Below are 114,223 nucleotides of genomic sequence, written 5' to 3'. Positions count from 1 at the left end.
CAGTTCACCGGGCACTTTGTCGACGGCCAGCTGGAAGGCAATGGCACGTTCAACAGCGCCGATGGCGACATCTATGTCGGCAGCTTCAAGAACAATCAACTGCACGGCAAAGGCCGCTACGAAAACGCCGACGGCGATGTGTGGCTGGGCCAGTTCAAGGAAGGTTCGCTGAACGGCAAGGGCGAGTTGATCGGTACTGACGGCAGCCACTACATCGGCCACTTCAACGACTGGCGCTTTTCCGGCCAGGGCCGCCTGAACCTCGCCGACGGTAGCTTTTACACCGGCCAGTTCGACAACGACAGTTACCAGGGGCGTGGCACCTTGGTGCTGACCGATGGCACCGTGCTCAGCGGCACCTGGATCAATGGCCAGCGCGTGCGCGACGCCGAGGGCAAACTGCTGCCTGACACACTCGAACTCGGTCTGCTGGCACAGGGGCGCTTGCTCGACGCTGCGCTGGCCAACATTCCGCCCTCCACCCCGGCCGTGGAGCTGTATTCGTTGACCCTGGGCGGTGATGGCAAGCAAAGCGTGTTTCTGCGCGAGTCCGACTACGTCGCCAATATGCTCTCCACCCGTTTCGGCGCCTTCGGCCAGATCCGCCTGGTGAACCATCGTGACCACCTCGCCGACCGCCCGATGGCTACCCGGGAGAACCTGCGTCGCGCGGCCCTGGCGCTGGCCGAACGCAGCGGTCCGGAAGACCTGATTTTCATCTACCTGACCAGCCATGGCACCAGCGAACACGAGCTGGTACTGGACCAGCCGCGCATGGAGCTGGCCGATCTGCCAGCCGACGAATTGGCCGCTGTTCTCGCCCCGCTGAAAAACCGCGACAAGGTCATCGTGATTTCGTCCTGCTACTCCGGCGGTTTCATCCCCGCTCTCAAGGATGAACGGACCCTGATCATGACGGCCTCGCGGGCCGACCGAGTCTCCTTCGGCTGCTCGGAGGAAGCCAACTTCACCTACTTCGGCGATGCCCTGTTCGTCCAGGCCCTGAACCAGACCGATGATCTGGAACAAGCCTTCAAACGGGCCAAGGCCACCGTCGCCGAGCGTGAGCTGGCGGACGGCTTCGAAGCATCCGAACCACAGATCTGGGCACCGAAAACCGTCCTCTCGCATTGGCAACTATTGCGCAAACAACAGGCACGAAAAGCGTTGCAAAGTGCATCCATGCAAAGCAAGGATGCAAACAGCAACTAAGCTGAACAGTATCAAGGGAGAAACACTATGTACTTGACGCCTCAGCATGTGCTGCTCGCCGGAGCCACCGGTTTGACGGGTGAACACCTGCTCGATCGCTTGCTCAGCGAGCCAACGATCACCCGGGTATTGGCCCCCTCGCGCCGGCCACTGGCCAAACACCCGCACCTGGAAAACCCGGTCGGCGACCCGACGGCGTTCTTGCCACAACTGAACGGGCGGGTCGATATCGCCTATTGCTGCCTGGGCACCACGATCAAGCAGGCAGGCTCGGAGCAGGCGTTTCGCGCAGTGGACCTGGACATGGTGGTGGCATTCGCCAAACGTGCACGGGAGATGGGCGCACGGCACCTGATCGTGATCAGTGCCCTGGGAGCCGATCGCCGATCCTCGATCTTCTACAACCGGGTCAAAGGCGAAATGGAGTACGCATTGCGCGCGCAGGACTGGCCGCAGCTGACTATTTGCCGTCCTTCGCTGTTACTGGGTGATCGCGTTGAGCCGCGCCTGGCCGAGAAAGTCGCCGGCCCCTTTTCACGCCTGATCCCCGGTAAATACCACGGCATCGAAGCCTGCCAACTGGCCCGCGCCATGTGGCGTCTTGCGCTCGAAGAACAGGATGGCGTGCGGATTGTCGAGTCGGATGAGTTGCGCAAACTCGGAAAATAATCCGCGGACGTGTGGCGAGGGGGCTTGCCCCCGTTCGACTGCGTAGCAGTCGTAAATATGGAACTCGCGGTGTATCAGAAAAATGGAGATGGCCGGTTTTGGGGCTGCTCCGCAGCCCAACGAGGGCAAGCTCCCTCGCCACAAAAGCGCGCTACACCTACAACCCACCCGTTGCCTGAAAACTCACCCCGATCACCGTCAACACCGACAACGGCAACAGCAGTGTGTCGAGCAACGCACTGGCCGGCAGATCAACGCCCGGATAGCTCGGCGCTTGCGCGCCGAAACGGTCCATCGCGCAACAACCGCCATTCATCGCATACAAATCCAGCCGCGTCCCGGCGTACACCACCGGCGCCCCCGGCTTGGCCGCATCGAGGGTGCGCACCGTGGCGCACCCAGCCAATTGCAGCGCCAGCACCATCACCAGCAGCTTATTCATCGCTGGTCAGATGATGCTCGCCCCAACGCGGCAGCATGTCCTGAGGAATATTCAGCAGGTTAAGGATCCGTGCCACGACGAAATCGATCAGGTCGTCGATGGTTTGTGGCTGATGATAAAAGCCCGGTGATGCCGGCAGGATTGTCACGCCCATGTTCGACAACTTGAGCATGTGCTCCAGGTGAATGCTCGAATACGGCGCCTCGCGAGGCACAAGAATCAGTTGGCGACGCTCTTTGAGCGTCACATCGGCGGCACGCTCGATCAGGTTGTTGCAAGCACCGCTAGCGATCGCCGACAACGTGCCAGTGGAGCACGGCACCACCACCATCGCCGCTGGCGCGCCGGAACCCGAGGCCACCGGCGACATCCAGTCCTCCCTGCCGTACACCCGAATCTGCCCGGCGGCGGCCCCCGTGTATTCGGTGAGAAACGCCTGCATCATCTGCGGTTTGGACGGCAGCGTGACGTCAGTTTCGGTCGCCATCACCAACTGCGCGGCCCTGGAAATCAGGAAGTGCACTTCACGATCTTCCCGCACCAGGCAGTCGAGCAGACGTAAACCGTACTGAGCGCCTGAAGCGCCGGTCATCGCCAGGGTGATGCGCTCCGGGCCGTTGTTCATTTGAGTGCCTCAGCCAACTTGCCGTGAAGGCCGCCAAAGCCGCCGTTGCTCATGATGACCACGTGGGTGCCGGGTTGGGCCTGGCTCTTCACACGATCGATGATGCCCTCAAGGGAATCGCTGACAATCGACGGCACCGTGCACAGTGCCGCGGTGCCCGCCAGGTCCCAGCCGAGGTTGGCGGGTGCGTACCAGATCACCTGATCGGCATCGACCACGCTTTCCGGCAATCCGTCACGGTGCGCGCCAAGTTTCATGGAGTTGGAACGTGGCTCGATGATCGCGATCAACGGTGCATCACCTATGCGTTTGCGCAGGCCATCCAGCGTAGTGGCGATGGCGGTCGGGTGGTGAGCGAAGTCGTCATAAATGGTGATGCCACGGACTTCCGCGACTTTCTCCATCCGGCGTTTCACACTCTTGAATGCGCTCAATGCGGCAATGCCCATGGACGGCACCACGCCGACGTGGCGTGCAGCGGCCAAGGTGGCCAATGCATTGGCGACGTTGTGCTGGCCGGTCATGTCCCATTCGACCACACCCTGGGCGATGCCTTCGAACATCACTTCGAACTTCGAACCATCTTCACTGAGCAGTTTGACCTGCCACTGACCACCGGCACCGGTAGTTTGCACCGGGGTCCAGCAACCCATTTCAATGACTCGCTGCAAGGCTGGCTCAGTGGTCGGATGAATCACAAGACCTTCGCTGGGGATGGTCCGCACCAGGTGATGGAACTGCCGCTCGATGGCCGGCAGATCCGGGAAGATGTCCGCGTGATCGAACTCAAGGTTGTTCAGGATTGCCGTGCGCGGGCGGTAATGTACGAACTTGGAGCGCTTGTCGAAGAACGCACTGTCGTACTCGTCGGCTTCGATGACGAAGAAGGGTGTATCACCCAGGCGCGCCGACACCGAGAAGTTTTGCGGTACGCCGCCGATCAGGAAGCCCGGGGCCATGCCTGCATGCTCCAGCACCCAGGCCAGCATGCTGCTGGTGGTGGTCTTGCCGTGCGTACCGGCAACGGCCAGCACCCAACGACCCTGCAGCACGTGATCCGCCAGCCATTGCGGGCCGGACACGTACGGCAGGCCTTTGTTCAGCACGTACTCCACCGCCGGGTTGCCCCGGGACATGGCGTTGCCGATCACCACCAGATCAGGGGCCGGATCGAGTTGCGCCGGGTCATAGCCTTGTGTCAGCTCGATGCCCTGGGCTTGCAGCTGAGTGCTCATCGGCGGATAGACGTTGGCATCGGAGCCCGTCACGTGATGGCCCAGTTCTTTGGCCAGAACCGCCATTGACCCCATGAAAGTGCCGCAGATACCAAGAATATGAATGTGCATAGTCGACCTCGTAAAACTTGGTCGCAGGTTAGCTTAGGGAGGGGAAAATCGCACCTGATGTTTCAGAGTTGAGGACGCCGCCCGGAGCAAGCCCGCTCCCACATTGGTTTTATAGTGAACACAAATTTGTGAACACCTCCGGGCAAATGTGGGAGCGGGCTTGCTCGCGAATGGCCGCGACACGGCTTACCGGGCGATACCGTGTTTACGCAGCTTCCGGTAGAGGGTATTTCGACTGACCCCCAACTGCTCCGCCGTATGCGTCATATGCCAGCGCGTCTGCTCCAGCGCACTGAGTAACGCCAGCCGCTCGGCATCCTCCAGCGGATGCTCCGATGGTACCTCGACAGCCTGCGCCATCGCCGGCCTGGCCGAACGAATCATGGCCGGCAAATCTTCCAGACCGATCCGTCCGTCCTCACACAGGGCTGCCAGCGTACGCAGCACATTTCGCAGCTGGCGTACGTTGCCTGGCCAGGCAAATCCCAACAAAGCCTCGCGTGCAGCCCCGTCAATCAACACCGCTTCTCCGTGCGCCTCTTCGGCCAGTAAAAAGTCGAGCAACTGCGATTTATCACTGCGATCGCGCAAAGCCGGCAGCGCGACTTCCAGCCCGTTGAGGCGGTAATACAAATCCTCGCGGAAGCTGCCGTCCTGCACGCGATCCAGCAAATTACGGTGGGTGGCGCTGATGATCCGCACGTTTACCGCTTCCGGCTCGCCACCGATCGGCACCACCTGCCGGTCCTCCAGCACCCTCAGCAATCGCGTCTGCAGGGCCAGTGGCATGTCACCGATTTCATCGAGGAACAAGGTCCCACCGTCGGCCTGTTGCAACTTGCCACGCATGCCTTCCTTGCGTGCGCCGGTGAAGCTGCCGCCACGGTAACCGAACAGCTCGCTTTCGATCAGGCTCTCGGGAATGGCCGCACAATTGAGGGCGACGAAGGCTTTTTCCGCCCGCTGGCTGGCGTGGTGCACCGCTTTGGCGAAGGCCTCCTTGCCGGACCCGGTTTCGCCGTTGATCAGCAGCGGCACGTCGCGCTCGTACACGCGCAAGGCCTTGCGAAAGTCCGCCTGCAAGGTCACATCATCCAGGCAAATTCCCGACAGGCGCGGTGCCGGTACAGCCTTGGGAGCAGGCTCCATCGGAGTCGGCAGCGACCGCCGCGCCTCGCCGCGCAATACCGCGAACAACCTGCGACCATCACGGGTACGCAATGGCCAACTGGCTGCGGCATTGATACTCGCCCGCCCCAGCAACTCATCGAGCGAGCAATCGAAAAACGCTTCCACCGGTTTACCCAGCAATCCGCCGCGAATGTGTCCCAGCAGGTTCAGCGCACTCTGATTGACCGCGCAGATGCGCCCTTCTCCGTCGAACGCCAGCAACCCTTCACTGAACAAACCGACGGACTCGGCCTGCAAGTGAAAACGCAGCAGCCATTGGTTGTCGAAGCAGCGCAGGAAGTAGCAGCTCTCGATCATCTTCGCCGACAGATTGACCAGCGCCATGGTATGGAACTGACTTTGCCGCGACACGTCGCGCCGCGCCGACGACACGTCGAGCACCGCCAGCAATTCGCCATGGGGATCGAAGACCGGGCTCGCCGAGCAGGTCAGGCCGGTGTGGCGGCCACGAAAGTGTTCGTCCTGATGGATGGTCAGCGACTGACGCTCCACCAGGCAGGTGCCGATGCCGTTTGTGCCTTCGCAGGCCTCGCTCCAGTCGGCACCGAGCCAGAGCCCGGCACGCTCGAAAATCTGTCGTTCGGCAGGCGCGGTGACGCAATTGAGGATCACGCCGCGAGCGTCGGTCAGCAGCACTGCATGGCCGGCACCGGAGAGTTGCTGGTGCAGGCTGGTCATTTCATTGCCAGCGATGTGCAGCACTTGCTGCAAGCGTTCGCGGCTTTCGAGGACACGACCGTGTTCCAGCACCGTCGGTGCGATGCTCAGGGCCGGGTCGAGGTGATAGTCCTCAAGGCAGCGCAGCCAGGAGCGGGCAATGGACGGATCGCTGCCAGGGCCATGCAGGTGGGCCTTGCCCTGAGTGACGGTCAGAACCTGCTGGGCATGGCGACTCAAATGGTTGTCGTGCATTTCTTATTATTCTCCCCCCGAAAGGTTTACACGCTCCCTGTAGGAGCTGCCGCAGCGTCAGTCCTTATGATTGCCCGAGCATCCTCCAGCCGGGCCTGCATTGCAATGCCTGCAAGACTACCCGGTCACAGGCTGTGCCAGAAGCGATACAAAGTGTCACGCCAGCTGTACCGAAAGCGTCACAGGCGCACTCCATCCGTCCGACAAAAAATGCGCAAGGCCTTGATTTGCCTGAGCTGCAACGCACTGGCCCGCCCCTTGCTCTACGCTTATAGCAAGCGCACATGCGCGACTCCCTATAAGCACAAAAGCAAGGAGAGACCACCATGCGTTACGCTCACCCCGGTACTGAAGGCGCTATCGTTTCGTTCAAAGCCAAATACGGTAACTACATCGGCGGCGAGTTCGTCGCGCCTGTCAAAGGTCAGTACTTCACCAATACCTCGCCAGTGAATGGCCAACCGATTGCCGAATTCCCCCGCTCCACGGCCGAAGACATCGACAAGGCCCTGGACGCTGCCCACGCCGCTGCCGATGCCTGGGGCGCCACGTCCGCCCAGGCGCGCTCGCTGGTGCTGCTGAAAATCGCCGACCGCATCGAACAAAACCTGGAACTGCTGGCAATCACCGAATCCTGGGACAACGGCAAGGCCGTGCGCGAAACCCTCAACGCCGACATCCCGCTGGCCGCCGACCATTTCCGCTACTTCGCCGGCTGCATCCGCGCCCAGGAAGGCAGCGCTGCCGAAATCGACGGCAACACCGTGGCCTATCACATCCATGAACCCCTCGGCGTGGTCGGCCAGATCATTCCGTGGAACTTCCCGATCCTGATGGCCGCCTGGAAACTCGCCCCGGCCCTGGCTGCCGGTAACTGCGTGGTGCTCAAGCCTGCCGAACAAACCCCGCTGGGCATCACCGTGCTGGCCGAACTGATCGGCGACCTGCTGCCACCGGGCGTGCTGAACATCGTGCAAGGCTTCGGTAAAGAAGCCGGCGAAGCCCTGGCCACTAGCAAACGCATCGCCAAGATCGCCTTCACCGGCTCGACCCCGGTCGGCTCGCACATCATGAAATGCGCGGCGGAAAACATCATTCCGTCCACCGTGGAGCTGGGCGGCAAGTCGCCGAACATCTTCTTCGAAGACATCATGAAGGCCGAACCGTCCTTCATCGAGAAAGCCGCCGAAGGCCTGGTGCTGGCGTTCTTCAACCAGGGCGAAGTCTGCACCTGCCCGTCCCGTGCGCTGGTGCAAGAGTCGATCTACGACGAGTTCATGGCCGTCGTGATGAAGAAAGTCCTGCAAATCAAACGCGGCGACCCGCTGGACACCGACACCATGGTCGGCGCCCAGGCGTCCGAGCAGCAATTCGACAAGATCCTGTCGTACCTGGAAATCGCCAAGGGCGAAGGGGCCGAACTGTTGACCGGCGGCAAGGTGGAAAAACTCGAGGGCAACCTGGCGAGCGGCTATTACATCCAGCCGACGCTGCTCAAGGGCACCAACAAGATGCGCGTGTTCCAGGAAGAAATCTTTGGCCCGGTGGTGAGCATCACCACCTTCAAGGACGAAGCCGAAGCCCTGGCGATTGCCAACGACACCGAGTTCGGCCTCGGTGCCGGCCTCTGGACCCGCGACATCAACCGCGCCTACCGCATGGGCCGGGCGATCAAGGCCGGTCGGGTGTGGACCAATTGCTACCACCTGTACCCGGCGCACGCCGCGTTCGGTGGGTACAAGAAGTCCGGCGTCGGCCGTGAAACCCACAAGATGATGCTCGATCACTATCAGCAGACCAAAAACCTGCTGGTGAGCTACGACATCAATCCGTTGGGCTTCTTCTAACCCCTCTTGAAATGAGGTGAATCCATCGCTGGCAAGCCAGCTCCTACAGACCGCGTAAATCTGTAGGAGCCGGCTTGCCGGCGATGGCATCCGAAACAACACAACACCCAAGGCCTGGCCGCTCTGGCACGGGCTTTGCGTACCCGTCATTCAGCGTTTCACCCAACCCGTCACACCCGAAAGTCCAAAAGATCGAACAATAAAAAATAGAGAGGACTTATGACTACTTCTTCCACACAGCTCAAACCCACACTCGGCACCCTGCATCTATGGGGTATTGCCGTCGGCCTGGTGATCTCCGGCGAGTACTTCGGCTGGAGTTACGGCTGGGGCACCGCAGGCACCTTGGGTTTTCTCGTCACCGCCTTGATGGTGGCGACGATGTACACCTGCTTCATTTTCAGCTTCACCGAACTGACGACAGCGATTCCCCACGCTGGCGGGCCATTTGCCTATAGTCGCCGGGCCTTTGGTGAGAAAGGCGGGTTGATCGCCGGCATCGCCACCCTGATCGAATTCGTCTTTGCCCCACCGGCCATCGCCATGGCCATCGGCGCCTACCTCAACGTGCAATACCCGGAACTGGACCCGAAGATCGCCGCCGTTGGCGCCTATTTCGTGTTCATGGGCCTCAATATCCTCGGCGTCAGCATCGCGGCCACCTTTGAACTCGTGGTCACCGTGCTGGCTGTCGCTGAACTGCTGGTGTTCATGGGCGTGGTCGCCCCGGGATTCAGTTTCAGCAACTTCGTACTTAACGGCTGGTCGGGTGCCAATGAGTTCACGATGGGCTCGATTCCTGGCATTTTCGCCGCCATTCCCTTCGCGATCTGGTTCTTTCTTGCTATCGAAGGCGCAGCCATGGCCGCGGAGGAAGCCAAGGATCCGAAACGCACCATCCCCAAGGCCTACGTCAGCGGCATTCTGACCCTGGTGTTCCTGGCCATCGGCGTGATGGTGATGGCGGGCGGTGTCGGCGACTGGCGCCAACTGTCGAACATCAACGATCCGCTGCCCCAGGCGATGAAGGCCGTGGTCGGCAATAATTCGACCTGGATGCACATGCTGGTGTGGATCGGCCTGTTCGGCCTGGTGGCGAGTTTCCACGGGATCATTCTTGGCTATTCACGCCAGTTCTTCGCCTTGGCTCGCGCTGGCTACTTACCCAAAGGCCTGGCCAAACTCTCGCGCTTCCAGACGCCGCACCGGGCCATTCTGGCCGGTGGCGTGATCGGCATTGCGGCCATCTACAGCGATGGCCTGGTCAACCTGCAAGGCATGAGCCTGACGGCAGCGATGATCACCATGTCGGTATTCGGCGCCATCGTGATGTACATCATCAGTATGCTGAGCCTGTTCAGACTGCGTAAAACCGAGCCGAACCTGGAACGCACCTTCCGTGCACCCGGCTATCCAATCGTACCGGGGATCGCCCTGTTCCTGGCAGTGGTGTGCCTGGTGGCGATGGCGTGGTTCAACACCTTGATCGGCCTGATCTTCCTCGGGTTCATGATCGCCGGTTACCTGTACTTCCAGTTGACCGCCCGGCAGCGCTCCGAAGCACCAGCGGACGCTATGCTCGAAGGTATATGACATGCACCGGTGCCGGGCCCGCTGCCCGGCGCCTGCATTATTGAAGTGCACGCAGTTCCCCTGTGGGAGCGGTCTTGCTCGCGAAGGCGTCGTGTCAGTCGGCGTCTACTTTAAATGACACACCACATTCGCGAGCAAGCCCGCTCCCACAGGAAGAGCAGATTGCAGCAATTATTGGAGGACACCGCCCCATGGCCACATTCGCCCATACCGTCGGCGCCCAGACTTACCGCTTCGACAGCCTCAAGGAAGTGATGGCCAAGGCCAGCCCGGCCCGCTCCGGAGATTTTCTGGCCGGCGTCGCCGCGCTCAACGATGGCGAGCGGGTGGCCGCACAGATGGCTTTGGCCGACACTCCGCTAAGCCACTTTCTGCAGGAAGCACTGATCCCCTACGAATCCGATGAAGTGACGCGCCTGATCATCGACACCCACGACAAACAAGCCTTCGCGATCGTCAGCCACCTCACCGTCGGCGGTTTTCGCGACTGGCTGCTCAGTGATGCCGCCGATGAACAGGTCCTGCGCGCCCTGGCACCCGGCCTGACACCGGAAATGGCCGCCGCCGTATCAAAGATCATGCGTGTGCAGGATCTGGTGCTGGTGGCGCAAAAAATCCGCGTGGTCACCCAGTTTCGCGGCACCCTGGGCCTGCGCGGGCGCCTGTCCACGCGCCTGCAACCCAACCACCCCACCGACGAACCGGCCGGCATCGCCGCGAGCATTCTCGACGGCCTGCTGCACGGCAATGGCGACGCGATGATCGGCATCAACCCGGCCACCGACAGCATCGCCTCGATTTGCGCGATGCTGGAGATGCTCGACGCAATCATCCAGCGCTACGAAATCCCGACCCAGGCTTGTGTGCTGACCCATGTCACCACGTCGATCGAAGCGGTCAATCGCGGCGTCCCATTGGATCTGGTATTCCAGTCGATCGCCGGCACCGAAGCGGCCAATGCCAGTTTCGGCATCAACCTGAGTGTGTTGAAGGAAGGCCATGACGCCGGATTGAGTCTGAATCGCGGCACCCTGGGCCAGAACCTGATGTACTTCGAAACCGGTCAGGGCAGCGCTCTGTCGGCCAACGCTCACCATGGCGTCGATCAACAAACCTGCGAAACCCGCGCCTATGCCGTCGCCCGTCACTTCAACCCGTTTCTGGTCAACACCGTTGTCGGCTTTATCGGCCCGGAATACCTGTACAACGGCAAACAGATCATCCGCGCCGGCCTGGAGGACCACTTCTGCGGCAAATTGCTCGGTGTGCCCATGGGTTGCGACATCTGCTACACCAACCATGCCGAAGCTGACCAGGACGATATGGACACCCTGCTGACCCTGCTGGGTGTCGCCGGGATCAACTTCATCATGGGTATCCCGGGTTCCGACGACATCATGCTCAACTACCAGACCACCTCGTTCCACGATGCGCTCTACGCCAGGCAGACCCTGGGATTGAAGCCCGCGCCGGAGTTCGAGCAATGGCTGGCGAAAATGGGCATCTTCACTCAATCGGACGGCAGGATTCTCTTCGGTGACAGCCTGCCGCCGGCCTTTCGGCAGGCCTTGGCGCAATTGGGATGAGCAATGACATGGATAAACTACCCTTCGATCCCCACAACCCATGGCTGGAACTGCGACGCCTGACACCGGCGCGAATTGCCCTGGGCCGGACCGGCACCAGCATTCCCACCCGCGCGCAACTGGACTTCCAGTACGCCCACGCCCAGGCACGGGATGCGGTGCACTTGCCGTTCGATCACGCGGCACTCAACTCACAACTGGCCGAACGCGGACACCAAAGCCTTTTGCTGCACAGTGCAGCGATCGACCGCAACAGTTACCTGCAACGCCCGGATCTGGGCCGAAAGCTGAGTGACGCGTCGGCAAAGACCCTGCGTGACTACGCTGCTGCGCATCCTGGTGGGGTCGATCTGGTGATTGTGATCGCCGACGGCCTGTCGGCACTGGCCGTTCATCGCCATAGCCTGCCCTTTCTGGCACGCCTCGAAGAACAGATTGCAGCTGAAGCCTGGACTGTTGCGCCGGTGATATTGGTGGAACAGGGGCGTGTGGCGGTCGCTGACGAAATCGGTGAGCTGCTGGGTGCGAAAATGACCGTCATCCTCATCGGCGAACGCCCTGGCCTCAGTTCCCCGGACAGCCTGGGTTTATATTTCACCTACAATCCCAAGGTCGGCCTTACCGATGCCTACCGCAATTGCATCTCCAACGTGCGGCTCGAGGGCCTGAGTTACGGCATGGCGGCACACCGTTTGCTGTACTTGATGCGCGAAGCCTGCCGGCGGCAGTTGTCAGGGGTCAATCTGAAGGATGAAGCCCAGGTCCAGACACTGGAATCGGACGCGGGAGCCGACATGAAAGATAATTTCCTGCTTGGGCCGCCGAATGCCTGAACCGCTTCCACATTGCACATTCGTACCCGTTTCAGGCAGGATCGTTGCGCGGCCGCCAAGGGTTTCCCATCGCCGTCAGAGACGTAAGACAGCCACTTGAAGACGAGACCTACCATGCGGATTATTCAAGCGACCCTCGAACACCTGGACATGTTGACCCCGTTGTTCGTCAGATATCGCGAGTTTTATGGCTCCCTGCCGTATCCGGACTCGTCCCGGGCGTTCCTCGAAAAACGCCTGCGTCGCAAGGAGTCGGTGATCTACCTCGCGCTGTCCGATGACGACAGCCACAAGCTGATGGGCTTCTGTCAGCTGTACCCGAGCTTCTCCTCGCTGTCACTCAAGCGTGTGTGGATCCTCAACGACATCTATGTCGCCGAGGACGCCCGCCGCCAGCTGGTGGCCGACAACCTGATCCGTACCGCGAAAAAAATGGCCAAGGAAACCAATGCCGTACGCATGCGCGTTTCCACCAGCAGCAACAACGAAATCGCGCAGAAAACCTACGAGTCCATCGGATTCAAGGTAGACACCGAATTCAAGAACTATGTGCTGCCGATCAGCGACGAACTCTGAATCACCTGCACCCTGCTTGCGATGGCATCGCGAGCAGGCTCGCTCCGACGTGTTCGTTATCAAACATCAGCCCTGTCATGACATTCCCCGCTACAATCTCGACGCGATTTTCACCACTCGCCTCGTATAATCCCGATATTCCCGGCTTGTAAGAAAAACTACCCCTATCCGTAGTCTTACGCGAAGTCATCCGCACAGGCCTGCAGAGTCGGGCCAATACCACAGGTGCTATCCATGGATTTCAACCCGATCGACATTGTCCTGCATCTCGACGTCTACCTCGACATGCTTGTAGCCAACTACGGGGCATGGATCTACGCCATTCTATTCATGGTTATCTTTTGTGAAACCGGCCTGGTGGTCATGCCCTTCCTGCCGGGCGATTCCCTGCTGTTCATCGCCGGCGCCGTGGCGGCCGGTGGCGGCATGGACCCGGTATTGCTCGGCGGCCTGCTGATGCTGGCGGCGATTCTGGGCGACAGCACCAACTACATCATCGGACGAACGGCGGGTGAAAAACTGTTCAGCAATCCGAACTCGAAGATCTTCCGACGCGACTACCTGCAACAAACCCACGATTTCTACGACAAGCATGGCGGGAAAACCGTGACCCTGGCGCGCTTCCTGCCCATCATCCGGACCTTTGCACCGTTCGTCGCCGGTGTGGGGAAAATGCCCTATCCGCGCTTCTTTGCCTTCAGTGTGCTGGGCACCATCCTGTGGGTCGGTGGCCTGGTGACGCTCGGTTATTTCTTCGGCAACGTACCGTTCATCAAGAAGAACCTGTCGCTGCTGATTGTGGGCATCATCCTGCTGTCGCTGGTGCCGATGATCATCGGCATGGTGCGTAGCCGCCTTGCCGGTTCGAGCTCCAAAGCCGAATCGCGCTGACACGATGTGGTCCCTGAGCGCCTGGCGTCGCCGACGCACTCTGGCCAGGCACCCGATTGCCGATGACATGTGGCAACGGGTGCGCCATCACCTGAGCTTTCTCGATGGCATCAGTGCCGCCGAAGACCAATGGCTGCGCGAAGCCTGCGTGCTGTTCCTCGAAGACAAGCACCTGAGTGCCCTGCCCGGCGTCGAACTGCATCAGGAGCAACGCTTGCTGCTCGCTGCCCAGGCGCAACTGCCGCTGCTTCACCTCGGCGACCTGAACTGGTATCAGGGCTTCCACGAAATCATTCTCTACCCCGATGACTTCCTCAGCCCCCAGCGCCATCGCGACGCCAGCGGCGTCGAGCATGAATGGGACGGTGAGCACAGCGGTGAAGCCTGGCAGCAAGGCCCGATCATCCTCGCCTGGCCCGGCGTCATGGCCAGCGGAGGCTGGGAAGGCTACAACCTGGTGATCCACGAACTGGCGCACAAACTCGACATGCTCAACGGTGACGCCAACGGCCTGCCGCCACTGCATCCCGACATGCGGGTCAGCGACTGGGCCAAGGTCATGCAAGAGGCCTACGACGACCTCGACCGGCAACTGGAACGCAATCCCGACGCTGAAACCGCCATCGACCCGTACGCCGCCGAAAACCCTGCCGAGTTCTTCGCCGTCACCAGCGAATACTTCTTCAGCGCCCCGGATTTGCTGCACGAGGCTTATCCACAGGTGTACCAGCAGCTGAAGCTGTTCTATCGCCAGGACCCGCTGGCAAGGTTGAAGCAACTTCAGGCGCATGACCCTGTCTATCAGGCACACCAGTGAGCGCCATACGACTTCTGGTACATGGCGTCGACACAGGAATATGCCTATAATCGCCGCCACTTTTTGGTCAATCCGGCCAAGTGTTTCTGGTCAACTAACGGGGGCAACGCCCAATGAGCTACAGCAAGATTCCGGCTGGCAAAGACCTGCCGAACGACATCTACGTCGCGATCGAGATTCCGGCCAACCACGCGCCGATCAAATACGAAATCGACAAAGACAGCGATTGCCTGTTCGTTGACCGTTTCATGGCCACCCCAATGTTCTACCCGGCCAACTACGGTTACATCCCGAACACCCTGGCTGACGATGGTGATCCCCTCGACGTGCTGGTCGTGACCCCTTACCCGGTTGCTCCTGGTTCGGTGATCCGCGCTCGCCCGGTCGGCATCCTGAACATGACCGACGACGGCGGCGGCGATGCCAAAGTCATCGCAGTTCCGCACGACAAGCTGTCCCAGTTGTACGTCGACGTCAAGGAATACACCGACCTGCCAGCACTGCTGATCCAGCAGATCGAGCACTTCTTCGCGAACTACAAAGATCTCGAAAAAGGCAAATGGGTGAAGATCGAAGGCTGGGCCGGTGCAGACGCCGCCCGCGACGCGATCACCAAGTCGGTTGCAGCCTATAAAGGCTAAGAGCAGTCGCGAGCTTCCAGCGACAGGCTGCAAGAAAAACCCCGGTTTATCCGGGGTTTTTTGTGGGCGCTTGATAAGCGCGTTAAACATGACGTTTAACTTTGTTTGACCTTGGTTTTGTCTGTTTAAAATTCCCCAAGAGCGTCTTACATCCGGTCGTAAATTTCCCGCAAAATTTGAACGAGGCGTTTATTCAAACCCTTACCAGCCGCCAGTAGACTCGCGTTCATGAAAAAGAACACTAGCGGCCCACGCTTTAAAGCGCTCCTCGAAGCAGCGAACATCACGACCACCGGATTTGCCGATTTTCTGGATACGGCTCCGCAAAATGTACATAACTGGTACACCCGCGGCGTGCCTGCCCATTGCATGGAAGAAGTCGCCAGAAAACTCTCCGTCAGCAGCGACTGGCTGAAAACCGGCGAAGGCTCGAAAGACGCCCGGCACCTGCGCCTGATCGAGGAGCCCGGCAACACCTTCGACGCCCAGACCATCCGCGGTATCTATACGGTCATCGAGCCTGTCGACGTCGAACTGCCTTTCTACAAAGAAGCCGTCACCGCCCCGGGCTCCAACAAAACCCACGTCATAGAAGATCCCGAGCAATCCATCCGCTTGCCCCGCAGCCACCTCGACTCCCTCGAAATCAACCACGCCGATGCCATCTGCGCCCTCATGAGCGGCAACAGCATGGGTGAGAAAATTGAAGACGGTTCGACCCTGGCGATTGACCGTGGCCTGACCCAGATTATCGATGGCGAGATCTACGCCATCGAACATGATGGCATGCTGCGCATCAAGTACCTGCACCGACTGCCGGGCAACTCCCTGCGATTGCGCAGCCACAACCGCGCCGAGTACCCGGATGAAATCTTCCGGGCGGCACAAATCGAGGAACAGAACATCCGGGTACTGGGTTGGGTGTTCTGGTGGTCGACCCTGAACAAACGGCGGCCGGTGGTGCCGTTTCTCTAAACGCTCCACATCACCCATCGGCCACCCACCCAAATGGCCGAACGGCTCTGCACGGCACTTCCCGCTGGGAATTTCCGCCAAACCTGCGTATGCTGCGCCCCACATTTACGCATCGACCCGCCCTGCGGCTCAGATGCGCTGACCTGACAGATGACTTTCTCAGCAGGTCCCACAGCCGGACGCAAGATCCGGGTGTACGTTTTGAAGGCTGGCGCGGTTTACCAAAAATGATCCAAGCCAGTCCCCGAGAAGCCGGCCACAAGCCGGCTTTTTAATGCCTGAAAGAAAGTGACTCACAAAAAAAATCACTCAGCCCCTTCAGTATTCTGCGCATAAAACTCCTGCAGCTTGGCTTGCAACAGTTTCTTGTCTGGCAATTGAGTGCGGTACTCCGCAATCAAGGCTGGCGACAGTGAGCGGTTCAAGGCGTACTCGACGATTTCGTCCTCTTTGCTCGCGCACAGCAATACGCCGAGCGCCGGGTTTTCGTGTGGTTTGCGGACATTGCGGTCCAACGCTTCAAGATAAAAATCCATTTTCCCCAAGTATTCCGGCTCAAAGCGCCCGACCTTGAGTTCGATCGCCACCAGGCAGTTCAGCCCACGGTGGAAGAACAACAGATCCAGCGCAAAGTCCCGCCCGCCTACCTGCAACGGATATTGCGAACCCACAAAGCAGAAGTCCCTGCCCAGTTCGATCAGAAAATCCCTGAGCTTGTGCAGCAGGCCTCCATGCAAGTCCGTCTCTGCATGACCACGCTCCAGAGCCAGAAACTCGACCACGTAGGCGTCCTTGAACACGTCCAGGGCCTGGGGATGAATTTGTCGCAGCGGTGCTGAGACTTTTGCCGGGCTGACCACTGAACGTTCAAACAAAGCTGCCTTGAACTGCCGCTCCAGTTCGCGGCTCGACCACTTTTCCTGGATTGCCATGCGCAGGTAAAACTCGCGCTCCTCCGGGTGTTTGCTCTGGTTGAGGATGATCAGATTTTGAGTCCATGGTAATTGTCTCAGCAGTGCTGAGACTTTTACGTCATGCCTGTACGCCTCGAAAAATTGACGCATACGAAACAAGTTAGACCGGGTAAAGCCTCGCAATCCCGGCTGGGTGCGAGCGAGATGAGCGGCCAGTTGAGCCACCACCCCATCACCCCACTCCGCCGCTTCAATCTTGCGGCTGATGTAGGCCCCAACCTGCCAGTGCAGCTCTATCAGCTCGGTGTTGACAGCCTGCATGGCGCGTTGTCGAGCAGTCACAATCAGTTGGGTAATTTCACTGAAAACAGAATCGAGAGAGGTATTGCCAGGAAGATCATTCACGTCAGGGCATTTCCATGTCAGCGGGAGGGCCCTCTCAATTACTCCTGATACCGACGCAAGAACATTCACAGTATATTTCTGCATGAAACAACGCTAACAAGCATCCATCCCGCCCAGAGAACACTTGCCAAGCCAAAATGGCCGATGCTAAATCCACCCGATCCATAGACCGCTACCCTTAACCCGGAAGAGGCTCTGCCGGTCGGACTTCGCTTTCAAGCTCAACGATGAGGCTCTGTATGGCGCCAAGGATCACGGGCGCAATCGTGTGCAAACCCTGCGCAAGCTGCACCTCAACCTCACGGATAGCTGAACGACTTCACCAACGTCAACTCCCCCACCGCCCGCATCGGCACCAGGAAAGTCTCCATCTTCTCGCTCGGTGTGCCCTCCTCCGTAATCACCGTCACCTGCGCCGTGGTCAGCGCTTGTACCGCATCTTCCTGCCCCTCCTCATCACTGCTGTAGCCGCCACCGAAGTAGTTCACATACACCAGATACTGGCCCTTGATCGGTGCAGGCATGGCGAAGATTTCCGGACCGTAGCCGGTAGTGACGTCGACGTCGAGCGCTGCGCCGTTGGGGGCGATGCGGTCGCCGTACCAGATGTGCGCGCCGTCGGGAGTGATGAGGTGCAGGTCGAGGTCGGTGTTGTCACTGTCCCATGCCAGCAATACACGTAACTTGGCCGGGGTCGCACCGCCGCTGCTGTTGAGGAATTGCGTGCGGTGGCGTTGCTGGCCATCGGGGTTGCGAACTTCGACGCTGTTGCTGCCGTTGGGGAATGAGAACGGGCGATCGAAGCGGCCGGCCGGGTCGATTTTCAGCGGCATGCTCACCCCGTTGACGATCAGCCGGCCGGGCTCTGTGGATTTCGCTGTGGCTTTGATCTGGCCGCTGATGCGTGCGGTGTTGGCCTGCCCTGCCGGGGTGTTGACCGACGAGGCCGGGTAGTTGACGACCTGCCGGAAGCTTTCCCCCTCGCCCTCGGGCGCGCCGGTGCGCCAGCCGCCTGCGGGGGTGTCGAGTTTGACGCTGTCCGCCGCCATCACTGATGGCAACGCCAACAGCGAGCAGAGACACAGCAAGACCTGTGGATAACGGAGCTTCATGGTCTATTCCAGCAAGAGGTGACGGGCGAGCCCTTCGATGTAGGTTTCATCCTGGCCGTTGGGGTGTGCTTCGAAGGCCAGGTGCAGGTATTCGTGGGTCAGGTCGAGGCGGTCTTGCAGCGTCAGCACGCCACGCACGTAGATTCGCTGGCGTTCGCGGTCGACATAGGGGCGTCCGAAGGCCAGGCGGCATACGGCGAAAGTGCTGACTTCGTTGTAGCCGACCTCGCCTTCCAACCGCGCACGCCAGCCGCGCCGCTGTTTCTGCAGCCAGTCTTGCGCGGCAGGCAATGCTTCGCAGGACGCGACCGGGTTGTCCCAGCGACTGAGACTGGCGCGTGAGTAGGCGTGCAGCAGGATGGCGTCGTAGCGCTGGCCGGCACGGGCCTGTTCGACGGCTTGCTGCCAGGACAGCTTGTCCGGGCCGGGTTGATCGGAATGATAGGTGACGGTACTGCCGGCCAGGACCAGGTCGCTGGTCCACGCAGCGATGTCGCGGGACTCGGACGATGCCGGACGCGGCGCGACCCGCTGACGGCTGCTGCTGTCGTCGATGCTCAGGCAATCGCCGCTGCGTGTGGCGTTTTGCAGCAGGTACGTGCGGATGGCCACCGCGAGGGCTTTGGCGGCCTCGACCGGCTCGGCAGTGGCTTCGCGTTGGAGCACACGGGCGACGTACTCTTCGCGATCCAGCCGGGCGACGAGCTTGTCGTTCAGCAGAAAGAGTTCACCGTCACTGTGGACATCCAGCGCATTGCCGTTGGCGAACTCGATGCGGTAGTCCCCCTGTAACGCCCCTGAGGACACCACACTGCCCCCTGACAGCACGCGCCGAAGTGGATAGCGGGAGAACAGATCAACTTCTACACACTTCCCTGCATCCGCTGGCCAGGAAGCAGGTATCACCGTAGACAACGCCTGGGCGTAATCGCGCAGTACCCGCTGACTGGTGCCCCGCCCCCCGGCCCAGACCGGTGTGCCGTCCGCCGTCCAGCCGGCAAATCCGCCCTGGCGTGACGTGGCATCCTGATCCGCCAACCAGCTCCAGGTCTTCACGCGCAGGCGACTTCCAAGTTCGCCGACGACATGGCCATCGGCGGCATTGAGCACCACATCGAGCAACACACGTCGGGCTTGATCCTGCGCCGGCAGCACGGCCAACACCTTCAACAGTTCCGCCACCGAAACCCGGGTAGCCGGTTGCAACGAAGGCAAATCCAGCAGCCATTGCGGCGCCTGCCGTGCCTGCCAATAGGCTCGCCAGTCGGCCTCGCGGATGCCCAGTCGCGCGGGTTCGAAATACAGACCGCATGACTTCACCAACGCCTGATCGCGCTCGATCCTGCCACCCGCCGTGCAGCAATAGACTTCTTCCTTCGACTGGCCGCGACATTCATAAGCCGGCTCACGCGCACCGCTGTCCACCAGCCAAGCGTAGACGAACAACTTCCACACACTGCCCAACGGCGTCTGCAAGGTCTGCGGCAGTGGCTCGCGGGCGATCACCTGAGTTCGGCTCAACGACAATAAATCGCCCTTGAAGGCCAGGCGCAGCGGTTCGTCCTGTGCTGTCGCCAGCATAGGGATCAAACACAGCAGCCACCCCAGCAGCAACCTGTGCACGTCAGTGAACCGTAACCTGGCCAAGGGCTGCCTTTTGTTCCATCGCCTGATGCTGCGGCACATACACCTGAGTGAATCGCACCGGCGGCAAGTTGAACTGCCCCTTCTGCGAGAAACGCACCAGATGCCGCAGGCGCAATTCGCCACTCAAGGCATCGACCGGAACGGCATAAGCCATTTGCCCCGGCTCGAAACGCGCCTTCTCCAGCGATGTCGGTTCGGTGCCAGCCTTGCCCATGAGCTTGATGCCCCAGGTCGTGCGCTCGACATCGGCGCCCGGTGGCAGCGGCACTTCCAGCAGGCCGTAGCGCAGCGGTTTGGCGGCTTTGCTGGTGATGATCACTTCGTCGAGATAAAGATTGTCGCTGGACAGCGGCGCGTTGCCGACCGCTTCAAGTTTGAAAGTGAAAGCCTCATCCCCCGGCACCAGCCGCGACAGGCGACGGGTGATGGTCACGGCCATCGGATCCACCGCCGGCTGCTGGCTGCGATAGCTCAATGCAGCGCGCAGCGGACGCTCCTGCACCCCGGTCAGCGTCAACACCGCCGGCACTGGCGCAGACCCCTGCCAAGTCCAAAACATCTCACCAGAAACCCCGTACTGTTTCTTCCAGCCTTCACCCGGGGCCAATGCAATGGTGGGCGATGCCTGCTCGATGCTGCGTTGCAGCCAGGTGAGCGCCAATGCCCGTTCCAGGGTCGATTGCTGCGGCAACAGGCGTTGCAGTAATGCCTGGGCGCGAACCTGATCGAAAGGTTGCAGCGACAGGTTCAGCGCTTCGGCAAACGGCTGGGAACTGACCGCCAGACGTTGCTGCGCGTCGGCCAGTTGCCGGTTGAACGCACTCGGCAGAACAACCTTCGCCTGCCTGGCCAGCGCGGCCGTCAGCACTCGCGCGGCAGCCAGCCCCAGGGCTGAGTCAGGATCGCTCATGACGAGGCTGTCTTCGCCACCCTCCATCAGGTTGGCGGCCGTGCCCTCGCCCGCTTTCGCCAGATCATCCATCAGGCCACTGAGCAAGGTGTTGACCGGCAACTGCATCTGTTTGGCGAACGACAGGATCAGCGCCCGCTGCAGCAACGGCGTGTTGTTCGCCTGTTTGGCGTAGACCTCCAGCACCCGCTGCCAATGCTCCGGTGGCAGGCTCAGGTCCAGCACCCGGCTGGCGTGCCAGTCGGCGTAATAGGCGTAGGCGGTGAGGAACGCGTCCGGCTCGCCGTCCATGCCCCACCAGGTGAAGCTCGCCGAAGGACCGGCCATTTGTACCAGGCGCAGGCGACTGTTTTGCATGATCAGGCGCAAGCGATCGCGGATCTGCGGATTCACCGCCAGCGTCGGGTAGGCGATGCTCAACGGCAGCAGGCGACTGGCGGTCTGCTCGACGCCACCGTAGGGGTAGCTCAACAGGTCGTCGAGGGCAGAACGGAACAACGCTTGCGGACTGTCATCCAGGCGCAGGCGAATATCGGTCGCGTCTGCCGGCAGAGTCAGCGGTGTATCGCCGCTGCTCACATCGAGACTCTGCGATTGCGTCACCCGCCAGCCTTCACCGGTCGCGCTCAGGTGAACCGTCAACGCGTCAGCGGTTTTGCCGTCCTGCACCAGCTCGGCGCTCCACTCGCCATTGGCCAGTTCAAACGCCGGCAACGGGACGTAGTTGATGCCGCTGTTCAGGGTCACAGGTACGCGCTGTTCGTTGCCGGCGTAACGGGTCACCAGTTCGGCCTTGACCGGTTTCTCGGCCTGACTGAAGGCGAACACACCGAGGTCCGGTTTGTCGCCGGTTCGGAATCGGCTCGGCCCGCTCCACTTCAGGTACAGCGGTTTTTCCGAGCGTACGAATTGCTTCTTCTGTCCGACCTGACCGTCATCGGCGATGGCCTTGGCGGTGATGCGCCAGCGGGTCAGTGAGTCGGGCATCTTGAAGGTGAAACGGGTTTTGCCGTTGGCATCGGTGAGCAATTCTGGTTGCCACGCCGCCGTGTCGACGTCCTCGCGACGCGGCCGTTCCAGCACCTTCACGCCGCGCTCACTGCGATTGGCTTTGCCCGGTGCACCGGGGCTGCCCGGCAAGGCGACGTCATAACTGATGAACGACAAACTGGCGCTGGTGCGCACGTTGTTGCGCCGCGGGTGATAGAAGAACTGGTCGATGCTCGGCGCGACTTCCGGTTGCAGCGCGTAGACCATTTCATCGACCACGCTGACCGTCAGGTGCGCCGGGATCGGCATACCGGCAAATTGAGTCGTCAGGTCCACCGAGACGGTTGCGCCCGGCCGGTAGGTGTCTTTATCGGTGGCGATGACCACGTCGATTTGTGGCGTTACCACCTTGATGCCGGCGTTCTGGAAACTGTACTGGCCGCCCTTGGTGTACAGCACCGAGAAGGTCAGGTTCGGCGCGAAACCGTCCTTCACCGGGATGCGCGCGCGGTATTGGGTATCGCTGAGCTTTTCCGTCTTCAGCCAGTCACCGCCTCTGGACAGCAGCGCGGTCGCCTCGACCTTGTCCCGCTCCAGCGACAGCAAGGCATCGTTGACCGGTTCCGGGAAAGTGATCAACGCCAGCGCTTCATCGCCGGTGATGTACTCGGGCTTGTCGAGGACGATCTCCACGGTACCGGGTACGGCTTTGACACCTTCGCCGGTGACCGAATGCCCGGTGGCGCCGACCACGCGACCGTGGTCATCCTTGAGCGTCAGGTTGTAGGTGCCAGGCCGGTCAAAGGCCAGGGTGAAACCTTTGTCGGTGGCCGCGAGTTTACCTTCGCCGATGCTCTGGTCTTCCAGACGTACCCAGCCGTAGCTGCCCGGTGTAACGGCCTGCGCCTGCTCGCCTTCGCGGGTGTAGCTGAACGCAACCTTGTCGCCCACTGCGCTGAAGCGTCGGGGCGCGCTCAAGCGAAAGTTTGCCGCGCCACGGTCGATGAGGATTTCCTTGGTGGTCTTGACCCGATACGCCGCGCCGTCGCTGGCGAACACGGTCAGCATGTAGCGACTCGGCTTGTCGGCGGCGGGCAGGTCGAGCGTTGCGTTGCCCTTGGCGTCGGTGGTCAGTTCGGTGCTGGTCAGCTCCACTGGAAATTGCCCCAGGTATTGCAGTTCGTTGTCGACCATTGACAGCTGTTGGGCGCGCAGGCTCAGGCTCAATTTCGCATTGGCCACCGGTTTGCCGTCCGGGTACAGCAGCACCAGGCTGCCCTTGACCGGCTCGCCGGTGCGGTAATCCTGCCTGGCCAGATTGAGCGAAATCTCGAAGTGCGGCTTGATGTATTCAGCGACGCGGAAGGCGCTGCTGTAGGTCTGGTCCTTGTAGCTGAAACGCAGTTCATAACCACCGGCCACGGCATTGTCCGGCAACTGGAAGCGGCCCTGGGTGCCGGCCCTGGAGTCGAGCTTCAGATCGAGGGATTGCAGCGCCGTGCCGGTGGCATCGAGCACGCTCACATTGACGTCGGCAGCGTTTGGCTGCACCGAGTCCCGCGCGTTCTTGAACTCACGTCCGACGATTTTCAGCGACACCCAATCCCCCGGCCGATACAGCGGCCGATCGGTGAAGGCATAGAGCTTGGTGTCGTAGATTTCGCTGTCGTAGTAGAAGTTCTCGGAGACGAACACTCCTCCCTCTTCATCTTCGCCGATCACGAAGGAACGCTCGGGGCTGACGTGTTTCAGGCGCAGCAAGCCGTCGCTACCGGTGGCGCCGCTGCTCATCACACCCAGGCCGTCGGTCCACAGCACATTGACCTTCGGCACCGAACTGCCTTCGTGTTTGCGCGCAGCCCACACCAGCAATTCGTCGCCGGCAATTTTGCTCACCGCCACGGTGTTGGAGACGAACACCATGGTGGTTGCGCGGTACTTGCCGATCAGCGCCTCCACCAGATAAAGACCCGGTTTGAGATTGCCCAGCGGGATGTACACATTGCCCGGCGCGACGCTGACAAACTCGCTGGAAGACCCGGCCAGGTTCACCCCCGCCGGTGGCTGGATCGGCTTGGCCTGCCACAACGGGTAACGGAACTGGCTGACCACCGGCAAACCCGGTATCAACGCGAATTGCGGCTGTGCATCGTAGGGCGTTGGCGCGGCCATCGCATTGCCCATCTTCAGTTCCGGCACTTCCTCGGTGACTTGTTTACGCGACTCGTAGGAAAACGCCCGCTGCATCACCCGGCGGGATTTGCGATACCAGTTGTCCCACAGGTACGCGAGGGTGTTGGACAAGCCTTCACCCTTGAATTGGCCATCGCTGACCACCCGATGCAGGTTCTTCTGGCGCTTGAGGAAGTCCAGCGGCTTGTCGATGCGATACACCCGAATGTCCGCGCCGCCATAAGGCTCCATGCGAAACCGGCGATAGTCGCGACCCGGCGCTTCGAGGCGCACCATCGCCGGTTCATCGCTGGCGAAACTGCTGTCGGCCAGCAGGAAAAAGCTCTCGCCGGCTACCGGCGCATAGCCGCTGGCCGGGACCGAGTCATCGGCGTTAACCACCGAGAGTGGCAGCATCCACACCAACATCAGAGACAGAAAACGCAGCATGCGGGCACCGGTCATTGGGAGAGAAAATTCAGTCGATAGACGCCGATGAAGTTGGGGTTGGCTGCGTCGGGTATCCATCGGGTGTCCTTCCATGTCATGAGTTGCTGCAGGCTTGCCGAACGCATGCCGTTGTCGGTGGGTGTGGTGGTGCCGGTGTGATAGGCGATGTAGCGGCCCATCCAGATCATCAGGTGCTGGTCGTCGCCCTGATCGAAAAACATCAGGTCGCCCGGTCGCGCCTGGGACACATCGCGACTGACCAGACGGCTGTTGAACTGGATCAACTTGATCGCGTTGACGTACGGCCCAACCTTGCCGCCGCCCTGCTGCCACTGCTGGGCGAGACCGCGCTGGGCATCGCTCAATGGCAGCTCCGGCGGCAGGTAACGATTGGACAGGCCATTGCTGCGCAGCCATTTGTCGTCATGGACTTTCAGCGCTTCATTGGCGGCAAAGCGCACCAGCCCGGCGCAATCCTGCTGATACCAGCGCGGGCTCGGGCCCTGGCTCAGCTGCTCCTGGGCGATGCGCACGAACCAGGCGCGGAACACCTGGGATTGCTGCGGGTCGAGCGATGGCGTCTCGACAGCGCGGGCACCTGCGCTCAGCAACAATGCCATCAGGCCGAGACTGCGGATCAATGCCGTCACAGCGCATTCCACTCCAGCGGCAGCCACTGCCAATGGCCGTCTGGCTCGCTGCCTTCGGGCAAGGTCAGGGCGTATTTGCCGTAGCCACCGAGCGTGCGCAGTTTCGGAATCAGGAAGGTTTGTGCGGCGTTGTAGAACACCGGCTCCATGTCCTGGGGCAGACTGTCGAGGGTTTCCTGCTGCATCAGTTGCGCCATGGAATCGGGGCCGAAATAGACTGGCATCAGCAAGTCCTTGGGCACCACGTCGGCCATCGGCGGGAAGCGTTTGTCGAGGGTGCCGAGGGCCTTGTCCACCAGCTTGTCGTCGAGGGAAAACAGCAACGTCGAGCCATGGCGCGCGAGGCTGACTTTCATGAACGCCTTGCCGGTGATGGCATCGGGATCTTGAGCTTCCTTGGCCGCATAAGGTCCGAAACTGGAGCTGACCTGACGTTGCCACTGATGGCTCTGGCCTTCCTGTTTTTCCACCACCGGGAAGGCACCGTCCTCGACATTGCTCTCGTGCGCACCGACCATCGAGCCGAACAGGCTGCCCAGATCCCCATCGAGTTTGCCGCCGTCGTCATCGTTGAGGCTGGCCACCAGCAAGGGCGTGTACAACCGCGAATCGGCATACCAGCACAGGCCCGCCGCACCGGCCATGTGTTCGGTCAATGCTTGGGCCACCGTCTCCTCGGCACCGAGTTTCACCAGCAGCGGTTTCTGTTGTTCGGCAGCCAGCGGCAACGCCACGCAAGCGCTGGCCCCCATGGGCATGGCTTGCCAGATCGGTTTGAAATCGAAGTCCGGCTGATTTTCCAGTTCATCCATGGCCAGGAAGCTGTGCCAGCCCTTGTCGTCCATGTCAAAGCGCAGGCCGGCGAAGTTCGGAATGAAACGCTGGTAACCCATGGCCAGCACGCTGGCATTCACCGACAGGCGTTGTTTCACCTGCGGCGTACGAGGCGGCAGGCCGAAGGCTTCGGGAAACAGCTTTTCGCCATTGAGCAGCGCGGCAACGGCCGTGGTCGATACGCTGCCCGGCTCCTCCGTTGCACCGCTTTGCGGATCGTAGAGTTTCGCCGGATTGGACAGCACCACCAGTTTGTCGCCATGGGACGCGAACAACAGCGCCTTGCTGGCGTTGTAATTGAGTTGATAGAGCGGCACGTTTTCGCTGCCGACCTTCACCTCAGCGACCTTGCTCAGCTGCGAGTCGTCCAGCGCGACTTTGGCCAGCGGTTCCAGCACCTTGGCCAGGCCGCCCCGATCCATCACCAGCAGGAAATCCTTGAGCCGCCCGTCCGCCCCGCGCCACAACGCCACGTCGGCAGGCTGATCGAACAGTTGCTCGATCAGGGTGTCCTGCAGCTTCAGGTCATGTTCGTAGATGATACGCCGCAGACTGCCGATCAAGCCGAGGCGATCGGCGTGGGTTTCGTAGTAGAAGACGAAATCTTCGGTCAGGGTTTCCTTGAGGAAGGGCACCGCGAGCAGGTCTTTGGGCAATTGGCTCAAGGAATGGGTTTCCAGCAAACCATCCGGCCGGCCCATACCCAGTTTGTCACTGGCCAACGCAGGCGCCGGCGCCTTGGGCTTGTGCATGAGCCACCCCAACCCACCGGCTACGCCAGCGACCAGGCATATTCCGATCAGCAGCGTCGGCCAATGCAGGGAAGGTTTGGCCGCGGGTGCGCCAGCGGCCGGAGTAACAGTGCTATCACTCATGTTCACAAAACCCGATGTTCATCCGTGGAACGGGATGCTTAATAGTTGAAAGTCTTGACCAGCAGCAGGTCGCCGATTGCGCGCAGGGGCACGATAAAGGTCTCGCGTTTTTCATCGACGGTGTTTTCGTTGAGCACCAGGTTGATCTGCGAGGTAATCACCTCGTTCTGGTTGCCGGTCTCATCGAAGTTATAGCCGCCGCTGCCGAAGTTGCCCCAATAGTTCACGTAAACCAGATAGGTGCCGTGCAGCGGCGCGGTCATGGTGAACATCTCCGGGCCGGGGCCATCGACGCCGTCCGGGTCGAGGCCGCCGCCATTGGTCAGCGCCGAGTGCGCCCAAAAAGCGTGCTGGCCGTCGGGGGTAATGATGTGCAAGTCGAGCTCGGCCTTCGGGTCGTCCCAGCCCAGCACCACACGAATCCGCGCCGGGGTGCGCAGGTTGTTGGCTTCATAGAATTGAACGCGCTTGAGCGACTGGCCTTCAACGCTACGCACTTCGACGCTGTTGGAACCGGCGCCGAACGCATAGGGCCGGGCGAAACGGCCCTGGTCGTCGGTGTACAGATTCAAGGGATTGCCGTTGACCGCCAGCGTGTGCGGCCCACGCTGAGTGCCGAGGGCCTTGAGTTGGCCTTCGATCATCGTGCGATTGCGCTGCACGCCCCGGTCGATGGGCGGCGTGGGATAGGCGACTTGCGGGTTTTCCGTGCGATCCAGCAAACCGTTGTAGCGCCAGCCGCCCACCGGCTCCGACAACTCGGCATTCGGCGCAGCCAGAATCGGGGGCGCGATAGCCAACCCGATCAGCAGCAAAAGAAATGAGCGCATGCGACGCCTCCTGCCATGCATGACGAAACCTTGCGCCTGATCCTGGGCGCGTTACAGATGGGAATACTGCGCTTCGTCTGAAAGACCCGTGACTGCCAGGTCGTATAGGGCTCGAAGGTTAGCCATTCGGGTGTTTTTTAACAATCGGACGGCTGCGAAATTGCGGTGGGAATCACGATAACGGGTGGACGGTGAGCCGAATACGCGCCATATTCGGCTCATTATATGAGCCGAATAGCCCATCTAATCAGCTCAACCCTACATAGAGCATCAAGTTCATGACACCTCAATGGATATGGCAGCAGCCTGATTGGCCGGGGTTCACCTGGAATGCCGAACGACTGGCGCCCTTGTTACGCGAGTGCGTTCAAGCACAAGGTCGGCTAATGGGCATGGCCAGTTCCGTGGGCAGTTCGCTGAGCGCGCAAAGTGAGCTGGATGCGTTGTTGCAAAACATCGTCACCTCATCGGCCATTGAAGGTGAACAGCTGAATGTCGGTTCAGTTCGTTCTTCATTGGCGCGGCGATTGGGGTTGGAGCTCAATGATGGCGACAACATCAGCAAGCGCAGTGAAGGGCTCGCGCAATTAATACTCGATGCTACCCGGCATTTCGCCGAGCCGCTGACACTTGAACGATTGCTGGATTGGCATGAGTGGCTGCTTCCAGAACAGGAAATCGGCTTGGCCGCGCAAAGCATTCGTGTAGGTGCTTTGCGCGGCGATGATCCAATGCAAGTGGTTTCCGGTCGTCTCGACAGACCGACCGTGCACTTCGAAGCACCGCCTCGCCTGGGCCTTGAGCGCCAACTCGATGCCTTCCTCGAATGGTTTGAAACCAGCCGAAATCAGTCCGGGCCCGACCCTTTGCTTCGAGCTGGCATCGCACACTTCTGGTTTGTCACACTCCACCCGTTTGACGACGGCAACGGTCGCCTGACCAGGACGATCACCGACCTTGCATTGGCTCAAGGCGAAGCTCAGGCGATCCGTTTTTATGCCATGTCGGCGAGTATTCTCGAGGATCGATCCGGCTATTATCGGGTGCTGGAAACCTGCCAGAAATCCAACACGGACATTACGGTTTGGCTCGAATGGTTCCTGCAAACTCTATTGCGCAGCCTGCAACAGGCCATGGCACGGATCGAATCCGTGCTGGGCAAAGCGCGCTTCTGGCAGGCGCACCGGGAGTCCGAGCTGTCGACCGAGCAGACCAAAGTACTGAATCGTTTGCTGGACGGTGGGGAGCGCGGATTCGAAGGCGGGATCAGTGCGGCGCAGTATCAAGCCGTTGCGAAAGTCTCCAAAGCGACCGCGACCCGGCATCTGGCCGAACTGCTGGATAAGGATTGCCTACAACGCCTGCCGGGTGGCGGGCGCAGTACTCGCTATCAGATCAAATATCCCGACCAAGCGCATCCTGAGCGCTGAAACCCTTGCACCAAACACCCCGCTCATTTGCCCCTGAACCCCCTATCTGCTAGTGTCGCGCCGGTTTAACGTCAACCGGAAATCGCCGCCATGGCCCGCAAAAAAGCTGCACTGGATTTCGAACAGTCCCTCGCCGACCTGCAAACGCTGGTGGAGCGTCTGGAGAATGGCGAATTGTCGCTGGAGGACTCGCTGGCCGCTTTCGAGCAAGGCATCGGTCTGACCCGCGATTGCCAGGCGGCGCTGGCCCAGGCCGAGCAAAAGGTTCAGGTACTGCTCGAGCGTGATGGCGAGTTGGCCGAGGAACCCTTCGACGCGGATCAGCCAGAATGATTGCAGCGTACTCGGCCACCAGCCAGGCCCGCGTCAATGCGGCCCTGGAAACCCTGTTCACGGCACCAGGCCCCGAGCTGGCGCGGCTGTATGAAGCCATGCGCTACAGCGTGATGAATGGCGGCAAACGGGTGCGTCCACTGCTGGCCTACGCCGCGTGCGAAGCGTTGGGCGGCAAGCCTGAGCAAGCCAACGGCGCGGCCTGTGCCGTGGAGCTGATCCACGCCTATTCACTGGTGCATGACGATTTGCCGGCGATGGACGATGACGATCTGCGTCGCGGCCAGCCCACCACTCACAAGAAATTCGATGAAGCCTGCGCGATCCTCGCCGGCGACGGCTTGCAGAGCCTGGCCTTCAGCGCCCTGCTAGACCCGCGCCTGAGCACGTCGGATGCCGAAATCCGCCTGCAAATGGTCAGCGCCCTGGCACTGGCGGCAGGCCCGGCGGGCATGGTCGGCGGTCAGGCCATCGACCTCGGTTCGGTCGGCCTGAAGCTCGACCAGAAAGCCCTGGAATACATGCACCGGCACAAGACCGGTGCGCTGATCGAAGTCAGCGTCAAACTCGGTGCCCTGGCCAGCGGCCGTGCCGAGAAAGACGAACTCAAGTCCCTGCAGACTTATGCACAGGCCATCGGCCTGGCATTCCAGGTCCAGGACGACATTCTCGACGTCGAAAGCGATACCGCCACCCTCGGCAAACGCCAGGGCGCCGACATTGCCCGGGACAAGCCGACCTACCCGGCCCTGCTCGGCCTCGACGCCGCCAAGGCCTATGCCCTGGAGCTGCGCGACCAGGCCCTGCACGCCCTGCGACCGTTTGACGCGGCGGCCGAGCCGTTGCGGGATCTGGCCCGGTATATCGTCGATCGCCGCAGTTGACGGCGAATCCGCCAAAAAAGACCAACGCGTGGGCAGGGGACGATGCATCAGGTAAACTGCCGCATCTTTTATACCTATAACGATTCGCCTGATGCCCACGACGTTTCATGAGATTCCCCGCAAGCGCCCGACCACGCCCCTGCTCGACCGCGCGAAAACGCCGGACGGCCTGCGCCGGTTAGGCGAAGCCGAGCTGGAAACCCTGGCCGATGAGTTGCGCCTGGAATTGCTCTACACGGTCGGCCAGACCGGTGGGCATTTCGGTGCCGGCCTGGGCGTGATCGAGCTGACCATCGCGCTGCATTACGTCTTCGACACCCCGGACGACCGGCTGGTGTGGGACGTGGGTCATCAGGCTTATCCGCACAAGATCCTCACCGGTCGTCGCGAGCGCATGGGCACCCTGCGCCAGAAGGACGGCGTCGCTGCCTTCCCGCGTCGCTCCGAGAGCGAGTACGACACTTTTGGCGTCGGCCACTCCAGCACCTCGATCAGTGCCGCGCTGGGCATGGCGATTGCCGCCCGCCTGCAAAACAGCGAGCGCAAGGCGATCGCGGTGATCGGCGACGGCGCGTTGACCGCGGGCATGGCGTTCGAGGCGCTGAACCACGCGCCGGAAGTGGACGCCAACATGCTGGTGATCCTCAACGACAACGACATGTCGATCTCGCGCAACGTCGGCGGTTTGTCGAACTATCTGGCGAAGATCCTTTCCAGCCGCACCTACGCAAGCATGCGCGAAGGCAGCAAGAAAGTGCTGTCGCGCCTGCCCGGTGCCTGGGAAATCGCTCGCCGCACCGAAGAATATGCCAAGGGCATGCTGGTTCCCGGCACGCTGTTCGAAGAGCTGGGCTGGAACTACATCGGCCCGATCGATGGCCACGACCTGCCGACCCTGATCGCCACCCTGCGCAACATGCGCGACCTGAAAGGTCCGCAGTTCCTGCACGTCGTCACCAAGAAGGGTAAAGGTTTCGCCCCGGCGGAAGTCGACCCGATCGGTTACCACGCCATCACCAAACTCGAACCGCTGGACGCCCCGGCCGCTGCACCGAAGAAGGCCAGCGGGCCGAAATATTCCGGTGTGTTCGGTGAATGGTTGTGCGACATGGCGGCTGCCGATCCGCGCCTGGTCGGGATTACCCCGGCGATGAAGGAAGGCTCGGACCTGGTCGCGTTCAGCGAACGTTTCCCGCTGCGCTACTTCGACGTGGCCATTGCCGAGCAGCACGCCGTCACCCTCGCGGCCGGCATGGCCTGCGAAGGCGCCAAGCCCGTGGTCGCCATCTATTCGACTTTCCTGCAACGCGGTTACGACCAACTGGTGCATGACGTCGCCGTGCAGAACCTCGACGTGCTGTTCGCCATCGACCGCGCGGGTCTGGTGGGCGAAGACGGTCCAACCCACGCCGGTAGCTTCGATTTGTCGTTCCTGCGCTGCATTCCCGGCATGCTGGTGATGACCCCGAGCGATGAGAACGAGCTGCGCAAGATGCTCACCACCGGTCACCTGTACGAAGGCCCGGCGGCTGTGCGTTATCCTCGCGGTAATGGCCCGAACGCGACCATCGAGAAAGACCTCGAGCCGATCGAGATCGGCAAGGGCGTCGTCCGCCGCCAGGGCAGCAAAGTCGCCCTGCTGGTGTTCGGCGTGCAACTGACCGAAGCCCTGAAGGTCGCCGAGACGCTGGATGCGACCGTGGTCGACATGCGTTTCGTCAAGCCGCTGGATGAAGCGCTGGTGCGCGAAATCGCCGGCAGTCACGAGCTGCTGGTTACTGTCGAAGAAAACGCGATCATGGGCGGCGCCGGTGGCGCGGTCAGCGAATTCCTCGCCCGGGAAAACATCCTCAAGTCGATGCTGCACCTGGGCTTGCCGGACATCTACGTCGAACACGCCAAGCCTGCGCAAATGCTTGCCGAGTGTGGGCTGGATGAAGCCGGGATCGAGGCTTCGATCCGCGAGCGCCTGCAACTGCTGAACCTTTAAACCTGATCTCCCCCTGTAGGAGCCGGCTTGCTGGCGATGGCGTCCTGAAGGACGCCAAAAGCATCGCTGGCAAGCCAGCTCCTACAAGGTCCGTGTGCGCCTCAATTTCTACGATAAGACCATGAAACTCTCCCCCCTCGCCCTGACGCTGACCCTGCTGCCGGCTGGTCAACTGCTGGCCGACTCCTTCGAACGCGATCAAGCGCTGAAGCTGCCCGACGTGCTGATCAGCGCCAACCGCCAGGTCGAAGCGCGCAACGACAGCAGCGCCGCCAACACCGTGTTCACCCGCGACGACATTGATCGCCTGCAACCCGATAGCGTCACCGACCTGCTGCGCCGTGTACCGGGCGTGCAAGTCTCGCAGGCCGGCGGGCGCGGGAGTGTGCCGGGGGTTTACATTCGCGGCACGCAATCAGCCCAGAGCCTGGTACTGGTGGACGGTCAGCGCATCGGCAGCTCGACCTCCGGCGACAGCAACCTGCAACACATCAACATCGAACAGGTCGAGCGCGTGGAAGTGCTGCGCGGCTCTCGTTCGGTGATTTATGGCAGCGATGCGATTGGCGGAGTGATCCAGATCTTCACCCGACGTGGCGGCGAACAGGGCCTGCAACCGCGCCTGCACACGGCGTTTGGCAGCAACCAGACCTGGGAACACAGCCTTGGCCTGTCCGGTGGCGATGAGCGAACCCGTTTCAATCTCGGCGCCAGCCTCGACGAAAGCGCCGGGATCAATCGCACCCACGAGTCATACCCTAGCGATGGCGACCATGACGAGTATCGCAACCAGTCGTTCAGCCTGAGCTTGAGCCATGCCCTCGGCGATGACATCGAGATCGGCGCCAACATGCTGGATAACCGTGGCAAGAGCGAGTTCGACAGCCCGTTCGGGACAGTCCAACAGCAGCCATACAACGAATTCGATGTGAGCAGTGTCAGCAGTTACATCGACGCGCGCATCAATGATCTGTGGAAAACCCGCATCGAGTTCGGCCACAGCGAAAACCGCGAGAAGACCATCGACAAACTCAGTGACGAACGCAGCGTGTTCAACACCTACCGGGATTCGGTGAACTGGCAGAACGACCTGGCGCTCGACGAGCGCAACAGTCTGCTGCTCGGAGGTGACTGGTATGAAGACCGGATCAACAGCAGCACCGCGTTCGATGAAGACAGTCGCTGGAACCGGGCGGCGTACATCCAGCACCGCTATCGGGCCGACAGTTTCTCCACGGAGCTGGGTTTGCGTCACGACGACAACCAGCAATTTGGCAGCCAGAACACCTGGAGCGGCACCTTCACCCTGCCGCTGAACCCGGACAACGAAGTGCTTTTCACCTACAGCGAAGGCTTCCGCGCACCGACGTTCAACGATCTGTACTACCCCGACTTCAGCAACCCGGACCTCAAGCCTGAAACCTCGAAAAGCTATGAGCTGCAATGGCGCAGCCAATTGACCGAGAGCAGTCGACTGGAAACGTCGCTGTATCGCACCGACCTTGAAGACGCGATCATCTTCGGCAGCAACTCGCGCCCCGAGAACGTTGCCTCGGCGCGGATCAACGGTTTTGAAGCGGCATTGAAGCAGGAGTTGTTCGGCTGGCAGAGCAACCTTGGCGTGGCGATCATCGACCCGCGGGATCGCGACACTGGCCATACCCTGGCCCGTCGTGCGCGGCGTACCTTGAGCCTGGACCTGGATCGGCAATTCGATCGCATGGGCCTCGGCGTCAGTTGGCAAGCGGTCAGCAGCAGCTATGACGACCTGAACAATCAACAGCCCCTCGGCGGCTATGCCTTGCTGGGGCTGCGCAGCAGTTGGGAGCTCAATCGTGAAATCAGGCTGGAGATGAAGGTCGACAACCTGCTGGACAAGGGTTACAGCCGGGCGTTGTACAGCTACCAAGGCAGCCAGTACGGGTATCGCGAGGAAGGTCGGGCGTGGATGTTCGGGGTGACATGGACGCCTGGAATCTGATCCGGAATCTGTACTGTCTGGACCGGCCTCTTCGCGGGCAAGCCCGCTCCCACAGGTTTTCAGGTTGGATTACAGATTTGTGATTAAAGCAGAACCCTGTGGGAGCGGGCTTGCTCGCGAAGCAGACACCTCGCTGTCAGCGGTCGGATGCGATCAGCTGGCACAGCTTTGCAGTCGCCTCAACCATCTGCCCACTCGGCCGCTCCAGCCCCTTGTCCGTGACCAATCGCAATTGTCCTTGCGCCACGGCCGCCACCTGCGGCCAGGCTTTCCACGCATCGAGCTGCGCCTGATCACTGGCCAGAATCACCTCGGGATTACGCTGCAACACGGCTTCCACGCTGACTTGCGGTGCCGGCAGTTTCAGGTCGGCAAACACGTTTTGGGCTCCGCAGACCTCCAGCGCATCGCTGATGATCTGCTCGCCGCCGACGGTGTACAACGGCCGATCCCATATCTGATAGAACACCCGCAACGGCTGATCCCGTCGATAGCGTTGACGCAGTGCATCCAACCGCTGGCGCAAGTCGCCGGCCAATGAAACGCCGCGGTCAGGCCGACCGATCTGAGCGGCAATGGCCTCGATCTGCGCGGCAAGCTGCTCCAGGCTGTGGGGTTCGGCGACGTAGGTGGGAATGCTCAGGCGTTTGAGCTGGTCCCGCTGGGCCGGGCCGACGCTACCGGGCCATAGCAGCAACAGATCGGGCTGCAGACTGAGCAGCCGCTCCATGTCCAACTGGCCATAGCGGCCAACGGAGGGCAGGTTCTTGAGTTCAGCCGGTCGCTCACCGGCGTCCAGCACACCGACCAGGAGGTCGGCAGAACCCAGTTCCACGACGATTTCAGAGAGTGACGGTGCAAGGCTGACGACCCGCTCGACCGCGATGGCCGAGCGGCTGGCGGCCAGCAGCAAAACCGCCAGCCAGAGCGCGCGCATCAACCGAGCTGACGCGGAATACGGTAGAGGTAGAACAGCACGGCGGTCGACAGCGCCAGCAGCATCAGCGGCACCGCTTCGAGCCCGACGAACACCGCCAGGGCACCGATCCACGCCGGCAGGCCGGCGGCAAGGAACGCCGTACGGCGCTTCGTCGCCAGGTTGATCCACGCGCCAGGTTCTTCAGGGGTATCGAGGGCTTTCTGGGTGGCGATCAGCGCGTGTTTGTAGGCGCCGAAAAACTTCAGGCTGACAAACATCGAAGCGACACCGGCGATGAACAACGGCATCGCCAGCACCGGCAGGATGGCTTCGCTCTGGCCAAACACCGCGTTGATCACGAATAGCGGTAACAGGGCCAGGGCCAGGTATTGCCACCAGTTGACGGACAATCGCCGCCGAACCTGACCGCGGGTCACGCCCGGTCTACCTCGCCCTGATGTTCATTGCCCATCATGTGGTCGAGCTTGCTGGCCTTGGTCGCCAGGTAGAGTCGGTTATGCGGGTTGTGGCCAGTGTGCAACGGCACGCGCTCGGCGACCGCGATCCCCATGTCGGTCAAGGCTTTGACCTTGCGCGGGTTGTTGGTCATCAGGCGCAATGACTTCACGCCCAGGTGCTCTAGCATCGGCAGGCACATGGCGTAGTCACGCTGGTCGGCGGCAAAGCCCAGACGCTCGTTGGCTTCGACGGTATCGGCGCCACCGTCCTGCAGCTCATAGGCGCGGATCTTGTTCAGCAGGCCAATGCCACGACCCTCCTGGCGCAAGTACAGCAACACGCCACGACCTTCACGGGCGATGGCCTGCAAAGCGGCCTCCAGTTGCGAGCCGCAGTCGCAACGCTGGCTGAACAGGGCATCGCCAGTCAGGCATTCGGAGTGCAACCGGCCGAGTACCGGGGCACCGTCGTCGAACTCACCCAGGCTCAGCACAACGTGCTCGCGGCCAGTGCCTTCATCGAGAAAGCCATGCATAGTGAATTGCGCAAAAGGCGTTGGCAGCTTGGAAGCGGCGACAAAAACGACAGGCACCGGTGTGCTCCTGATCTAAAAGTTCTGAAGATTCGCAGAGCCGGCATTGTAACAGCAGGTTCCGAGCGACGCTTAGGCTGAATTATCGGCGATAACTATCAAAAAGTTTGATAACAGCCGCACCAATCCCACAGGGGACACTGCCAGCCGCAAATCGGTGTCAGTTCGAATCAAACGGATACGGCTGTTTCCAGCGCTCGAAGATCGGTTTCAGCTCACCGCTTTTGACCAATTGCTCCATGCGCTGATCGAACAGCGCCATCAGGCTACGCGCCTTTGCGGTCTTGGCAAAGCACAGGTACAGCGGCAACTCGGCGATATGGGTACTGCGCAACTGGGAGGGGTCTTTGGCACGATTGCGCACGTAATCGACTTCGGTCTGCGCGTCGATGTAATAGTCGGCACGGTTGTGGGTCAGCATCGACACGATGCCGTCGCGCCGCTGCACTTCAGCAAAGTGCTGCACGTTGGGCAAATAATCCTGGTAATCGTAGCCACGGATCCAGGCCAGCCGATAATTGCCCAGGGTTTCCGGGGTTGGCACCGGACTGCTCGCCAGGCCCAGGGCATAGATGTGATCGGTGTCGAAGCTCCAGTGAGGATAGAGCACAGCCTCGGATTCGTCGCGATAGGAGCCGACGCAGGCATCGACTTCACCCCGTTCGGCCAGGCCCAGCGAACGCACGTAGGGCTCGGTGCGAATGTCCACTTTGACACCTGCCGGCTCGAACACTTGTCGCAGTACGTCCCAGCCCAGGCCGTGACCGTCAGCGGCGGTGTAGTCTTCCCAGTCCTCACTGGCCAGATGAATCACCGACGGCGGCGTAGCACCCCCTCCTCCCGCTTGGGCGAAAGAGCAAACTATCGCGAATACCACCACTATCAATCCACGTAGAACCATCCCTGCTCCCCGATTAACGCCTGGTAACCCTTGATCAGGCGAAAAACCACACCAATCCCTGCATCGCCAACCAGGCGAACACCCCGGCCAGGACATCATCGAGCATGATGCCAACGCCGCCATGCACGTGCCGGTCGATCCAGCGAATCGGCCACGGCTTGAGGATATCGAAGAAGCGGAACATCAAGAAACCCGCGAGCAACCACTGCCAACCTTCCGGCACCAGCCACAGGGTGATCCACATCCCGACCATTTCGTCCCAGACAATGCCTTCATGGTCGTGTACCCGCAAATCATCGGCCACTTTGCCGCACAGCCAGAAGCCGAACAGCATGGTGATGCCAAGCATCAGCCAGTAACCCCAGTCGGGCAGCATCTGCCACAACGGAATAAAGGGTAGCGCAACCAACGATCCCCAAGTGCCGGGCGCCTTTGGCAAGGTGCCCGAGCCGAAGCCGAACGCCAGGAAATGCCATGGATTACGCCAGACCGACGGCGGTACGAATTCCGCCGGGACCTGTTTGGGATGATCTGTCACGGTGACTCCCGAAAATGTTGATAACCCCGGGTTTGCGGGGTGATGTCTTGGCCATCGGCATCCAGCAGCGTCACGCCCTGCCCCGTCACCACCCGTCCAATCACATGGATCGGCCATCCGTCGGCCAGCAATAGCGGCAACTCGACGGACGGTAGGGTGAACGCCAGCACGTAATCGTCGCCGCCGCTCAGGGCCGCCACCTGAGCGTCCGATCGGCCGAGAAAGTCGACCAGGCTCTGCGACAGCGGTAAACGCTCCTGCTCGACTTCGATACCGACCTTCGAGGCCAGCGCGATATGCCCGCAATCTGCGAGCAGGCCGTCGGAGATGTCCATCGCCGAAGTGGCCTTGCCACGCAGTGCCTGCCCCAGGCCAAGCTGCGGTTGCGGCGACCAGTAGTGGGCCAGCAACGGCTCGGCAATACTCGCGTCGGCCGTGCGCTGGCCCAGCACCAATGGCAAGGCACCGGCGGCATTGCCCAGGTCGCCACCGACACACAGCAGGTCGCCCGGTTGCGCACCGCTGCGGGTCAGCGCCTGGCCACTCGGCACGCGCCCGAACACGGTCATGGTCAGGCTCAACGGCCCACGGGTGGTATCGCCGCCGACCAGTGCCACGCCGCAGCTTTGCGCCATCTGGTTCAAACCACGGGCATAGGCTTGCAACCAATCGGCGGTCACCGTCGGCAAGGTCAGGGCAAGGGTAAAGGCGATTGGAGTGGCGCCCATGGCGGCCAGGTCGCTGACGGCCACGGCCAGCGAGCGCTGACCGAGCAGAAAGGGATCGCAGGGATCGGCGAAATGCACACCGGCCACCAGCGTATCGGTAGAAATCGCCAACTGCTCCCCGGGAGGAACAGCCAGCAAGGCGCAGTCATCGCCGATCCCGAGGGCAACGCCTTCGCCGCCCTGCGCACAAGGCGCGGCGGCGAAGAAATTGCGGATCAGCTCAAACTCGCCCATGGCTTCGTGTCGACATTCCAAGCGCCGATCAGCGCTTGAACGCCTTCACTTCAGCTTCACGCAGACGCGGGGCCAGCTTGTCGAGCACACCGTTGACGAACTTGTGGCCGTCGGTGGAACCGAAGACCTTGGCCAGTTCGATACCCTCGTTGATCACAACGCGGTACGGCACGTCGACGCGCTTGAGCAGTTCCCAGGTGGACAGGCGCAGAACCGCCAGTTCAACCGGGTCCAGCTCTTCGATGGTCAGATCGAGGCAAGGCTTGAGTGCGGTGTCGATTTCGGTCTTGAACTGCGGAACCCCGTGCAGGATTTCGCGGAAGTACGCGCCGTCGACATCGCTGAAATCGTTATCGACCCGGAACTGCGCTTCGATCTCGTTCAGCGACTGCTTGGCCATGTGCCATTGGTACAGCGCCTGAGTCGCGAGCTGACGGGCTTCGCGGCGCTTGGCGCTTTTCGATGGCTTGCCGGCATCCGCAGGCTTTGGATCGCGCGGGTTGAAACGATCGCTATCGTCGCTAATCACTTGGCCTCCAACTGCGCCAGCAGGCTGACCATTTCCAGAGCGGACAGGGCAGCTTCAGCACCTTTGTTGCCGGCCTTGGTGCCGGAACGCTCGATGGCTTGCTCGATGGAGTCAACGGTCAGCACGCCGAATGCAACCGGTACGCCGAACTCCATGGACACCTGGGCCAGGCCCTTGGTGCATTCGCCAGCCACGTATTCGAAATGCGGAGTGCCGCCACGAATGACTGCGCCCAGGGCGATGATTGCCGCGAATTCGCCCTTTTGAGCGACTTTCTGTGCAACCAGCGGAATTTCGAAGGCGCCAGGTGCGCGGATGATGGTGATGTCGCTTTCGCTTACGCCGTGGCGAACCAGGGCATCAACGGCACCGCTGACCAGGCTTTCAACGACGAAGCTGTTGAAACGGCCCACTACCAGAGCGTAGCGGCCTTTAGGGGCGATGAAGGTACCTTCGATGGTCTTCAGGGTCATTCGTTAGATCTCTTAAAGAGCCGGGACGCGTCTCGTACGCGTCCCTCGGTGATTTATTTGCCGCGAATTCAAGGCCGGGAACAACCGGTCATTATTCGGAGGGCACGTATTCTACAACTTCCAGATCGAAACCGGATATCGCATTAAATTTCATGGGTGCCGACATCAGGCGCATTTTGCGTACGCCCAAGTCGCGCAGGATCTGCGAACCGGCACCGACAGTGCTGTAGGTGGTCGGTTTTTTCACCGCGGCGTGATCGGCGGTTTCGCGGATATGCGCCAGCAACACGTCGCCATCGAGCGGGTGACCAAGCAACAGCACCACGCCGCTGCCAGCCTCGGCAACCGCTGACATGGCGGCGCGCAGGCTCCAGCGGCCCGGCTGCTTGACCATCAGCAGGTCGCGCAGCGGGTCCATGTTGTGCACGCGAACCAGGGTCGGTTCTTCGGCACACACGTTGCCCAGGGTCAGTGCCATGTGCACGTCGCCTTCCACCGAATCACGATAGGTCACCAGGTTGAATTGGCCCAGTTCGCTGTCCAGTGGCTGCTCGGCAATCCGCTGAACGGTACGTTCGTGGATCATCCGGTAGTGAATCAGGTCGGCGATGGTGCCGATCTTGATGTCGTGTTCGGCAGCAAAAGCTTCCAGCTCGGCGCGACGGGACATGGTGCCGTCGTCGTTCATCACTTCGCAGATCACGCCGCTCGGCTCGAAACCGGCCATGCGCGCCAGGTCGCAGGCCGCTTCGGTGTGGCCGGCACGGGCCAGGGTGCCGCCGGCCTGGGCCATCAGCGGGAAGATGTGGCCCGGGCTGACGATGTCTTCAGCCTTGGCATCACGGGCGGCAGCCGCTTGCACTGTACGCGCGCGGTCGGCGGCGGAGATGCCGGTGGTCACGCCAGTGGCCGCTTCGATGGAGACGGTGAACTTGGTGCCGAAACCGGAACCGTTGCGCGGCGCCATCAACGGCAGCTTGAGCAGTTCACAGCGCTCGCGGCTCATCGGCATGCAGATCAGGCCACGGGCGTGCTTGGCCATGAAGTTGATGTGCTCGGGCTTGCAGCACTCGGCGGCCATGATCAGGTCGCCTTCGTTCTCGCGGTCTTCGTCATCCATGAGAATGACCATCTTGCCTTGGCGGATGTCTTCAACCAGTTCTTCGATGCTATTGAGCGCCACAAGGCACCCCCTTGAGTCAGGATTTGAGGTAGCCGTTGGCGGCCAGAAAACTTTCAGTGATGTTTCCGGATTTTGTAGGCTCTGCGGCCTTGTCGCCCAGCAACAGACGCTCGAGGTAACGGGCCAGCAAGTCCACTTCCAGGTTCACCCGGCGCCCTGGCTGGTACGACGCCATGATGGTTTCGCTCAGGGTGTGCGGAATGATGGTCAGCAGGAACTCGGCGCCATCGACCGCGTTCACGGTGAGGCTGGTGCCGTCGACGGTGATCGAACCTTTATGGGCGATGTACTTGGCCAGGTCCTTGGGCGCGCGAATGCGGAATTCCACGGCGCGCGCGTTTTCGGTACGGGCAACCACTTCACCCACGCCATCGACGTGACCGCTGACCAGATGCCCACCAAGGCGAGTGGTCGGGGTCAGGGCTTTTTCCAGATTGACCGGGCTGCCGCTTTTCAGGTCGTTCATGGCGGTGCAGTCGAGGGTTTCGCGACTGACGTCCGCCGCAAAACCATTGCCCGGTAATTCAACGGCGGTCAGGCACACGCCGTTGACCGCGATGCTGTCGCCCAGTTTGACGTCGCTCAGGTCGAGCTTGCCGGTTTCGACGTGTACCCGCACATCACCGCCCTTTGGGGTCAATGCACGAATACTGCCGATGGATTCGATGATGCCGGTAAACATGAGGTTCTCCTCGAGAACAAAGCCAGCGCTATAGCGATGGCCGGAAATTATACGCTCGCTGCTGGCACTGGGATGGCGATGACTCGCCAGTCATCGCCAACTGCACGAATTTCGGTGATTTTGAGTGCCGGCGCATCCTTCATTTGCGCGAGTGGCCAGTCCAGCAGCGGCCGCGCCGAAGAACCCATGAACTTGCCGGCGATAAATATCTGGAATTCGTCCACCAGCCCTAGCTGCGCGAAAGCACCCGCCAGCCGTGGACCGGCCTCGACCAACACCTCGTTGACGCCACGATTGGCGAGTTCGACCAGCAGCTGACGCAGGTCGACCTGGCCATCGTAGCCGGGCACGATCAGGCATTCCGGGCCGTTGGCGTACTGCTCTTCCACCGCCACACAGGTGGCGACCAGCGCCGGGCCGGCCTTGAAGAACGGCGCATCCAGTGGTACGCGCAGGCGGCCATCGACCAGCACACGCAACGGCGGCCGGCTCATGGCCAGTGCTGTTTGTTCGGCGTCCAGTGCGAGCTCATCGGCACGCACGGTCAAGCGGGCGTTGTCCGCCAGCACCGTGTCGGCGCCGGTCAGCACCACGCTGGCCTGGGCGCGCAGGCGTTGCACCGCCGAGCGTGCTGCCGGACCGGTAATCCACTGGCTTTCGCCGCTTTCCATCGCCGTGCGACCGTCGAGGCTCATGGCCAGTTTGACCCGCACGAATGGCAAGCCGTGCTCCATGCGCTTGAGGAAGCCTTGGTTGAGCTTTCGCGCTTCGCCCTCCAGCACACCACTTTCGGTGGCGATACCGGCCTGAGCCAGGCGTTGCAAACCGCGACCGGCGACTTCCGGGTTCGGGTCCTGCATCGCCGCGACCACGCGGGCCACACCGGCATTCACCAGCGCATCGGCACAGGGCGGCGTGCGGCCGTGGTGGCTGCAAGGTTCAAGCGTCACATAAGCGGTAGCGCCACGCGCCTGCTCACCGGCCGCGCGCAAGGCGTGGACCTCGGCGTGAGGCTCGCCGGCGCGCTCGTGCCAGCCTTCACCGACAATCTGCCCACCCTGCACGATCACGCAACCTACACGTGGGTTGGGGTGCGTTGTGTAATGCCCCTTGCGCGCCAGTTCCAGGGCACGGGCCATGAAATGGGCGTCGAGGATGGCTTGTTCGGCAGGCGTGGTCATTCTTTCACCGGTTCACGGGCCAGGCGATCGATCTCTTCGCGGAACTCGTTGAGGTCCTGGAAGCGGCGATACACCGAGGCAAAGCGGATGTAGGCGACTTCGTCGAGCTTCTGCAGCTCGGCCATCACCAGTTCGCCGACCACGAGGGATTTGACCTCGCGCTCGCCGGTGGCACGCAGTTTGTGTTTGATGTGCACCAGCGACGATTCGAGGCGTTCGACGCTCACCGGGCGCTTCTCCAGCGCACGCTGCATGCCGGCGCGGAGTTTTTCTTCGTCGAACGGCTGGCGGCTGCCGTCGGTTTTGATCAGGCGCGGCAACACCAGTTCAGCCGTCTCGAACGTCGTGAAACGCTCGCCGCAGGCCAGGCATTCACGCCGGCGGCGCACCTGTTCGCCCTCGGCGACCAGACGCGAGTCGATGACCTTGGTGTCGTTGGCACCGCAGAAGGGACAGTGCATGGTGGCAGGCAACAAAAAAAGGGAGGGCCATGGTAGCGCATCCCGGTGGCAAGACAAGCCATAGGGTTTGCGGTATACAGACGGGATGATCACTTGATCCATGGAATTCAGGTTTATGGAGCCACCAATGTCGTTACGTCCGCTCATTTTGCTCAGTGTTTTCAGCCTGCTGGTGGCTTGCGGCAGCGATGCACCCAAGCCCCAGCCGCCAACACCTGGCCCGGCGCCGCAGCAAGCGCAGAAGAAAGCCCGGGAGGCCGCCGACCTCGGCCCCCTGCCTGCCTATCAGCGTGAGCTGAGCGGCACCCTGCAAGGCGTGCCGGCAGGCGCCGAAGTCGAACTGGCATTGCTGGTGATCGACGAAAAAGACCGCCCGCAACAATTGATCGCCAGCTCCAGCCTGATCGGCAATAACCAGGTGCTGCCGTTTCACTTGCGTTTCAATCCGGAGTCCTTCCCGACCGGCGCCCGCGTGGAACTGCGAGGCCGCGCCAGCCAGTCCGGCCAGTTGATCCTGCACTTGCCGTCGCAACTGATTACCCAGCCGACCACCCAGGCCCTGGGCCAATTGCAATTCGTCAAAGCCCCATGAGTGCACCGCTCGAACTGCAACGGGCCTTGGTTGAACTGCTGGGTGATGCACAACTGGTGGCCTGCCCGTTGCCGGAAACCGATTTGAAGCTGTGGCTGATCGACGGCGACAACATGGACCGCGCCTTCAGCCCCGAAGAAACCCGGCGCATCCTGCATGAGCCACCGTACTGGAGTTTCTGCTGGGCCAGCGGCCTGGCCGTGGCCCGCTATCTGGCGGAAAACCCGCACTGGGTCGAAGGCAAGCGGGTCCTGGATTTCGGCGCGGGCTCCGGGGTGGCGGGGATCGCCGCCGCCAGGGCCGGCGCACTGGAAGTGCTGGCCTGCGACCTCGATCCACTGGCGATTGCCGCGTGTCGGGCGAATGCCGAGCTCAATGACGTGCAGCTCAACTACTCGACGGATTTTTTCGCCGAGGCTGATCGCTTTGATCTGATTCTGGTGGCGGATGTGCTGTATGACCGGGCGAACCTGCCGCTGCTCGACCAGTTCCTCAGTCGCGGCCGAGAGGCGCTGGTGGCGGATTCCCGGGTGCGGGACTTTCGCCATCCGTTGTACCGGCGCATCGAAATGCTCGAAGCCATGACCCTGCCGGATCTGGCCGAGCCCCACGAGTTTCGGCATGTGAGCCTGTACCACGCGCGGCGCTAGTTAAAAGCTTCGCGGGCAAGCCCGCTCCCACAATGGTTGGTGTGAACCACACATCTTGTGGCGACTTCAATCCCTGTGGGAGCGGGCTTGCCCGCGAAGGCGCCCTGTCAGGCAACACACCTCTCACGGCCAACCGCTTCCGGCCGCCCCCCACCAAGCCGTATAGTTGCCCCATTCACGCTTCTACGAGATTGCCCATGAGCCAGGAAACGCCGTACATCTTCGACGCCACGACTGCCGATTTCGACCAGTCGGTGATCGAGAACTCTTTCCACAAGCCGGTGCTGGTGGATTTCTGGGCCGAATGGTGCGCGCCCTGCAAAGTGCTGATGCCGATGTTGCAGAGCATTGCCGAGAGCTATCAGGGTGAATTGCTGCTGGCCAAGGTCAACTGCGACATCGAGCAAGACATCGTCGCCCGCTTCGGCATTCGCAGCCTGCCGACCGTGGTGCTGTTCAAGGACGGCCAGCCTGTCGACGGTTTTGCCGGTGCCCAGCCCGAATCCGCCGTGCGCGCCCTGCTCGAACCCCATGTGCAGATGCCGCCGCCGGCCGCCGCCGATCCGTTCGAACAGGCCCAGGCGCTGTTCGACGACAGCCGTTTTGCCGATGCCGAAGCGCTGCTCAAAGTGATCCTGGGTGAAGACAATACCAACGCCAAGGCGCTGATCCTGTACGCCCGCTGCCTGACCGAGCGCGGTGAACTTGGCGAGGCGCAAACCGTGCTGGATGCGGTCAAGAGCGACGAGCACAAGGCCGCGCTGGCCGGCGCCAAGGCGCAGATCAAGTTTCTCGGTTTGGCCAAGGACTTGCCGGACGCCGCCGACCTGAAGGCACGGCTGGCGAAAGACCCGCTGGACGATGAAGCGGTTTATCAATTGGCGATCCAGCAACTGGCCCGTCAGCAGTACGACGCTGCGCTGGATGCTTTGCTGAAGTTGTTCATCCGCAACCGCAGCTACAGCGAAGGCTTGCCGCACAAGACCTTGCTGCAGGTGTTCGAGTTGCTGGGCAACGATCACCCGCTGGTGAGCACGTACCGTCGTAAATTGTTTGCCGCGCTGTACTAATCGTTACCTGTAGGAGCTGGCTTGCCAGCGATAGCCTCACCACCGCGTCATCGTTCATCGCCGGCAAGCCGGCTCCTACAGTTATCCGATCCAGCGGTAGAGCGGCGTATCGCCGCCGCTTTCCACTTTCACATCCGCACAATGGCGCAAACGCACCAGCAGGCGCTTGCCCGCCGCCGCACTGCCGGTCAGGCCTTCCAATTGATCGAGCAAATCCGGTCCACTCAACTGTCCGGCCTGACGCAGCAAATCCCGGGCGATCTGCCACAGCGCATCATCCTGATTCAGCGGCTTCGCCACCGGGGCGCTGACCGGGGATTTTTCTACCTGCAACTGCGCCCCTAGTCGTGCCCAGTCCGCATCGTCCATCTCCAGGGTCAAATCCACCGGCCAGTCGCCGATGCTTCCGCGAATTCGCAACATAAGTCTGCTCCCGCACTTTTCTTCCCTGCATGCTCCCATGGGACTTGTGCAACGCCAAGCAGGCAGTCAAACTCTCCGTACTTACGTTATAAGATTACATAACATTTTCTTCATTTTACTTTTCGGAGACTCGCCATGCGTCGTCTGCTTCTCGTTCTGCCGTTTGCCATGCTGCCGCTGGCTGTCGTCCATGCCGCCGACGAACACGATCATGAGCATGGCAGCCTGGGTGCCCACGAACATGGCGTTGGACGCCTGAACGCGGCGCTGGACGGCAAGACCCTGGCGCTGGAGCTGCAAAGCCCGGCCATGAACCTGGTGGGTTTCGAACACGTCGCCACCAGCGATGCCGACAAAGCCAAAGTCGCCGCGGCCCGCGCTCTGCTAGAGCAACCGCTGGCCCTGTTCAACCTGCCGAAAGCCGCCGGTTGCGTGGTGGAAAACCAGGAACTGGAAAGCCCGTTGTTCGGTGACACGCCCGATGCCGACGATGACCATGATGAAGACGCCAAGGACGAGCCTCATCACGACCATAGCGAAATCCACGCTCATTATCAGTTCACCTGCGCCACACCGGACGCATTGAAGACCCTGGACCTGGCGAACATGTTCAACGCGTTCCCGGCCACTCAGAAGATTCAGGTACAACTGATCGGCCCGAGCGGGCAGCAAGGCGTTGATGTGACGGCCAAGGCTGCCGCCCTGAAATTCTGAATTCACCTCGCTCCCCCTTGTAGGAGCGAGCTCGCTCGCGATGGACGTCAACGATAACGCTGGAAACCTGACTCACCTCGGTGCTCTCAGGTTTTTCGCGAGCAAGCTCGCTCCTACAGGGTTCACCATCAACCTGACCGGTTTCACATGACCCAAGCACTCATCGAACTGTCCGACCTGAGCTTCAGCTGGCCCGGTCACCCGCCACTGCTGGACATCCCGGCGTTTCGCCTGGAGCGCGGTGAAACCCTGTTCCTCAAAGGCCCCAGCGGCAGTGGCAAGACCACCCTGCTCGGCCTGCTCGGCGGCGTGCAAAAGCCCGATCGCGGCAGCATCCGCCTGCTCGGCCAGGAGCTGACGCAACTGTCGGCCGGCGCCCGTGACCACTTCCGCGTCGATCACACCGGTTACATCTTCCAGCAGTTCAACCTGCTGCCGTTTCTATCGGTGCGTGAAAACGTCGAACTGCCTTGCCACTTCTCGAAGCTGCGTGCCGAACGGGCGAAACAGCGTCACGGCAGCGTCGACAAAGCGGCCGCGACGCTGCTCGCCCACCTGGGTCTGAAGGATGCAAACATCCTCGGTCGCCGCGCCGATTCGTTGTCCATCGGCCAGCAGCAACGGGTCGCCGCCGCCCGTGCACTGATCGGTCAACCGGAACTGGTGATCGCCGACGAGCCGACCTCGGCCCTCGATTACGACGCCCGTGAGAACTTCATTCGCCTGCTGTTCGCCGAGTGCCGCGAAGCCGGCTCGAGCCTGTTGTTCGTCAGCCACGACCAGAGCCTGGCACCGCTGTTCGACCACAACCTGTCGCTGGCCGAACTCAATCGCGCCGCCACCCCGTCCGAGGTCTGAGATGTATCTGTTTCGTCTAGCGATGGCCAGCCTGGCTAACCGCCGCTTCACCGCGATCCTCACCGCGTTCGCCATCGCCTTGTCGGTGTGCCTGCTGCTGGCGGTGGAGCGCGTGCGCACCGAAGCCAAGGCCAGTTTCGCCAGCACCATCAGCGGCACCGACCTGATCATCGGCGCCCGCTCCGGCTCAGTGAACCTGCTGCTGTACTCGGTGTTCCGTATCGGCAACGCCACCAACAACATCCGCTGGGACAGCTTCGAGCACTTCGCCAACAACCCGAAAGTGAAATGGGCGATCCCGATGTCCCTCGGCGATTCCCATCGCGGCTACCGGGTAATGGGCACCACCGAAGCCTACTTCGAGCATTACCAGTACGGCCGCCAGCAACACCTGGAGCTGGCCGATGGCCGGGCGTTTGCGACCGACCCGTTCGAAGTGGTGCTCGGTGCCGAAGTGGCCGAGGCACTGCACTACAAACTCGGTGACAAACTGGTGCTGGCCCACGGCGTGGCGGCAATCAGCCTGGTCAAGCACGACGACAAGCCGTTCACCGTGGTCGGCATTCTCAAACGCACCGGCACGCCGGTGGACCGCACGCTGCACATCAGCCTTGGCGGCATGGAAGCGATCCACATCGACTGGCATAACGGTGTGCCGGCCCGGGGCGAGGGCCGAATCACCGCCGATCAGGCGCGTAACATGGACCTCACGCCGCAAGCGATCACCGCGTTCATGCTCGGTCTCAACAACAAGATTTCGACCTTTGCCCTGCAACGGGAAATCAATGAATTCCGTGGTGAGCCGATGCTGGCGATCCTGCCGGGCGTCGCGCTGCAGGAGCTGTGGAGCCTGATGGGCACCGCGGAAAAAGCCTTGTTCGTGGTCTCGCTGTTTGTGGTGCTGACCGGGTTGATCGGCATGCTCACGGCCATTCTCACCAGCCTCAACGAACGTCGTCGGGAAATGGCGATCCTGCGTTCGGTGGGTGCGCGACCCTGGCACATCGCGACGCTGCTGGTGCTCGAAGCTTTCGCCCTGGCGCTGTCGGGCGTGATCGCCGGCGTGGCGTTGCTGTATGTGTGCATCGCGGCGGCCCAGGGATATGTGCAGGCCAACTATGGTCTGTATCTGCCGCTGTCCTGGCCGAGCGAGTATGAATGGACGCTGCTCGGTGGCATCCTGATCGCCGCGCTGCTGATGGGCAGCGTGCCGGCCTGGCGCGCCTATCGCCAATCCCTGGCCGATGGCCTGTCGATCCGTTTATGAGGACGTTGAAAATGCCCCGCGCTGTACTTGCGCTGTTGATGCTGGTCGCCCTGCCCCTGTGGGCAGCCCAGCCGCGCGATTTGACCTGGTCGGAGATGATTCCGCCGGACGCGCCGAAAGAAGTGCCGAACATGACGCCGCTGCATGACCTGTCGCAGATGAGCAATGCGCTGACGGCCGAGTCGGCGCCCGCCGCCAAACAAGACTTGCCCAACGCACCGGTGGTCAACACCCTCGATGGCCAGAGCATTCGCCTGCCGGGTTACATCGTGCCGCTGGAAGTGAGCGAGGAAGGACGCACCACGGAGTTTCTGCTGGTGCCCTATTTCGGCGCCTGCATCCACGTACCGCCACCGCCGTCGAACCAGATCGTGCACGTCAAAAGCGAAGTCGGCGTGAAGCTCGACGAGTTGTATCAGCCGTACTGGATCGAGGGCGCATTGCAGGTCAAGGCGTCCACCAGCGAACTGGCGGATGCCGGGTATCAGATGGAGGCGGACAAGATTTACCTGTATGAATTGCCGGAGTGAATCCGGTTGTTTTGTGTGATTAGAAATGCCGCTTTCGCGAGCAAGCCCGCTCCCACACTGGAATGCGTTCCCCCTGTGGGAGCGGGCTTGCTCGCGAAGGCGGCATCAAAAACACCACAAAAGCCACCCCCTTCCCACTTTCATTGAGCTGCATCAAAAGACCGAATCGTTAGGCGCCTTACCATTGGACATCGAACATTTTTAACGTCCTCTGGAGCCCCCATGAACAAGTCCTTGCTCAGCGCTTCGCTGGTTGCCCTCGCGCTCGCAGCCCCGCTCGCCAATGCTTTCGAAGCCGGTGACATCATCCTTCGTGCCGGCGCCATCACCGTCAACCCAGAGGCTGACAGCTCCAGCGTCAAGGTTGATCAAGGCCCGCTCGCAGGTGCCGACCTGGGTGGCAAGGCGACCATGAGCAGCGACACGCAACTGGGCTTGAACTTCGCTTACATGCTGACCAATCACCTGGGTATCGAGCTGCTGGCAGCCACACCGTTCGAGCATGACGTGAAACTCAAGGGCACGGCCCTGAGCGCGGCCAACGGCAAACTCGGCACCCTCAAGCACCTGCCGCCGACCTTGAGCCTGGTGTACTACCCGCTGGATCCGAAGTCGGCCTTCCAGCCGTATGTCGGCGGCGGCATCAACTACACCTATATCTACGACGAACACGTTGGCAGCCAGGCGCAGTCCGCCGGTTTCAGCAACTTCAAGGCGGAAAACTCCTGGGGCATGGCCTGGCAGGTCGGTGCGGACTACATGCTGACCGACAACATCATGATCAACGCCCAGGTTCGCTACATCGACATCGATACCCGCGCCACTGTCGAGAACAACTCGATTGCCCCAGGTACCCGGGCACGGGTGGACGTCGATGTAGACCCGTTCATCTACATGGTGGGTCTGGGTTACAAGTTCTAAGCGACATCGCTGGAAGAATGTTCACGTGGTGGTGAACCTGGCCACTGGAATTACATAAGCTGTCAAAGCGAATTCCGGCCACAAAAAAGGCGTCCTTGATGGACGCCTTTTTTGTGGCCGCTGTCCCGTCCTGAATAAGGTTTACACCTTCTGACTTCTTTTCAGGAAGGTGCAATGGATACGGGTACGAAACGCAGTCAGCGTGATTACACGCTGGCTTTTAAATTATCGGTCGTCGACCAGGTCGAAAAAGGCGAGTTGAGTTATAAAGAGGCTCAGCGGCGCTATGGGATTCAGGGTCGGTCGACGGTGTTGGTTTGGTTACGCAAGCATGGTCGCCAGGACTGGAGCCAAGGCGCCTCCATTCGCTCCCAGAGGATCAGACCTATGGACGAGCCAACCTTGCCATTGACTCCCGAGCAAAGAATCAAAGAACTTGAGGAGCAGTTGGCGCTGGCGAATCAGAAAGCCCAATTTTTTGAAGCCGTGGTTGATGTTCTGAAGAACGACTACGGCGTATCTGTCGTAAAAAAGCGACCCGGCAAGTCGTTGCGCAAACCCAAACCCTGAGTGTCAGCAGGGCTTGCCAATTTATGGGAATAAGCCGTCAGGCCTATTACAAACGTAACCGGGTCTACAGGGCTCGGGCCGACCAGGATCGGCAGCTCATAGCGTTTGTACAGAAAATCCGTGTCCGCCAACCTTGCATCGGTACCCGGAAGCTGCACTCGATGATGCATGAGCAGCGCGAGCAACGGGAGCTTCATGTTGGCCGGGATCGTTTATTCGCGGTTTTGCGTGAAAGCCGCCAGTTGGTCCACAGAAAGCGAGCGTATCACAAGACGACCGACAGTCATCATCGCTTCCGCCGGCACCCCAATTTGCTGAAACCAAGCCCGGAACAAATAATCGCTAACGGCCCGGAACAGGTCTGGGTGGCCGATATTACGTACCTGCCTACCCGTGATGGCGTGGCCTATTTGAGTTTGGTGACGGATGCCTTTTCGAGAAAAATAGTCGGCTATCACGTGCATGAGAATCTGCACACCAACTCCGTGGTGCAAGCCTTTCGAATGGCTTTGAAGCGGCGTCGAAGCGGTCAGAAACTAGTCCATCACTCGGATCGAGGCGCCCAGTACTGCTCGGCCCTTTACCAAGAAGTGCACGCAAAACATGGCATTACTTGCTCGATGACTGATGGCTACGACTGCTACCAGAACGCCTTGGCAGAGCGGGTCAACGGCATCTTGAAAACAGAGTTCTTGATCCATCGACCAGCGGATTTGGCGCAGGCCACACAGATGGTGCAAGAGGCGGTCACGATCTACAACCAGGAGCGGCCGCACCTGTCTTTAAAATACAAAACGCCCGATGCGGTGCATCGGGCGTTAGGGTGAAACAGGTGTAAACCTATTTCAGGACTAGACACGCAAGAATCTCAGCGCCCCAGCAACCGCGCCAACCCCACACGCATCGGTGTCTGCTCCGTGGTAGTGAAGCGCTCCAGCAGACGCCGGTTGTTCGCCCGGGAATGACGGATGTCACCGGAGCGCGCCGGGCCGTAGCTTACCGGTGGCAGCTGGCCGACCACGGCTTCAAGCGCTTCGAGCATTTGCTTGAGGGTCGTCGCCTGGTTCCAGCCAACGTTGACCGCACCGACTTCGGCCCGGGGCTTCTCGATGGCCTGCACCAGCACGTCGACCAGGTCTTCGACGTAGACAAAATCCCGGGTCTGCTCACCATCGCCGAACACGGTGATCGGCAAGCCCTTCAGTGCGCGCTCGCTGAAAATGCTGATCACCCCGGAGTACGGCGAGGACGGATCCTGGCGCGGGCCGAAGATGTTGAAGAAGCGGAAAATCACCGGCTCCAGCCCATGCTGGCGACGGTAGAAATCGAAGTACTGCTCGCTGGCCAGTTTGTCCACCGCATACGGCGTCAGCGGCGCCTTTGGGGTGTCTTCGTCGATCGACTCACCCTCGCCATTGTTGCCATACACCGCCGCGCTGGAGGCGAACAGCACGCGCTTGACCCCGGCCTGGCGCATGGCTTCGCAGACGTTCAGCGTGCCGATGAAGTTGCTCTGGTGCGTGCGCACCGGATCGTCCACCGAGGCCTGCACCGACGCCACGGCGGCCAGGTGCGCCACGGCGCTGCAACCGGCCATTGCCTGGGCGACCAAAGCCGCATCGGCCACGTCGCCGACGATCAGTTCGACCTTGGGATTATCCAGCGGCAGATTGCTGCGCTTGCCGGTGGACAGGTCATCGAGAATCCGCACCGCATGGCCCTTGGCGAGCAGGGCGTCAGTCAGGTGCGAACCAATGAAACCGGCACCACCGGTGATCAAAACGGGACCGTCAGCCATGGCGATAGAACCTGTCCAGTAGACCGGGAAGCGCTGCACGCCAGGCGCGTGGCTTGATCCCGAAGGTGTGCAGGATTTTTTTGCAGGCCAATACCGCGTGTTGCGGCTCTTCCGCAGCATCCGGACGTGCGGCGTGGGCCTGGGCGGTCGGGGCTTCGATGGCCAGCGGATGCAGGCTGCGGGCCTCGGTCAGAATCGCCTGCCCCAGCGCCAGCGGTGTGGTCGCCTCATGCCCGGCATAGTGGTAGGTGCCCCACAACGGCGCTGCGCAATCGAGTTGCTTGAGCACTGAAATGATCACGCGGGCGGCATCGTCGACCGGCGTCGGATTGCCGCGCCGGTCATCGGCCATCAGCAGCTCTTCGGGTTGTTCGGCACGGGCGAGGAAGCGGCCAAGGGCGCCATCCGGGCTGTCGTCCAGCACCCAGCCGAAACGCAGCAGCACGTGTTGCGGGCAGGTGGCGCGAACGCTTTGCTCGATCCGCCACAGCGCCTGCCCCCGCAAGCCCAAGGGCACCGGTTCGTCTTTTTCGCTGTAGGCCGTGGCGCGGGAACCGTCGAACACGCGATAGCTCGAAGGTTGCAGCAGGACGATGTTGTGGTGCTGGCACAGTTCCGCCAGACGCTCGATCGCGCGCTCCTGGCCGGCCAGACGCTGTTCGCTGACCGCTTCGGCCTGAAACCAGTCGAAGTAGTAGGCAAGGTTGATCAATGCATCGGGACGGGTGTCGTCGAGCAGTTGTGTCAGGCTCGCGGCATCCCAGCCGTCTTGCGGCGGGCGGGGGGCGAGGAAACCGATGTCTTCCTCCGCACCGAGGCGAATCAGCGCCTGCCCAAGGGCATTTCCGCCGCCCAGTAACATAAGGCGCATTCGCATAGAGTCAGCAGGCCCAGTCTGATTGGAACGATGGCTATATCGACATCGCCCCAGGCGATGTCGTTGGTAATTGCCGGAATCGTTGCATTTTGCGGGTTTAGTGCGCAACCGTCATCCGTAAAGTGTAGATGTCCGGGATTTGTGGTGCTGCCACTGGCCTCATCGCGAGCAAGCTCGCTCCCACAGGGGGGCGGTGTTCACAAAACCATTGTGGGAGCGAGCTTGCTCGCGATGGGGCCCTGTCAGTCAACAGAGATCCCCGAGCGGTACTTGCATCTTGCGCCCCCCGCCCGCATAACTTGCTGCATGAACCTGCCTATCCCCGCAGACAGTGCCCTGAGCGGCTTCCACCCCGCCGTCAGCGCCTGGTTCAGCCACACGTTCGCAGCGGTCACCGCCGCCCAGGCCCGGGCGTGGCCGTTGATCCGCCAGCGGCGCTCGACCCTGGTCGCCGCGCCCACCGGCTCCGGCAAGACCCTCACCGCGTTTCTCGCGGTCATCGACGACCTGGTGCACCGCGGCCTGGAAAGCCCCGAAGGCTTGCCCGATGCAACCCTGGTGGTCTACGTCTCGCCGCTCAAGGCGCTGTCCAACGACATCCGGATCAACCTGCAAAACCCGTTGGCCGGCATTACCGAGCAATTGCGTGTGATGGGGCTGCCCGAACTGCAGATCAGCACCGCCGTGCGCACTGGCGATACACCGCAAAAAGACCGCTCGGCGATGCGCAAGACGGCGCCGCACATTCTGGTGACCACACCGGAATCCCTGTACGTGCTGCTCGGTTCCGACTCCGGTCGGCAGATGCTCGGCACCACTCAAACGGTGATCATCGACGAAATCCATGCCATGGCCGCCAGCAAACGTGGCAGTCATCTGGCCCTGAGCCTTGAACGCCTGCAGGCACTCTGCCCCGAGCCGCTGCTGCGCATCGGTCTGTCGGCCACGCAAAAACCCATCGAAGCCGTGTCGCGTTTCCTGGTCGGTCGCGACCGCCCGTGCGAGATCGTCGACATCGGCCACGCCCGCCCCCGCGACCTGGACATCGAAGTGCCGCCCGTGCCGCTGTCGGCCGTGATGGCCAATGATGTCTGGGAGCTGGTCTACGACCGCCTCGCCGCCCTTGCCCGAGAACACCGGACCACGCTGATTTTCGTCAACACCCGGCGTTTGGCCGAACGCCTGAGCCGTCACCTGAGCGAACGCCTGGGCAAGGACGCCGTAGCGGCCCACCACGGCAGCCTGGCCAAGGAGTTTCGCCTGGACGCCGAGCAGCGGCTCAAGCGCGGCGACCTGCAAGTGCTGATCGCCACGGCATCGCTGGAACTGGGGATCGACATCGGCGACGTCGACCTGGTGTGCCAGATCGCCTCGCCGCGTTCGATTGCCGGGTTTCTGCAACGGGTCGGCCGTTCCGGGCACCAGGTCGGCGGCACGCCCAAGGGTCGCTTGTTCGCCACCACCCGCGACGACCTGATCGAATGCGCCGCGCTGCTCGACTGCGTGCGCCGGGGCGAACTCGATACCTTGTTGATCCCGCAGGCGCCGCTGGATGTGCTGGCGCAGCAGATCATCGCCGAAGTCAGTTGCCAGGAGTGGCCTGAGCAAGCGCTGCTGGAGATGCTGCGCCGCGCCTCGCCCTACGCCGGACTCGACGACAAACACTATCAGGCGCTGCTGCACATGCTCGCCGAGGGCTACAACGGGCGTCAGGGCCTGCGCAGCGCCTACCTGCACCGCGACGCCGTGAGCCGCACCCTGCGCGGTCGCCGTGGCGCAAAACTGACCGCAGTGACCAGTGGCGGGACCATTCCGGACAACGCCGACTACGCCGTGCTGCTGGAGCCTCAAGGGCTGAACATCGGCACCATCAACGAAGACTTCGCGGTGGAAAGCATCGCCGGGGATATCTTCCAGCTGGGCAATACGTCCTATCGAATCCTGCGGGTGGAAACCGGCAAGGTGCGGGTCGAGGATGCCCAGGGTCAGCCGCCGACCATTCCGTTCTGGCTCGGTGAAGCGCCGGGGCGCAGCGCCGAATTGTCCTCGGCAGTGGCGCGCCTGCAGGCAAAACTCGACGACCTGTTGGGTGCCGCGCCAGGCAACTTGCAGCCAGCGCTTGACTGGCTGACCGAGACCCTGGGCCTGAACCTCGCCAGCGCCGAACAACTGGTGGACTACCTGGCCCGCGCACGACAGACGCTCGGTGCCCTGCCCTCGCAAGACACGCTGCTGTTGGAGCGTTTTTTCGATGAGTCCGGCGGCACCCAACTGGTCATTCATACGCCGTTCGGCAGCCGCATCAACCGCGCCTGGGGCCTGGCCCTGCGCAAGCGCTTCTGTCGCACCTTCAACTTCGAACTGCAAGCCGCCGCCAGCGAAGACGCCATCGTGTTGTCGCTGTCCACCAGCCACAGTTTTGAACTGGACGATGTCTGGCGCTACCTGCACAGCAACAGCGCCGAGCACATCCTGATCCAGGCCGTGCTCGACGCGCCGTTGTTTGGCGTGCGCTGGCGCTGGAATGCCGGCGTGGCCCTGGCGCTACCGCGCTACAGCGGCGGGCGCAAAGTCCCGCCGCAGATCCAGCGGATGAAAAGCGAAGACCTGATCGCCAGCGTGTTTCCCGATCAGATTGCCTGCGTGGAAAACCTCGCCGGCGAACGGGAGATTCCCGACCATCCGCTGGTGGAACAGACCCTCGACGATTGCCTGCACGAAGCCATGGACACTGAAGGCTGGCTGGCCTTGTTGCGGCGCATGGAACGCGGTGACATTCGCCTGATCAGCCGCGACTTGCCGGCGCCCTCGCCGCTGGCGGCGGAGATTCTCAGCGCCCGCCCCTACACCTTTCTCGACGATGCACCGCTTGAAGAGCGCCGCACCCAAGCGGTACTCAATCGGCGCTGGAGCGATCCGCAATCCACCGACGACCTCGGTGCACTGGACGCCGAGGCGATTGCCGCCGTGCGCGACGAAGCCTGGCCGGTGCCTTGCAGTGTCGATGAAATGCACGAGGCCTTGATGAGCCTGGCGTGCATCACCGATGCCGAGGCCGGCGCCAATCCGCAATGGCTCGATTGGCTCAAGACCCTGGCCGACAGCGGACGCGCGAGCCGTTTACAGATCAACGCCGGGCAATCGCTGTGGCTGGCGCTGGAGCGCCTGACCTGCCTGCGGGCCATTTATCCACAGGCCGAATTGACGCCACCGCTGCAAGCGCTGCCGGACTTCGATGAAACCTGGGCACCCGACGAAGCCGTCCTCGAACTGATCCGCGCACGGCTCAGCGCCTTCGGCCCGCTTACCCTCGAGCGCATTGCCGAACCACTCGGCTTGCCCGCAGCACAAGTGACCCAGTCCCTGGCGCAACTGGAACGCGATGGCTACGTACTGCGCGGTCGCTTCACCCCGGGCATCGCTGAAGAGCAATGGTGCGAGCGGCATTTGCTGGCGCGGATTCACCGCTATACGGTCAAGCGCCTGCGCCGGGAAATCGAACCGGTGGCGTTGCAGGATTTCATGCGATTCCTGTTCGATTGGCAGCATGTATCGAGCGCAAGCCAGGGCCAGGGCGCGGCGGTGTTGCCCGCCATCGTCGGGCAATTCGAAGGCTACCCCGCCGCCGCTTCCGCCTGGGACAGCGACATCCTGCCCACACGGATCAAGGACTACTCGGCGACCTGGCTGGATGAGTTGTGCCGCAGCGGCAGACTGGTGTGGACGCGCCTGACTGCGCACAACAAAAGCGCCGGCACCGCGCTGCGCAGCACACCGATTGTGTTGCTGCCGCGCAATCGGGTCGGCCTCTGGAGCGGCTTGACCGAACAGACACCAGTGAGCGAACTGTCGCCGAAAACGCAAAAGGTCCACGCCGCCCTCAGCCAGCACGGCGCACTGTTTTTCGATGAACTGATCCATGAGGCGCACTTGTTGCGTTCGGAACTGGAAATCGCCCTGCAGGAACTGGTGGGCGCGGGGCTGGTGAACGCCGACAGCTTTGCCGGTTTGCGCGCACTGATCACCCCGGCCAGCAAGCGCCAGCCGCGCAACAGTCGGCGTGGACGCGGCGCATTCATCGGCGGCATGGATGACGCCGGGCGCTGGGCCTTGTTACGACGTGCGCCAACGGCACCTGTGGTGGAAAACCAGCGTCCAACGCCGACGCCCGTCGATACCCTGGAACACATCGCCATGACCTTGCTGCGTCGTTACGGCGTGGTGTTCTGGCGCTTGCTGGAACGTGAGGCGGACTGGCTGCCGAGCTGGCGCGAACTGCTGCGCACCTTCCATCGCCTGGAGGCACGCGGCGAGATTCGTGGGGGACGGTTTGTCAGTGGATTGGCCGGCGAGCAGTTCGCCCTGCCCGAGGCGATTCCATTGTTGCGCGAAGTGCGACGTCGGCCCCATGACGGGAGTTTGGTCGCGGTGTGTGGGGTCGATCCGCTGAACCTCGCCGGCACGCTATTACCGGGTGCGAAAGTCCCGGCGCTGGCGAGCAATCGGCTGGTGTATCGCGATGGTGTGCCGGTTGCTGCCGAGATTGCCGGCAAGCAGCAAATCTGGATGGAACTGGATCAACAGTCGGGGGCTGAAATACATAAAAAACTGATTCAACACATTCATCTGTAGGAGCTGGCTTGCCAGCGATGAGGCCATCAGGTTCAACATCAATGTAGCCTGACCATCCGCCTTCGCTGGCAAGCCAGCTCCTACAGGGGTGTTGTCATTGAGACCGCGGCCGATCCGGCATCAACACCGCCGCATGCTCCGGCTCAGCCTCCGGTGGCGCTTCGACCGGATGCCGCGGCACCAGCGCCTGCTGTGGATAAGTTTGCGCGAAGTTCACCCACGGGCAGTTATCCACAAGCTTTTTCAATCGCTGGTTAAAGGCCCGGCTCACCGCATATTGGCCACCGGACACCGTGCGGAATTGCGCCGTCAGCACCACACCGTTGAGGTCCATCCTGTCGACGCCAAACACATCCAGCGGCCCTTGCAGGTTGTAGCGCAGGAACGGGTCGTTGCTGATGGAATGCCCGGCCTCGCGGATCAGTTCGATGGCCTTGTCGACGTCGGTGTCGTAGGTGAACTGCACCGAGAAAAACGCATAGGCGAATTGGCGCGACTGGTTGGTTACGGCCTTGATCTGCCCGAACGGTACCGAGTGCACGAAGCCCTTGCCGTCGCGCAGGCGCAAGGTGCGGATGGTCAGGCCTTCGACCGTGCCGGCATGCCCGGAATCAAGCACCACCCAATCACCGATGGACAGGGTGTCCTCGATGATGATGAACAGCCCGGTGATCACATCCTGCACCAATTGCTGGGAACCGAAACCGATTGCCAGGCCGATGACCCCGGCACCGGCCAGGAATGGTGCGACGTTGATCCCCAGGTTGGCCATGGTGGTGATCGCGCAGATCACCACCAGGATGATTTTGATCGCGTTGCGCAGCAGCGGCAGGATGGTTTTCACCCGCGTACTCGGCTGGCGCGCCGAGCGCTTGTTGGTCGGCGGTTTCAGGGCTTCCTGAATCGCCGTGTCGAGCACCACCCAGACCATCCAGGTCACCAGCAGGATCAAACCGATGTGGCTCAGGGAATCACTGATCGCCCGGCCCACGGCATTGCTCACCGCGAATTCGAACAGCGACACGCCCCAGATCCGTCCAAGGATATCGATGAACACGATGGCCATGCCGATGCGCAGCAAGGCGTGGGACAAGTTGAGAAAACGCTCCTTGTAGGCGCTGCTGCGGCGCAGGTCCGCTTCGCTGCGCGCCTTGAACAGATGGTGCAGCGTGGTGCTGAGAAACACCGTGGCAATCAGCAATACCGTGGTGAACAAGGCGCTGCGCAATACCCTCTGGTTGTCCGCGCCAACGCCGATCAGGTTGATGATCGAGACCAGCACCATCAACAGGATCGGCCAATACCAGAGCCCGGAAAATATCCGCAGGGTTTCACGCAATGCCGGCTGACTTTGGCGCTGGGCCAGCGGCAGGATGCGGATCACGTGAGCGACCGGGCGGCGCATGCGGATCACCAGCAAGCCGAAGGAAATCGATGCCGCCAAGCCAGTGAACACGGCAATGCTGCTGGTGAGATTGCTGCCCAGTTGATGGGCGATTTGCGGACTGGTCAGGGCATCGCTCAAGGCCACCAGAAAACCGATGCCGAACAACGGCCGGGCACTTTTCTCGCGGAGAATCTGCACCGCCCGGCGCTTGTGGCCGGCATTGAACACCACCACCAGCGACAGCACCAATGACGCGGAAAATATCCCCGCGCTGGTGGCATAAGCCAGGCACAACGCAAGCGCCCGACCAGGGGATATCGGCAAAAACTGGCTGGCATAAATCGTCAGGGGCAGGCTGGCCACCGCCGGAAGGGTATAGGGCAATACATAACCGAGCAGGGCCTGGCCGCGTTCGCGGCTGAGCAGCAGGCGATGCTCGCACAGGCGTTTGGCCAACAATCGCCCAAGCAGCCAAAGACAGGCAAACACGGCGGCCCACACGCAGGTCAGTATCAGGAAATCGCCGGCGACGCTCCAGGGCGAGCGGGCCGAAGGCTGATTGACCAGTTGATCCACTTCATCGACCGCGCGGTCGGCACGCAGGCGCCAGGCGTCGAGCAGGTTTTCGTTGAGGTCAAGCTTGGTCTGGACCTCGTCGATGCTTGAACTGATGGCTCCCAGTAATCCGCCTTGCACCAGCGGTTCGGGGTGCGCCAGCGGCGTCGCAGCGGTCGCGGCGGCCGGCAGCCCCGGTATCGCGGCGGCTTCCAGTTGCTCGCTGCCCACAAACAGCAACGCCCCCAGCAGTATCGCGGTCTTGAGCCTGATCAAAACACCCGCTCCTTTGGCTGTGTCGGTAAGGAACTGATCGAAAAATGCCGGGCAAGTTCGGGCATTGCTAGTGGATAGCAGGACAGCGACGCCATTTGTGGCGAGGGGGCTCGCCCCCGTTGGGGTGCGAAGCGCCCCCAAAACCTACCGTTCGGATTCATCTGACACACCGCATTCCAGGGATTTACGACTGCTGCGCAGCCGAGCGGGGCGATGCGGCGATCCGACAAGCCCCCTCGCCACAAGTATGCACTCGCCTTCGCGATATTTGATCTGCACGCAAATATCAAATGCTCGTCCCTGTATTTTTCTGCACAACCTGAACCCCGACACTGCGCTCCATCGAATCATCCTCCGGAGTTGCAGCTATGCCCATTGCCTTGCTCGCGCTGACCCTCAGCGCCTTCGCCATCGGGACGACCGAGTTCGTCATCGTTGGCCTGTTACCCACCATTGGCGCCGACCTCGGCGTCAGCCTGCCGTCCGCCGGCCTGCTGGTCAGCCTGTATGCCCTTGGCGTTGCCGTCGGCGCCCCGGTGCTGACCGCCCTCACCGGCAAGGTTCCGCGCAAATTGCTGCTGTTGTCGCTGATGGTGCTGTTCACCCTCGGCAACCTGCTGGCATGGCAAGCGCCAGGCTACGAGTCGCTGATCCTCGCACGGATCGTCACCGGCCTGGCCCACGGGGTGTTTTTCTCGATCGGTTCGACCATCGCCACCAGTCTAGTGCCGAAGGAAAAAGCCGCCAGCGCGATTGCCATCATGTTCACCGGCCTTACCGTGGCGCTGGTTACCGGCGTGCCGCTGGGGACATTCATCGGCCAGCATTTCGGCTGGCGCGAAACCTTCCTCGCCGTTTCGACACTGGGCGTCATCGCCTTCATCGGCAGCCTGATCTACGTGCCGAAACATATCGCCCACAGCAAACCCGCGTCGTTCCTGCAGCAATTGCAGGTGCTCAAGCAACCTCGCCTGTTGCTGGTATATGCGATGACGGCCATCGGCTACGGCGGCACGTTCACCGCCTTTACCTTCCTCGCGCCAATACTTCAGGACCTCTCCGGCTTCAGTGCCAGCGCCGTCAGCCTGGTGTTGCTGGTCTACGGCATCTCCGTGGCCGTCGGCAACATCTGGGGCGGCAAACTGGCGGACAAACGCGGTCCGATCAGCGCCCTGAAAATCATTTTTGCCCTGCTCGCCGCCGTGTTGTTCGCGCTGACCTTCACGGCCGGCAATCCCTGGCTGGCGCTGGCTACCGTATTGGTCTGGGGCGCCGTGGCATTCGGCAACGTGCCGGGATTGCAGGTGTACGTAGTGCGCCAGGCCGAACATCACACGCCCCATGCCGTGGACGTGGCATCCGGCCTGAACATCGCCGCGTTCAACCTCGGCATTGCCGGTGGCGCCTGGGGCGGTGGCCTGATCGTCGCCCACCTGGGGTTGATCCACACCGCGTGGATCGGTGGCCTGGTGGTGCTGGTGGCGCTGGCATTGACGGCGTGGAGCGGGCGTCTTGACCGCCTTGGCCCGGTGTACGCCGAGCCGGCTGAGGGCTCCGCGCGCGTTATCGCTGGCCACTGATAAACCCTGGGTAGAGGTGCACTCAAGACCTCTACCGTCCGTACCGGCGCCGAAACTTTCACCGCCACCGCGCAGTCACCCAAAGACAGGGCGCAGACCGGAGGCGACATGGCGGCGATTCATATCGGTATTTCAGGCTGGCGCTACACGCCCTGGCGGGGAGATTTCTACCCCCCGGGCCTGACCCAGAAGCGCGAATTACAGTTCGCCTCGCGGGCGGTCAACAGCATCGAAATCAATGGATCGTTCTATGCCCTGCAGCGGCCCGAACGTTACGCTCAATGGTACGGCGAAACCCCGTTCGACTTCGTTTTCAGCGTCAAGGCCCCACGCTTCATCACCCATATCAAGCGTCTGCGGGATATCCACAAGCCGCTGGCGAACTTCTTTGCTTCCGGGGTTCTGGAACTGAAGGAAAAACTCGGCCCGATCCTCTGGCAATTCCCGCCCAGTTTCAAATTCGATGCCGAGTTGTTCGAGTCCTTTCTCGATCAACTGCCCCATGATACCCAACAGGCTGCCGCCCTCGCCCGCCAGCACGATGCTCACGTCAACGGCCACGCCAGCCTCAAGGCCTACAAAAAGCAACCCTTGCGTCATGCCGTGGAAATCCGCCATGAAAGCTTTGTCGATCCGCTGTTCGTTCGCTTGCTCAAGCGCTACAACACGGCGCTGGTCATCGCCGACACCGCAGGCAAATGGCCGTACCGCGAAGACATCACCAGCGACTTCGTCTACCTGCGCCTGCATGGTGCCGAGGCGCTCTACGCCAGCGGTTACACCCCACAGGCACTGAAACGCTGGGGCGAACGAATCGAAGCCTGGCATCACGGCCAACAACCGACTGATCCACAATTGATCGCGCCCCGGCAGAAGCCAAAGACGTGCACATCCCGGGAAGTGTTCTGTTATTTCGATAATGACATCAAAGTCCGTGCCCCCTTCGACGCACGCCATTTGCTGGAGCGTCTGCATCTGGATAAAAACCTCGCCACCGTCCCCGGCGAGCCTGCCGCCGAGGGTGTATTGCCATGAGCATTCCCGAGCCGGTCGGTGTCACCGACGAACAGACACCCATCAATACGACCGTTAGCCGTTTCACGGTGCTGACGGTCAACACCCATAAAGGTTTCACCGCGCTCAACCGGCGTTTCATCCTGCCGGAACTGCGTGAGGCGGTGCGCAGCGTGTCTGCCGATGTGGTGTTTTTGCAGGAAGTCCACGGCACCCACGAGCACCACCCCAAGCGCTACACCAACTGGCCGGCGATTCCGCAATACGAGTTCCTCGCCGACACCCTGTGGCCGCAGTTCGCCTATGGCCGCAATGCGGTGTATCCGGCGGGTGATCACGGCAACGCGCTGTTGTCGAAATTCCAGATCATCCGCCACGACAATCTCGACGTGTCCATCAGCGGCCACGAGAACCGCGGGATCCTGCATTGTGTGTTGCGCCTGCCCGGCGACGGCCAGGAAGTGCATGCCATTTGCGTGCACCTGGGGCTGCGCGAAAGTCACCGCACGGCGCAACTGAAGCTGCTCGCCCAGCGTCTGGACGCCCTGCCCGCCGATGCCCCGGTGATCGTCGCCGGGGACTTCAATGACTGGCGTCAGCGCGCCGATGCGTTGCTCAAACCCTGCGGTCTGCGCGAAGCCTTCGCCGCGCACCACGGCAAGCCGGCGCGCAGTTTCCCCGCGCGCCTGCCGGCATTGCGCCTGGACCGCATCTACGTGCGCAACCTCAAGGTCAGCCATCCGCAAGTGCTGACCAGTCGACCCTGGTCGCACCTTTCCGACCACGTTCCGCTGTCGGTGGAGATCGAGTTATGAGCAGCCAGTCGATGGAAAAAACCACGCTGGATCACATCCCCGCTCCGCCGATTCGCGAGCCGACAGCGGTCGACGTCGAATACGGGTGGCAAGGCAGCAATCGCGTCGAGTTGCTGGAAAATGGCGAAGCGTATTTTCCCCGGGTATTTGACGCCCTTCGCCAGGCTGAACGTGAAATCCTGCTGGAAACCTTCATTCTGTTCGAGGACAAGGTTGGTAATGAACTGCAGCAAATCCTGATCGAAGCTGCCCAGCGCGGTGTACGCACCACCGTCAGCCTCGACGGCTTTGGCTGTGGCGAATTGAGTACCGGGTTCCTTACCGCCCTGACCGCGGCCGGCGTGCACCTGCAAATGTTCGACCCTGCGCCGAAACGCCTGGGCATCCGCACCAACTGGTTCCGGCGCCTGCACCGCAAGATAGTGGTGGTGGACGGCAGCATTGCCTTCATCGGCGGGATCAACTTTTCTGCCGATCACCTTGCCGACTTCGGTCCCGAGGCCAAGCAGGACTATTCGGTGGAGGTGCAAGGCCCGGCGGTGGCCGACATCCATCACTTCGCTCTGCTGCAATGCGGTCGCCCGGCGCACGCCAAATACTGGTGGCAACGCCGTCGGCAGCGGCGCTCGGAACTGGCCTTGAGCGATCACGATGGCCAGGTGCGTCTGGTGTACCGCGACAACGGTGAACACCCGAGCGACATTGAAGAGGTTTACCGCCAGGTGTTGCGCCAGGCCAAGCGTCGGGTGGTGATCGCCAATGCCTACTTCTTTCCCGGCTTCCGCCTGCTGCGCGATATCCGCAACGCGGCCCGCCGGGGTGTGGATGTGCGGCTGATCCTGCAAGGGCAACCGGACATGCTGGTGGCCAAACTCGCCGCGCGCATGACCTACGATTACCTGCTCAGGTCCGGGGTGAAAATCTACGAATATTGCGACCGCCCGTTGCACGGTAAGGTCGCCTTGGTGGATGAAGACTGGAGCACCGTCGGCTCCAGCAACCTCGACCCGTTGAGCCTGTCGATGAATCTGGAAGCCAACGTGCTGATCCGCGACCGCGGCTTCAATCGAGTTCTGTTCGATCGCCTGGAAGACCTCAGCGACAACCATTGCAAGGCCATGTCTCACGACATCGCGCCGCGCGGACGTGTCTGGCACATGACCATAGGTTTTCTGGTGTTTCACTTCCTGCGGCATTTCCCGGCTTGGGCCGGTTGGTTGCCAGCGCATAAACCTCGCCTGAAACCCATCCCCCCTCCGACCGGGAGCGCTGACCATGAACCGCGCTGAGCCTCACATGGCAACTGACGCCAAAAGCCCGGGCAAGTCGCACTGGAGCCGCTGGAAACGACCGCTGACGATGTTGTTTTTCCTGATGCTGATCGTGTTGTTCACGATGCTCGCCCAGCGCCTCGAGTGGAGCGAAGTGTTCGATAACCTGGCCGATTTCAAGGTGCGTACGCTGATCATTGCGTCGGGGCTGACCCTGGTGAGCTTTCTGGTGTACGCCTGCTTCGACCTGATCGGCCGCACCTACATCCGCCAGAACCTGACCTGGAAACAGATCCTGCCCGTGGGGATCATCAGCTACGCCTTCAACCTGAACCTGAGCGCCTGGGTCGGCGGCATCGCCATGCGCTACCGGTTGTATTCGCGGCTCGGGGTCAGCAAGAGCAACATCGCGAAGATCCTTGGCCTGAGCCTGGCGACCAATTGGTTCGGCTACATGGTCATTGCCGGCGCCGTGTTCAGCAGCGGGCTGGTGCGCATGCCGCCGGGCTGGAAGCTCAGCAGCAGTGCGCTGCAAGGCGTGGGGGTCTTGTTGTTGCTGCTGAGCGCCGGCTACCTGGCGGCATGCCGCTTTGCCAAACGTCGGGAGTGGGCGATTCGCGGCATCGAAATCGACCTCCCGTCCTTGCGCATGGCAGTGCTGCAACTGGCCCTCGGTGCGCTGAACTGGTCGCTGATGGCGGCGGTGATCTTCACCTTGCTGCCGAGCAAACTGGACTATCCACTGGTACTGGGCGTGCTGTTGATCAGCGCCATCGCCGGGGTCATCACCCACATCCCGGCCGGGCTCGGCGTGCTCGAGGCGGTGTTCGTGGCGCTGCTGCAACACGAGGTTTCGCGGGGTAGCCTGGTGGCGGGGCTGCTGGCCTATCGGGCGATTTATTTCATCCTGCCGCTATTGATTGCCTTGGTGATGTACCTGTTGGTGGAGGCCAAGGCCAAGTCGTTGCGGATTACCAAGAGGCCCAAATGATTTGGGGTGTGCTTGCGCACGCCTTCGCGGGCAAGCCCGCTCCCACAATGTCTGCAGGTGTTCACAAAGAATGTGTTCATCACCGATCAACTGTGGGAGCGGGCTTGCCCGCGAAGGCGTCCGCATGCACACCGAAAATCACTGGGATTGAATAATGCTCAACCGCTCCCCGACCACCATCTCGGTGATCCAGTCGACGAGGATCGAGGTGTAGGCCTGCTGGGAAACCGGGTCGCTCAAGGCGTGGTCGGCGCCGTCGATGATGCGGTGGGTCATTGAGTGCGTCTGCTGGCAGGCCGCCCGGTAGCTCATGATCGTCGCGTGGGGCACATAGTCGTCGGTCTCGGACTGCACCAGCAGGACATCCCCGCGAAATTGCGAGCAGGCATGCAAGGCCCGGTTGCTGTCGGCCCGCACCAGAGTGCCTCGGTAATCACGCAGATCCAGCTTGTCCAGGTCGCGTTTCGGCGTGTGCCATTGCTCGTCGCGGTACAGCGCCGGCACCCGCAGCGCCAGCCAGCGCACCGGCCGCAGCGAAGTCAGAATCGAGGCCAGATAACCCCCATAACTGGTGCCGACCACGGCAATCGCTGACGTATCGAGGGCCGGGTGCGCGAGCAAGCGGTCATAAGCTGCCAGCAGGTCGCGCAGATTGTCCTCCCGGGTCACCCGGGACAATGGAATGCCGGTACCGCCGGTGTGCCCGCGCAGATCGAAGGTCAGGCATACACAACCCAAACCGGCGATGCCTTTGGCGCGCTCCAGGTCCCGCTCCTGACTGCCGCCCCAACCGTGCACGAAGAGTACGCCGGGCACTTTCGATTTGGGGCTCAGAAAAGTTCCGCTCATCTGTTCGTCATCGATGTCGATCTGAATGGATTCACTTCTAGCCGTCATAGGATTTAACCGTCACGTACTTGAGAAGAAAGTCACTGCTTTGCGCCGGCCCGCGATACACCTCGATGGCATCTGCCGGCAGCGGCTGATCGATGTAGGTTTCCACCGAAGACACACGAATCGCGCGCATCCCCGGATCGTTGACGAAACTCTGCAAGGCCGCCACCTCGGCACTGCTGGCACCGCCCATGCGCCAGGATTGTTCGAGCACACCGCTGCGCTGCTTGCCGTCGTTATCGATGCCCTGAGCGATGTCGTAGTTGCGCCGTGACGCATAGAAACGCGGATAGGCCTCATCCGCGGCGCTGTCGAACACCTGCGCCTGCTGGATAGCCATCCGCACGTCATCGGCCAGGTCCAGCTTCAGTAAATCGTCATAGCTGCCCTGCACCACCAACAGGTTCGAGCCGCCATACACCTCCTCGCCCTCGGCGTCCTTGGTCAAGTATTGATCACCGCAGTAACTCAGCACCTTGTCGCCGATGAAACTCTGGCCGACGCTGTGGGTAATCACCTGATCAAGATCCTGTTCCAGCACCACGCCTTCGGTGAAGATCGCGTCAGCCTCGGGCCTGGCCAGAATTTCATCGAACTCGTCGAGGTTCTGGATCACTTCCTGGCCACGTCCGGCGCAAGCGTGTATCGGCTTCAGGCGTATCGGCCCGGTGTACAACAAATGTTCCGCCGCCGGGCGAGCATCCTTCAGGCAGAACACGCTGAGACCGTCGAGTACGACGCTGCGTACCCGCTGAGAAAACAAAGGAGCCCAGCCTGGCGGCGCATGGGCATGGCGGTTGAGCAGCCCATGACTGATGGCTTTGGTGCAGATGAAATCATGGTCGACATAACCCCCCCACAAATCCTCCGGTCCCTTGACCCCCAGTTGCCGGGCAGCCTCAGCGCCCACCAGCGTCTGGGTCGGCAACAGGTAGAGGTCGCGACCGTCGTGCAATTGCGGATCGTAACTGCCCCCGTACTTGAGCCCCAATATCTGCGCCAGCCAGCGCGCCAGCGCACGGTTGGTCTCGACTTCGTGCAGCGGCGCGTCGGCGCGTACCGAATGGGCAACCACCAGTTTCTTGCGGTTTGTTGGGGTCATGCATCCCCCTTCAATCGACGCTTGATGAATGTAGTTGAAGGGGTGCAGGGATCAGGCCAAGGCCCGTTACGGAAAGAGGGGTTTTAAATCAGCCCGTTGCGTACAAAGTGATGGCATGGGGCCTGTTTTATTCTGCACGACGCCCGTTGATACTCCGGCATTTTGCACGACTCAAGACTGGCACAACCCCCATGTGGGAGCGGGCTTGCTCCCACAGAGGATTTGTGGATGGGCTTACCGCACTACAGTCCCCGGCGTCACCCCGAACCGCATCCGATAATCACTCGGCGCCAGCCCGGTGATTTTCTTGAATGTCGCGCGAAACGCGCCGGGGTCCTGATAACCCACCGTCCAGGCAATATGGTCGATGGTGCCGTTGGTGAATTCGAGCATTTCCCGGGCCTTGCCGACTCGCAGATGCTGACAGTATTCGGTGGGTTTGAGCCCGGTGGCCGAGCGGAAGCGTCGCAGGAAGGTGCGCTCTTCCAGTCCTGCCTTTTCGGCCATCGCCGCCAGCGATACCTCGGTCGCCCCGGTGCTTTGCAACCAGTGCTGCACCTTGAGGATCGCCGCATCGCCATGACTGAGAATCGGCGCAAAATTGCTGCCGCACTCGCTGGCGCTGTCGCTGTGTTCCACCACCAGAAAACGTGCGGTACTGGTGGCAATGCTCGGTCCCAGCAGGCGGTTGACCAGGCGCAAACCCAGTTCAGACCACGCCATCAGTCCGGCGGTGGTAATCAGGTCGCCGTCATCGACAATCGGTGTATCGGCCTTGAGCCGTATCGCCGGATAACGTTCGGCAAAGGTCTTGGCCGAGGTCCAGTGGGTGGTGGCACTGCGACCGTCGAGCAGACCGCTTTCAGCCAACAGGATCGAGCCCACGCAAACCCCGCCCAGTGTCGCGCCGTTGGCATGCTGCTCGCGCAACCAGCGAATCAAGCCCTGTGGCGCCTGAGCCTCGGAAAAGCCGGCAATCGATGGCGGGATCAACACGGCCACCAGGGTACGCTCGGGGCCGGGATGGCTGTCGAAGACCCGGACCGGCGGCTGATCACCCTCGACGTGCCAATGGCTGACCCGCAGCAGGGGCAGCTGCGCAGCCTGATGCTCGGCGGCGATCCGGTTCGCCACCCCGAACAAGTCCGTCAAGCCATGCACTGCCGCCATCTGCGCGCCGGGATAGATCAGCACACCGAGCTCGGCGATTGCCCTTTCTGCGTCCATTGTCAGTTTTCCCCCTCTTATTGTCGGTGCGGCCAATCCCCGGACCGCCTGCCAGCGCCAATACTTCATTCCACACCAAACACACTTCGAGGAAACAGTCATGGCCAAGCAAGCGCTCATCGTAGTCGATATCCAGAACGACTACTTCCCCCAAGGCAAGTGGCCACTGGTCGGCGCCGATGCCGCCGCCGACAACGCCGTCCGCCTGATCAAGGCCTTCCGTGATGCCGGTGATCCGGTGGTACATATCCGCCACGAATTCACCTCCGCAGAGGCGCCGTTCTTCACCCCGAACTCCGAAGGCGCGAAGCTGCACCCCAAAGTGATCAACCGCGCCGACGAACCGGTGGTGCTCAAGCACTTCGTCAACTCGTTCCGCGAAACCGAGCTCAAATCGATCCTCGACGAGCAAGGCATCAAGGAACTGGTGATCGTGGGCAGCATGAGCCACATGTGCGTCGACGGCATTACCCGTGCGGCGGCGGATTTCGGCTACACGGTGACCGTGATCCACGACGCCTGCGCCACCCGCGACCTGGAATTCAATGGCGTGTCGGTTCCGGCGGCCCAGGTTCATGCGGCGTTCATGGCGTCCCTGGCGTTTGCCTATGCCAGCGTGGTGTCGGCCAGCGATTTCCTCGCGGCCTGAGTCTGCAACTAAATTTCACTGTCCATAAAAAACCCGCACTTCAGACCGAAGTGCGGGTTTTGTTTTGTCAGCTTGCTGCTTGTAGCTGGAGACTTACAGCTGCTTTAGAATGGAATATCGTCATCAAAGCTGTCGAAATCCGGAGCCGGTTGCGGTGCGGCCTGTTGAGGGGCCGGACGCTGTGGCTGCTGTTGCGGAGCAGGACGTGGAGCCTGCTGACGCGGAGCGGATTGCTGGTAGTTGTTACCACCGCCCTGGCCCTGCTGGTCGCCCTGTGGACGGCCGCCCAGCAGTTGCATGGTGCCTTGCATGTCGACCACGATTTCGGTGGTGTAACGCTTGATACCGTCTTTTTCCCACTCGCGGGTCTGCAGCTTGCCTTCGATGTACACCTGCGAACCTTTACGCAGGTATTCGCCGGCGATTTCTGCAACCTTGCCGAACATCGATACACGGTGCCATTCGGTCTTTTCGACTTTCTGACCGGTTTGCTTGTCGGTCCACTGTTCGCTGGTCGCCAGACTCAGGTTGGTCACGGCATTACCGTTAGGCAAGTAGCGAACTTCGGGATCCTGGCCGCAAGTGCCGACCAATATGACTTTGTTAACCCCACGGGCCATAACGTTCTCCTAGGCTACGCACGCTGCCCCGGCCGGGTTGTTCACCAGGCGCTCAAGGGTGGTGCGATCCAATAGTTCGGTGTCCAGTTTGATGTAAATCGCCGCCTCTTCCGCGACGATGACTGCATCTGTTACCCCTACGACCGCCTTCAGGCGCTCGACCAGACCCGCTTCGCGGATCGCCTCGGGCGACAACGGCAAGCGCAGGCTTGTGACGTAGGGAGGTTCGCGCATGGTAACAGCAAAGGCCAGCCAGAGGGCAGCCAGACCGGCGCATCCGAGGAACACAACCGACAGACCGCCATGCTGGAACAGCCAGCCACCGAGGATTCCCCCCAGTGCCGAGCCGAGGAACTGGCTGGTGGAATAAACCCCCATCGCCGTGCCCTTGCCGCCTGCCGGTGAAACCTTGCTGATCAGCGACGGCAATGAAGCCTCCAGCAGATTGAACGCGGTGAAGAACACCACCGTACCGATCACCAGAGACCGCAAGCTGTCGCCGAACTGCCAGAAGAATAGCTCAGTGAGCATCAACGTCACGACGGCGCCGAGTAAAACTCGTTTCATTTTGCGTTTCTTCTCGCCGTAGATAATGAACGGGATCATGGCGAAGAAAGAAATCAGCAGCGCGGTCAGGTACACCCACCAGTGCTGCTCTTTGGGCAGCCCGGCTTTCTCGACCAGCGCCAGGGGCAAGGCGACGAAGCTGGACATCAACATCGCGTGCAAGACAAAAATGCCCAGGTCCAGGCGCAGCAGGTCCGGGTGTTTGAGGGTCGGCATCAATGCCTGGCGCGCGACACCGGACTCACGGTGCTGCAACGGGCCGGTGGAGCGCGGCACCATGAACATCACGATCACGATGCCGAACAGCGCCATGCCGCCGGTGGCAAGGAACAATCCGGACAATCCGAAGGCGCGGGTCAGCAGCGGGCCGACGACCATGGCCACCGCAAACGACAGGCCGATGGTCATGCCGATCATGGCCATGGCCTTGGTCCGGTGCTGCTCGCGGGTCAGGTCGGACAGCAAGGCCATGACCGCGGCGGAAATCGCCCCGGCACCCTGCAGGATTCGCCCGGCGATCACGCCCCAGATCGAATCGGCATTGGCGGCCAGCAGACTGCCGAGGGCAAAGACGATCAAGCCCAGGTAAATCACCGGGCGACGGCCGATACGGTCGGAAATGAAACCGAACGGAATCTGGAAAACCGCCTGGGTCAGGCCATAAGCGCCAATCGCCAGGCCGATCAGGGCCGGTGTGGCGCCGGCCAGATCCATCCCATAGGTCGCCAGTACCGGCAACACCATGAACATGCCAAGCATACGGAAGGCGAACACCAGGGCCAGACCGCTTGCCGCGCGGGTCTCGCTACCACTCATGCGCTCGCTGTGGGGATCGTGCATGGAAAAACCTCATGTGAACCGGCGGCGATTCTACCAGTCCCATCGATTGGCGGGGTATATCGCGACGCTTTGACGCGCATTGCTGACACACTCTTCATGTAAGACAGTAACCCTCTCGTTTGATAGTGTGCATCCATCCAGTATTTGGCCGTATACTCCTACGTTTTCGACGCCCGCCGAGCGAGGCCACCTTGGACAAGATCCTGATTCGTGGGGCTCGAACCCACAACCTGAAGAACATCGACCTGACCCTGCCACGGGACAAGCTGATCGTCATCACCGGCCTGTCCGGCTCCGGCAAGTCGTCCCTGGCGTTCGACACCTTGTACGCCGAAGGCCAGCGCCGCTACGTCGAATCGCTGTCGGCTTATGCCCGGCAGTTCCTGTCGATGATGGAAAAACCCGACGTCGACACCATCGAAGGCCTGTCGCCGGCGATCTCCATCGAACAGAAGTCGACCTCGCACAACCCGCGTTCGACAGTCGGCACCATTACCGAAATCTACGATTACCTGCGCCTGCTGTATGCACGCGTGGGTATTCCCCGTTGCCCGGACCACGACATTCCGCTGGAAGCGCAGACCGTCAGCCAGATGGTCGACCTGGTCCTCGCCGAACCGGAGGGCAGCAAACTGATGCTGTTGGCCCCGGTCATCCGCGAGCGCAAAGGCGAGCACCTGTCGGTTTTCGAAGAACTGCGCGCCCAAGGGTTCGTCCGTGCCCGGATCAACGGAAAGCTCTATGAGCTGGACGAAGCCCCCAAGCTCGACAAGCAGAAAAAACACACCATTGATGTCGTGGTCGACCGTTTCAAGGTTCGCGCCGACCTGCAGCAACGCCTGGCCGAATCCTTCGAAACCGCGCTGAAACTGGCGGACGGCATCGCCCTGGTAGCGCCGATGGACGACGAGCCGGGCGAGGAGATGATCTTCTCCGCACGCTTCGCCTGCCCGATCTGCGGCCACGCGATCAGTGAGCTGGAACCCAAGCTGTTCTCTTTCAACAACCCGGCCGGCGCCTGCCCGACCTGTGATGGTCTGGGGGTAAAGCAGTTCTTCGACATCAAGCGCCTGGTCAACGGCGAACTGACCCTGGCCGAAGGGGCGATTCGTGGCTGGGATCGGCGCAACGTCTATTACTTCCAGATGCTCGGCTCGCTGGCCGCGCACTACAAGTTCAGCCTGGAAGTGCCGTTCAACGAACTGCCCGCCGACCAGCAGAAATTCATCCTGCACGGCAGTGGCTCGCAAAACGTCGACTTCAAATACCTGAACGACCGTGGCGATATCGTCAAACGCTCGCACCCCTTCGAAGGCATCGTGCCGAACCTGGAGCGTCGCTACCGCGAAACCGAGTCGGCATCGGTGCGCGAGGAGCTGGCCAAGTTCCTCAGTACCCAGTCATGCCCGGACTGCCGCGGCACCCGCCTGCGCCGTGAGGCGCGGCACGTGTGGGTCGGCGAGAAAACCCTGCCGGCGGTGACCAACCTGCCGATCGGCGATGCGTCCGACTATTTTGGCGGGCTCAAGCTCACCGGTCGTCGTGGCGAAATTGCCGACAAGATCCTCAAGGAAATCCGCGAACGCCTGCAATTCCTGGTCAACGTCGGCCTCGACTATCTGTCGCTGGACCGCAGTGCCGACACCTTGTCCGGTGGCGAGGCCCAGCGCATTCGCCTGGCCAGCCAGATTGGCGCCGGCCTGGTGGGTGTCCTGTACATCCTCGACGAACCTTCCATCGGCCTGCATCAGCGCGATAACGACCGGCTGCTGGGCACCCTCAAGCATCTGCGCGATATCGGCAACACGGTGATCGTGGTCGAGCACGACGAAGACGCGATCCGCCTGGCTGACTACGTGGTGGACATCGGCCCGGGCGCCGGCGTGCATGGCGGGCATATCGTCGCCGAAGGCACACCGGCCGAGGTCATGGCGCATCCGGACTCGCTGACGGGCAAATACCTGTCGGGCCGGGTGAAAATCGAAGTCCCGGCCAAACGTACGCCGCGCAACAAGAAGCTGACGCTGTCGCTCAAGGGCGCGCGTGGCAACAACCTGCGCAATGTCGACCTGGAGATTCCGATCGGTCTGCTGACCTGTGTGACCGGCGTATCCGGCTCCGGTAAATCGACGCTGATCAACAACACGCTGTTTCCGCTGAGCGCCACCGCGCTGAACGGCGCAACGACGCTTGAGGCGGCCACCCACGACAGCATCAAGGGTCTGGAGCACCTGGACAAGGTCGTCGACATCGACCAGAGCCCGATCGGCCGTACGCCACGCTCCAACCCGGCGACCTATACCGGACTGTTCACGCCGATCCGCGAGTTGTTCGCCGGCGTGCCGGAGTCCCGCTCCCGTGGCTACGGCCCGGGGCGCTTCTCCTTCAACGTCAAGGGCGGGCGTTGCGAAGCCTGCCAGGGCGACGGCCTGATCAAGGTGGAGATGCACTTCCTGCCGGACATCTACGTGCCGTGCGACGTGTGCAAGAGCAAGCGCTACAACCGTGAAACCCTGGAGATCAAGTACAAGGGCAAGAGCATCCACGAAACCCTCGAGATGACCATCGAGGAAGCGCGGGAGTTCTTCGATGCCGTACCGGCCCTGGCGCGCAAGCTGCAAACATTGATGGACGTCGGCCTGTCGTACATCAAGCTGGGGCAATCGGCGACCACGCTCTCCGGAGGTGAGGCGCAGCGGGTGAAACTGTCCCGCGAACTGTCCAAGCGTGATACCGGCAAGACCCTGTACATCCTCGATGAACCGACCACCGGGCTGCACTTCGCGGATATCCAGCAACTGCTGGACGTGCTGCATCGCCTGCGCGACCACGGCAACACCGTGGTGGTCATCGAGCACAACCTGGACGTGATCAAGACCGCCGACTGGCTGGTGGACCTCGGTCCGGAGGGTGGTTCCAAGGGCGGCCAGATCATCGCCGTCGGCACGCCGGAGGAAGTGGCCGAGATGAAGCAGTCTCACACTGGCTACTACCTCAAACCGCTGCTGGAGCGCGATCGGGCTTAACCGGGTCCCATGAAAAAGCCCCTGTCACTTCATCGGTGGCAGGGGCTTTTTTGTATTCGCTGTATCAGGCGTGGGATTGCAGGTAGTTCTCAAGACCGATCAACTTGATCAGACCCAGCTGCTTTTCGAGCCAGTAAGTGTGATCTTCTTCGGTGTCGTGCAATTGAACCCGCAGCATTTCGCGGCTGACATAGTCCTTGTGCTGCTCGCAGAGCTTGATGCCTTTGCACAGCGCAGCCCGCACCTTGTATTCCAGGCGCAAATCCGCTTCGAGCATCTCGGTCACCGTGGTGCCAACGTCAAGATCGTCCGGACGCATGCGCGGAGTGCCCTCGAGCATCAGAATCCGGCGCATCAAGGCATCAGCGTGCCCTGCTTCCTCTTCCATCTCGTGGTTGATTCGTTCGTAGAGCTTGGTGAAACCCCAGTCCTCATACATCCGCGAGTGGACGAAATATTGATCACGCGCGGCCAGTTCGCCGGTCAGCAACGTGTTGAGGTAATCGATCACATCTGGGTGGCCTTGCATCGCCCTACATCTCCCTGCTTGAAAGTTGTAGTTTGAACCAACATGCCCTTATCGTCACTCGCAAGACGCAATAAAAGCGAAGATATTCTGAGAAAACCAGCTGAAATAACGCAAAAACCGCCCAAACAAGGGCGGTTCTGCTTCTCATTTAGACTTCGTTAAACTGTACGTTGAGCAGCTTTGCGATTGCTTCTCCATACGCCGGGTCGGCCTTGTAGAAATGTTGCAGCTGGCGATCAACCACATCACTCGACACCCCCGCCATCGCACCCGCGATGTTGCTGACCAGCAGCGATTTCTGCTCTTCAGACATCAAGCGGAACAGCGCGCCGGCGTGACTGTAGTAATCAGTGTCTTCGCGGTGGTCATAACGGTCGGCACTACCACTGAGGGCCAACGCGGGCTCTGCGTAACGAGGTGCCTGCTTCGGCGATTCTACGTAGCTGTTTGGCTCGTAGTTTGGCGCCGCACCGCCATTGCTGCCAAAGGCCATCGAGCCATCGCGCTGATAGGTGTTGACCGGACTGCGCGGAGCGTTGACTGGCAACTGTTGGTGGTTGGTGCCGACACGGTAGCGGTGAGCATCCGCGTAAGCGAATACCCGCCCCTGCAGCATGCGATCCGGTGACAGACCAACGCCGGGCACCATATTGCTGGGACCGAACGCCGCCTGCTCGACTTCCGCGAAGTAGTTCTGCGGATTGCGATTGAGCTCCAGCTCTCCAACCTCAATCAGTGGAAACTCTTTCTGCGACCAGGTTTTGGTCACATCAAAGGGGTTCTCGTAGTGCGCTGCCGCCTGAGCCTCGCTCATGATCTGAATGCACACGCGCCATTTCGGGAAATCACCCTGCTCGATGGCATTGAACAAATCGCGCTGGGCGTAATCCGGATCAGTACCTGCCAGGCGCGCCGCCTCGGCAGGAGCAAGGTTCTTGATCCCCTGTTTGGTTTTGTAGTGCCACTTCACCCAGTGGCGCTCGCCTTGAGCGTTGATAAGGCTGTAAGTGTGGCTACCAAAGCCGTGCATGTGGCGGTATCCGTCAGGGATACCCCGGTCGGAGAACAGGATAGTGACCTGGTGCAGCGCCTCGGGCGAATGCGACCAGAAGTCCCACATCGCCTGGGCACTCTTCAGGTTGCTTTGCGGCAAACGCTTCTGGGTGTGGATAAAGTCCGGAAACTTCAGTGGGTCGCGAATGAAGAACACTGGAGTGTTGTTGCCGACGATGTCCCAGTTGCCTTCCTCGGTGTAAAACTTCAAGGCAAAGCCGCGCGGATCACGCTCGGTATCGGCCGAACCACGCTCACCACCCACGGTGGAAAACCGCAGGAAAGTCGGGGTTTGTTTGCCGACTGCCTCAAACAGCTTTGCGCTGGTGTATTGAGTGATATCGCGCGTCACGGTGAACGTACCGTAGGCACCCGAGCCTTTGGCGTGCACGCGGCGCTCAGGGATGTTTTCACGGTTGAAGTGGGCAAGCTTCTCGATCAGATGAAAGTCGTCGAGCAGCAGCGGGCCACGAGGGCCGGCGGAACGGGAATTCTGGTTATCGGCAACAGGAGCGCCACTGGCGGTGGTAAGCGTTTTGTTTTGGCTCATGCGATCTTCCTTCCTCTGTCGGTCTTGAACTGCCGGCTATCGGCTGAGAAGGAGTATTGATCATCAATGTTACACCTACAAATTCATTAACTTGCAGGCATCGATAGAAAATAACTAATGATCAGCCCCCAACCGATAATATGACAAGGGGAAGGATTCAAGGATTATACGAAGGTACATTTCTTACAGGCACAAAAAACCGGGCACTAGGCCCGGTTCCTTGTTTCAGACTGACGTCTTACTCGGCGGATACAGCTTCGCCAGCAGTAGCACGATCAACCAACTCGACGTACGCCATAGGCGCGTTGTCGCCAGCGCGGAAACCGCACTTGAGGATGCGCAAGTAGCCACCCTCACGGGTAGCGTAACGCTTGCCCAGATCGTTGAAGAGCTTACCAACGATAGCTTTCGAACGAGTACGGTCGAAAGCCAAACGACGGTTAGCAACGCTGTCTGTCTTGGCCAGAGTGATCAGCGGCTCGGCAACGCGGCGCAGTTCTTTGGCTTTTGGCAGAGTCGTTTTGATCAGCTCGTGCTCGAACAGCGACACCGCCATGTTTTGGAACATGGCCTTGCGGTGCGAGCTGGTGCGGCTCAGGTGACGACCACTTTTACGATGACGCATGGTTCATTCCTTACCAAACACTACGTTCGGTGATTACGACGATCAGGCAGTCGCCTTGTCGTCCTTCTTAAGACTTGCAGGCGGCCAGTTGTCGAGGCGCATGCCGAGGGACAGACCGCGGGAGGCCAGAACGTCCTTGATTTCAGTCAAGGATTTCTTGCCCAGGTTCGGAGTCTTCAACAATTCCACTTCGGTACGCTGAATCAGGTCACCGATGTAGTAAATGTTTTCCGCCTTAAGGCAGTTAGCCGAACGTACAGTCAGTTCCAGATCGTCAACCGGGCGAAGCAGGATCGGATCGATCTCGTCTTCCTGCTCGACAACCACTGGCTCACTGTCACCCTTGAGGTCGACGAACGCAGCCAACTGCTGTTGCAGGATGGTTGCAGCGCGGCGAATAGCCTCTTCAGGATCCAGAGTACCGTTGGTTTCCAGATCAATAACCAGCTTGTCCAGGTTAGTACGCTGCTCGACACGGGCGTTTTCCACCACGTATGCGATACGGCGAACCGGGCTGAACGAAGAGTCAAGCTGCAAGCGACCGATGCTGCGGCTTTCGTCTTCATCGCTCTGACGCGAGTCTGCCGGTTCATAACCACGACCACGAGCTACTACGAGCTTCATGTTCAGGGCGCCGTTAGACGCCAGGTTAGCGATTACGTGATCGGGATTAACGATCTCGACATCATGATCCAGCTGAATATCGGCAGCGGTAACCACCCCCGAACCCTTCTTCGACAAGGTCAGCGTAACTTCGTCACGACCGTGCAGCTTGATAGCCAGACCTTTAAGGTTCAACAGGATTTCAATGACGTCTTCCTGTACACCTTCGATGGCGCTGTACTCGTGGAGCACACCGTCAATCTCGGCCTCGACTACTGCACAGCCGGGCATTGAGGACAACAGGATGCGGCGCAGCGCGTTGCCCAGGGTATGGCCGAAACCACGCTCGAGAGGCTCGAGAGTGATCTTGGCGCGGGTTGGACTGACAACCTGCACATCAATGTGGCGGGGTGTCAGGAACTCATTTACCGAAATCTGCATGGATGCACCTATTTTCTAGCCCTTACTTGGAGTAGAGCTCGACAATCAGGCTTTCGTTGATGTCGGCGGACAGATCACTGCGAGCTGGAACGTTCTTGAAAACGCCCGACTTCTTCTCAGTGTCTACTTCTACCCATTCTACGCGGCCACGTTGGGCACACAGATCGAGAGCTTGGACAATGCGAAGTTGATTTTTTGCTTTCTCGCGAACAGCAACCACGTCACCAGCACGAACCTGGTAGGACGGAACGTTAACGGTCTGACCGTTTACGCTGATCGACTTGTGCGATACCAGCTGACGGGATTCGGCACGAGTCGAACCAAAGCCCATACGGTATACAACGTTGTCCAGACGGCATTCGAGCAGTTGCAGCAGGTTCTCACCGGTTGCACCTTTCTTGCCAGCAGCTTCTTTGTAGTAGCCGCTGAATTGACGCTCGAGAACGCCGTAGATACGACGGACCTTCTGCTTTTCACGCAGTTGGGTGCCGTAGTCGGACTGGCGACCGCGGCGTTGGCCGTGGATACCAGGTGCTGCTTCAATGTTGCACTTCGATTCGATCGCGCGCACGCCGCTCTTCAGGAAGAGATCGGTGCCTTCGCGACGAGCGAGTTTGCATTTTGGACCAATGTAACGAGCCATTCTTTACAATCTCCTGGATTACACGCGGCGCTTCTTCGGCGGACGGCACCCGTTGTGCGGGATTGGCGTCACGTCGGTGATGCTGGCGATCTTGTAGCCACAGCCGTTCAAAGCGCGGACTGCGGATTCACGACCTGGACCTGGACCTTTGACGTTGACGTCGAGGTTTTTCAGGCCGTATTCCAGCGCAGCTTGACCAGCACGTTCAGCAGCTACCTGAGCAGCAAACGGGGTGGACTTGCGGGAACCGCGGAAACCCGAACCACCGGAGGTAGCCCAGGAAAGAGCGTTACCTTGACGGTCGGTGATGGTCACGATGGTGTTGTTAAAAGATGCATGGATGTGGGCGATGCCATCAACCACTGTCTTTTTAACTTTTTTACGAGGACGAGCAGCAGGTTTTGCCATGATTAAATTCCTGTCGATTCGCTGGGGCGATTACTTGCGGATCGGCTTACGCGGACCTTTACGGGTACGCGCGTTGGTCTTGGTACGCTGACCGCGCACTGGAAGACCGCGACGATGACGCAGACCGCGATAGCAACCGAGGTCCATCAAGCGCTTGATTTTCATGTTGATTTCGCGACGCAGGTCACCTTCAGTGGTGAACTTCGCCACTTCGCCACGCAGCTGTTCAATCTGCTCGTCGCTCAGATCTTTGATCTTTGCTGCTGGGTTTACCCCAGTCTCTGCACAAATTTTCTGTGCAGTAGTGCGACCAACACCATAGATGTAGGTCAGCGAGATAACAGTATGCTTGTTATCTGGAATGTTAACGCCTGCAATACGGGCCATTCAGTGGGACTCCAATTGACAGCTACCTACGCCCCGGAAGCCAAGAAATAGGGCGCGAGATAATATCGCTGTAATAACAAATAATCAACCCGGCAGCGCACTAGCTGCCGGGCTTGAAGCACAATCACACTCAGCCTTGGCGCTGTTTGTGACGCGGTTCCGCGCTGCAAATTACTCGAACAACACCTTCGCGGCGAATAATCTTGCAGTTACGGCACAGCTTTTTCACCGATGCACGAACTTTCATCACCAACTCCTCGAACCTTATGGGTCAGCGCAGCATGCCGCTGCCGTAACCCTTCAGGTTGGCTTTCTTCATCAGGGATTCGTACTGGTGCGAAACGAGGTGCGATTGTACTTGGGACATGAAGTCCATCACAACCACGACGACGATCAGCAACGAGGTCCCGCCAAGGTAGAACGGTACGTTGGCTGCAACCACCAGGAACTGGGGCAACAGGCAGACGGCCGTCATGTAAAGAGCACCGAACATGGTCAAGCGAGTCAGAACGCCATCAATGTAGCGCGCAGACTGCTCACCTGGACGGATGCCCGGAATAAAGGCACCGGACTTCTTCAGGTTTTCCGCTACGTCTTTCGGATTGAACATCAACGCCGTATAGAAGAAGCAGAAGAAAATAATCCCTGCACTAAACAGCAGAATATTCAACGGCTGACCAGGAGCGATCGACTGCGAGATGTCCTGCAACCAGCCCATACCTTCAGACTGACCGAACCAGGCACCCAACGAAGCCGGGAACAGCAAAATGCTGCTCGCGAAAATAGCCGGAATAACACCGGCCATGTTCACCTTAAGCGGCAAGTGGCTGGTCTGCGCAGCGAAGACCTTGCGGCCCTGCTGACGCTTGGCGTAGTGAACAGCAATACGACGCTGACCACGCTCAATGAACACCACGAAACCGATAATCGCTACTGCCAGCAAACCGATGGCAACCAGGGCGAAGATGTTGATATCACCCTGACGTGCAGACTCGAAAGACTGCCCGATCGCTCTCGGAAGACCGGCGACGATACCCGAAAAAATCAACATCGAGATACCGTTGCCAACACCACGCTCAGTAATCTGCTCACCCAGCCACATCATGAACATCGCACCAGCCACAAACGTGGATACCGCGACGAAATGGAAGCCAAAGTCACCAGTGAACGCAACGCCCTGCCCCGCCAGACCAATGGACATGCCAATGGCCTGGACGAGAGCGAGGACGACAGTGCCGTAGCGGGTGTACTGGCTGATCTTGCGACGGCCAGCTTCACCTTCCTTCTTCAACTGCTCCAGCTGCGGGCTGACGGCGGTCATCAGTTGCATGATGATCGATGCCGAGATGTACGGCATGATCCCCAGTGCAAAGATGCTCATCCGTTCCAGCGCGCCGCCGGAAAACATGTTGAACAAGCTAAGAATGGTCCCCTCATTCTGTCGAAACAGGTCCGCGAGTCGGTCCGGGTTGATACCTGGAACCGGGATGTGTGCGCCTATTCGGTAGACGATAATCGCCAGGAACAGAAAACGCAGACGAGCCCAGAGTTCAGACATACCGCCTTTGCCGAGCGCAGAGAGAGCACCTTGCTTAGCCATTTATTCCTCGAACTTGCCGCCAGCTGCTTCGATAGCCGCACGCGCACCTTTGGTGGCGCCGATTCCCTTGCCGATAGTGACAGCGCGAGTCACTTCACCGGACAGCATGATTTTCACACGCTGTACGTTGACGTTGATCACGTTGGCATCTTTCAGGGACTGCACGGTGACGATGTCGCCTTCCACTTTGGCCAGCTCGGACAGACGCACTTCTGCGCGGTCCATGGCTTTCAGGGAAACGAAACCGAACTTCGGCAGGCGACGATGCAGCGGCTGTTGACCGCCTTCAAAGCCTGGAGCAATGGTGCCACCGGAGCGAGAGGTCTGACCTTTGTGACCACGGCCACCAGTCTTACCCAAACCGCTACCGATACCACGGCCCGGACGATGCTTTTCGCGACGGGAACCCGGCGCTGGACTCAGATCATTGAGTTTCATCGATTAACCCTCGACACGCAGCATGTAGTAAGCCTTGTTGATCATCCCGCGATTCTCGGGAGTATCCTGGACTTCTACAGTGTGACCGATGCGACGCAGACCCAGACCCTTAACGCACAGTTTGTGGTTAGGGATGCGGCCGGTCATGCTTTTGATCAGCGTAACTTTAACGGTAGCCATGATCAGAAGATCTCCTTGACGCTTTTGCCACGCTTGGCGGCAATGGATTCAGGAGACTGCATTGCTTTCAAACCCTTGAAAGTGGCGTGAACCACGTTTACCGGGTTAGTCGAGCCGTAGCACTTGGCCAGAACGTTCTGAACGCCAGCAACTTCGAGGACAGCACGCATAGCGCCGCCAGCGATGATACCGGTACCTTCAGAAGCAGGCTGCATGTACACCTTCGAAGCGCCGTGAGCGGACTTCATGGCGTACTGCAGGGTGGTGCCGTTCAGATCAACCTGGATCATGTTGCGGCGAGCAGCTTCCATTGCCTTCTGGATCGCAGCAGGCACTTCACGCGACTTGCCACGGCCGAAGCCAACACGGCCCTTACCATCACCAACCACGGTCAACGCGGTGAAAGTGAAGATACGGCCGCCTTTAACGGTTTTGGCTACGCGGTTAACTTGAACCAGCTTCTCGATGTAGCCTTCGTCGCGCTTTTGGTCGTTATTTGACATAACTTAGAACTCCAGCCCAGCTTCACGAGCAGCATCAGCCAGCGCTTTAACGCGGCCGTGGTACTTGAAGCCAGAGCGGTCGAAAGCCACCTGCGAGACGCCAGCGGCCTTAGCACGCGTAGCGACCAGCTGGCCAACCTTAGTGGCCGCGTCGATGTTGCCGGTGGCACCATCACGCAGTTCTTTATCCAAAGTCGAGGCGCTTGCCAGGACTTTGTTGCCGTCGGCCGAAATGACCTGGGCGTAGATGTGCTGCGAAGAGCGGAACACGCAGAGACGCACGACTTCGAGTTCGTGCATTTTCAGGCGTGCTTTGCGAGCGCGACGCAGTCGAGTAACTTTTTTGTCGGTCATTTGCTATGCCCTACTTCTTCTTGGCTTCTTTACGACGGACGACTTCGTCCGCGTAGCGCACACCTTTGCCTTTGTACGGCTCTGGTGGACGGAAGTCGCGGATCTCGGCGGCCACTTGACCTACCAGCTGCTTGTCGATGCCCTTGATCAGGATATCGGTCTGGCTAGGAGTCTCAGCGGTGATGCCTTCCGGCAGTTCGTAATCCACTGGGTGCGAGAAGCCAAGAGCCAGGTTCAGCACTGTGCCTTTTGCTTGCGCTTTGTAACCAACACCGACCAGCTGGAGCTTGCGCTCGAAGCCTTGGCTTACGCCTTGGACCATGTTGTTTACCAACGCACGAGTGGTACCAGCCATTGCGCGAGTCTGTTGATCGCCATTGCGAGCAGCGAAACGCAGCTCACCAGCTTCTTCAACGATCTCAACGGACGAATGGATGTTCAGTTCGAGAGTGCCCTTGGCACCCTTCACCGAAAGCTGTTGGCCTGCGAATTTTACTTCGACACCGGCTGGCAGCTTAACGGGGTTCTTAGCGACGCGAGACATGCTTATCCCCCCTTAGAACACAGTGCAAAGAACTTCGCCGCCGACACCGGCAGCGCGCGCAGCACGATCAGTCATCACACCCTTGTTGGTGGAGACGATAGACACACCGAGACCGCCACGAACTTTTGGCAGATCATCGACGGACTTGTACTGACGCAGGCCTGGACGGCTAACGCGCTTCACTTCTTCGATAACCGGACGGCCTTCGAAGTACTTCAGCTCGATGGACAGCAGTGGTTTGATTTCGCTGCTGATCTGATAACCCGCAATGTAACCTTCGTCCTTCAGGACTTTGGCAACAGCTACCTTCAACGTGGAAGATGGCATGCTTACGACGGACTTTTCAGCCATCTGGGCATTACGGATACGAGTTAGCATGTCCGCTAACGGGTCCTGCATACTCATGGGCTAGACGCTCCTAATACAAAAAAATTAGCCTTGCGGCTATTACGTGTCGCCGAGAATCTCCGGGCATGAAAAACACGGGCTCAGGCGAGCCGGGTATTCTAGACACACCCCAGAAATGAATCAAGCCCCAAAAGGGGCTTGATCCAGATTCAAGGCCACCGGTGGTCAGGATCTTGCGATCCTGGACACCGAGACTTTGACAGTACTTACCAGCTGGCTTTAACCAGACCCGGTACGTCACCACGCATGGCAGCTTCACGCAGCTTGTTACGGCCGAGGCCGAACTTGCGGTAAACGCCGTGTGGACGACCGGTCAGGCGGCAGCGGTTACGCATGCGCGAAGCGCTTGCGTCACGTGGCTGCTTCTGCAGGGCTACTGTAGCTTCCCAACGCGCTTCTGGACTTGCGTTCAGATCAACGATGATAGCTTTCAGTGCTGCACGCTTCTTGGCGTACTTGGCAACCGTGAGCTGACGCTTCAGCTCGCGGTTTTTCATGCTCATCTTGGCCATGGTCCTACTCCAATCAGTTGCGGAACGGGAATTTGAACGCACGCAGCAGAGCGCGGCCTTCATCATCGTTCTTGGCAGTGGTGGTCAGGGTGATGTCCAGACCGCGGAGAGCATCGATCTTGTCGTAGTCGATTTCCGGGAAGATGATCTGCTCTTTCACGCCCATGCTGTAGTTACCACGACCATCGAAGGACTTGGCATTCAGGCCGCGGAAGTCGCGAACCCGAGGCAGGGAGATCGACAGCAGACGATCCAGGAACTCGTACATACGCTCACGGCGCAGGGTCACTTTGACGCCGATCGGCCAACCTTCACGGACTTTAAAGCCTGCGATGGATTTGCGAGCGTAGGTCACAACGACTTTCTGGCCGGTGATCTTTTCCAGGTCAGCAACAGCGTGCTCGATGACTTTTTTGTCGCCGATCGCTTCGCCCAGACCCATGTTCAGGGTGATTTTGGTAACGCGCGGAACTTCCATCACGTTCGAAAGCTTAAGTTCTTCCTTAAGTTTCGGAGCGATTTCCTTCCGGTAAATCTCTTTTAGTCGTGCCATGGTCTTCTACCTAGCAGTGTTCAAGCATCAACCGCTTTTTGGGTCGACTTGAAGACACGAATTTTCTTACCGTCTTCTACTTTGAAACCAACGCGGTCAGCCTTGTTGGTTTCGCCGTTGAAGATGGCGACGTTGGAAGCGTGCAGTGGCGCTTCTTTCTCGACGATACCGCCCTGTACGCCCGACATCGGGTTAGGCTTGGTATGACGCTTGACCAGGTTCAGACCACCAACAACCAGACGGTTGTCAGCAAGAACCTTCAGCACCTTACCGCGCTTACCTTTGTCTTTGCCGGCGATCACGATGATCTCGTCGTCACGACGAATCTTTTGCATGTCGGATCTCCTTACAGCACTTCTGGGGCGAGCGAGACGATCTTCATGAACTTCTCAGTACGAAGTTCACGGGTCACTGGCCCAAAGATACGGGTGCCGATCGGCTCTTGCTTGTTGTTCAACAGAACAGCAGCGTTGCCATCAAAGCGGATAATGGAGCCATCAGCACGACGTACGCCGTGACGAGTGCGGACTACAACAGCAGTCATCACTTGGCCTTTTTTCACTTTACCGCGAGGAATTGCTTCCTTCACGGTAACCTTGATGATGTCACCGATACCAGCGTAACGACGATGGGAGCCACCCAGCACCTTGATGCACATAACGCGGCGAGCGCCGCTGTTATCGGCCACATCGAGCATGGATTGAGTCTGAATCATATAATTTCTCCGACCCCTAGTCCTTAGACTTCCACAGCGCGTTCGAGAACATCAACCAGCGCCCAAGACTTGGTCTTGGCCAAAGGACGAGTTTCACGAATAGTGACTTTGTCGCCGATGTGGCACTGATTGGTTTCGTCGTGCGCGTGCAGCTTAGTCGAACGCTTAACGTATTTACCGTAGATCGGGTGCTTAACGCGACGCTCGATCAGAACGGTGATGGTTTTGTCCATCTTGTCGCTGACAACACGGCCAGTCAGCGTACGGACAGTTTTTTCGGCTTCAGCCATGATTACTTACCTGCCTGCTGGTTGAGCACAGTCTTCACGCGAGCAATGTCACGCTTAACTTGCGAGAGCAGATGAGACTGCCCCAACTGGCCAGTTGCTTTCTGCATACGCAGATTGAACTGGTCGCGCAGCAGGCCGAGCAGTTGCTCGTTCAGCTGCTGTGCGGATTTTTCACGAAGTTCATTCGCTTTCATCACATCACCGTCCGTTTAACAAAGGAGGTGGCGAGCGGCAGCTTTGCAGCAGCCAGGGCGAAAGCCTCACGCGCCAGCTCTTCAGAAACACCCTCGATTTCATACAGGACTTTGCCTGGCTGAATCTGGGCAACCCAGTATTCCACGTTACCCTTACCTTTACCCATCCGAACCTCGAGAGGCTTCTTGGAGATCGGCTTGTCCGGGAATACACGGATCCAGATCTTGCCGCCACGTTTTACGTGACGGGTCAGAGCACGACGCGCTGACTCGATCTGACGAGCGGTGAGACGACCACGAGCAACAGACTTCAGCGCGAACTCGCCGAAGCTGACTTTGCTACCGCGCAATGCCAGGCCACGGTTGTGACCAGTCATTTGCTTGCGGAACTTCGTACGCTTTGGTTGCAACATTTGGCGTACCCCTTACTTAGCAGCTTTTTTACGAGGCGCTGGTGCTTGTGGTTTCAGTTCTTCTTGGCGACCACCAATTACTTCGCCTTTGAAGATCCAAACCTTTACACCGATCACACCGTAAGTGGTGTGAGCTTCGTAGTTGGCATAGTCGATGTCGGCACGCAGGGTGTGCAATGGCACACGACCTTCGCGATACCATTCAGTACGTGCAATTTCAGCACCGCCGAGACGACCGCTCACTTGGATTTTGATGCCTTTGGCACCAATGCGCATGGCGTTCTGTACGGCGCGCTTCATAGCACGACGGAACATTACGCGACGCTCCAGCTGCTGAGCTACGCTCTGCGCAACCAGCATACCGTCGAGCTCCGGCTTGCGGATCTCTTCGATATTGATGTGCACAGGCACACCCATTTGCTTGGTCAGGTCCTGACGCAGTTTCTCAACATCTTCACCCTTCTTCCCGATAACGATACCTGGACGAGCGGTGTGGATGGTGATGCGTGCAGTTTGGGCCGGACGATGGATATCGATACGGCTTACGGACGCGCTTTTTAGTTTGTCTTGGAGGTACTCACGCACATTCAGATCTGCGAGCAAATAGTCCGCATAAGTCCGACCGTCTGCGTACCAGACGGAGGTGTGCTCCTTGACGATTCCCAGGCGAATGCCAATGGGATGTACTTTCTGACCCATCTCTTCGACTCCGTTACTTGTCAGCAACCTTGACAGTGATATGGCAAGACCGCTTGACGATGCGATCAGCACGGCCTTTGGCACGTGGCATGATGCGCTTCAGCGAACGCCCTTCGTTGACGAAAACGGTGCTGACCTTCAGGTCATCAACGTCTGCGCCTTCGTTATGCTCGGCGTTGGCTACGGCCGACTCCAGCACTTTCTTCATGATCTCGGCGGCTTTCTTACTGCTGAAAGCCAACAGGTTGAGCGCTTCGCCCACCTTCTTCCCGCGGATCTGGTCGGCGACCAAGCGGGCTTTCTGGGCGGAGATTCGAGCGCCCGACAACTTAGCGGCTACTTCCATTTCCTAACCCCTTAACGCTTGGCTTTCTTGTCTGCCACGTGCCCGCGATAAGTGCGGGTACCGGCGAACTCGCCCAGTTTGTGGCCGACCATGTCTTCGTTCACGAGAACTGGGACGTGCTGACGACCGTTGTGTACTGCGATGGTCAGACCGACCATTTGTGGCAGGATCATCGAACGACGCGACCAGGTTTTCACCGGTTTGCGATCGTTCTTTTCCGCCGCCACTTCGATCTTCTTCAGTAGGTGAAGATCGATAAAAGGACCTTTTTTCAGAGAACGTGGCACTGTCGTATCCCTCTATTTACTTGCGACGACGGACGATCATTTTGTCGGTACGCTTATTACCACGAGTCTTCGCGCCCTTAGTCGGGAAGCCCCATGGCGATACCGGATGACGACCACCAGAGGTACGACCTTCACCACCACCATGTGGGTGGTCAACCGGGTTCATGGCAACACCACGAACGGTTGGGCGAACGCCACGCCAGCGTTTGGCACCAGCTTTACCCAGCGAACGCAGGCTGTGCTCGGAGTTCGAGACTTCGCCCAGGGTCGCACGGCATTCAGCCAGGACTTTACGCATTTCACCGGAACGCAGACGCAGGGTAACGTACACGCCTTCACGAGCGATCAGCTGAGCCGAAGCACCAGCGGAACGAGCGATCTGTGCGCCTTTACCTGGCTTCAGTTCGATGCCGTGTACGGTAGAACCGACTGGAATGTTGCGCAGTTGCAGAGCGTTGCCTGGCTTGATTGGAGCCAGAGCGCCTGCGATCAGCTGGTCGCCAGCACTCACGCCTTTAGGGGCGATGATGTAGCGGCGCTCGCCGTCTGCGTAGCAGAGCAGTGCGATGTGAGCAGTACGGTTTGGATCGTATTCGATACGCTCGACAGTGGCGACGATGCCATCTTTGTCGTTGCGACGGAAATCGACCATACGGTAATGCTGCTTATGACCACCACCGATGTGACGAGTGGTAATACGGCCATTGTTGTTACGACCACCAGTCTTCGATTTCTTCTCGAGCAGCGGTGCGTGAGGAGCGCCTTTATGCAGCTCCTGGTTGACCACCTTGACCACAAAACGGCGGCCAGGGGAAGTCGGTTTGCATTTAACGATTGCCATGATGCACCCCTTCCTTACTCAGCACTGCTGCTGAAATCGAGATCTTGGCCTGGCTGAAGGGAGATAACTGCCTTCTTCCAGTCATTACGCTTGCCCAGACCGCGAGCAGTGCGCTTGCTCTTACCCAGAACATTCAGGGTAGTAACACGCTCTACTTTCACGCTGAACAGGCTTTCGACGGCCTTCTTGATTTCCAGCTTGGTTGCGTCAGTAGCAACCTTGAAAACGAACTGGCCTTTCTTGTCTGCCAGAACCGTAGCCTTCTCGGAAACGTGCGGGCCAAGCAGAACTTTAAATACGCGTTCCTGGTTCATCCCAGCAGCTCCTCGAATTTCTTCACGGCCGACACGGTGATCAACACCTTGTCGTATGCGATCAGACTAACTGGATCGGAACCTTGCACGTCACGTACATCAACGTGTGGCAGGTTACGAGCAGCCAGGTACAGGTTCTGATCAACAGCGTCCGACACGATCAGAACGTCGGTCAGGCTCATGTTGTTCAGCTTGCCCAGCAGGTCTTTGGTTTTCGGCGTTTCAACGGCGAAATCCTGAACCACGACCAGACGATCAGTACGCACCAGCTCAGCAAGGATGGAACGCATTGCTGCGCGATACATCTTCTTGTTCAGCTTCTGGGAGTGATCCTGAGGACGAGCTGCGAAAGTGGTACCGCCGCCACGCCAGATTGGGCTACGGATAGTACCGGCACGAGCACGGCCAGTACCTTTCTGACGCCATGGGCGCTTGCCGCCACCACGAACGTCGGAACGGGTCTTTTGCTGCTTGGAACCCTGACGGCCGCCGGCCATGTAGGCCACGACTGCTTGGTGAACCAGCGTCTCGTTGAATTCGCCGCCAAATGTCAGTTCGGAAACTTCGATCGCTTGAGCGTCATTTACATTTAATTGCATGTCAGCTTCCCCTTAACCGCGAGCCTTGGCTGCTGGACGTACAACCAAGTTGCCGCCAGTAGCGCCAGGAACAGCGCCCTTGACCAACAACAGATTGCGTTCAGCGTCCACGCGCACTACTTCGAGGGACTGCACGGTCACGCGCTCAGCGCCCATATGACCGGACATTTTTTTGCCCTTGAATACACGACCAGGAGTCTGGCACTGGCCGATAGAGCCTGGAACGCGGTGGGATACGGAGTTACCGTGGGTGTTATCTTGCCCGCGGAAATTCCAACGCTTGATCGTACCCTGGAAGCCTTTACCCTTGGACTGACCGGTTACATCAACCAGTTGACCAGCGGCGAAGATTTCAGCGTTGATCAGATCGCCGGCCTGGTACTCGCCTTCTTCAAGGCGGAATTCCATTACGGTACGACCAGCGGCAACGTTCGCTTTAGCGAAGTGGCCAGCCTGAGCTGCTGTTACACGCGAAGCACGACGCTCGCCGACAGTGACTTGCACTGCACGATAGCCATCGGTCTCTTCAGTTTTGAACTGGGTGACGCGATTCGGCTCGATCTCAATGACCGTGACCGGAATGGAGACACCTTCTTCGGTGAAAATACGGGTCATACCGCATTTACGACCGACTACACCAATAGTCATGTTGTAAACCTCATGAGTGTACGGGGCTTTCACCCGCTATGGCCGCCCATTTCAGAGCGTTACACGACTAAGACCGAGTCTTAGCCGAGGCTGATCTGCACTTCCACACCGGCCGCAAGATCAAGCTTCATAAGAGCATCAACGGTTTTATCCGTTGGCTGGACGATGTCCAGAACGCGCTTATGAGTACGGATCTCGTACTGGTCACGCGCGTCTTTGTTGACGTGCGGGGAGACCAGAACGGTGAACCGCTCTTTACGGGTAGGCAGTGGAATTGGACCACGCACTTGAGCACCAGTACGTTTCGCGGTTTCCACGATTTCCTGGGTTGATTGGTCGATCAGGCGATGGTCGAAAGCCTTCAACCTGATACGGATTTGCTGATTTTGCATTGGATTTCAGACTCCGGCTGCTATTCCCACCGGGCGCAATACGCCCGTTAAAAGGAGGCGCAATTCTATAGACGCCCCCGATAGGTGTCAACCCAATAAAAAAGCCCCCGCTGAGCGGGGGCTTTTCAAAGCATCGAAGCTATCTCAAAAGAGATGCTTACTCGATGATTTTGGCTACGACGCCAGCGCCGACGGTACGACCGCCTTCACGGATAGCGAAACGCAGACCGTCTTCCATCGCGATGGTTTTGATCAGGGTAACAGTCATCTGAATGTTGTCACCTGGCATTACCATTTCAACGCCTTCTGGCAGCTCGCAGTTACCAGTCACGTCAGTAGTACGGAAGTAGAACTGTGGACGGTAGCCTTTGAAGAACGGAGTGTGACGACCGCCTTCTTCCTTGCTCAGAACGTAAACTTCTGCGGTGAACTTGGTGTGCGGCTTAACCGAACCTGGCTTGACCAGAACCTGACCACGCTCAACGTCGTCACGCTTGGTGCCACGCAGCAGAACGCCGCAGTTCTCGCCAGCACGACCTTCGTCGAGCAGCTTACGGAACATTTCAACACCGGTGCAGGTGGTGACGGTAGTGTCACGCAGACCAACGATTTCCAGTGGATCCTGTACGCGAACGATACCGCGCTCGATACGACCAGTCACAACAGTACCGCGACCGGAGATCGAGAATACGTCTTCGATTGGCATCAGGAACGGCTTGTCGATAGCACGCTCTGGCTCTGGGATGTAGGTGTCCAGAGTTTCTACCAGTTTCTTGACGGCAGTGGTGCCCATCTCGTTGTCATCTTTGCCTTCCAGCGCCATACGGGCCGAACCAATGATGATTGGAGTGTCGTCGCCTGGGAAGTCGTAAGTGCTCAGCAGATCGCGCACTTCCATCTCTACCAGTTCCAGCAGCTCAGCGTCGTCTACCAGGTCAGCCTTGTTCAGGAAAACCACGATGTACGGAACGCCTACCTGACGGGACAGCAGGATGTGCTCACGGGTTTGTGGCATCGGACCATCAGCGGCCGAGCAAACCAGGATCGCGCCGTCCATCTGGGCAGCACCGGTGATCATGTTCTTCACGTAGTCAGCGTGACCTGGGCAGTCAACGTGAGCGTAGTGACGAATGTTCGAGTTGTACTCGACGTGCGCGGTGTTGATGGTGATACCACGAGCTTTTTCTTCTGGCGCGCTGTCGATCTTGTCGAATTCAACGATTGCGGAACCGAAAACTTCGGAGCAAACGCGAGTCAGAGCTGCGGTCAGAGTGGTTTTACCGTGGTCAACGTGACCGATGGTGCCAACGTTGACGTGCGGTAGGGAACGATCAAATTTTTCTTTAGCCACGACAATTAACTCCTTGCCTAAAGGACTGAATCAGCCTTGTTTTTTGGTAACGGTTTCGACGATGTGCGACGGAGCCGTATTGTATTTTTTGAATTCCATAGAGTAGCTTGCGCGACCCTGGGACATCGAACGAACGTCGGTCGCATAACCGAACATCTCGCCCAACGGAACTTCAGCACGGATCACCTTACCGGAAACCGTGTCTTCCATACCCAGAATCATGCCGCGACGACGATTGAGGTCGCCCATCACGTCACCCATATAGTCTTCAGGCGTAACAACCTCTACCGCCATGATCGGCTCGAGCAACTCACCACCGCCCTTCTGGGCCAGTTGCTTGGTCGCCATGGAAGCAGCCACCTTAAACGCCATCTCGTTGGAGTCGACGTCGTGGTAAGAACCATCAAACACGGTAGCCTTCAGGCCGATCAGCGGATAGCCGGCAACTACGCCGTTCTTCATCTGCTCTTCGATACCCTTCTGGATAGCCGGGATGTATTCCTTAGGAACCACACCACCCACTACTTCGTTCAAGAATTGCAGACCTTCCTGACCTTCGTCAGCAGGCGCAAAACGGATCCAGCAATGACCGAACTGGCCACGACCACCGGATTGACGAACGAACTTGCCTTCGATTTCGCAGTTCTTCGTGATGCGCTCACGATAGGAAACCTGAGGCTTACCGATGTTGGCTTCGACGTTGAACTCACGGCGCATCCGGTCAACCAGGATGTCCAGGTGCAGCTCGCCCATGCCAGAGATGATCGTTTGACCAGTCTCTTCATCAGTCTTGACGCGGAAAGACGGGTCTTCCTGAGCAAGCTTGCCCAGAGCGATACCCATTTTTTCCTGGTCATCCTTGGTCTTAGGCTCAACGGCAACCGAAATAACCGGCTCCGGGAAGTCCATGCGAACCAGGATGATTGGCTTGTCAGCGTTGCACAAGGTTTCACCAGTGGTGACGTCCTTCATGCCGATCAAGGCCGCGATGTCACCAGCGCGTACTTCCTTGATCTCTTCACGGGCGTTTGCGTGCATCTGCACCATACGACCCACACGCTCTTTCTTGCCTTTGACCGAGTTGATCACGCCGTCGCCGGAGGCCAACACGCCCGAGTAAACGCGGACGAAGGTCAAGGTACCCACGAATGGGTCGGTAGCGATCTTGAACGCCAGAGCCGAGAACGGCTCGTTGTCGTCTGCATGACGCTCCATCTGCTTTTCCTCGTCATCCGGGTCAGTACCCTTGATGGCAGGAATGTCAGTTGGTGCAGGCAGGTAGTCGATAACGGCGTCGAGAACCAGGGGAACGCCCTTGTTCTTGAAGGAAGAACCGCAAACAGCCAGAACGATCTCACCAGCGATAGTACGCTGACGCAGAGCACCCTTGATTTCCTCGATGGAGAGTTCTTCCCCTTCGAGGTATTTGTTCATCAGCTCTTCGCTGGCTTCGGCCGCAGCCTCAACCATGTTGTTGCGCCACTCTTCAGCCAGTTCCTGCAGTTCAGCAGGGATGGCTTCACGACGAGGAGTCATACCCTTGTCGGCATCGTTCCAGTAAACGGCTTCCATGGTCATCAGATCGATCTGACCCTGGAAGTTGTCTTCGGAACCGATAGCCAGCTGGATAGGCACCGGAGTGTGACCCAGACGCTGCTTGATCTGAGCGATCACGCGCAGGAAATTAGCACCGGCACGGTCCATCTTGTTCACGTAAACAATACGTGGAACGCCGTACTTGTTGGCTTGACGCCATACGGTTTCGGACTGAGGCTCAACGCCGGAGGTGCCGCAGAACACAACGACCGCGCCGTCGAGTACACGCAGGGAACGCTCAACTTCAATGGTGAAGTCTACGTGGCCCGGGGTATCGATGACGTTGAAGCGGTATTGGTCTTTGTGCTGCTTGGCCGAACCCTGCCAGAAGGCGGTAATGGCAGCAGAAGTAATGGTAATACCACGCTCCTGCTCCTGAACCATCCAGTCAGTGGTCGCAGCGCCGTCATGCACTTCGCCCATCTTGTGGCTTTTGCCAGTGTAAAAAAGGACGCGCTCGGTGGTGGTGGTTTTACCAGCATCCACGTGAGCAACGATACCGATGTTACGGTAGCGATTAATCGGTGTAGTACGAGCCATAAAGCCCTCGCAAATTGAGTGACGCTAGAATTAGAAGCGGTAGTGCGAGAAAGCCTTGTTGGCTTCAGCCATACGGTGCACGTCTTCACGCTTCTTAACTGCAGCACCTTTACCTTCGGCGGCGTCCAACAGTTCGCCAGCCAAACGCAGAGCCATAGACTTCTCGCCGCGCTTGCGGGCGAAGTCTACCAACCAGCGCATTGCCAGAGCGTTACGACGGGAAGGACGAACCTCGACCGGAACCTGGTAAGTAGCACCACCAACGCGGCGCGACTTCACTTCGACCAGCGGAGCGATGGCGTCGAGTGCTTTTTCGAAGAGTTCCAGGGGATCGGTGCCGGCCTTACGAGCCTTCACGGTATCCAGGGCACCATAAACGATACGCTCGGCAACGGCTTTTTTGCCGCTTTCCATTACGTGGTTCATGAATTTGGCGAGGATTTGGCTTCCGTATTTCGGATCGTCCAGAATCTCACGCTTGGCTGCTACGCGACGTCTTGGCATTGATAAGCCCTCAAACGGTCTTCAGGTTAGCCCGGGACAGATCCAGTGGATACGTGCCCGACCTTACTCTTATCGACTCAATAAAATGAATAACTGCAAAACGGCCGATTACTTCGGACGCTTGGTACCGTACTTCGAACGACCCTGGTTACGACCTTTAACACCGGAAGTATCCAACGAACCGCGAACGGTGTGGTAACGAACACCTGGCAAGTCTTTTACACGACCGCCGCGGATCAGTACCACGCTGTGCTCTTGCAGGTTGTGGCCTTCACCACCGATGTACGAGGAAACCTCGAAACCGTTGGTCAGACGCACACGGCATACTTTACGCAGTGCCGAGTTAGGTTTTTTCGGCGTGGTGGTGTACACACGGGTGCACACGCCACGGCGTTGCGGGCAGTTCTGCAGCGCAGGCACGTCGGATTTCTCGACGATACGCTTACGCGGCTGACGTACCAGCTGGTTGATAGTTGCCATCTACTAGCTCCACTGTTGTCTTGCGACGCTATTGTCTTGCAAGAAAAGCAAAATGGCAGGAACGAGTTCCCGCCAAATTTAGGGGTACAAGAGTCTAAAGAGGATCTTGCCCCCAGTCAAGGCAAGGCCCCGCCCTCCCCGCTCATCCAATCTCGACAATTTGTCTCGATTCGATGAACGGAGTGACCAGGGCCTCACACTCATTTACCGCAGAACTCAGTTACCGCTCGAGTTCAGCGCTTCGGTCAGTGCAGCTTCCACTTCACTGGCGCTTACGCGCAACGGCTTGTCTGCGTCACGGCGACGCTTACGCTCGCTGTGATAAGCCAGACCGGTACCCGCCGGGATCAGACGACCCACGACCACGTTTTCTTTCAGGCCGCGCAGGTAATCGCGCTTGCCGGTTACCGCCGCTTCGGTCAGTACGCGGGTGGTTTCCTGGAAGGAAGCCGCCGAGATGAACGATTCGGTGGACAACGACGCCTTGGTGATACCCAGCAGCACACGAGTGAACTTGGAGACAAACTTGTCTTCAGTCGCCAGACGCTCGTTCTCTACCAGTACGTGAGTCAGTTCCATCTGGTCGCCCTTGATGAAACTGGAATCGCCGGATTCAGCGATTTCAACTTTACGCAGCATCTGACGCAGGATGGTCTCGATGTGCTTGTCGTTGATCTTCACGCCTTGCAGACGGTAAACGTCCTGGATCTCGTTAACGATGTACTTGGCCAGCGCACTCACACCCAGCAGACGCAGGATGTCGTGTGGATCGCTCGGACCGTCGGAGATAACTTCGCCGCGGTTTACCTGTTCGCCTTCGAACACGTTCAGGTGACGCCACTTCGGAATCAGCTCTTCGTACGGATCGCTACCGTCGTTCGGGGTAATGACCAGACGGCGCTTGCCCTTGGTCTCTTTACCGAACGCGATGGTACCGCTGACTTCAGCCAGAATCGACGCTTCTTTCGGACGACGGGCTTCGAACAGGTCGGCAACACGCGGCAGACCACCGGTGATGTCACGGGTCTTCGAAGTTTCTTGCGGAATACGAGCGATAACATCACCGATCGCAATCTTCGCACCGTCCGCTACACCGACCAGGGCGTTGGCTGGCAGGAAGTACTGAGCGATAACGTCAGTGCCTGGCAGCAACAGATCCTTGCCGTTGTCGTCGACCATCTTAACGGCTGGACGGATGTCCTTACCGGCAGCTGGACGATCTTTCGCGTCAAGTACTTCAATGTTGGTCATACCGGTCAATTCGTCAGTCTGACGCTTGATCGTGATGCCTTCTTCCATGCCCACGTAGGTCACGGTACCTTTCATTTCGGTAACGATCGGGTGAGTGTGCGGATCCCACTTGGCCACGATGGCGCCAGCGTCGACCTTGTCACCTTCTTTAACCGAAATCACAGCACCGTACGGCAGCTTGTAACGCTCACGCTCACGACCGAAGTCATCAGCGATGGCCAGCTCACCGGAACGGGACACGGCAACCAGGTGACCGTCCACTCGCTCAACGTGCTTCAGGTTATGCAGACGGACGGTACCGCCATTCTTCACCTGAACGCTGTCGGCTGCGGAGGTCCGGCTTGCCGCACCACCGATGTGGAACGTACGCATCGTCAGCTGGGTACCCGGCTCACCGATGGACTGCGCAGCGATAACGCCGACCGCTTCACCGATGTTCACCTGGTGACCACGCGCCAGATCACGGCCGTAGCACTTGGCGCAAATGCCGTAGCGGGTTTCGCAGCTGATCGGCGAACGCACGATCACTTCGTCGATGCTGTTCAGCTCGATGAACTCGACCCACTTCTCGTCTACCAGGGTGCCAGCAGGAACGATGACGTCCTCGGTACCCGGCTTGAATACGTCACGGGCAATAACACGACCCAATACGCGCTCACCCAACGGCTCTACAACGTCACCGCCTTCAATGTGCGGAGTCATCAGCAGACCGTGCTCGGTGCCGCAATCGATCTCGGTTACAACCAGATCCTGCGCCACGTCTACCAGACGACGAGTCAGGTAACCCGAGTTCGCTGTTTTCAACGCGGTATCCGCCAGACCTTTACGAGCACCGTGAGTGGAGATGAAGTACTGAAGTACGCTCAAACCTTCACGGAAGTTCGCAGTAATCGGCGTTTCAATGATGGAACCGTCCGGCTTGGCCATCAGGCCACGCATACCGGCCAGCTGACGAATCTGTGCTGCGGAACCCCGCGCACCCGAGTCGGCCATCATGTACATCGAGTTGAACGATTCCTGGTCGACTTCGACGCCATGACGGTCGATGACTTTCTCTTTCGAGAGGTTGGCCATCATCGCCTTGGAAACTTCGTCGTTCGCCTTGGACCAAAGGTCGATCACTTTGTTGTACTTCTCGCCCTGGGTTACCAGGCCGGAGGCGTACTGGCTCTCGATCTCTTTCACTTCGTCGGTGGCTGCACCGATGATGCGGGCTTTTTCATCCGGGATAACGAAGTCGTTAACACCGATGGAAACGCCGGAGATGGTCGAGTAGGCAAAACCGGTGTACATCAACTGGTCAGCGAAGATAACGGTCTCTTTCAGACCAACCACGCGGTAGCACTGGTTGATCAGCTTGGAGATCGCCTTTTTCTTCATCGGCAGGTTGACGACGTCGTACGACAGACCTTTTGGCACAACCTGGAACAACAGTGCACGGCCGACAGTGGTGTCGACGATACGGGTGTTGGTCACGCTGCCGCCGTCACGGTCGTTGACGGTTTCGTTGATCCGGACTTTGACCTTGGCGTGCAGTGCGGCTTCGCCGGCACGGAACACACGGTCAACTTCCTGCAGATCCGCGAACACACGACCTTCGCCCTTGGCGTTGATCGCTTCACGCGTCATGTAGTACAGACCCAATACAACGTCCTGCGACGGAACGATGATTGGCTCACCGTTGGCTGGCGACAGAATGTTGTTGGTCGACATCATCAACGCACGCGCTTCCAGCTGGGCTTCCAGCGTCAGCGGTACGTGCACGGCCATTTGGTCGCCGTCGAAGTCGGCGTTGTACGCGGCGCAGACCAGCGGGTGCAGCTGGATAGCCTTACCTTCGATCAGTACCGGTTCAAACGCCTGGATACCCAGACGGTGAAGGGTCGGTGCACGGTTGAGAAGAACCGGGTGTTCGCGAATCACTTCAGCGAGAACGTCCCAAACTTCCGGCAGCTCGCGCTCGACCATCTTCTTGGCAGCCTTGATGGTGGTCGCGAGACCACGCATTTCCAGCTTGCCGAAAATGAACGGTTTGAACAGCTCGAGAGCCATCTTCTTCGGCAGACCGCACTGGTGCAGACGCAGGGTCGGACCTACGGTAATTACCGAACGGCCGGAGTAGTCAACACGCTTACCGAGCAAGTTCTGACGGAAACGACCCTGCTTACCCTTGATCATGTCAGCCAGGGATTTCAGAGGACGCTTGTTGGAACCGGTGATAGCGCGGCCACGACGACCGTTGTCGAGCAGGGCATCGACGGCTTCCTGCAACATACGCTTTTCGTTGCGCACGATGATGTCCGGAGCGGACAGATCCAGCAGGCGCTTCAAACGGTTGTTACGGTTGATCACTCGACGATACAGATCGTTGAGGTCGGAAGTCGCGAAGCGACCGCCATCCAGCGGGACCAGTGGACGCAGGTCTGGCGGCAGAACCGGCAGAACGGTCAGCACCATCCACTCTGGCAGGTTGCCGGAACCCTGGAAGGCTTCCATCAACTTCAGACGCTTGGACAGCTTCTTGATCTTGGTTTCGGAGTTGGTTTGCGGAATTTCTTCACGCAGGCGGCCAATCTCGTGCTCCAGGTCGATAGCGTGCAGCAGTTCGCGGACAGCTTCGGCACCCATGCGGGCATCGAAATCGTCGCCGAACTCTTCCAGCGCTTCGAAGTACTGCTCGTCGTTCAGCAGCTGACCTTTTTCAAGGGTGGTCATGCCTGGATCGATAACGACATAGCTCTCGAAGTAGAGAACGCGTTCGATATCACGCAGGGTCATGTCCATCAGCAAGCCAATACGGGACGGCAGCGATTTCAGGAACCAGATGTGGGCAACCGGCGAGGCCAGTTCGATGTGCGCCATGCGCTCACGACGAACTTTTGCCAGCGCGACTTCAACGCCGCACTTCTCGCAGATCACACCACGGTGCTTCAAGCGCTTGTACTTACCGCACAGGCACTCGTAATCCTTTACCGGGCCAAAGATCTTGGCGCAGAACAGACCGTCACGCTCAGGTTTGAACGTACGGTAGTTGATGGTTTCCGGCTTTTTAACTTCACCGAACGACCACGAACGGATCATCTCAGGCGATGCCAATCCGATACGGATGGCGTCGAACTCTTCGACTTGACCCTGGTTTTTCAGCAAATTCAGTAGGTCTTTCAAGGCCTTTCCTCCTGGCGGAGCAGAGAGCGGGCAATCCTGCCCCGCTCTCGATTCGCGTCACGTGTTATTCGGTTTCCAGATCGATATCGATGCCGAGGGAACGAATTTCCTTGATCAACACGTTGAAGGACTCGGGCATGCCCGGCTCCATACGGTGATCGCCATCCACGATGTTTTTGTACATCTTGGTACGGCCGTTCACATCGTCCGACTTCACTGTGAGCATTTCTTGCAGAGTGTAAGCGGCACCGTATGCTTCCAGTGCCCAAACCTCCATCTCCCCGAAACGCTGACCACCGAACTGCGCCTTACCACCCAGCGGCTGCTGGGTAACCAGGCTGTACGAACCGGTAGAACGCGCGTGCATCTTGTCGTCTACCAAGTGGTTCAGCTTCAGCATGTACATGTAGCCAACGGTGACCGGGCGCTCGAACTTGTTGCCGGTACGGCCGTCGGTCAGCTGCATCTGGCCGCTTTCTGGCAGGTCCGCCAGTTTCAGCATGGCCTTGATTTCGCTTTCCTTGGCGCCGTCGAACACTGGAGTGGCCATTGGAACGCCGCCACGCAGGTTTTGAGCCAGATCCAGGATTTCCTGGTCCGAGAAGTCATCGAGGCTTTCCTGACGACCGCCGATCTCGTTATAGATCTCGTGCAGGAACTTACGCAGCTCGGCAACCTTGCGCTGCTCTTCGATCATGCGGTTGATCTTCTCGCCCAGACCTTTGGCCGCGAGGCCCAGGTGCGTTTCAAGGATCTGACCAACGTTCATACGCGAAGGAACGCCCAACGGGTTGAGGACGACGTCGACCGGGGTGCCATTGGCATCGTGCGGCATGTCTTCAACCGGCATGATCACGGAGACCACACCCTTGTTACCGTGACGACCGGCCATCTTGTCGCCCGGCTGGATGCGACGACGGATTGCCAGGTAGACCTTGACGATTTTCAGCACGCCTGGAGCCAGGTCATCGCCCTGCTGCAGTTTGCGCTTCTTGTCTTCGAACTTGTCGTCCAGCAGACGGCGACGATCAACGATGTAGGCCTGAGCCTTCTCGAGCTGCTCGTTCAGAGCATCTTCAGCCATGCGCAGTTTGAACCACTGGCCGTGCTCAAGACCGTCGAGAACTTCGTCGGTGATGTCCTGGCCTTTCTTCAGACCGGCGCCGCCTTCGGCTTTGTGGCCGACCAGAGCGGAACGCAGACGTTCGAAAGTAGCACCTTCAACGATACGGAACTCTTCGTTCAGGTCCTTGCGGATCTCGTCCAGCTGGGACTTCTCGATCGACAGGGCACGAGCATCACGCTCAACGCCGTCGCGGGTGAAGACCTGTACGTCGATGACAGTACCTTTGGTACCGGTAGGTACACGCAGGGAGGTGTCTTTAACGTCGCTGGCTTTTTCACCGAAGATCGCACGCAGCAGTTTTTCTTCCGGAGTCAGTTGGGTCTCGCCTTTCGGAGTGACCTTACCGACCAGGATGTCGCCTGCGCCAACTTCAGCACCTACGTAAACGATACCGGCTTCGTCCAGCTTGTTCAGTGCCGCTTCACCCACGTTCGGGATGTCGGCAGTGATTTCCTCTGGGCCAAGCTTGGTGTCACGGGCCACACAGGTCAGTTCCTGAATGTGGATCGTGGTGAAACGGTCTTCCTGAACAACACGCTCGGACAGGCAGATGGAGTCTTCGAAGTTGAAGCCGTTCCATGCCATGAACGCGATGCGCATGTTCTGACCCAGAGCCAGTTCACCCATGTCGGTGGACGGACCGTCGGCCATGATGTCGCTACGCTGAACCCGATCACCTTTACGCACCAGCGGACGCTGGTTGATGCAGGTGTTCTGGTTGGAGCGGGTGTACTTGGTCAGGTTGTAGATGTCGACACCGGCTTCACCGGTTTCAACTTCGTCATCGGCAACACGAACCACGATACGGCTGGCGTCGACGGAGTCGATCACGCCGCCACGACGAGCCACGACGCAAACGCCGGAGTCACGGGCTACGTTACGCTCCATGCCGGTACCTACCAGCGGCTTGTCAGCGCGCAGGGTCGGTACAGCTTGACGCTGCATGTTCGAACCCATCAACGCACGGTTGGCGTCGTCGTGCTCGAGGAACGGAATCAGCGACGCAGCAACCGAAACTACCTGCTTCGGCGATACGTCCATCAAGGTGACGTCTTCCGGCGCCTTGACGGTGAATTCGTTCAAGTGACGAACAGCTACCAGCTCGTCGATCAGGACTTTCTTGTCGTTCATCGTGGCCGAAGCCTGAGCGATCACGTGATCAGCTTCTTCGATGGCGGACAGGAACACGATCTCGTCGGTGACCAGAGCGTCTTTCACCACGCGGTACGGGCTCTCGAGGAAGCCGTACTGGTTGGTGCGCGCATAAGCGGCCAGGGAGTTGATCAGACCGATGTTCGGACCTTCCGGCGTTTCGATCGGGCATACACGACCGTAGTGAGTCGGGTGTACGTCACGAACTTCAAAGCCGGCACGCTCACGCGTCAGACCGCCAGGGCCGAGTGCAGAAACACGACGCTTGTGGGTGATCTCGGACAGCGGGTTGTTCTGGTCCATGAACTGGGACAGCTGGCTGGAACCGAAGAACTCTTTCACCGCCGCAGCCACTGGCTTGGCGTTGATCAGGTCTTGCGGCATCAGGCCTTCGCTTTCAGCCATCGACAGACGCTCTTTGACCGCACGCTCAACACGTACCAGGCCAACGCGGAACTGGTTCTCGGCCATTTCGCCTACGCAGCGAACACGACGGTTACCCAGGTGGTCGATGTCATCGACGATGCCTTTACCGTTACGGATGTCGACCAGGGTCTTCAGTACCGCGACGATGTCTTCCTTGCACAGCACGCCCGAACCTTCGATCTCGGTGCGACCGATACGACGGTTGAACTTCATCCGGCCGACCGCAGACAGGTCATAGCGCTCAGGGCTGAAGAACAGGTTGTTGAACAGGGTCTCGGCAGCGTCTTTGGTTGGCGGCTCGCCAGGACGCATCATGCGATAGATCTCGACCAGCGCTTCCAGTTGGTTGCTGGTGGAGTCGATCTTCAAGGTGTCGGAGACGAACGGACCGCAGTCGATATCGTTGGTGTACAGAGTTTCGATGCGAACAACGCCGGCCTTGGCGATTTTTGCCAGGATCTCGGTGTTCAGCTCGGTGTTGCACTCTGCCAGGATTTCGCCGGTTGCCGGATGCACGATGACCTTGGCGGTTGTGCGGCCCAGGACGTAGTCCAGAGGCACATCCAGCTCTTTGATACCGGCTTTTTCCAGCTGGTTGATGTGGCGAGCGGTGATACGACGACCCTGCTCGACAATAACCTTGCCTTTGTCATCCTGAATATCGAGGACAGCGATTTCACCGCGCAGGCGCTGAGGCACCAGCTCCAGGCTCAGGGTCTCGCCCTTCACGTGGAATACGTTGGTGGTGTAGAACGCGTCCAGCACTTCTTCGGTGGTATAGCCGAGCGCGCGCAGCAGTACCGATGCAGGCAGCTTGCGACGACGGTCGATACGCACGAATACGCAGTCTTTCGGGTCGAACTCGAAGTCCAGCCACGAACCGCGGTAAGGAATGATGCGCGCGGAGTACAGCAGTTTACCGGAGCTGTGCGTCTTGCCACGGTCGTGGTCGAAGAACACGCCCGGGGAACGGTGCAGCTGGGAAACGATTACACGCTCGGTACCGTTGATTACGAAGGTACCGTTTTCAGTCATCAGGGGGATTTCACCCATGTAGACTTCTTGCTCTTTGATGTCCTTGATCGCTTTGTTCGACGATTCTTTGTCGAAAATGATCAGGCGCACTTTTACCCGCAAAGGTACGGCGTAAGTTACACCGCGCAATACGCATTCTTTGACATCAAATGCCGGTTCGCCCAGACGATATCCGACGTACTCCAGCGCAGCATTGCCGGAGTAGCTGATGATCGGGAAAACGGATTTGAAGGCCGCATGCAGGCCCACGTCGCGGAACTGATCTTTAGTCGCTCCCGCTTGCAAGAATTCACGATACGAATCCAGCTGGATGGCCAGGAGGTACGGCACATCCATGACGTCCGGCAACTTGCTAAAGTCCTTGCGGATACGTTTTTTCTCAGTATATGAGTAAGCCATCAGCGTTCCCCAGCTTGGTCACCTGCTTGTTTGGCCCCTCCCGACGGGAGCAGCCAGAAAATCGTGCAAACCCCATGGTTTGCGCCACCGCATCGGGTGGTTACAGCACGTTATCGGCACCGACCCAGTCGGCTGCCAATAACGGAAAAAGGCCGGTGGCAAGAGCCACCAGCCATCAGCCTGTCGCTTAACGCTCGGGCTGGAGGAGCAAAGTCGATGCTTACTTCAGCTCGACTTTAGCGCCTGCTTCTTCCAGAGCTGCTTTGGCTTTGTCAGCTGCGTCTTTGGCAACAGCTTCCAGAACCATGGCAGGTGCGCCGTCAACTACAGCCTTGGCTTCTTTCAAGCCCAGACCGGTCAGTTCACGTACAGCCTTGATCACGTTAACTTTCTTCTCGCCAGCTTCGGTCAGCATGACGTTGAATTCGGTTTGCTCTTCAGCAACGGCAGCAGCAACAGCTGGACCAGCCGATGCAGCAGCAGCGGTAACGCCGAATTTTTCTTCGAAAGCTTTGATCAGCTCAACAACTTCCATTACGGACATGTTGCCAACTGCTTCAAGGATATCGTTCTGAGAGATAGACATGAATCTAATTCCTGATATTGGGGACGGCCTACGCGACCATCGAAAAAAACAAAAAACGCGAGAAGTTGACGAGCCTTAGGCTGCAGCAGCTTCTTTCTGGTCGCGAATTGCCGCCAGAGTACGAGCCAATTTGCTGGTAGCGCCTTGAATCACGCTCATCAGCTGAGAAATTGCTTCGTCACGGGTCGGCAGAGTTGCCAGTACGTCGATTTGGTTAGCTGCGAGGAACTTGCCCTCGAACGCAGCTGCCTTGATCTCGAACTTGTCCTGACCCTTTGCGAATTCCTTGAAGATCCGGGCAGCAGCGCCTGGATGTTCCTTGGAGAACGCAATCAGGGTAGGGCCGGTGAACACGTCGTTGAGGACACTGAATTCAGTGTCAGCAACAGCGCGCTTGAGCAGGGTGTTACGTACAACACGTACGTAAACGCCAGCTTCACGAGCCTCTTTACGGAGTCCGGTCATCGCGCCTACTGTTACGCCACGGGCATCAGCCACGACAGCGGACAGAGCGACTTTGGCAGCCTCGTTGACTTCAGCGACGATGGCCTTCTTGTCTTCGAGTTTAATTGCCACGGGTTTAACTCCTGCTTGTTACCGTTTCATCTGGTCGAAACCGGATGTCGTTTTGGTGTCTGATTCGGTAAGGAACCGGGAGCACCATCTGCGTAGGCTTGTGGTTTAAGACTTGCGTCGCCTACGGTCTTGGATAGCCCCCGCCAGGCAGGGACCCCAATTTTTCAATTGGCGCAATCGCTTGCGCCAATTTGTGTCTTACGCGTCGAGCGAGCTCTGGTCGATAACCAGACCTGGGCCCATGGTGGTGCTCAGGGTAACGCGCTTGACGTAGATGCCTTTCGAGGAAGCCGGCTTGATACGCTTCAGATCAGCGATCAGGGCTTCAACGTTTTCCTTCAGCTTGACGGCGTCGAAGCCGATCTTGCCAACGGAAGTGTGGATGATGCCGTTTTTGTCGGTGCGATAACGAACCTGACCAGCCTTGGCGTTTTTAACCGCGGTAGCTACGTCTGGAGTCACGGTGCCGACTTTAGGGTTAGGCATCAGGCCACGTGGACCGAGGATCTGACCCAACTGACCTACAACGCGCATTGCATCCGGGGATGCGATCACTACGTCATAGTTCAGGTCGCCGCCTTTCATTTCGGCAGCCAGGTCGTCCATGCCTACACGGTCAGCGCCGGCAGCCAGAGCGGCTTCAGCAGCTGGACCCTGGGTGAACACAGCAACGCGAACGGTCTTGCCAGTGCCGTGTGGCAGCACGGTAGCGCTACGAACGACCTGGTCGGATTTACGCGGGTCAACGCCCAGGTTTACAGCTACGTCGAACGACTCGCTGAACTTGACAGTCGACAGCTCGGCCAGCAGGGCAGCGGCGTCTACAAAGTTGTAGGCCTTGCCTGCTTCGATTTTGCCGGCGATAGCCTTTTGACGCTTGGTCAGCTTAGCCATTACACACCCTCCACGTTAAGGCCCATGCTACGAGCAGAACCGGCGATAGTACGCACGGCTGCTTCCATATCAGCTGCAGTCAGATCCGCGTTTTTGGTTTTCGCGATTTCTTCCAGCTGAGCACGAGTTACGGTGCCAACCTTAACGGTGTTCGGACGAGCGGAACCGCTGGTCAGACCGGCCGCCTTCTTCAGCAGAACCGAAGCAGGGGTGGATTTTGTTTCGAAAGTGAAGCTACGGTCGCTGTAGACAGTGATGATCACTGGAGTCGGCAGACCTGGCTCAAGACCCTGGGTACGGGCGTTGAAAGCCTTGCAGAATTCCATGATGTTCACGCCGTGCTGACCCAGAGCAGGACCAACAGGTGGGCTTGGGTTAGCCTGAGCGGCCTTCACTTGCAGCTTGATGTAAGCGGTAATCTTCTTGGCCATGAGGCACTCCAATTACGGGTTCGAACGCCTCGAGAGGCTCCCCGGTTACTTGCGCGTTTATCCCAGTGACGACAAAACCCCACAGCCTACGGCTGCGGGGTTGGGATTGTTGCTCAGCTAGACCTTTTCGACCTGGCTGAACTCGAGCTCCACCGGAGTAGAGCGACCGAAAATGAGCACTGCGACCTGAATCCGGCTCTTTTCGTAGTTAACTTCTTCAACAACACCGGTAAAGTCCGCAAATGGACCGTCATTGACACGTACCGACTCGCCCGGCTCGAACAACGTCTTCGGCTTCGGCTTGTCGCTACCGTCAGCAACGCGGCGCAGAATTGCTTCTGCTTCCTTATCGGTGATCGGTGCAGGCTTGTCGGCGGTACCGCCGATGAAGCCCATCACCCGAGGAGTATCCTTGACCAAGTGCCAGGTACCCTCGTTCATATCCATCTGCACCAGCACGTAGCCAGGGAAGAATTTGCGTTCGCTTTTGCGCTTCTGGCCATTGCGCATTTCAACCACTTCTTCAGTGGGAACCAGAATCTCGCCGAAGCCGTCTTCCATACCGGCCAGCTTTACGCGCTCGATCAGCGAGCGCATTACATGCTTCTCGTAACCGGAGTAAGCATGCACAACATACCAACGCTTAGCCACGGGACACCCTTAGCCGACAATCAAGGAAACAAGCCAGCCGAGCAGGGAATCAAGCCCCCACAACAGCAACGCCATAACCAGAACAACAGCCACCACAATCAGGGTGGTCTGCGTGGTTTCTTGGCGAGTTGGCCAAACGACTTTACGAATCTCGGTGCGAGCTTCCTTAACCAGTACAAAGAAAGACTTGCCCTTGACCGTCTGCAGGCCTACAAAGGCAGCTACGACAGCAATGGCAAGCAATGCGAGTACGCGGTACAGGATCGGCGAAGCAGAAAAGTACTGATTGCCAACAACGCCAACAACCACCAGAGCGACTACTACAAGCCACTTGAGGAGGTCGAAACGAGAGCCTTGAGCTTCAGCTTTAGGAGTCATCTATGAAGATCCTGTGAAAAGAAAGCCAGACACACCAGGTGAATCTGGCAGGTCAGGAGGGAATCGAACCCCCAACCTACGGTTTTGGAGACCGTCGCTCTGCCAATTGAGCTACTGACCTAAAACAAAATCAGGCCGACCATTATGCCGACCCGAAAAAGACTTTACAACACTTACCAGGTAATCCCGACTGCAACACCAGCATCTGCGACACCGGAAACCCCGAAAACACAACGAGGCGCAACCACAACCACCTAAAACAAAGGCAGATATTTTCATATCTGCCTTGTTATATGGAGCTCTTGAGCGGATTTGAACCGCTGACCTCACCCTTACCAAGGGTGTGCTCTACCAACTGAGCTACAAGAGCGCAACACTGTGCAAAACCTGTAAACTTGGAGCGGGTAGCGGGAATCGAACCCGCATCATCAGCTTGGAAGGCTGAGGTTCTACCACTAAACTATACCCGCGAGGCTTACAGCTCTCGCTAAAAATGGTGGAGGGGGAAGGATTCGAACCTTCGAAGTCGTAGACGTCAGATTTACAGTCTGATCCCTTTGGCCGCTCGGGAACCCCTCCTAAGCGAGCCGGCATTCTACATCATGCCAGCCTTCTGTCAAGCATTTTCTCAATTAAATCTTGAGGTTAGCTGCGTTGACCTCGCTTCACATCGCTAACCGTTTCCGGTGTTCGCTGTGGAGCGGGCGCCATTCTATGCAAACTACTCAGTGGGCGCAACCCCCTCGCACGGCATTATTTTATGTTTTAACTCATTGAATTCTTTAGAAAGGTTTTGCAGCTGCAGATCGTCCAGCCAACGCCGACTTTCCGGCGCAATACGCACCCAATACCCTGCGCTTTCCGACCCCCTGGGCAGAGATTGGTATTTGACCTCCATCCCGCTCAACCGACGCTCAACCGCCTGTGCGGCGTCCTGGCGCGTATACCCCCCCAGATAAAGGCAGCCATTGTCTGGCGAGACAGCTTTAGCCTTTTCTTTGGAGGCGTCACCCGCTTCGCTCAACAGGCGTATATCCTGCTGAGACCCGCGATACAGACTCAAGGGCGTAACATCCTTCGCTCGCAGTGGAGCCTCTTGTTGATGCCAGATGTAATAGAAGCCATTGAGGACAAGCAGCAGCAGAAACAACCAACGCATAAAAACCTCAGGACAAGGGACAGGCCATGGCCAATCCGACAAACACCAAGTCCGGAACCACCCTGGCCCGAGGCACAACCTCAGAAACCAGGTTCGCATCCCCCCCGGTGAGAAATACGACAAAGTCCTCCCCCCAGTAGCTGCGCGCCAACTCGAGCTGAGTCATTACGAAGCCGCGCAACATCAACAAACAACCACGCTCGACAGCCTCGACAGTCGCACGACCCGGAACAAGACTTTCCAGAGCCTGCTCCGCCGCCAGATCTCCGTAACGAATTTTGCGCGTATGGGTACGCAACTGGTTGCGCATCAACGGCATGCCCGGACAGATGAAACCACCCAGGTGCTCTCCATCAGAAGCAATAAAGTCCGCAGTCACGGCCGTACCGAAATCAAGCACCAGGCACGCACCTGAAGCCAGATGAAAGCCTCCAAGCATTGCAAGCCACCGATCCAGTCCCAGCCGCTCAAACTCTTCATAACCGTTGCGCACGCCTGACATTTCGCGAGCAGGCGCTGCGCACACTATCGGCACATCAAAGGTATCCTTCAGCAATGACGTCAGCGCGCCGGTCTCTTCCGCAGTCCTGACGCTCACCAGCCGGCAAAACGTGAGGGCAAGCCCTTTGAGCTCCCCCAACCCCTCAAGCAATGCGAGATTGGAATCGACAACCCCCTCACCAAGCACTTGCCCGGCATTCGCCGCAAGCACGCGCCACTTGATGAAACTATTCCCACAATCGAGCTCAAGAATCATCACGCAACCTCAGGCTCAATTCACCACCACTGAAGACTTTCTCCACACCATCCACCTTCAGGCGCAGGGCACCCTGGCCATCAATACCAAGCACCTCACCATCAATCTGATTGACACCGGCAATCAACGACACGCTTCGGCCCTGCCACAGGTGATTTTGCTCCCACTCCGACTGGATGGCCAAAAAACCACCCGCCTGGTGACGAGCCAGGTATCGCTGCAGCATCTCCCCCAACATGGCGACCAATTGGTTGCGATCAAACAACTTGCCTGATTCGAGCCGCATGGATGTCCATTGCTGGTCCACCTCGTCAGCGGACTGCATGTTCACATTGATTCCCACCCCCAGAACCACGTGGCACACATCAGCAGGGTCACCGACCAGCTCGAGCAATATCCCAGCGATCTTTTTCTGACCCACCAGAACATCGTTGGGCCACTTCAATCCAGCGGCTGCAATACCCAGCTCACGCAACGCCTGCAAAACAGCGAGCCCAACGACGAGACTCAGGCCCTCCAACTGACGCATCCCACCATCAATGCGCAGTACCAGGCTGTAATAGACGTTTTCAGCGAAGGGACTGACCCATTTGCGACCCCGTCGCCCGCTCCCGGCCGTCTGCCGCTCCGAGAGCACAATAAAGGGCGCAGCCTGCCCCCGCTCTATGGCACGCAGCGCCTCGGCGTTCGTGGAATCGATTGAGTCGTAAACCTGGACGGGCCAGTCGCAGGAAATCGCCCGAGCACTGATCTCGGAAGGATCGAGCAGCGCTAATGGCGCGGACAATTGATAGCCGCGCCCACGAACCTTATGAATGGACAATCCCAGCTCAGCTTCTAAATGCTGAAGCTGCTTCCACACGGCGCTACGACTGACGCCCAGGGCAGCACCCAATGCTTCACCCGAATGGAATCGGCCATCTTTAAGAAGCTTTAACAACGTCAGCATGCAGGTCTCGCCTCACAATGAGGCCCGCATGATAGCTACGCGCCGAGCTATTGCATAGAAAACCAGTAGCCGTGACTTTTCTGCGGACAAAACAAAACCCCAACTGCTTTCGCAATTGGGGTTTCGGAATTTAATCTTGACGATGACCTACTCTCACATGGGGAAACCCCACACTACCATCGGCGATGCATCGTTTCACTTCTGAGTTCGGGATGGGATCAGGTGGTTCCAACGCTCTATGGTCGTCAAGAAATTCGGGTACTGAGTCGTGGCCAGTTGGCCTCGCTTCAGCAAATTGGGTATGTGACAGCTGGTGTTTTGTGAGTCTCTCGAACTTTCGGTTCGTTTCGTCTTCACACACCGCAATCTGGTGCTCTTTCGCCTTTTCAGCTCGAAGCATGCAAATTGCTTGGGTGTTATATGGTCAAGCCTCACGGGCAATTAGTATTGGTTAGCTCAACGCCTCACAGCGCTTACACACCCAACCTATCAACGTCGTAGTCTTCGACGGCCCTTCAGGGGACTCAAGGTCCCAGTGAGATCTCATCTTGAGGCAAGTTTCCCGCTTAGATGCTTTCAGCGGTTATCTTTTCCGAACATAGCTACCCGGCAATGCCACTGGCGTGACAACCGGAACACCAGAGGTTCGTCCACTCCGGTCCTCTCGTACTAGGAGCAGCCCCTCTCAAATCTCAAACGTCCACGGCAGATAGGGACCGAACTGTCTCACGACGTTCTAAACCCAGCTCGCGTACCACTTTAAATGGCGAACAGCCATACCCTTGGGACCGGCTTCAGCCCCAGGATGTGATGAGCCGACATCGAGGTGCCAAACACCGCCGTCGATATGAACTCTTGGGCGGTATCAGCCTGTTATCCCCGGAGTACCTTTTATCCGTTGAGCGATGGCCCTTCCATACAGAACCACCGGATCACTAAGACCTACTTTCGTACCTGCTCGACGTGTCTGTCTCGCAGTCAAGCGCGCTTTTGCCTTTATACTCTACGACCGATTTCCGACCGGTCTGAGCGCACCTTCGTACTCCTCCGTTACTCTTTAGGAGGAGACCGCCCCAGTCAAACTACCCACCATACACTGTCCTCGATCCGGATAACGGACCTGAGTTAGAACCTCAAAGTTGCCAGGGTGGTATTTCAAGGATGGCTCCACGCGAACTGGCGTCCACGCTTCAAAGCCTCCCACCTATCCTACACAAGCAAATTCAAAGTCCAGTGCAAAGCTATAGTAAAGGTTCACGGGGTCTTTCCGTCTAGCCGCGGATACACTGCATCTTCACAGCGATTTCAATTTCACTGAGTCTCGGGTGGAGACAGCGCCGCCATCGTTACGCCATTCGTGCAGGTCGGAACTTACCCGACAAGGAATTTCGCTACCTTAGGACCGTTATAGTTACGGCCGCCGTTTACCGGGGCTTCGATCAAGAGCTTCGCGTTAGCTAACCCCATCAATTAACCTTCCGGCACCGGGCAGGCGTCACACCCTATACGTCCACTTTCGTGTTTGCAGAGTGCTGTGTTTTTAATAAACAGTCGCAGCGGCCTGGTATCTTCGACCGGCGTGGGCTTACGGAGCAAGTCCTTCACCCTCACCGGCGCACCTTCTCCCGAAGTTACGGTGCCATTTTGCCTAGTTCCTTCACCCGAGTTCTCTCAAGCGCCTTGGTATTCTCTACCCAACCACCTGTGTCGGTTTGGGGTACGGTTCCTGGTTATCTGAAGCTTAGAAGCTTTTCTTGGAAGCATGGCATCAACCACTTCGTCACCCAAAGGGTAACTCGTCATCAGCTCTCGGCCTTAAGATCCCGGATTTACCTAAGATCTCAGCCTACCACCTTAAACTTGGACAACCAACGCCAAGCTGGCCTAGCCTTCTCCGTCCCTCCATCGCAATAACCAGAAGTACAGGAATATTAACCTGTTTTCCATCGACTACGCTTTTCAGCCTCGCCTTAGGGACCGACTAACCCTGCGTCGATTAACGTTGCGCAGGAAACCTTGGTCTTTCGGCGTGGGTGTTTTTCACACCCATTGTCGTTACTCATGTCAGCATTCGCACTTCTGATACCTCCAGCAAGCTTCTCAACTCACCTTCACAGGCTTACAGAACGCTCCTCTACCGCATCACCCGAAGGTGATACCCGTAGCTTCGGTGTATGGTTTGAGCCCCGTTACATCTTCCGCGCAGGCCGACTCGACTAGTGAGCTATTACGCTTTCTTTAAAGGGTGGCTGCTTCTAAGCCAACCTCCTAGCTGTCTAAGCCTTCCCACATCGTTTCCCACTTAACCATAACTTTGGGACCTTAGCTGACGGTCTGGGTTGTTTCCCTTTTCACGACGGACGTTAGCACCCGCCGTGTGTCTCCCATGCTCGGCACTTGTAGGTATTCGGAGTTTGCATCGGTTTGGTAAGTCGGGATGACCCCCTAGCCGAAACAGTGCTCTACCCCCTACAGTGATACATGAGGCGCTACCTAAATAGCTTTCGAGGAGAACCAGCTATCTCCGAGCTTGATTAGCCTTTCACTCCGATCCACAGGTCATCCGCTAACTTTTCAACGGTAGTCGGTTCGGTCCTCCAGTCAGTGTTACCTAACCTTCAACCTGCCCATGGATAGATCGCCCGGTTTCGGGTCTATTCCCAGCGACTAGACGCCCTATTAAGACTCGCTTTCGCTACGCCTCCCCTATTCGGTTAAGCTCGCCACTGAAAATAAGTCGCTGACCCATTATACAAAAGGTACGCAGTCACAGAACAAAGTCTGCTCCCACTGCTTGTACGCATACGGTTTCAGGATCTATTTCACTCCCCTCTCCGGGGTTCTTTTCGCCTTTCCCTCACGGTACTAGTTCACTATCGGTCAGTCAGTAGTATTTAGCCTTGGAGGATGGTCCCCCCATATTCAGACAAAGTTTCTCGTGCTCCGTCCTACTCGATTTCATGACTAAGAGATTTTCGCGTACAGGGCTATCACCCACTATGGCCGCACTTTCCAGAGCGTTCCGCTAATCTCAAAGCCACTTAAGGGCTAGTCCCCGTTCGCTCGCCACTACTAAGGGAATCTCGGTTGATTTCTTTTCCTCAGGGTACTTAGATGTTTCAGTTCCCCTGGTTCGCCTCTTGCACCTATGTATTCAGTACAAGATAACCATCTTATGATGGCTGGGTTCCCCCATTCAGACATCTCCGGATCAAAGTCTGTTTGCCGACTCCCCGAAGCTTTTCGCAGGCTACCACGTCTTTCATCGCCTCTGACTGCCAAGGCATCCACCGTATGCGCTTCTTCACTTGACCATATAACCCCAAGCAATCTGGTTATACTATGAAGACGACATTCGCCGAAAATTCGCGATTAAACTCACAAATTTTACCTTAGCCTGATCCGTTACCAGTGAAAGTAACGTTCAGTCTATCTTTCTATCACATACCCAAATTTTTAAAGAACGAACTAGTCAAAGACTAGAAATCAACATTCACCATCGAACCGATGGAATGCTCATTTCTAAGCTTTATACAATCAGAAGCAGTAGTGGTGGAGCCAAACGGGATCGAACCGTTGACCTCCTGCG

General features: G+C 59.3%; 110 protein-coding genes, 5 tRNA genes and 2 rRNA genes (2 of these 117 running past the window's edge). 33 read left to right on the top strand and 84 right to left on the bottom strand.

Annotated features, from left to right (window positions below):
* Together AB7M25_RS03960 and AB7M25_RS03955 are read left to right on the top strand one after the other, a co-directional pair.
* Positions 1-1,212, top strand: partial view of a C13 family peptidase gene (locus AB7M25_RS03960; protein WP_095965726.1) — the 3' portion only. 507 nt of this gene lie to the left of the window's left edge; only the last 1,212 of its 1,719 coding nucleotides appear in the window; the start codon falls outside the window, past its left edge; the stop codon is at positions 1,210-1,212.
* A 27-nt stretch (positions 1,213-1,239) separates the two neighbouring features.
* Positions 1,240-1,881, top strand: a complete 642-nt coding sequence (locus AB7M25_RS03955; RefSeq protein ID WP_429383920.1) for an oxidoreductase — start codon at positions 1,240-1,242, stop codon at positions 1,879-1,881.
* A 157-nt stretch (positions 1,882-2,038) separates the two neighbouring features.
* On the opposite strand, the gene AB7M25_RS03950 is transcribed toward AB7M25_RS03955, so the two are convergent.
* The 4 genes from AB7M25_RS03950 to AB7M25_RS03935 all read right to left on the bottom strand — a co-directional run bounded on the left by AB7M25_RS03950 (position 2,039) and on the right by AB7M25_RS03935 (position 6,397).
* A complete protein-coding gene (locus AB7M25_RS03950) occupies positions 2,039-2,323 on the bottom strand; it encodes a YceK/YidQ family lipoprotein (RefSeq protein ID WP_218480234.1) in 285 nt (94 codons plus the stop codon).
* Complete coding sequence (gene ubiX, locus AB7M25_RS03945; RefSeq protein WP_150715983.1) at positions 2,316-2,948, bottom strand: flavin prenyltransferase UbiX; 633 nt, start codon at positions 2,946-2,948, stop codon at positions 2,316-2,318. The genes AB7M25_RS03950 and ubiX overlap by 8 nt, the downstream gene beginning before the upstream one ends.
* Positions 2,945-4,294 (bottom strand): UDP-N-acetylmuramate:L-alanyl-gamma-D-glutamyl-meso-diaminopimelate ligase, encoded by a 1,350-nt coding sequence (gene mpl, locus AB7M25_RS03940; protein ID WP_429560929.1) that lies wholly within the window; start codon positions 4,292-4,294, stop codon positions 2,945-2,947. Before mpl ends, ubiX begins: the two co-directional genes overlap by 4 nt.
* Before the next feature lie 186 nt (positions 4,295-4,480).
* Positions 4,481-6,397 (bottom strand): sigma-54-dependent Fis family transcriptional regulator, encoded by a 1,917-nt coding sequence (locus AB7M25_RS03935; RefSeq protein ID WP_429383922.1) that lies wholly within the window; start codon positions 6,395-6,397, stop codon positions 4,481-4,483.
* A 326-nt stretch (positions 6,398-6,723) separates the two neighbouring features.
* Between AB7M25_RS03935 and exaC the strand changes: the two genes are divergently transcribed.
* From exaC to AB7M25_RS03890, 9 genes are all read left to right on the top strand, one after another.
* Complete coding sequence (exaC, locus tag AB7M25_RS03930) at positions 6,724-8,244, top strand: acetaldehyde dehydrogenase ExaC (RefSeq protein WP_429383923.1); 1,521 nt, start codon at positions 6,724-6,726, stop codon at positions 8,242-8,244.
* A 219-nt stretch (positions 8,245-8,463) separates the two neighbouring features.
* Positions 8,464-9,837, top strand: a complete 1,374-nt coding sequence (gene eat / locus AB7M25_RS03925; RefSeq protein WP_102702057.1) for an ethanolamine permease — start codon at positions 8,464-8,466, stop codon at positions 9,835-9,837.
* Between the two features lie 191 nt (positions 9,838-10,028).
* Positions 10,029-11,423: an ethanolamine ammonia-lyase subunit EutB gene (locus AB7M25_RS03920; RefSeq protein WP_429383925.1), complete on the top strand. Its 1,395-nt coding sequence runs from the start codon at positions 10,029-10,031 to the stop codon at positions 11,421-11,423.
* Positions 11,420-12,256, top strand: a complete 837-nt coding sequence (gene eutC, locus AB7M25_RS03915; RefSeq protein WP_429383927.1) for an ethanolamine ammonia-lyase subunit EutC — start codon at positions 11,420-11,422, stop codon at positions 12,254-12,256. Before AB7M25_RS03920 ends, eutC begins: the two co-directional genes overlap by 4 nt.
* Positions 12,257-12,370: 114 nt before the next feature.
* On the top strand, positions 12,371-12,832 hold the full coding sequence (locus AB7M25_RS03910; RefSeq protein ID WP_429383929.1) for a GNAT family N-acetyltransferase: 462 nt from the start codon (positions 12,371-12,373) through the stop codon (positions 12,830-12,832).
* A 234-nt stretch (positions 12,833-13,066) separates the two neighbouring features.
* Positions 13,067-13,723, top strand: coding sequence for a DedA family protein (locus AB7M25_RS03905; RefSeq protein ID WP_095965734.1), 657 nt, complete (start codon positions 13,067-13,069; stop codon positions 13,721-13,723).
* 4 nt (positions 13,724-13,727) lie between these two features.
* A complete protein-coding gene (locus AB7M25_RS03900) occupies positions 13,728-14,540 on the top strand; it encodes a M90 family metallopeptidase (RefSeq protein ID WP_102702054.1) in 813 nt (270 codons plus the stop codon).
* 113 nt (positions 14,541-14,653) lie between these two features.
* On the top strand, positions 14,654-15,181 hold the full coding sequence (gene ppa / locus AB7M25_RS03895; protein ID WP_007894323.1) for an inorganic diphosphatase: 528 nt from the start codon (positions 14,654-14,656) through the stop codon (positions 15,179-15,181).
* 228 nt (positions 15,182-15,409) lie between these two features.
* On the top strand, positions 15,410-16,156 hold the full coding sequence (locus tag AB7M25_RS03890; RefSeq protein WP_429518483.1) for a LexA family transcriptional regulator: 747 nt from the start codon (positions 15,410-15,412) through the stop codon (positions 16,154-16,156).
* A 305-nt stretch (positions 16,157-16,461) separates the two neighbouring features.
* Here AB7M25_RS03890 and AB7M25_RS03885 read toward each other — a convergent pair whose 3' ends face one another.
* The 7 genes from AB7M25_RS03885 to AB7M25_RS03855 form a co-directional block, all read right to left on the bottom strand.
* Positions 16,462-17,475, bottom strand: coding sequence for a PDDEXK nuclease domain-containing protein (locus tag AB7M25_RS03885; protein WP_454236992.1), 1,014 nt, complete (start codon positions 17,473-17,475; stop codon positions 16,462-16,464).
* Positions 17,476-17,774: 299 nt separating this feature from the next.
* Positions 17,775-18,587 (bottom strand): YfaP family protein, encoded by an 813-nt coding sequence (locus AB7M25_RS03880; protein ID WP_007970187.1) that lies wholly within the window; start codon positions 18,585-18,587, stop codon positions 17,775-17,777.
* A 3-nt stretch (positions 18,588-18,590) separates the two neighbouring features.
* Complete coding sequence (locus AB7M25_RS03875; protein ID WP_454238332.1) at positions 18,591-20,168, bottom strand: DUF2300 domain-containing protein; 1,578 nt, start codon at positions 20,166-20,168, stop codon at positions 18,591-18,593.
* A gap of 43 nt (positions 20,169-20,211) precedes the next feature.
* On the bottom strand, positions 20,212-24,771 hold the full coding sequence (locus AB7M25_RS03870) for an alpha-2-macroglobulin family protein (protein ID WP_454236991.1): 4,560 nt from the start codon (positions 24,769-24,771) through the stop codon (positions 20,212-20,214).
* A complete protein-coding gene (locus tag AB7M25_RS03865) occupies positions 24,768-25,376 on the bottom strand; it encodes a DUF1175 domain-containing protein (protein WP_454238331.1) in 609 nt (202 codons plus the stop codon). Before AB7M25_RS03865 ends, AB7M25_RS03870 begins: the two co-directional genes overlap by 4 nt.
* 26 nt (positions 25,377-25,402) lie before the next feature.
* Positions 25,403-27,115 (bottom strand): DUF2138 domain-containing protein, encoded by a 1,713-nt coding sequence (locus AB7M25_RS03860; RefSeq protein ID WP_429560915.1) that lies wholly within the window; start codon positions 27,113-27,115, stop codon positions 25,403-25,405.
* A gap of 38 nt (positions 27,116-27,153) precedes the next feature.
* Entirely contained in the window at positions 27,154-27,945 is a 792-nt protein-coding gene (locus tag AB7M25_RS03855) for a YfaP family protein (RefSeq protein ID WP_429383947.1), read from the bottom strand.
* A 278-nt stretch (positions 27,946-28,223) separates the two neighbouring features.
* On the opposite strand from AB7M25_RS03855, the gene AB7M25_RS03850 reads away from it, so the two are divergent.
* From AB7M25_RS03850 to AB7M25_RS03830, 5 genes are all read left to right on the top strand, one after another.
* Entirely contained in the window at positions 28,224-29,375 is a 1,152-nt protein-coding gene (locus tag AB7M25_RS03850; protein WP_429383949.1) for a Fic family protein, read from the top strand.
* A 90-nt stretch (positions 29,376-29,465) separates the two neighbouring features.
* On the top strand, positions 29,466-29,708 hold the full coding sequence (locus AB7M25_RS03845) for an exodeoxyribonuclease VII small subunit (RefSeq protein ID WP_007970180.1): 243 nt from the start codon (positions 29,466-29,468) through the stop codon (positions 29,706-29,708).
* Positions 29,705-30,592 (top strand): (2E,6E)-farnesyl diphosphate synthase, encoded by an 888-nt coding sequence (ispA, locus tag AB7M25_RS03840; protein WP_429518474.1) that lies wholly within the window; start codon positions 29,705-29,707, stop codon positions 30,590-30,592. The genes AB7M25_RS03845 and ispA overlap by 4 nt, the downstream gene beginning before the upstream one ends.
* Before the next feature lie 91 nt (positions 30,593-30,683).
* Positions 30,684-32,582 carry a 1-deoxy-D-xylulose-5-phosphate synthase gene (gene dxs / locus AB7M25_RS03835; protein ID WP_454236990.1) on the top strand — a complete coding sequence of 633 codons (1,899 nt, stop codon included), beginning with the start codon at positions 30,684-30,686 and terminating at the stop codon, positions 32,580-32,582.
* Between the two features lie 121 nt (positions 32,583-32,703).
* Positions 32,704-34,563, top strand: coding sequence for a TonB-dependent receptor domain-containing protein (locus AB7M25_RS03830; RefSeq protein WP_454236989.1), 1,860 nt, complete (start codon positions 32,704-32,706; stop codon positions 34,561-34,563).
* 136 nt (positions 34,564-34,699) lie between these two features.
* Here AB7M25_RS03830 and AB7M25_RS03825 read toward each other — a convergent pair whose 3' ends face one another.
* The 12 genes from AB7M25_RS03825 to nrdR form a co-directional block, all read right to left on the bottom strand.
* Positions 34,700-35,500 carry a cobalamin-binding protein gene (locus AB7M25_RS03825; RefSeq protein ID WP_429383957.1) on the bottom strand — a complete coding sequence of 267 codons (801 nt, stop codon included), beginning with the start codon at positions 35,498-35,500 and terminating at the stop codon, positions 34,700-34,702.
* On the bottom strand, positions 35,500-35,919 hold the full coding sequence (locus AB7M25_RS03820) for an MFS transporter (protein WP_454236988.1): 420 nt from the start codon (positions 35,917-35,919) through the stop codon (positions 35,500-35,502). Before AB7M25_RS03820 ends, AB7M25_RS03825 begins: the two co-directional genes overlap by 1 nt.
* Positions 35,916-36,533, bottom strand: coding sequence for a GTP cyclohydrolase II (ribA, locus tag AB7M25_RS03815; RefSeq protein ID WP_007970170.1), 618 nt, complete (start codon positions 36,531-36,533; stop codon positions 35,916-35,918). Before ribA ends, AB7M25_RS03820 begins: the two co-directional genes overlap by 4 nt.
* Positions 36,534-36,693: 160 nt before the next feature.
* Positions 36,694-37,434: a substrate-binding periplasmic protein gene (locus tag AB7M25_RS03810; RefSeq protein WP_429518471.1), complete on the bottom strand. Its 741-nt coding sequence runs from the start codon at positions 37,432-37,434 to the stop codon at positions 36,694-36,696.
* A 34-nt stretch (positions 37,435-37,468) separates the two neighbouring features.
* On the bottom strand, positions 37,469-37,972 hold the full coding sequence (locus tag AB7M25_RS03805) for a phosphatidylglycerophosphatase A family protein (RefSeq protein ID WP_007970166.1): 504 nt from the start codon (positions 37,970-37,972) through the stop codon (positions 37,469-37,471).
* Positions 37,969-38,934, bottom strand: a complete 966-nt coding sequence (thiL, locus tag AB7M25_RS03800) for a thiamine-phosphate kinase (RefSeq protein ID WP_429518470.1) — start codon at positions 38,932-38,934, stop codon at positions 37,969-37,971. The genes AB7M25_RS03805 and thiL overlap by 4 nt, the downstream gene beginning before the upstream one ends.
* Before the next feature lie 28 nt (positions 38,935-38,962).
* Positions 38,963-39,463: a transcription antitermination factor NusB gene (gene nusB, locus AB7M25_RS03795; protein WP_007970164.1), complete on the bottom strand. Its 501-nt coding sequence runs from the start codon at positions 39,461-39,463 to the stop codon at positions 38,963-38,965.
* Positions 39,460-39,936 (bottom strand): 6,7-dimethyl-8-ribityllumazine synthase, encoded by a 477-nt coding sequence (gene ribH, locus AB7M25_RS03790; protein ID WP_003228649.1) that lies wholly within the window; start codon positions 39,934-39,936, stop codon positions 39,460-39,462. The genes nusB and ribH overlap by 4 nt, the downstream gene beginning before the upstream one ends.
* Positions 39,937-40,027: 91 nt before the next feature.
* Complete coding sequence (ribBA, locus tag AB7M25_RS03785; RefSeq protein ID WP_007970163.1) at positions 40,028-41,119, bottom strand: bifunctional 3,4-dihydroxy-2-butanone-4-phosphate synthase/GTP cyclohydrolase II; 1,092 nt, start codon at positions 41,117-41,119, stop codon at positions 40,028-40,030.
* 16 nt (positions 41,120-41,135) lie between these two features.
* Positions 41,136-41,801, bottom strand: coding sequence for a riboflavin synthase (locus AB7M25_RS03780; protein ID WP_104451298.1), 666 nt, complete (start codon positions 41,799-41,801; stop codon positions 41,136-41,138).
* 47 nt (positions 41,802-41,848) lie between these two features.
* Positions 41,849-42,982 (bottom strand): bifunctional diaminohydroxyphosphoribosylaminopyrimidine deaminase/5-amino-6-(5-phosphoribosylamino)uracil reductase RibD, encoded by a 1,134-nt coding sequence (gene ribD, locus AB7M25_RS03775; protein WP_454236987.1) that lies wholly within the window; start codon positions 42,980-42,982, stop codon positions 41,849-41,851.
* Positions 42,979-43,443, bottom strand: coding sequence for a transcriptional regulator NrdR (gene nrdR / locus AB7M25_RS03770; RefSeq protein ID WP_003228656.1), 465 nt, complete (start codon positions 43,441-43,443; stop codon positions 42,979-42,981). Before nrdR ends, ribD begins: the two co-directional genes overlap by 4 nt.
* 127 nt (positions 43,444-43,570) lie before the next feature.
* Between nrdR and AB7M25_RS03765 the strand changes: the two genes are divergently transcribed.
* From AB7M25_RS03765 to trxA, 3 genes are all read left to right on the top strand, one after another.
* Positions 43,571-44,035: a YbaY family lipoprotein gene (locus tag AB7M25_RS03765; protein ID WP_429383968.1), complete on the top strand. Its 465-nt coding sequence runs from the start codon at positions 43,571-43,573 to the stop codon at positions 44,033-44,035.
* Positions 44,032-44,685: a class I SAM-dependent methyltransferase gene (locus AB7M25_RS03760; protein WP_429383970.1), complete on the top strand. Its 654-nt coding sequence runs from the start codon at positions 44,032-44,034 to the stop codon at positions 44,683-44,685. Before AB7M25_RS03765 ends, AB7M25_RS03760 begins: the two co-directional genes overlap by 4 nt.
* A 197-nt stretch (positions 44,686-44,882) precedes the next feature.
* A complete protein-coding gene (gene trxA, locus AB7M25_RS03755; protein ID WP_104451294.1) occupies positions 44,883-45,755 on the top strand; it encodes a thioredoxin in 873 nt (290 codons plus the stop codon).
* An 81-nt stretch (positions 45,756-45,836) separates the two neighbouring features.
* Here trxA and AB7M25_RS03750 read toward each other — a convergent pair whose 3' ends face one another.
* A complete protein-coding gene (locus AB7M25_RS03750; protein WP_454236986.1) occupies positions 45,837-46,178 on the bottom strand; it encodes a hypothetical protein in 342 nt (113 codons plus the stop codon).
* A 135-nt stretch (positions 46,179-46,313) separates the two neighbouring features.
* Between AB7M25_RS03750 and AB7M25_RS03745 the strand changes: the two genes are divergently transcribed.
* The 6 genes from AB7M25_RS03745 (at position 46,314) to AB7M25_RS03720 (ending at position 51,865) form a co-directional block, all read left to right on the top strand.
* Positions 46,314-46,892, top strand: coding sequence for a DUF2796 domain-containing protein (locus tag AB7M25_RS03745; RefSeq protein ID WP_454236985.1), 579 nt, complete (start codon positions 46,314-46,316; stop codon positions 46,890-46,892).
* A gap of 147 nt (positions 46,893-47,039) precedes the next feature.
* Positions 47,040-47,750 carry an ABC transporter ATP-binding protein gene (locus AB7M25_RS03740; RefSeq protein WP_429383978.1) on the top strand — a complete coding sequence of 237 codons (711 nt, stop codon included), beginning with the start codon at positions 47,040-47,042 and terminating at the stop codon, positions 47,748-47,750.
* Position 47,751: 1 nt separating this feature from the next.
* Complete coding sequence (locus AB7M25_RS03735) at positions 47,752-49,017, top strand: ABC transporter permease (protein WP_454236984.1); 1,266 nt, start codon at positions 47,752-47,754, stop codon at positions 49,015-49,017.
* Positions 49,018-49,028: 11 nt separating this feature from the next.
* Positions 49,029-49,547 (top strand): DUF3299 domain-containing protein, encoded by a 519-nt coding sequence (locus AB7M25_RS03730; RefSeq protein WP_454236983.1) that lies wholly within the window; start codon positions 49,029-49,031, stop codon positions 49,545-49,547.
* 222 nt (positions 49,548-49,769) lie between these two features.
* Positions 49,770-50,468 (top strand): OmpW/AlkL family protein, encoded by a 699-nt coding sequence (locus AB7M25_RS03725; protein ID WP_007970148.1) that lies wholly within the window; start codon positions 49,770-49,772, stop codon positions 50,466-50,468.
* Between the two features lie 174 nt (positions 50,469-50,642).
* Positions 50,643-51,865, top strand: a protein-coding gene (locus AB7M25_RS03720) for an IS3 family transposase (protein WP_454236982.1) whose coding sequence is annotated in 2 segments (ribosomal slippage) — positions 50,643-50,994 and positions 50,994-51,865 — 1,224 coding nt in all. Because the reading frame shifts where the segments join, the coding sequence is not laid out codon by codon here.
* Positions 51,866-51,906: 41 nt separating this feature from the next.
* Here the strand turns inward: AB7M25_RS03720 and AB7M25_RS03715 are convergent.
* Entirely contained in the window at positions 51,907-52,836 is a 930-nt protein-coding gene (locus tag AB7M25_RS03715) for an NAD-dependent epimerase/dehydratase family protein (protein WP_429518464.1), read from the bottom strand.
* Positions 52,829-53,713, bottom strand: a complete 885-nt coding sequence (locus AB7M25_RS03710) for a sugar nucleotide-binding protein (protein WP_429383984.1) — start codon at positions 53,711-53,713, stop codon at positions 52,829-52,831. The genes AB7M25_RS03715 and AB7M25_RS03710 overlap by 8 nt, the downstream gene beginning before the upstream one ends.
* Before the next feature lie 306 nt (positions 53,714-54,019).
* On the opposite strand from AB7M25_RS03710, the gene AB7M25_RS03705 reads away from it, so the two are divergent.
* On the top strand, positions 54,020-58,345 hold the full coding sequence (locus tag AB7M25_RS03705) for a DNA glycosylase AlkZ-like family protein (RefSeq protein WP_454236981.1): 4,326 nt from the start codon (positions 54,020-54,022) through the stop codon (positions 58,343-58,345).
* A gap of 94 nt (positions 58,346-58,439) precedes the next feature.
* Here the strand turns inward: AB7M25_RS03705 and AB7M25_RS03700 are convergent, their stop codons facing one another.
* Positions 58,440-60,563, bottom strand: coding sequence for a mechanosensitive ion channel family protein (locus AB7M25_RS03700; protein WP_429383988.1), 2,124 nt, complete (start codon positions 60,561-60,563; stop codon positions 58,440-58,442).
* 368 nt (positions 60,564-60,931) lie between these two features.
* Here AB7M25_RS03700 and AB7M25_RS03695 point away from each other — a divergent pair, with 368 nt between their 5' ends.
* The 5 genes from AB7M25_RS03695 (at position 60,932) to AB7M25_RS03675 (ending at position 66,234) form a co-directional block, all read left to right on the top strand.
* Complete coding sequence (locus AB7M25_RS03695; protein ID WP_429383990.1) at positions 60,932-62,143, top strand: MFS transporter; 1,212 nt, start codon at positions 60,932-60,934, stop codon at positions 62,141-62,143.
* A gap of 108 nt (positions 62,144-62,251) precedes the next feature.
* A complete protein-coding gene (locus AB7M25_RS03690; RefSeq protein WP_454236980.1) occupies positions 62,252-63,178 on the top strand; it encodes a DUF72 domain-containing protein in 927 nt (308 codons plus the stop codon).
* Positions 63,175-63,972 carry an endonuclease/exonuclease/phosphatase family protein gene (locus tag AB7M25_RS03685; protein WP_429383994.1) on the top strand — a complete coding sequence of 266 codons (798 nt, stop codon included), beginning with the start codon at positions 63,175-63,177 and terminating at the stop codon, positions 63,970-63,972. Before AB7M25_RS03690 ends, AB7M25_RS03685 begins: the two co-directional genes overlap by 4 nt.
* Entirely contained in the window at positions 63,969-65,261 is a 1,293-nt protein-coding gene (clsB, locus tag AB7M25_RS03680; RefSeq protein ID WP_429383996.1) for a cardiolipin synthase ClsB, read from the top strand. The genes AB7M25_RS03685 and clsB overlap by 4 nt, the downstream gene beginning before the upstream one ends.
* A complete protein-coding gene (locus tag AB7M25_RS03675) occupies positions 65,248-66,234 on the top strand; it encodes a lysylphosphatidylglycerol synthase domain-containing protein (protein WP_429518460.1) in 987 nt (328 codons plus the stop codon). The genes clsB and AB7M25_RS03675 overlap by 14 nt, the downstream gene beginning before the upstream one ends.
* Positions 66,235-66,372: 138 nt before the next feature.
* On the opposite strand, the gene AB7M25_RS03670 is transcribed toward AB7M25_RS03675, so the two are convergent.
* The 3 genes from AB7M25_RS03670 to AB7M25_RS03660 form a co-directional block, all read right to left on the bottom strand.
* Positions 66,373-67,131, bottom strand: coding sequence for an alpha/beta hydrolase family protein (locus AB7M25_RS03670; RefSeq protein WP_429391792.1), 759 nt, complete (start codon positions 67,129-67,131; stop codon positions 66,373-66,375).
* On the bottom strand, positions 67,121-68,230 hold the full coding sequence (locus AB7M25_RS03665) for a DUF3182 family protein (protein ID WP_429384001.1): 1,110 nt from the start codon (positions 68,228-68,230) through the stop codon (positions 67,121-67,123). Before AB7M25_RS03665 ends, AB7M25_RS03670 begins: the two co-directional genes overlap by 11 nt.
* A gap of 234 nt (positions 68,231-68,464) precedes the next feature.
* Positions 68,465-69,457: a GlxA family transcriptional regulator gene (locus AB7M25_RS03660; protein ID WP_429384003.1), complete on the bottom strand. Its 993-nt coding sequence runs from the start codon at positions 69,455-69,457 to the stop codon at positions 68,465-68,467.
* 100 nt (positions 69,458-69,557) lie between these two features.
* On the opposite strand from AB7M25_RS03660, the gene AB7M25_RS03655 reads away from it, so the two are divergent.
* The gene (locus tag AB7M25_RS03655; RefSeq protein WP_429384005.1) at positions 69,558-70,106 is read left to right on the top strand and encodes a cysteine hydrolase family protein; all 549 of its coding nucleotides are present in this window, start codon (positions 69,558-69,560) and stop codon (positions 70,104-70,106) included.
* A 104-nt stretch (positions 70,107-70,210) separates the two neighbouring features.
* Here AB7M25_RS03655 and AB7M25_RS03650 read toward each other — a convergent pair whose 3' ends face one another.
* Together AB7M25_RS03650 and AB7M25_RS03645 are read right to left on the bottom strand one after the other, a co-directional pair.
* Positions 70,211-70,726: a single-stranded DNA-binding protein gene (locus AB7M25_RS03650; RefSeq protein WP_007970128.1), complete on the bottom strand. Its 516-nt coding sequence runs from the start codon at positions 70,724-70,726 to the stop codon at positions 70,211-70,213.
* Positions 70,727-70,735: 9 nt separating this feature from the next.
* Positions 70,736-72,133 carry an MFS transporter gene (locus tag AB7M25_RS03645; RefSeq protein ID WP_104451276.1) on the bottom strand — a complete coding sequence of 466 codons (1,398 nt, stop codon included), beginning with the start codon at positions 72,131-72,133 and terminating at the stop codon, positions 70,736-70,738.
* Between the two features lie 191 nt (positions 72,134-72,324).
* On the opposite strand from AB7M25_RS03645, the gene uvrA reads away from it, so the two are divergent.
* The gene (gene uvrA, locus AB7M25_RS03640; protein WP_429518456.1) at positions 72,325-75,159 is read left to right on the top strand and encodes an excinuclease ABC subunit UvrA; all 2,835 of its coding nucleotides are present in this window, start codon (positions 72,325-72,327) and stop codon (positions 75,157-75,159) included.
* 64 nt (positions 75,160-75,223) lie between these two features.
* Here the strand turns inward: uvrA and bfr are convergent, their stop codons facing one another.
* The 52 genes from bfr to AB7M25_RS03380 all read right to left on the bottom strand — a co-directional run.
* Complete coding sequence (gene bfr, locus AB7M25_RS03635) at positions 75,224-75,688, bottom strand: bacterioferritin (protein ID WP_007970123.1); 465 nt, start codon at positions 75,686-75,688, stop codon at positions 75,224-75,226.
* A gap of 148 nt (positions 75,689-75,836) precedes the next feature.
* Positions 75,837-77,291: a catalase gene (locus AB7M25_RS03630; protein ID WP_429518454.1), complete on the bottom strand. Its 1,455-nt coding sequence runs from the start codon at positions 77,289-77,291 to the stop codon at positions 75,837-75,839.
* Between the two features lie 238 nt (positions 77,292-77,529).
* On the bottom strand, positions 77,530-77,916 hold the full coding sequence (gene rplQ / locus AB7M25_RS03625) for a 50S ribosomal protein L17 (RefSeq protein WP_007970429.1): 387 nt from the start codon (positions 77,914-77,916) through the stop codon (positions 77,530-77,532).
* Positions 77,917-77,958: 42 nt separating this feature from the next.
* The gene (locus tag AB7M25_RS03620; RefSeq protein WP_007970428.1) at positions 77,959-78,960 is read right to left on the bottom strand and encodes a DNA-directed RNA polymerase subunit alpha; all 1,002 of its coding nucleotides are present in this window, start codon (positions 78,958-78,960) and stop codon (positions 77,959-77,961) included.
* A 22-nt stretch (positions 78,961-78,982) separates the two neighbouring features.
* The gene (gene rpsD, locus AB7M25_RS03615) at positions 78,983-79,603 is read right to left on the bottom strand and encodes a 30S ribosomal protein S4 (protein ID WP_003176404.1); all 621 of its coding nucleotides are present in this window, start codon (positions 79,601-79,603) and stop codon (positions 78,983-78,985) included.
* Between the two features lie 18 nt (positions 79,604-79,621).
* Positions 79,622-80,011: a 30S ribosomal protein S11 gene (gene rpsK / locus AB7M25_RS03610; RefSeq protein ID WP_002555466.1), complete on the bottom strand. Its 390-nt coding sequence runs from the start codon at positions 80,009-80,011 to the stop codon at positions 79,622-79,624.
* Between the two features lie 30 nt (positions 80,012-80,041).
* On the bottom strand, positions 80,042-80,398 hold the full coding sequence (gene rpsM, locus AB7M25_RS03605) for a 30S ribosomal protein S13 (RefSeq protein WP_009045849.1): 357 nt from the start codon (positions 80,396-80,398) through the stop codon (positions 80,042-80,044).
* 130 nt (positions 80,399-80,528) lie between these two features.
* The gene (gene rpmJ / locus AB7M25_RS03600; RefSeq protein WP_002555468.1) at positions 80,529-80,645 is read right to left on the bottom strand and encodes a 50S ribosomal protein L36; all 117 of its coding nucleotides are present in this window, start codon (positions 80,643-80,645) and stop codon (positions 80,529-80,531) included.
* A 24-nt stretch (positions 80,646-80,669) separates the two neighbouring features.
* Positions 80,670-81,998 carry a preprotein translocase subunit SecY gene (secY, locus tag AB7M25_RS03595; RefSeq protein ID WP_003228718.1) on the bottom strand — a complete coding sequence of 443 codons (1,329 nt, stop codon included), beginning with the start codon at positions 81,996-81,998 and terminating at the stop codon, positions 80,670-80,672.
* Positions 81,999-82,436 (bottom strand): 50S ribosomal protein L15, encoded by a 438-nt coding sequence (gene rplO, locus AB7M25_RS03590; RefSeq protein ID WP_003228720.1) that lies wholly within the window; start codon positions 82,434-82,436, stop codon positions 81,999-82,001.
* 3 nt (positions 82,437-82,439) lie between these two features.
* Positions 82,440-82,616, bottom strand: coding sequence for a 50S ribosomal protein L30 (rpmD, locus tag AB7M25_RS03585; protein ID WP_003176408.1), 177 nt, complete (start codon positions 82,614-82,616; stop codon positions 82,440-82,442).
* 2 nt (positions 82,617-82,618) lie between these two features.
* Entirely contained in the window at positions 82,619-83,119 is a 501-nt protein-coding gene (rpsE, locus tag AB7M25_RS03580; protein WP_003186035.1) for a 30S ribosomal protein S5, read from the bottom strand.
* Positions 83,120-83,122: 3 nt separating this feature from the next.
* Positions 83,123-83,473: a 50S ribosomal protein L18 gene (rplR, locus tag AB7M25_RS03575; protein ID WP_003186037.1), complete on the bottom strand. Its 351-nt coding sequence runs from the start codon at positions 83,471-83,473 to the stop codon at positions 83,123-83,125.
* Between the two features lie 10 nt (positions 83,474-83,483).
* Entirely contained in the window at positions 83,484-84,017 is a 534-nt protein-coding gene (gene rplF, locus AB7M25_RS03570) for a 50S ribosomal protein L6 (protein ID WP_003176412.1), read from the bottom strand.
* A 12-nt stretch (positions 84,018-84,029) separates the two neighbouring features.
* A complete protein-coding gene (rpsH, locus tag AB7M25_RS03565; RefSeq protein WP_003186040.1) occupies positions 84,030-84,422 on the bottom strand; it encodes a 30S ribosomal protein S8 in 393 nt (130 codons plus the stop codon).
* A gap of 209 nt (positions 84,423-84,631) precedes the next feature.
* Positions 84,632-84,937, bottom strand: coding sequence for a 30S ribosomal protein S14 (gene rpsN, locus AB7M25_RS03560; RefSeq protein WP_003176414.1), 306 nt, complete (start codon positions 84,935-84,937; stop codon positions 84,632-84,634).
* 13 nt (positions 84,938-84,950) lie between these two features.
* On the bottom strand, positions 84,951-85,490 hold the full coding sequence (rplE, locus tag AB7M25_RS03555) for a 50S ribosomal protein L5 (RefSeq protein WP_003210069.1): 540 nt from the start codon (positions 85,488-85,490) through the stop codon (positions 84,951-84,953).
* Between the two features lie 20 nt (positions 85,491-85,510).
* Positions 85,511-85,825: a 50S ribosomal protein L24 gene (gene rplX, locus AB7M25_RS03550; RefSeq protein WP_003186046.1), complete on the bottom strand. Its 315-nt coding sequence runs from the start codon at positions 85,823-85,825 to the stop codon at positions 85,511-85,513.
* 11 nt (positions 85,826-85,836) lie between these two features.
* Positions 85,837-86,205, bottom strand: coding sequence for a 50S ribosomal protein L14 (rplN, locus tag AB7M25_RS03545; protein WP_002555479.1), 369 nt, complete (start codon positions 86,203-86,205; stop codon positions 85,837-85,839).
* 23 nt (positions 86,206-86,228) lie between these two features.
* Positions 86,229-86,495: a 30S ribosomal protein S17 gene (gene rpsQ / locus AB7M25_RS03540; protein WP_003176419.1), complete on the bottom strand. Its 267-nt coding sequence runs from the start codon at positions 86,493-86,495 to the stop codon at positions 86,229-86,231.
* A gap of 2 nt (positions 86,496-86,497) precedes the next feature.
* Entirely contained in the window at positions 86,498-86,689 is a 192-nt protein-coding gene (gene rpmC, locus AB7M25_RS03535; protein ID WP_002555481.1) for a 50S ribosomal protein L29, read from the bottom strand.
* Positions 86,689-87,102, bottom strand: a complete 414-nt coding sequence (gene rplP, locus AB7M25_RS03530; RefSeq protein ID WP_003228729.1) for a 50S ribosomal protein L16 — start codon at positions 87,100-87,102, stop codon at positions 86,689-86,691. The genes rpmC and rplP overlap by 1 nt, the downstream gene beginning before the upstream one ends.
* A gap of 12 nt (positions 87,103-87,114) precedes the next feature.
* A complete protein-coding gene (gene rpsC, locus AB7M25_RS03525) occupies positions 87,115-87,801 on the bottom strand; it encodes a 30S ribosomal protein S3 (protein WP_007970424.1) in 687 nt (228 codons plus the stop codon).
* Positions 87,802-87,814: 13 nt separating this feature from the next.
* Positions 87,815-88,147: a 50S ribosomal protein L22 gene (gene rplV, locus AB7M25_RS03520; RefSeq protein WP_003103908.1), complete on the bottom strand. Its 333-nt coding sequence runs from the start codon at positions 88,145-88,147 to the stop codon at positions 87,815-87,817.
* A gap of 11 nt (positions 88,148-88,158) precedes the next feature.
* A complete protein-coding gene (gene rpsS, locus AB7M25_RS03515; RefSeq protein ID WP_002555486.1) occupies positions 88,159-88,434 on the bottom strand; it encodes a 30S ribosomal protein S19 in 276 nt (91 codons plus the stop codon).
* Positions 88,435-88,450: 16 nt separating this feature from the next.
* Positions 88,451-89,275 carry a 50S ribosomal protein L2 gene (rplB, locus tag AB7M25_RS03510; RefSeq protein ID WP_003228734.1) on the bottom strand — a complete coding sequence of 275 codons (825 nt, stop codon included), beginning with the start codon at positions 89,273-89,275 and terminating at the stop codon, positions 88,451-88,453.
* A gap of 14 nt (positions 89,276-89,289) precedes the next feature.
* Positions 89,290-89,589: a 50S ribosomal protein L23 gene (gene rplW / locus AB7M25_RS03505; RefSeq protein ID WP_002555488.1), complete on the bottom strand. Its 300-nt coding sequence runs from the start codon at positions 89,587-89,589 to the stop codon at positions 89,290-89,292.
* Complete coding sequence (rplD, locus tag AB7M25_RS03500; protein ID WP_003228735.1) at positions 89,586-90,188, bottom strand: 50S ribosomal protein L4; 603 nt, start codon at positions 90,186-90,188, stop codon at positions 89,586-89,588. Before rplD ends, rplW begins: the two co-directional genes overlap by 4 nt.
* 12 nt (positions 90,189-90,200) lie before the next feature.
* Entirely contained in the window at positions 90,201-90,836 is a 636-nt protein-coding gene (rplC, locus tag AB7M25_RS03495) for a 50S ribosomal protein L3 (RefSeq protein ID WP_003186059.1), read from the bottom strand.
* 80 nt (positions 90,837-90,916) lie between these two features.
* Positions 90,917-91,228 (bottom strand): 30S ribosomal protein S10, encoded by a 312-nt coding sequence (rpsJ, locus tag AB7M25_RS03490; RefSeq protein ID WP_003186070.1) that lies wholly within the window; start codon positions 91,226-91,228, stop codon positions 90,917-90,919.
* Between the two features lie 157 nt (positions 91,229-91,385).
* The gene (gene tuf / locus AB7M25_RS03485) at positions 91,386-92,579 is read right to left on the bottom strand and encodes an elongation factor Tu (RefSeq protein WP_007970421.1); all 1,194 of its coding nucleotides are present in this window, start codon (positions 92,577-92,579) and stop codon (positions 91,386-91,388) included.
* 30 nt (positions 92,580-92,609) lie between these two features.
* Positions 92,610-94,715 (bottom strand): elongation factor G, encoded by a 2,106-nt coding sequence (gene fusA / locus AB7M25_RS03480; RefSeq protein ID WP_007970420.1) that lies wholly within the window; start codon positions 94,713-94,715, stop codon positions 92,610-92,612.
* Positions 94,716-94,745: 30 nt separating this feature from the next.
* Positions 94,746-95,219, bottom strand: coding sequence for a 30S ribosomal protein S7 (gene rpsG / locus AB7M25_RS03475; protein WP_007970418.1), 474 nt, complete (start codon positions 95,217-95,219; stop codon positions 94,746-94,748).
* A 108-nt stretch (positions 95,220-95,327) separates the two neighbouring features.
* Positions 95,328-95,699: a 30S ribosomal protein S12 gene (gene rpsL / locus AB7M25_RS03470; protein WP_003186084.1), complete on the bottom strand. Its 372-nt coding sequence runs from the start codon at positions 95,697-95,699 to the stop codon at positions 95,328-95,330.
* A 216-nt stretch (positions 95,700-95,915) separates the two neighbouring features.
* On the bottom strand, positions 95,916-100,115 hold the full coding sequence (rpoC, locus tag AB7M25_RS03465) for a DNA-directed RNA polymerase subunit beta' (RefSeq protein ID WP_007970416.1): 4,200 nt from the start codon (positions 100,113-100,115) through the stop codon (positions 95,916-95,918).
* 64 nt (positions 100,116-100,179) lie between these two features.
* On the bottom strand, positions 100,180-104,253 hold the full coding sequence (gene rpoB / locus AB7M25_RS03460) for a DNA-directed RNA polymerase subunit beta (protein ID WP_007970415.1): 4,074 nt from the start codon (positions 104,251-104,253) through the stop codon (positions 100,180-100,182).
* Between the two features lie 220 nt (positions 104,254-104,473).
* On the bottom strand, positions 104,474-104,839 hold the full coding sequence (gene rplL, locus AB7M25_RS03455) for a 50S ribosomal protein L7/L12 (protein ID WP_007970414.1): 366 nt from the start codon (positions 104,837-104,839) through the stop codon (positions 104,474-104,476).
* 75 nt (positions 104,840-104,914) lie between these two features.
* On the bottom strand, positions 104,915-105,415 hold the full coding sequence (rplJ, locus tag AB7M25_RS03450; protein WP_007970413.1) for a 50S ribosomal protein L10: 501 nt from the start codon (positions 105,413-105,415) through the stop codon (positions 104,915-104,917).
* Positions 105,416-105,613: 198 nt separating this feature from the next.
* Positions 105,614-106,309, bottom strand: a complete 696-nt coding sequence (gene rplA, locus AB7M25_RS03445; protein ID WP_003186095.1) for a 50S ribosomal protein L1 — start codon at positions 106,307-106,309, stop codon at positions 105,614-105,616.
* A complete protein-coding gene (rplK, locus tag AB7M25_RS03440) occupies positions 106,309-106,740 on the bottom strand; it encodes a 50S ribosomal protein L11 (protein WP_007933726.1) in 432 nt (143 codons plus the stop codon). Before rplK ends, rplA begins: the two co-directional genes overlap by 1 nt.
* Before the next feature lie 117 nt (positions 106,741-106,857).
* The gene (gene nusG, locus AB7M25_RS03435) at positions 106,858-107,391 is read right to left on the bottom strand and encodes a transcription termination/antitermination protein NusG (protein ID WP_007984405.1); all 534 of its coding nucleotides are present in this window, start codon (positions 107,389-107,391) and stop codon (positions 106,858-106,860) included.
* A 9-nt stretch (positions 107,392-107,400) separates the two neighbouring features.
* Positions 107,401-107,769, bottom strand: a complete 369-nt coding sequence (gene secE, locus AB7M25_RS03430) for a preprotein translocase subunit SecE (protein WP_454236979.1) — start codon at positions 107,767-107,769, stop codon at positions 107,401-107,403.
* A gap of 45 nt (positions 107,770-107,814) precedes the next feature.
* Positions 107,815-107,890: transfer RNA gene (locus tag AB7M25_RS03425), tRNA-Trp, on the bottom strand.
* Between the two features lie 173 nt (positions 107,891-108,063).
* Positions 108,064-108,139 (bottom strand) — tRNA-Thr (locus AB7M25_RS03420).
* Positions 108,140-108,165: 26 nt separating this feature from the next.
* Positions 108,166-108,239: transfer RNA gene (locus tag AB7M25_RS03415), tRNA-Gly, on the bottom strand.
* A gap of 24 nt (positions 108,240-108,263) precedes the next feature.
* Positions 108,264-108,348, bottom strand: a tRNA-Tyr gene (locus tag AB7M25_RS03410).
* A gap of 142 nt (positions 108,349-108,490) precedes the next feature.
* Positions 108,491-108,928 carry a hypothetical protein gene (locus tag AB7M25_RS03405; RefSeq protein ID WP_429384014.1) on the bottom strand — a complete coding sequence of 146 codons (438 nt, stop codon included), beginning with the start codon at positions 108,926-108,928 and terminating at the stop codon, positions 108,491-108,493.
* Positions 108,929-108,935: 7 nt separating this feature from the next.
* Positions 108,936-109,685, bottom strand: coding sequence for a pantothenate kinase (locus AB7M25_RS03400; RefSeq protein WP_429384016.1), 750 nt, complete (start codon positions 109,683-109,685; stop codon positions 108,936-108,938).
* The gene (gene birA / locus AB7M25_RS03395; RefSeq protein ID WP_454236978.1) at positions 109,675-110,634 is read right to left on the bottom strand and encodes a bifunctional biotin--[acetyl-CoA-carboxylase] ligase/biotin operon repressor BirA; all 960 of its coding nucleotides are present in this window, start codon (positions 110,632-110,634) and stop codon (positions 109,675-109,677) included. The genes AB7M25_RS03400 and birA overlap by 11 nt, the downstream gene beginning before the upstream one ends.
* A gap of 134 nt (positions 110,635-110,768) precedes the next feature.
* A 5S ribosomal RNA gene (gene rrf / locus AB7M25_RS03390) occupies positions 110,769-110,884 on the bottom strand.
* Between the two features lie 170 nt (positions 110,885-111,054).
* Positions 111,055-113,948: ribosomal RNA gene (locus tag AB7M25_RS03385) — 23S ribosomal RNA — on the bottom strand.
* A gap of 236 nt (positions 113,949-114,184) precedes the next feature.
* A tRNA-Ala gene (locus tag AB7M25_RS03380) sits at positions 114,185-114,223 on the bottom strand; it runs 37 nt beyond the window's last position.

It is taken from the genome of Pseudomonas sp. AP3_22 TE3818, assembly GCF_053628995.1.
Note: the sequence above shows the minus strand (reverse complement) of the source record. Positions and strands in the feature narration are given on the sequence as shown.

Excerpts from the sequence above, each read along its gene's own strand:
- fusA (WP_007970420.1), bottom strand. The coding sequence starts at position 94,715 with ATGGCTCGTACTACACCGATTAATCGCTACCGTAACATCGGTATCGTT.
- AB7M25_RS03665 (WP_429384001.1), bottom strand. The coding sequence starts at position 68,230 with ATGACCCCAACAAACCGCAAGAAACTGGTGGTTGCCCATTCGGTACGC.
- rpmD (WP_003176408.1), bottom strand. The coding sequence starts at position 82,616 with ATGGCTACCGTTAAAGTTACGCTGATCAAAAGCATGACCGGCCGCATC.
- AB7M25_RS03745 (WP_454236985.1), top strand. The coding sequence starts at position 46,314 with ATGCGTCGTCTGCTTCTCGTTCTGCCGTTTGCCATGCTGCCGCTGGCT.
- AB7M25_RS03730 (WP_454236983.1), top strand. The coding sequence starts at position 49,029 with ATGCCCCGCGCTGTACTTGCGCTGTTGATGCTGGTCGCCCTGCCCCTG.
- rpmJ (WP_002555468.1), bottom strand. The coding sequence starts at position 80,645 with ATGAAAGTTCGTGCATCGGTGAAAAAGCTGTGCCGTAACTGCAAGATT.
- AB7M25_RS03695 (WP_429383990.1), top strand. The coding sequence starts at position 60,932 with ATGCCCATTGCCTTGCTCGCGCTGACCCTCAGCGCCTTCGCCATCGGG.
- AB7M25_RS03725 (WP_007970148.1), top strand. The coding sequence starts at position 49,770 with ATGAACAAGTCCTTGCTCAGCGCTTCGCTGGTTGCCCTCGCGCTCGCA.
- rpoB (WP_007970415.1), bottom strand. The coding sequence starts at position 104,253 with ATGGCTTACTCATATACTGAGAAAAAACGTATCCGCAAGGACTTTAGC.
- AB7M25_RS03690 (WP_454236980.1), top strand. The coding sequence starts at position 62,252 with ATGGCGGCGATTCATATCGGTATTTCAGGCTGGCGCTACACGCCCTGG.
- AB7M25_RS03845 (WP_007970180.1), top strand. The coding sequence starts at position 29,466 with ATGGCCCGCAAAAAAGCTGCACTGGATTTCGAACAGTCCCTCGCCGAC.
- birA (WP_454236978.1), bottom strand. The coding sequence starts at position 110,634 with ATGCTGACGTTGTTAAAGCTTCTTAAAGATGGCCGATTCCATTCGGGT.
- rplX (WP_003186046.1), bottom strand. The coding sequence starts at position 85,825 with ATGCAAAAGATTCGTCGTGACGACGAGATCATCGTGATCGCCGGCAAA.
- AB7M25_RS03660 (WP_429384003.1), bottom strand. The coding sequence starts at position 69,457 with ATGGACGCAGAAAGGGCAATCGCCGAGCTCGGTGTGCTGATCTATCCC.
- rplD (WP_003228735.1), bottom strand. The coding sequence starts at position 90,188 with ATGCAATTAAATGTAAATGACGCTCAAGCGATCGAAGTTTCCGAACTG.
- rpsQ (WP_003176419.1), bottom strand. The coding sequence starts at position 86,495 with ATGGCTGAAGCCGAAAAAACTGTCCGTACGCTGACTGGCCGTGTTGTC.
- rplO (WP_003228720.1), bottom strand. The coding sequence starts at position 82,436 with ATGAAACTCAATGATCTGAGTCCAGCGCCGGGTTCCCGTCGCGAAAAG.
- ribD (WP_454236987.1), bottom strand. The coding sequence starts at position 42,982 with ATGACCACGCCTGCCGAACAAGCCATCCTCGACGCCCATTTCATGGCC.
- rpsL (WP_003186084.1), bottom strand. The coding sequence starts at position 95,699 with ATGGCAACTATCAACCAGCTGGTACGTCAGCCGCGTAAGCGTATCGTC.
- rplA (WP_003186095.1), bottom strand. The coding sequence starts at position 106,309 with ATGGCTAAGCTGACCAAGCGTCAAAAGGCTATCGCCGGCAAAATCGAA.
- AB7M25_RS03710 (WP_429383984.1), bottom strand. The coding sequence starts at position 53,713 with ATGCGAATGCGCCTTATGTTACTGGGCGGCGGAAATGCCCTTGGGCAG.
- AB7M25_RS03715 (WP_429518464.1), bottom strand. The coding sequence starts at position 52,836 with ATGGCTGACGGTCCCGTTTTGATCACCGGTGGTGCCGGTTTCATTGGT.
- AB7M25_RS03735 (WP_454236984.1), top strand. The coding sequence starts at position 47,752 with ATGTATCTGTTTCGTCTAGCGATGGCCAGCCTGGCTAACCGCCGCTTC.
- ppa (WP_007894323.1), top strand. The coding sequence starts at position 14,654 with ATGAGCTACAGCAAGATTCCGGCTGGCAAAGACCTGCCGAACGACATC.
- AB7M25_RS03920 (WP_429383925.1), top strand. The coding sequence starts at position 10,029 with ATGGCCACATTCGCCCATACCGTCGGCGCCCAGACTTACCGCTTCGAC.
- rplP (WP_003228729.1), bottom strand. The coding sequence starts at position 87,102 with ATGTTGCAACCAAAGCGTACGAAGTTCCGCAAGCAAATGACTGGTCAC.
- mpl (WP_429560929.1), bottom strand. The coding sequence starts at position 4,294 with ATGCACATTCATATTCTTGGTATCTGCGGCACTTTCATGGGGTCAATG.
- AB7M25_RS03955 (WP_429383920.1), top strand. The coding sequence starts at position 1,240 with ATGTACTTGACGCCTCAGCATGTGCTGCTCGCCGGAGCCACCGGTTTG.
- dxs (WP_454236990.1), top strand. The coding sequence starts at position 30,684 with ATGCCCACGACGTTTCATGAGATTCCCCGCAAGCGCCCGACCACGCCC.
- AB7M25_RS03860 (WP_429560915.1), bottom strand. The coding sequence starts at position 27,115 with ATGAGTGATAGCACTGTTACTCCGGCCGCTGGCGCACCCGCGGCCAAA.
- AB7M25_RS03880 (WP_007970187.1), bottom strand. The coding sequence starts at position 18,587 with ATGAAGCTCCGTTATCCACAGGTCTTGCTGTGTCTCTGCTCGCTGTTG.
- exaC (WP_429383923.1), top strand. The coding sequence starts at position 6,724 with ATGCGTTACGCTCACCCCGGTACTGAAGGCGCTATCGTTTCGTTCAAA.
- eutC (WP_429383927.1), top strand. The coding sequence starts at position 11,420 with ATGAGCAATGACATGGATAAACTACCCTTCGATCCCCACAACCCATGG.
- rpsD (WP_003176404.1), bottom strand. The coding sequence starts at position 79,603 with ATGGCTCGTTACATTGGTCCAAAATGCAAACTCGCTCGTCGCGAAGGC.
- AB7M25_RS03685 (WP_429383994.1), top strand. The coding sequence starts at position 63,175 with ATGAGCATTCCCGAGCCGGTCGGTGTCACCGACGAACAGACACCCATC.
- AB7M25_RS03740 (WP_429383978.1), top strand. The coding sequence starts at position 47,040 with ATGACCCAAGCACTCATCGAACTGTCCGACCTGAGCTTCAGCTGGCCC.
- rplQ (WP_007970429.1), bottom strand. The coding sequence starts at position 77,916 with ATGCGTCATCGTAAAAGTGGTCGTCACCTGAGCCGCACCAGCTCGCAC.
- eat (WP_102702057.1), top strand. The coding sequence starts at position 8,464 with ATGACTACTTCTTCCACACAGCTCAAACCCACACTCGGCACCCTGCAT.
- AB7M25_RS03935 (WP_429383922.1), bottom strand. The coding sequence starts at position 6,397 with ATGCACGACAACCATTTGAGTCGCCATGCCCAGCAGGTTCTGACCGTC.
- AB7M25_RS03910 (WP_429383929.1), top strand. The coding sequence starts at position 12,371 with ATGCGGATTATTCAAGCGACCCTCGAACACCTGGACATGTTGACCCCG.
- bfr (WP_007970123.1), bottom strand. The coding sequence starts at position 75,688 with ATGCAAGGCCACCCAGATGTGATCGATTACCTCAACACGTTGCTGACC.
- rplW (WP_002555488.1), bottom strand. The coding sequence starts at position 89,589 with ATGAACCAGGAACGCGTATTTAAAGTTCTGCTTGGCCCGCACGTTTCC.
- AB7M25_RS03780 (WP_104451298.1), bottom strand. The coding sequence starts at position 41,801 with ATGTTTACCGGCATCATCGAATCCATCGGCAGTATTCGTGCATTGACC.
- thiL (WP_429518470.1), bottom strand. The coding sequence starts at position 38,934 with ATGGGCGAGTTTGAGCTGATCCGCAATTTCTTCGCCGCCGCGCCTTGT.
- secE (WP_454236979.1), bottom strand. The coding sequence starts at position 107,769 with ATGACTCCTAAAGCTGAAGCTCAAGGCTCTCGTTTCGACCTCCTCAAG.
- AB7M25_RS03875 (WP_454238332.1), bottom strand. The coding sequence starts at position 20,168 with ATGCTGGCGACAGCACAGGACGAACCGCTGCGCCTGGCCTTCAAGGGC.
- clsB (WP_429383996.1), top strand. The coding sequence starts at position 63,969 with ATGAGCAGCCAGTCGATGGAAAAAACCACGCTGGATCACATCCCCGCT.
- AB7M25_RS03765 (WP_429383968.1), top strand. The coding sequence starts at position 43,571 with ATGTCGTTACGTCCGCTCATTTTGCTCAGTGTTTTCAGCCTGCTGGTG.
- AB7M25_RS03905 (WP_095965734.1), top strand. The coding sequence starts at position 13,067 with ATGGATTTCAACCCGATCGACATTGTCCTGCATCTCGACGTCTACCTC.
- rpmC (WP_002555481.1), bottom strand. The coding sequence starts at position 86,689 with ATGAAAGCGAATGAACTTCGTGAAAAATCCGCACAGCAGCTGAACGAG.
- rplL (WP_007970414.1), bottom strand. The coding sequence starts at position 104,839 with ATGTCTATCTCTCAGAACGATATCCTTGAAGCAGTTGGCAACATGTCC.
- rpsJ (WP_003186070.1), bottom strand. The coding sequence starts at position 91,228 with ATGCAAAATCAGCAAATCCGTATCAGGTTGAAGGCTTTCGACCATCGC.
- rplN (WP_002555479.1), bottom strand. The coding sequence starts at position 86,205 with ATGATTCAGACTCAATCCATGCTCGATGTGGCCGATAACAGCGGCGCT.
- AB7M25_RS03850 (WP_429383949.1), top strand. The coding sequence starts at position 28,224 with ATGACACCTCAATGGATATGGCAGCAGCCTGATTGGCCGGGGTTCACC.
- rplR (WP_003186037.1), bottom strand. The coding sequence starts at position 83,473 with ATGACCGACAAAAAAGTTACTCGACTGCGTCGCGCTCGCAAAGCACGC.
- AB7M25_RS03810 (WP_429518471.1), bottom strand. The coding sequence starts at position 37,434 with ATGGTTCTACGTGGATTGATAGTGGTGGTATTCGCGATAGTTTGCTCT.
- rpsM (WP_009045849.1), bottom strand. The coding sequence starts at position 80,398 with ATGGCCCGTATTGCAGGCGTTAACATTCCAGATAACAAGCATACTGTT.
- rplF (WP_003176412.1), bottom strand. The coding sequence starts at position 84,017 with ATGTCTCGCGTCGCTAAGAACCCCGTTAAGCTGCCAGCCGGTGTCGAA.
- AB7M25_RS03760 (WP_429383970.1), top strand. The coding sequence starts at position 44,032 with ATGAGTGCACCGCTCGAACTGCAACGGGCCTTGGTTGAACTGCTGGGT.
- rpsG (WP_007970418.1), bottom strand. The coding sequence starts at position 95,219 with ATGCCAAGACGTCGCGTAGCAGCCAAGCGTGAGATTCTGGACGATCCG.
- AB7M25_RS03705 (WP_454236981.1), top strand. The coding sequence starts at position 54,020 with ATGAACCTGCCTATCCCCGCAGACAGTGCCCTGAGCGGCTTCCACCCC.
- AB7M25_RS03675 (WP_429518460.1), top strand. The coding sequence starts at position 65,248 with ATGAACCGCGCTGAGCCTCACATGGCAACTGACGCCAAAAGCCCGGGC.
- AB7M25_RS03670 (WP_429391792.1), bottom strand. The coding sequence starts at position 67,131 with ATGACGGCTAGAAGTGAATCCATTCAGATCGACATCGATGACGAACAG.
- rplC (WP_003186059.1), bottom strand. The coding sequence starts at position 90,836 with ATGACTATTGGTGTAGTCGGTCGTAAATGCGGTATGACCCGTATTTTC.
- AB7M25_RS03950 (WP_218480234.1), bottom strand. The coding sequence starts at position 2,323 with ATGAATAAGCTGCTGGTGATGGTGCTGGCGCTGCAATTGGCTGGGTGC.
- AB7M25_RS03855 (WP_429383947.1), bottom strand. The coding sequence starts at position 27,945 with ATGCGCTCATTTCTTTTGCTGCTGATCGGGTTGGCTATCGCGCCCCCG.
- nrdR (WP_003228656.1), bottom strand. The coding sequence starts at position 43,443 with ATGCACTGTCCCTTCTGCGGTGCCAACGACACCAAGGTCATCGACTCG.
- rpsN (WP_003176414.1), bottom strand. The coding sequence starts at position 84,937 with ATGGCCAAGATGAGCATGAAAAACCGCGAGCTGAAGCGTCAGCTCACG.
- rpsC (WP_007970424.1), bottom strand. The coding sequence starts at position 87,801 with ATGGGTCAGAAAGTACATCCCATTGGCATTCGCCTGGGAATCGTCAAG.
- AB7M25_RS03870 (WP_454236991.1), bottom strand. The coding sequence starts at position 24,771 with ATGACCGGTGCCCGCATGCTGCGTTTTCTGTCTCTGATGTTGGTGTGG.
- AB7M25_RS03750 (WP_454236986.1), bottom strand. The coding sequence starts at position 46,178 with ATGTTGCGAATTCGCGGAAGCATCGGCGACTGGCCGGTGGATTTGACC.
- AB7M25_RS03655 (WP_429384005.1), top strand. The coding sequence starts at position 69,558 with ATGGCCAAGCAAGCGCTCATCGTAGTCGATATCCAGAACGACTACTTC.
- ribH (WP_003228649.1), bottom strand. The coding sequence starts at position 39,936 with ATGACCCTGAAGACCATCGAAGGTACCTTCATCGCCCCTAAAGGCCGC.
- rplK (WP_007933726.1), bottom strand. The coding sequence starts at position 106,740 with ATGGCCAAGAAGATTACCGCTTACATCAAGCTGCAAGTGAAGGCCGCT.
- rpsK (WP_002555466.1), bottom strand. The coding sequence starts at position 80,011 with ATGGCAAAACCTGCTGCTCGTCCTCGTAAAAAAGTTAAAAAGACAGTG.
- AB7M25_RS03900 (WP_102702054.1), top strand. The coding sequence starts at position 13,728 with ATGTGGTCCCTGAGCGCCTGGCGTCGCCGACGCACTCTGGCCAGGCAC.
- rpsH (WP_003186040.1), bottom strand. The coding sequence starts at position 84,422 with ATGAGTATGCAGGACCCGTTAGCGGACATGCTAACTCGTATCCGTAAT.
- rplB (WP_003228734.1), bottom strand. The coding sequence starts at position 89,275 with ATGGCAATCGTTAAATGCAAACCGACTTCCCCTGGCCGCCGTTTTGTG.
- rpsE (WP_003186035.1), bottom strand. The coding sequence starts at position 83,119 with ATGTCAAATAACGACCAAAAGCGCGACGAAGGCTACATCGAGAAGCTG.
- rplV (WP_003103908.1), bottom strand. The coding sequence starts at position 88,147 with ATGGAAGTAGCCGCTAAGTTGTCGGGCGCTCGAATCTCCGCCCAGAAA.
- AB7M25_RS03890 (WP_429518483.1), top strand. The coding sequence starts at position 15,410 with ATGAAAAAGAACACTAGCGGCCCACGCTTTAAAGCGCTCCTCGAAGCA.
- rplE (WP_003210069.1), bottom strand. The coding sequence starts at position 85,490 with ATGGCACGACTAAAAGAGATTTACCGGAAGGAAATCGCTCCGAAACTT.
- secY (WP_003228718.1), bottom strand. The coding sequence starts at position 81,998 with ATGGCTAAGCAAGGTGCTCTCTCTGCGCTCGGCAAAGGCGGTATGTCT.
- AB7M25_RS03830 (WP_454236989.1), top strand. The coding sequence starts at position 32,704 with ATGAAACTCTCCCCCCTCGCCCTGACGCTGACCCTGCTGCCGGCTGGT.
- ispA (WP_429518474.1), top strand. The coding sequence starts at position 29,705 with ATGATTGCAGCGTACTCGGCCACCAGCCAGGCCCGCGTCAATGCGGCC.
- trxA (WP_104451294.1), top strand. The coding sequence starts at position 44,883 with ATGAGCCAGGAAACGCCGTACATCTTCGACGCCACGACTGCCGATTTC.
- AB7M25_RS03650 (WP_007970128.1), bottom strand. The coding sequence starts at position 70,726 with ATGGCCCGTGGGGTTAACAAAGTCATATTGGTCGGCACTTGCGGCCAG.
- AB7M25_RS03645 (WP_104451276.1), bottom strand. The coding sequence starts at position 72,133 with ATGCACGATCCCCACAGCGAGCGCATGAGTGGTAGCGAGACCCGCGCG.
- AB7M25_RS03865 (WP_454238331.1), bottom strand. The coding sequence starts at position 25,376 with ATGGCATTGTTGCTGAGCGCAGGTGCCCGCGCTGTCGAGACGCCATCG.
- ubiX (WP_150715983.1), bottom strand. The coding sequence starts at position 2,948 with ATGAACAACGGCCCGGAGCGCATCACCCTGGCGATGACCGGCGCTTCA.
- AB7M25_RS03405 (WP_429384014.1), bottom strand. The coding sequence starts at position 108,928 with ATGCGTTGGTTGTTTCTGCTGCTGCTTGTCCTCAATGGCTTCTATTAC.
- AB7M25_RS03630 (WP_429518454.1), bottom strand. The coding sequence starts at position 77,291 with ATGAGCCAAAACAAAACGCTTACCACCGCCAGTGGCGCTCCTGTTGCC.
- AB7M25_RS03400 (WP_429384016.1), bottom strand. The coding sequence starts at position 109,685 with ATGATTCTTGAGCTCGATTGTGGGAATAGTTTCATCAAGTGGCGCGTG.
- AB7M25_RS03620 (WP_007970428.1), bottom strand. The coding sequence starts at position 78,960 with ATGCAGATTTCGGTAAATGAGTTCCTGACACCCCGCCACATTGATGTG.
- AB7M25_RS03825 (WP_429383957.1), bottom strand. The coding sequence starts at position 35,500 with ATGCGCGCGCTCTGGCTGGCGGTTTTGCTGCTGGCCGCCAGCCGCTCG.